Genomic DNA, 112,358 nt, shown 5'->3' with positions numbered 1-112,358 from the left:
ATCGGCGTGTTTTCAAGGACCATCAGGTCGCGCGACGCGTCGAACCGCGTGGACACGGCCCACATCACGTCCTCCCAGCTCCTCACGCCGATGTCGGCATCGACCACGATGATGAGCTTGGTGTAGTTGAATTGCGCAAGCATCGACCAGAGCCCCATCATCACCCTGCGCGCCTGTCCCGGATATCGCTTGTCGATGGAGACGACCGCCATGCGGTAGGAGCAGGCCTCCGGCGGCAGCCAGAGGTCGCGGATTTCGGGAAACTGTCGCCGCAGGATCGGGACGAACAGCTCTGTCATCGCCTCCCCGAGCCTGGAGGGCTCGTCCGGCGGGCGGCCTGTATAGGTCGACAGGTAAACGGGCGAGCGGCGGGTGGTGATGGCGCTCAACCGGACGATCGGAAAGGGTTCGACGCTGTTGTAATAGCCGGTGTGGTCGCCGTACGGTCCCTCGGGCGCGGTCTCGTCGATCGACACGCTTCCTTCCAGAATGATCTCGGCGCAGGCCGGCACGTCGAGCGGCACGGTCAAGGCGCTGACGAGCTGCGTGCGCGCTCCGCGCAGAAGACCCGCGAAGTTCAGTTCGCTCATTCCTTCGGGCAGGGGCATGACGGCGGCAAGGAGCGTCGCAGGGTCTGCGCCGATCGCGATCGCCACGGGCATGTCCTGACCGCGTCGCTGCCATCGCCGGAAGTGCTTTGCGCCACCGCGATTGGTAAGCCAGCGCACGATCAGCGAGGAGCGGTCGCGGACCTGCATCCGGTAGATGCCGACGTTGACGTCGCCAGGATCGTCCGGATCGCGGGTCATGACCAGCGGCCAGGTCACCAGGGGGGCCGGCTCGCCCGGCCAGCACCATTGGACTGGAAGCATACCGGTATTAATGTCGGCTCCCCGGTAGACCACCGCCTGGGACAGGGCAGTGCGTCGATGCCTTGGCCGCATGTGGCTTGCGGCCTTGAGCAGAGACAGCTTGCTCAGGGCGTCTGCGAGCGACTTTGGCGGAGACGGGTTTCGAAGATCGGCGAGGTCCTCCGCAAGTCGTCCGAGGCCGCCCTGCCCGACGCCGAAACCAAGCTCTATCCGCTCCCTGGTACCGAACAGATTGACGAGAACAGGGATGGGGCAGCGTCGCCCTTCCGCATCTATCGGTGCCTTTATGAGAAGGGCCGGTCCATTTTCTTCAAGGACGTGCTGATGCAGGGCAGTCAGCTCGTGGACGAGCGATACGGGTTCGTCGACCGACAGAAGCAACCGGCGCTGCTCGAGCTCGTGGATGAAAGATTGCAGGTCGGCATGACGTTTGATCTTGGGTGCATCGTTTAGCATGGAGATGCAATCGGCGAGGAAACCGCTCCTGTCTTTGTCTCAAAACAAACAGGGCGAATGCGCCAGGCCCTAGGGTGCCATCCTCACGAGAAGAGGCCTTTATGCTTGTTCCATCCCGCCTGATGATTGCGGCCGGCATCGTGCCGTTGCCGATCGCGGCTCGCGCCGCATCCCTGCTGTTCCAGCAGGTGCTCAAATCCCACCCTCGGCTCTTCGACCGGCTCGGAGACTATCGACATTCGTGTTTTGGCTTTGCCCCTACCGACCTCGCCTTCGAGTTCGTGATCAGGCCTGCCGGAGACAGCATCCAGACCTTCCGGCGCGGGCGCGCGCCGGAAGCCGACGCAAAGATCAGCGGTCCCCTGCTCCTGATGCTTGCGCTTGCCGAAGGCAAGCTTGATGGCGATGCCGTCTTCTTTGCGCGCAAGCTTGCCGTAACAGGCAATATGGAAGCCGTTCTCGCTCTTCGGAATGCGCTCGATGACAGCGGGATAGATCTGGTGAAATTGGCCGGAGAAATATCGGGACCGATCCGCCGTCCCGTGATGGGGGCGCTCTCGTCCATCCGGCGCCGCGCGCTCGAAGCCGAGGGTGCCAGATGGAACTGATATGTCCAGCCGGAACGCCCTCATCCTTCAGAGAGGCCGTCGACGCGGGTGCGGACGCGGTTTATTGCGGCTTTCGCGACGAGACGAACGCCCGGAACTTCCCCGGTTTGAATTTTGATCTGCAGGAGCTTCGAGAGGCCGTTTCCTATGCCGGCGCCCGAGGCGTCAAGACGTTCGTGGCACTGAACACATTCATGACGGCGGGGCGGGAGGATCTGTGGTATCGCCGCGCGCAGGAAGCGACCGATGCCGGGGCCGATGCGCTGATCGTTGCCGATTTCGGGCTGATGGCACATGTTGCTGAACGTCATCCGCACCAGCGTCTGCACATTTCCGTACAGGCTTCCGCCTCTAATCCGGACGCTCTCTCCTATCTGGTCGAAAGTTTTAGCGCAGCGCGCGTCGTCCTTCCCCGGACGCTGACGGTCGCCGACATTGCCCGCATCGCCCGTCACGTGCCCTGCGAACTTGAGGTTTTCGTCTTTGGCGGCCTCTGCGTCATGGCTGAGGGGCGGTGCGCACTGTCCTCCTATGCCACTGGAAAATCGCCCAACATGAACGGTGTCTGCTCGCCGGCAAGCCATGTCCGCTATCGACAGGAGGGGACAGACATGGTGTCGGAACTGGGCGGGTTTACGATCAACAGGTTCTCCGAGAAGGAACCGGCCGGCTATCCAACCCTGTGCAAGGGACGCTTCGAGATCGGCAAAAGCAAGACCTATGCCTTCGAGGATCCGGTTTCACTTGATGTCATGGATCAGTTGGACGAACTCCAGGCAGCCGGTGTCACGGCGCTGAAGGTAGAGGGGCGTCAACGCGGCAAGGCATATATTTCGCAGGTCGTTTCGACGCTCCGTGCCACGATGGAAGCCGCCCCCAGCGAGCGTCCGGCGCTGATGGCCCGTCTCAAGGCCCTCAGCGAGGGACTGGAGACGACGCATGGCGCCTATGAGAAGCGGTGGAGGTAAAAGATGAAGCTGACACTTGGCCCGCTCCAATATCTCTGGCCGAGCGAGCGATGGCGTGACTTCTATTTCGAGATCGCCGATGAAGCGCCCGTCGATGTCGTCGTCATCGGTGAGACGATCTGCTCGAAGCGCCTGCATTTCATGGAGGCCGAGCTTGCGGTTGTCATCGAGCGATTGGAGGCAGCAGGAAAAGAGGTCCGGCTCTCGACACTGGCGCTCGTCACGCTCGAGCGCGAGGCAAACTATCAAAGGGCGCTCGCTCTGGAGGATGTCAGGCTTATCGAGGCCAATGATCTCTCTGCCCTCTATCTCCTGAAGGGCCGGCCGCACGCCGTTGGACCGTTCATCAATGTCTACAATGCAGCTTCCGCACGCGTTCTGGCATCAAATGGTGCAACGACGATCTGCCTGCCGCCGGAGCTTCCAGCTTCGTCCGTGGCCGCCATTGCCAGGTCCTGTCCCGATCTCGAGCTTGAGGTCTTCGCCTTCGGCCGCATGCCGCTCGCCATCTCCGCACGCTGCGCTCATGCCCGCTCGAAAGGGCGAACCAAGGACAACTGCCAGTTCGTCTGCCAGGAGGATCCTGATGGCATGACGGTCAAAACCATTTCAGGTCAGCCCTTTCTCGCCCTGAATGGCGTTCAGACGCTTTCGCATACATGTCAGGCGCTGCTTGAGTGCCCCGACGAATGGAAAGTATGGGGCGTCGGTTCGCTTCGGCTGTCGCCGCAGACCTGCGACATGGTCGAGGTATCCTCGACTTTTCGCAGGATGCTGAATGGAGAAATCGAGCCTGGGCAGGCGCTGGTGAGGCTGCGCGATCTTTATCCGGACATTCCGCTATCGAACGGGTTTCACCACGGCAAGACCGGCGCGGAATGGGTCGCGCGGCTGAGAAACGCAAAGGAAGCGACAGAATGACAATAAGCCTGGCGGAAAGCGACGCTCCTGGCGACAGAAAAATCCTCTCTACTCTGCGTCAGATAAAGGCCTTTGCGAAGGACCCCGACTGCGACTGCAGTTGTATCTTAATCATCGGCGAATTGCTCGCACACCTGGCCCCAACACAAAGAGCCGCCGTTGCGCAGGAGCTGTTCATGTCGGCGCTGCGTCAGCGGACGAAGGTCGGCACACTCCTTGAGCTTCTGAAGGAACTCGACCAGTTCGGACCGGCCTCTGAGATCGGCGAGATCGATGAGGCGGCTCTGATTTTCGACGATGTGGCAAAACAGGCAAGAATGGGGTCTCAGCTTCTCAGAGCCTTCGCCGCCAATCGACACGACATTCTTGACGCACGGCAAACTTTTGGCGCCAACCAGGCTGGAGAACGTCTGTCATGAAGGCAGACAACCGCCGGGACCGACATGTCGACGTGCTCGAGTTCATAAGCTGTGGCGGTTCGACCGGAGGCGAGGCGCGCGCAGCACTTGAAATGTTTCTCCTGCAGACACGGCCGACCCTCACGCCGGAACCGAATGCCGGCGAGCGACTGAACGGTCGGCGTAGGCACGGCGACAATGAGGCGGGCGGGCATCCATATCCGTAAGTCGACGTCCCCAGCAGCCGCGGCCAGCGGTTGATCGCCATTTTCACGAAGATCCTTGCGTTTGCGCCAGATCAATCACGGTCGAGGCGAAAGGTCTAAGCTCGTCACATTACAAGGAGTGATTGGAATGGGAAGCTTTAGCACCTGGCATTGGCTGATCGTCCTCGCCATCGTCCTCATCCTGTTTGGACGCGGCAAGATCCCCGAGCTCATGGGCGACGTCGCACATGGGATTCGGGCCTTCAAGAAGGGCATCGATGACGAGCAGGTCGGCGAAAAGGACAGGGACGGCGATGCAGATCGGCCTTGATCCGGATCGACGCCTATTCGGCCATGCTGAACGTCCGGGAGAGCGCAAGATGGAGTATTCGATCATTTCGGCCCGGTTCGACGACGCGGAAAAATGCGGTCGCATCGATCTTCAAGTCGCTGACCAAATCAGGCCACTGATCGTCACCAGGCGATCGCTGCTGAGCGTCGCCTCGCCGCCGCGTGCGAGCGAGGCGCGGCTTTTCCAGTTTCTGCATAGCTTTTGCGAGATCGCGCTCGCCTATGGCAAATGCGGTCCAAGGCATGCGGCAACCCTGGTCGTCACAGCAACCGACGTAAGACGCTGGCGCCGCGGTCATTCACAGTCAGAACCGCTGTGGACGTGGCAGGATATCGGCAGCACCATCACACCCTTTCCCTGCCCGACTAATCCCTCATCTCGGCTACGCGCTTCGGCAGAAACGCTCGAACGCTTCGCGGGTGCATAGTTTCTGGAGATATTCCTCGTCCTGATCGCGCGCGACATGGCGAAGCACGAGCTTGAGTAGCTCCCATTCGGTGGCGCGGTTGCGATTGAACCACGACGCCTCCGCAATATCGTCATAGATGTGCAGGACGCGCCTGGCGGTGGCTGGATCGAGATCTCTCAGGAGCATGGTGGGAGGGGCCGATTTTCGAACATGGATTTCACATCCCTATGGTGATGCGAGAGCTTCGCTCGTCTTCGATGAGACAGCACAACGGGGTGCTGATGTCTTCGCATGACGGACGAATATCGCATTTCGTTGCTATCGCCCCTCCGCTTGCTCGTCCTTGATAAATCTCAATCTGGCCGGAGCGGCACCTGAACTGATACAGATCAAAACCGTCCGTCAGAATTCATGAGAAGGGTGGCAGACAATCAAGGACCGGATTTGATGAACCTGCCGACATTCGTTATCGCCGTCTTCTCGCTGCTGATCCTTCCAGGCCCTACCAATGCGGTTCTCGCCTTGGCGTCGACAACGCTGACTGTCTGGCGGTCCCTGTCGCTCATCGCCGCGGTGGTCCTCGCCTATCTCGCAATCATCGTTCCAGTGTCGAGCATCGCCGCTCCGCTCCTTAATGGCCATCCAGGCATCACCAGCATCGTCAAGCTGATTTCGGCGATCTGGGTTCTCTATCTTGCGCTCAAGCTATGGGTTCCGGCGCCGGCGGGCGGCCAGAACACGCTCGGTGTCGGTCAGCTCTTCATCACCACGCTGCTCAATCCCAAGGCCATCATCATCGGCCTTACCCTCGTGCCCGCTGTCGAAGCGGGGGTATCCGCAGCGATAGCGACATTCGTCTGCTGCGTGACGGTGACGTCGGCGATCTGGCTTGGCCTCGGCAGGCTGCTTGTTGGACGCCATGCGCAAATGCTACCTCTTGCGCGGCATTGCGGTTGCGCGGTACTGGTTGCCTTCTCCCTGACCCTTGCCATCAGCGCCCTTTGGACCTGAGCGCTATGTGAGTTCTTCGGGGCAGCGGTTCGGCTTTTCCCTCGATGGCTTGAAAATTAGGCGCGCCGCCTGCCGCGGCCGCCCCGTCCCGCATCAAATATGATGCGGGATCGTTTCTTGATGTCGGTCAATGTATGATCCATGCAGGAGGCTAAAATCGCACAATCATCTGGCGGATGAGGGTAGTGATCCGATATGTACCGAACGATAGTCTGCGCAATAGGCAACGGCCCCCGCGAAACGGCCGAGCGCATCCTGAACAAGGCAGCCGGCCTCATCGACAAGGATGGCTCGATCTTCGTCATCCACGCCGTCGAAACCATACCACGCTACATGACGACGTGCCTGCCTGAAGACTTCGAGACAGCCGCCATAAGGGATGCCGAGGAGAAGCTTGCCTTGCTGTGCCGGCAGATGAAGATCCCTGCCCTGGTCGAGGTCCATGCCGGCAGCGCGGCCAGAGTGCTTCTGGCCGCTGCGCAGGAGAAGGAGGCGGACCTCATCATCCTGTCGACCCATGTGGCGGATATTACCGACTACATTTTCGGAGCCGTGGTGGACCGCGTGGTGCGTCACGCCAAATGCTCGGTTCTTGTCGATCGCAAGCAAAGTCCGGGGCATAAGCTGAGCCGCGCAGTGGAGACGGTGGCGCGCTGATAACAGTGCGACCTCGGCAATGGCGCGCTGTGTTTTTCGCCTTCTTCCCGCACATGACGCGACGGTAACGGCAGGTATCGGCGACCTCCGCAGACGTCACTGCATTGCCATTATCCCTACCGCCCATCCGCGAGCGCCCGCCGGAACCGCATGAGCGCGCTGCAAAAGAAGAGCACGCCGATCGCTATGAGCGCCGCCACCTCCTGCCAGACCGCATCCCAGCCGGCGCCGCGGTAGAGGATCGCCTGCGACAGCGAGACGAAATGCGGCGCAGGCGAAACCACCATCGCATACTGCAACCAGAGCGGCATGCTATCCATCGGCGTCGTACTCCCGGAAAGCAGGTTCATCGCAATCAGGATCGGCATCGAGATCAGCCCGAATTGCGCCATCGAGCTGGATGCCGTGGCGATCAGGATGCCGAGCGACGTGACGGAGAACTGGTAGAGCACCGCGCAGAAGACGAAAAGCCAGAGCGAACCGGCGATCGGCACCGAAAGCAGCCCTTCGACCACGACGACGAGCGACAGCACCGCCGCCACGATGATGACCAGCCCGTTCGCCCAGACCTTCGACATCATGATCTCCGCCGGCGTGACCGGCATGACGAGAAGATGCTCGATCGTGCCGTGCTCCCGCTCTCGCACCAGCGCCGCACCGGTCAGGATGACCGAAAGCATCGTCACATTGTTGATGACCTGCATGACCGCTGTGAACCAGGTCGATTGCAGATTGGGATTGAATCGTGCGCTGACGACGAGATTGATCGGCGACGCGGCGGCGCTGTTCGGCAAGGCCGTCGCCATCTCCTGCAGGATAATGTTCTGGATATAGGAGGCTCCGTTGCCGGCCTGGGCCATGGCTGTCGCGTCGATATCGAGCTGCAGCGAAGGTTTGCGGCCGGCAATCGCATCCTCCTCAAATTTGGGCGGGATCTCCAGCACGAAGACGAATCGACCGGCATCCATTGCCGCATCCACTTCATCAGCGCCGATCAATACCGGCTCCTTGAAGAAGGGCTGCAGCATCGCGTCCCGTAGCCGTGTCGAGAGCATCGAACGGTCCTCGTCGACGACGGCGACCGAGGCGTTCTCGACCTCGAGCTTGGCGCCGGTCGAAACCGTATAGACGGCGATGGTGAAAGTGTAGACGATGAGGACCATCATCACAGGATCGGCCTTCAGGCTGTAGAGCTCCTTGACGCCGAGGCGGAAAATCCTGTTGAGCTTGCCCCACATGTCAGGCGCTCCGCTTTCTGAGTGCCACAAGGGCAGCACCGACGAACACGATACCGAAACCGGCAAGGGCGATGAGGTTAGGCCAGAGTTCGGCAAGGCCGAGACCCTTTGTGATGACGCCGACGCTCAGGGGCTGGTACCAGGCCGAGGGAAAGAGCAGCCCCATGAACCGCCCACCCCCGGAGAGCGACGAGACCGGCACCAGCAGACCGGAAAAATTCACGGCCGGGACGACCGCAACGATCGCCGTCGCGAAGATCGCCGCCACCTGGCTGCGCACGAAGCTCGAAACGAAGAGACCGAATGCCGTCGTCGCGAGGATATAGAGGATCGAACCCGCCGCAAGCAGACCGATGGAGCCCTTAATCGGTACGTCGAAGACGAGGCGCATCATCAGCACCAGCATCAGGAAGCTGACGAAGGCGATCGCCACATAGGGAAGCTGCTTGCCGAGCAGGAATTCGATACGCGTGACCGGCGTCGCCTGGAAGTTGGCAATCGAACCGGTCTCCTTCTCCTTGACGATGCCGAGCGCGGTCATGATCGCCGGGATCAATACGAGCATCAGCATGATGACGCTCGGCACGATCGCATTGGCGCTCTTGAAATCCTGGTTATAGCGGAACCGGCTTTCGACATCGACGGGATAGGGCTGTTCGAAGCGGCCCGAGTGGCGCGCCGAACCATCAGCGAGATAGGAGGAGACGAGACCGGAAACATAACCGCGCGCTGTCTCGGCACGGAACGGCATCGCGCCGTCGAGCCATACGGAGACCTCCGGCGCCTCCTGCCGCAGCAGGTCGCGGCCGAAATCGGGCGGGATCTCGATGGCCACCATCAGCTCACCATCCTGCAACCGATGCTGCAGCTCCTCGGTCGAGGCAATCGGCGGCTGCTCCTGGAAATAACGCGAGCTCTGCAGGCTCTCCACCAGCTGCCGGCTTTCTGAAGATTGATCCTGATCGTAGACGGCGAAAGGCAGATGCTCGACATCGAAGGAGATGCCGTATCCGAAAGTGAGCATCAGCAGGGCCGGCCCGAGCAGCGCGAAGACGAGCCGCGCCCGGTCGCGCAGGATTTCGATCGTCTCCCGCCGCGCATAGGCAAAGAGCCGACGGGGGTCGAAGAGCCGCATGGGCAGGGCGGTCCCGCCGGCGAGCGCAGTGCCCCCGGCGTCGGCGTCGGCGCCCTCTCCCATGCCCGCCTCGGTCAGCACCTCGATGAAGGTTTCCTCCAGCGTCGCCTTGCCCCGCTCGGCACGGAGTTCGGCCGGGCTGCCGATCGCCAGAACCCTGCCGGCATGCATCAGCGAGATGCGGTCACAGCGCTCGGCCTCGTTCATGAAATGCGTCGACAGGAAAATGGTGACGCCGTCGCGCCGCGACAGCGTTATCAGCGATCGCCAGAAGGCGTCGCGAGCCACCGGATCGACGCCGGACGTAGGCTCGTCGAGGATCAGCATTTCCGGTTTGTGGATGACGGCCGCCGCAAGCTGGAGACGCTGGCGAATGCCGAGCGGCAGATCTTCCGGCCGCTGGTCGGCAAATTCGGCGAGATCATATTCGGCGAGCATCTCGCCGACGCGCCCGTCGATATCTGCCGCGAGCAAACCGAAAAGACGCGCATGCAACCCGAGGTTCTGGCGAACGGTCAGCTCGCCATAGAGGGAGAATGCCTGCGACATGTAGCCGACGCGTTTGCGGGTCTCGATATCGCCGGCCTTCAGCGGCTGGCCGAAGAGCTTTGCGACACCCTCGCTCGCCGGCAATAGCCCCGTCAGCATCTTCATCGTCGTGCTCTTGCCGCTGCCGTTCGAACCGAGGAAACCGAAGATCTCGCCCTTCGCAATACGGAAACTGACATGATCGACCGCGACGAAATCGCCGAAGCGGCACGTCAGGTCCTCCGCCTCGATTGCCGGCGGTCCGTCGACGATCACGCGCGGCGCGACGGTCAGAGGGCTGCGATCCAGCTTGCCGGTATTCGGCATCAGCGCCGTGAAGGCCGCCTCCAGGGTCTGCTGCTGGGCCTGCCGCATGATATCGCCGGGGCTGCCGGTCGCGATCAGCCTGCCCGCGTGCAATGCGGCAAGCCAGTCGAAGCGTTCGGCCTCCTCCATATAGGCGGTGGCGACGATCACGCTCATCTGCGGCCGCCGCTCACGAATGTGATCGACGAGCTCCCAGAACTGTCGCCGCGAGAGCGGATCGATGCCGGTCGTCGGTTCGTCGAGGATCAGCAGATCGGGATCATGCAGGAGCGAAGCGCAGATGCCGAGCTTCTGCCTCATGCCACCCGAAAGCTTGCCGGCGGGCCGATCACGAAAGGGCAGCAAGCCGGTCATTCGCAATAGTTCGTCCATGCGCGCACGGCGCTCCAGACTGTCCTGGCCGAAGAGACGGCCGAAGAAATCGAGGTTTTCCGCGACGCTCAACGTCGGATAGAGATTGCGTCCGAGGCCCTGCGGCATGAAGGCAAGGTGGGCACGGGCGTCACGACGATGGCGCCAATCGGCCATGTCGCCGCCAAGCACCTCGACATGCCCGTGCTGGATGCGGGTAATACCCGCCGCAAGACCGAGCAGCGTCGATTTGCCGACGCCATCGGGGCCGATCAGTCCGGCCATGCAGCCGGCGGGAACGGCGAGCTCGACACCATCGAGCGCGGCAATCCGGCCGTAACGGTGCGTCACGCCCGTGAAGCGAACGGCCGGTTCGCTCATTGCGGCAGCTTCACTTGCAGCTCGGCCGGCCAGGCCGACTTGGGATCGGTGCGGACATAGCCGATACCCCTCACACCGGTCTTGACGCGCGATTCATAGTCCTTGAGCAGATCGGGAGCGATCTTCAGCTTCACGCGGAAGACCAGCTTCTCGCGCTCGTCCTGCGTCTCGACGGTCTTCGGTGTGAACTGTGCCTGCGAAGAGACGAAGGAGACCGTCGCCGGCACGACATATTGCGGCGCCGGATCGAGGATGATGCGCGCCTCGTCGCCGATCGCCAAGGTGCCGGCGGCACGGGCAGGCAGGAAGATCGTCATCGATACGTCGGAGAGATCGAGCAGCGTCGCCACCGGCGCACCGGCGGCAACGACCTCGCCAGTCTGCGCGAGCTTGTATTCGACACGGCCCCGGCGCGGCGCCTTCAGCACAGCGTCGTCGAGTAGAGTTTGAATGCGCACCACTTCCGCCTGCGCCGCTTCCGTCGCCGCTTCCGCTTCGTCGCGGCTTGCGAGCGCTGCCCTTTGTGCAGCCTCGGCAACGCTCAGCTGGCTGCGGCGCAATTCCAGCTGCTGCATCGTGCCACTGCCCGTGTTGCTCATCGATTGCGCGCGTTCGAATTCCTGCTTGGCGAGTGTCAGCTCGCTTTGGCGCTGAGCAATCGAGGCCTCGGCTTCGACCCGGCTCGTCTCGCTGCGGCGAACCTGCGCCTTGGCGCCAGCAAGCTGGGCATCGAGATCAGCCGTATCGATCCGGGCGATCGGCGCGCCGGCATCGACGATCTGGCCTTCATCGACGAGTACATCGGCAAGCCGGCCAGCGAATTTCGCCGAAATCAGCACCTGCTGGGCCTCGATGCGGCCATTGGACATGGAGACATTTTCGGGCAGTCCTCGGCCGGTCATCTTGTTCCAGAGGGCCTCGAAGCGAGCCGAAAAGACCGAGGAGCGATCCTGCGCGAGAGCCGGCTGACCGAGGCCAAGGAGAAAAGCGGCGGAAACCAGGATACAAAGCTGATGCTTTCTCAATTGCGGAGCCTCCAATCGAACCGGTGCGGACATTGCCGATGTCCGTCCTTCTATTGGCAATCCCGTCCGCCATCCTTGACATATGTCATGAAGGATACGGCAAGCATCTGTAGCGGTCGCGCCCCGACCTGCGACGCCGGACGCTTGTATTTTGCGATGGATCAATGCGCCGGTGGGCGTCCCCTTCATCATCATCCCGGACAATCATCGCGAAAGGATGAAGATCATGACGGGCAAGATGATGAAGGCGGCGGTGGTGCGTGAATTCGGCAAGCCGCTTGCAATCGAATGCGTGCCGGTGCCAGTTCCCGGACCGGGTGAAATCCTGGTGAAGGTGGTCGCCTGTGGCGTCTGCCATACCGACCTGCATGCAGCCGACGGCGACTGGCCCGTCAAGCCGACGCCGCCCTTCATTCCCGGCCACGAAGCGGCAGGCGTCGTTGCCGCCCTCGGCCCCGGCGTCACCGAATTCAAGGAAGGCGATGCCGTCGGCGTCGCCTGGCTGCACGACGCCTGCCTGCGCTGCGAATATTGCGAGACCGGCTGGGAAACGCTTTGTGAACACCAGCACAATTCCGGCTACACCTGCGATGGCGGCTTTGCCGAATATGTCATCGCCTCTGCAGCCTTTGCCGCACGCCTTCCCGATGACGTCAACTTTACCGAGATCGCGCCGATCCTCTGCGCCGGGGTTACGACCTACAAAGGTCTCAGGGAAACCGAAGCCCGGCCCGGCGAATGGGTGGCGATCTCGGGCGTCGGCGGCCTTGGTCATGTTGCGATCCAATATGCCAAGGCGATGGGCCTCAAGGTGGTCGCCCTCGATATCGCTGCCGCCAAGCTCGACCTCGCTCGCGAGGTCGGCGCCGATCTTGCGCTCAACGCGCTTTCCGAAGACGTGGTCGAAAAAGTGTTGAAGGCGACGAGCGGCGGCGCACATGGCGTGCTCGTCACCGCCGTCTCCCCGCCGGCTTTCTCGCAGGCACTCTCCATGGTGCGCAGGAAGGGCACCGTCAGCCTTGTCGGGCTGCCGCCGGGCAACTTCCCGACGCCGATTTTCGACGTCGTGCTGAAGCGCATAACCGTGCGCGGCTCGATCGTCGGCACGCGCCGCGATCTCGACGAAGCGCTTGCCTTTGCCGCTGACGGCCGCGTCCGGGCCGAGATTACCAGGGCGCCGCTTGACGATATCAATGATATCTTTGCCGGCCTGAAAGCGGGAACTATCGAAGGCCGGATGGTGCTGGATATTGCCGGAGAGAAACCGGCGGCGGCGGTATGAGAAATAGCCGCAGGCACGTCAATTTTGACGTTGATCAAGGCACTTAGTGTCCCGGTCGTCAACCTTGCTTCATTCTGGCGGATGGAGAGGCGCAGCTTTGGAAACAGGTGGCGATCGCCACATGGTTTGCCGTGCCACCCTGGCTCCTTGGCTTTGGGCATGCTGCAGGCCTTTGGGCAGGGTTGCCAGCGCTCCTGCCCACCGTATGAGTTGCTGCCGTCCCTTCTGGCCAGACCGAATGACAGGGACGCTGCCCTCGTCCCCTCCCCGACATCGGACCGGTAACCTATATCAAGGCGGATTCCAGTCCGCAGTATTCGCTGCCCTTACACGGAGACATGTATGAGCCAAGATCCATACGAGCTTCTGGGCGTGAAACGGGATGCCACCCAGAAGGAAATTCAGGGGGCATTCCGCAAGCTTGCCAAGAAGCTCCACCCCGACCTGAACCCCGGCGACAAGAAGGCCGAGGCGAAGTTCAAGGAGATTTCTGCCGCCTATGAGATCCTGAGCGACGAAGAGAAGCGCGGTCGCTTCGATCGTGGCGAGATCGACGTCACGGGAGCCGAACAGGCGCCCCGCAGCTATTATCGAGACTATGCCTCCTCGAGCGACCCGGGCGGGGCCTATCACAACGGCGCCGGCTTTGCCGATTTTGGAGACGCCGACGATCTCTTCGCAAGCTTCTTCTCGCGCCGGGCTGGCGGCGGCAGCGGCGGCGGCCAGTTCCGCGCAAAGGGCCAGGACCGACGCTTCTCGATGGAGGTGGATTTCCTCGATGCCGTGAACGGCGCGCAGAGCCAGGTGAGGCTGTCGGACGGGCCGGCGCTCGACGTCAAGATCCCGCCCGGCACGCGCGACGGCCAGACGCTGCGCCTGCGCGGCAAGGGAGAACCCGGCTTCGGCGGCGGGCCGGCCGGCGATGCGCTGATCGACGTCCATGTACGCCCGCACCGTTTCTTCACCCGCGACGGCGACGACATCCGCCTCGATCTGCCCGTCACGTTGAGAGAAGCGGTACTCGGCGGAAAGGTGCGCGTGCCGACGCCCTCAGGGCCGGTCAACCTGACGCTGCCGGCGAATTCCAGCAGCGGCAAGGTGCTGCGCCTCAAGGGCAAGGGTGTTGCCAAGCGCGGCGGTGACGCGGGTGACGTCTATGTGACGCTGAAGATCATGCTGCCCGAACAGCCTGACGAACAGCTGACCGCCTTCGCCAAGGACTGGGCGGCAGCCGACACACAGGATCCGAGAAAGAACATGGAGGCCTGACCATGGACGATCGCGAATTCCGTCTCTACCTCAAAATCGACGTGACCGAGCTCGATCTGTGGGTCGATCAGGGCTGGCTGGCCCCCGATATTTCCGAGGGCCGGCGCCGGTTCCGGGATGCCGATCTTGCCCGCGCCCGCCTGATCCTCGACCTCACACGCCAAATGGGTGTCAACGAGGCCGGCGTCGACGTCGTCATGGAGCTCGTCGACCAGCTCCACGGCATGCGCGGCGCGATGCGCAGGCTTGTCGTCGCCATCAACCGGCAGGAGGCCGAGATCCAGCAACGCCTGCTCGCCGCGCTCGACGAGCTCGACGACAGCGGCCGCTGATAGCTTCGTTGCGGACTTTGACGACGATCAAGGTCAGGCTTTGCACGGCATGGAGAATGGCAAGGCGGGCAAGACAGCCCGCCTGTTCTGGCGGAGCAGCCTCTCCGCCCTGCCGGGAAACGTCGTTGCGCAGACTTCTGTTGATTATCCTCCTTCTCATGATCGCCAGCGTATTCAGCATCCTCTGGATCAAGCCGCAGGCCGACAGCGAGCGCCCTTCCGCCCCTCAGAACTCGGTGATCCAGTAGCGGCCATTCCTCAAATTTGACGCCGATCAAGGCGCAACGCCTTAAAGACGCGCAACAGCAACCGTGCAGGATGCTCTGTTCCACCAACGCAGCAGAGGAAGAAGGGAAGATGCCGGGAAACCTGTTCGGTTTCGTACTCCTCATGGGCCGCCGCCACCAGGCCGCGATCGCGGCCCTTTCGATCCTACTCTTTCTCGCGGGCACAGCGCCCCTGGAAGTCCAGAGACGCGTCATCAATGCAGTGACGCAGGGCGCGCCCTATCCCGCCATCCTCCTCCTCGTCCTCGCCTATCTCGGCCTCGTGCTGCTGGAAGGCCTGACCAAGCTGGCGCTGAACCTTTATCGCAGCTGGATCGGCGAAGTCGCGATCCGCTGGCTGCGTATGTCGGTGCTTGCCGTCTCGGAACGCTCGCGGGAGGCGCCGCTCGATGCGCTTGCCGAAGGCGTACAGCTCTCGATCGTGCTCGCCGAAGCCGAACCTGTCGGCGGCTTCGTCGGCACCAGCATTTCCGAGCCGCTGCTGCAGGCCGGCATCCTCGTTGCCGTCGGCGGCTACATGATCTTCCTGCAGCCGCTGATGGCGTTTGCCGTCGCCGTCGTCTTTTTCCCGCAACTGGGCTTCGTTCCCCTGATGCAATCGGCCATCAACCGCCGGGTGGCGAGCAAGATCACCGTCATGCGTCATGTCAGCGAAGGCATGGTCGAGCACGTGGTTACCAGCGAGACGTTGAATGCTCAGAGCGACCGCGTCCAGACGCTTTTTTCGACCAATATGAGCATCTACAGGATCAAGTTCACGATGAACTTCCTGATGAACCTGATGACGCAGCTGGGATATGCCGGCATCTTCGCGCTCGGCGGATATTACGTCGTCACCGGCAAGACCGAGATCGGCACCGTCGTCGCCTTCATCTCCGGCCTTTCCAAGATAACCGACCCGTGGGGCGCACTGGTCGACTGGTACCGCGACCTGAAGGTCACGCAGGTCAAATACGCCATGATCCGCGATGCGAGCATCGATGCAGCTGCCTTACAGGACTCTGACCCGCCGCATATGAAAGAGCCCGCGCTGGTACCGTGAAGAATTACTCGTGGCCGCCTGTCCGATGGCCGAACAACACGTTGCGTCACTTCCGTGCTCAGGTTCGGAGAGAACGTGGAAACCGCGCCAGACGGCTGACGCGGTCTATGCCATAGCGGATTTCATCAGGCCGCAGCGGATGACTACGCAAGCATCTTGCCTGTCCGGCGCAGATTGTCGTGCCAGCCGAGCGCTTCCTCAATCAGATGCGGCGTTTGCCCGCCGCGCAGCAGCGCCCGCTTGTAATAGTCCGCCAGTACCTCACGATAATTCGGATGCGCGCAGTTGGCGATGATGATTTCCGCCCGTTCCCGCGGCGCCAGGCCGCGCAGATCGGCAAGGCCGATCTCCGTCACGAGGATATCGACATCGTGCTCGGTATGGTCGACATGGCTGACCATCGGCACGACGCGCGAAATCGCGCCGTCCCTGGCGAGCGACTTCGTCACGAAGATCGACATATAGGCGTTGCGGGCGAAATCGCCGGAGCCGCCGATACCGTTCATCATGTGCGTGCCACCGACATGGGTCGAGTTGACATTGCCGTAGATGTCGAGTTCCAGCGCCGTGTTGATGGCGATGATGCCGAGGCGGCGGATGACTTCGGGATGGTTGCTGATCTCCTGCGGGCGCAAAATCAGCCGCCGCTTGTAGCGCTCGATCGCGGAAAATACCCGCAAATGCTTCTCCGTCGAGAGTGTCATGGAGGACCCGGAGGCGAAATTCAGCTTGCCGGCATCCATGAGATCGAAGGTCGAATCCTGCAGCACCTCGGAATACATGGTGAGATCGTGGAAAGGCGTTGCGGTGAACCCCTGGAGCACCGCGTTGGCGATCGTGCCGATGCCTGCCTGGAGTGGCAAGAGGCGCTCCGTCAGCCGTCCATGGCGCACCTCGTTGAGCAGGAATTCGGTGAGATGACCGGCAATCGCATTCGTCTCCGCATCCGGCGCCTCCACCGTGGACGCGCTGTCGCTGCTCTGCGTGAGGACGATCGCCGCGATCTTTTCCGGCGGGATTGGAATGAAGGGCACGCCGATGCGGCTGTCCGGGGCCACGACCGGGATCGCCTCGCGGCTTGGCCGCCTGGTCGGGATATAGATATCGTGCAGCCCTTCGAGCGCTTCCGGCTGCGACAGGTTGATCTCGACGATCACCTTCGGCGCCAGGATGGCGAAACTCGCCGAATTGCCGACGGAGGTGGTCGGCACGATACCGCCGTCCTCGGTGATCGCTGTCGCCTCGATGACGGCGACGTCGACGGGTGCCAACTGGCCGCTGCGCAGGAACTCGACCGTTTCCGACAGATGCTGGTCGATGAACATCACCTCGCCGGCGTTGATCGCCTTGCGCATGACGGCATCGGACTGGAAAGGCATGCGGCGGGCAATGGCGTGGGCTTCGACAAGCGTCCTGTCGAGATTGTTGCCGAGCGATGCGCCGGTCATCAGCGTAATCTTCAGCGGATCGCGCTTTGCCCTTTCCGCCAATGCCAGCGGCACGGCCTTGGCCTCGCCGGCTCGTGTGAAGCCGCTCATGCCGACGGTCATGCCGTCGGTGATCAGCTTCGCGGCCTCGTCGGCATTGACGATGCGATCCCAGAGCGGCTTGCTGCGAAGACGATCCTTGAACATGGCCGGTCAGTCCTTAATGCGACAACAGGATGGGCAGTGTAATATTGGTCAGCACGGCCTCGGTTGCGCCGCCGAGCACGAATTCACGCAGGCGCGAATGGCCGAAGCCGCCCATGACGAGTAGATCGGCACGCCACTCGAAAGCCTTGGTCTGCAGGACTTCGCCAACCGGCTCGCTGCCTGCATGCGCTCGCACCGTTTCCGCCATCACCCCGCTCTTGAGCAGATTCTCGACAAGATGGTCGCCCGTATCGAATTTGACCGGCTTCTCGTCGATGACGGAGAGCAGGCAGACCTTGGACGCCCGCTCCAGGAAGGGCGAGGCATCATGGGCAGCACGCGCGGCGGCCCTGCTGCCGTCCCAGGCGATAGCAACGTGATCCAGCCTCCCGCCGAACGGCGCGGCGGGATAAAGGATGAGCGGCCTGCCGGAGGCAAACAGGACTGCCTCAACGATCGGGCGGGAGACACCCGCCGATTCCAGAAGCACGAGATCGTAGGCACGCGATGCTTCCGCAAGCGCTTCAGCGACGAAAGGCTCACCCGCCTTGATCTCGCGTAGACGCACATCGACGGAGGCGGCCTTCGCCTGATCGAGCGCCTTTTGGGTCAGTACCGAGGCGCGCTTGCGGCTCAGAGCCTCGGCATCCCGCGCCATCTTCGCGGCGTCGATGATCAGCGACGATAGCGCATTGGAAACATCGGGAATCGTGATCTCCACCGCACAGACGGTGAGTGTCGCCTGCATGTGGTGAGCAAGTGCGACCGCATTGGCGATCATGAACTCGGAAGTCATATCCGGATAGGTGAGGAGTGGAAGAAAGAGGTGTTGTTTCATTGGGAGACTCCGAACGGAAAATAATGAGACCAGATCCTCATCACTCTCGCATCCGTTCGAAGCCTCGCATTGACATGTCTCAATTCTCGGAGGCAGTCGTCACGGCGAGCACTCATGTCAGAAGAAAACCCGCAAGTCCGGCAAGAGCCGCAGCAGCGGTTGCAATCGCCAGACGAACCGCGTAGGCGAGGCTCCCCATGATTGCCGCCAGAACAGCTTTCGCGAGAAGATTGGCCAAAGCCGCGACCGCTATGGCACGGGCGGCCGCATCCGCTGAGAGCTGGATCGACGTCAGTTTCGCAACCGAAAGCGTGATCGCGTCGAGATCGCCCAATCCTGTCACGAAGGCGAGGACGGGCAGCGAACGTGTTCCGAAGACGACCAGGGTCGCCCGTGTCAGGATTATCACGACGGCAAGAACGAGAGCAAAACGCAGCGCGACCATGACCTCGAGCGGGTTTCGCGGCGAGAAGTCGGGACTGTCTTTCGGACGCCGCAGCGCTCCGACGAGGCCGCCACCGATAGCAAAGGCTGCAGCCGCCGGAGCGAGCAATGGCGCAAGCTCCCACAGAACCGCCGGCGCAATCACGCCGCAGATCAGAAGCGCCCGGGTGAGGGATACCGCTCCAGCCAGCATCGCCCCTGCCGAAAGCAGGGACGAGAGCGCAGGCACCTGGATTGACTGGCGGGCAAAGGAAAGTGTCAACGCCGTCGAGGAAACGATGCCGCCGCTTGCGCCGGTCATCAGGATTCCGGCACGTGCGCCGCTGATCTTGATCAGGACGTAACCGAAAAAAGAGACGGCGCCCACGAGGATCGTCATCATCCAGAGCTCGAAGGGATTGATCGCCTGCCAGGGATCGATCGGCTTGTCGGGCAGGATGGGCAAGATGACGACCGTCATCGTCAGCAGGATCAAGGCGGCCCTGAGTTCGAGCCAGGTCAGCCGCCGAAGAAACCCATGCAACGGTTCGCGCGCCGCCAGAAGCACCGTTATTGCAACGGCACTCGCTGCAGTCGTCGTCATGTCGGCAACCACGGCGCTGAAACCAAGCACGAAAACCGATATCGCGGCAATGGCAGCGGTCGCGCTGTAATCCTCGTCGCGCGCCGCCTGCATGGAGCTGAAAACGAGAATTGTGATGCAAAAGAACACAAAGACCGTCGTCGGCAGGATCGGTCCTGTTGCGGGCTGAAGGAAGCCGCATAGGCCGCCAAGGAAACTTGAAAGACCATAGGTGCGAATGCCTGCGACCCTTCCGCCCGGTGCCGCCTCGCGCTCCTGCCAGCCGCGCTCGATGCCGACGAGGATGCCAATCGCAAGCGCCAGGCTGAGGCGCTGGAATGCTTCCGTTGTCATCAGCAATGTCATCATTGGCTGGTCCAGTCGCCGCGGCCTGTTCTTCAGCGGCGCTCGGACGGTTTCGTGCCGTAAAGTGCCGATATGCCGAGGACGACGAGAAGAATGCCGCAGATCAATGCATTCCAAACAAAGGGCGGCTTTTCGGCGTCATGGAGCATCCATGGCGAAGCGATAAGCCAGATACCGATCAGGAGGTTAACCCATTCCTCCCATAAGCGGTAGGATGCGAGTGCCGTCGCGCCCAGGATGGCGACGGCAACTCCGCAGACCAGGAAATTCCAGGCCGCGGCCCCGAGAGGAACGGAATCCGGGCTGAAGCTTCCGAGTGCCCAGGGGGCGGCGATAAGCCATATCCCGACGACAAAGGCGGCGTGGTCTTGCCAGCGACGACGATCCATTTCTAGGTCTCCCTGCTCCTGCAAAGCTAATCACGACACGCGCCTCGGCTCATTGAGCTGGATCAACATCTCCCGTGAGGGGAACTCTCCAAAAGAGCGAAGAAGAACGGGCGCGAGCCGTCTTTGACAACCGTCAATGCCGGTTTGCCGCGACTTCGGGATCATGGCATCATGAAGATGAGGAACGGTTCATGAAAGCTATGATCCTTGAGGCAATCGGGATGCCCCTGCGTCCGGTCGACCGGCCAAATCCCCTGCCCGGAAAAGGACAATTGATGCTGAGGGTCGAAGCCTGCGCAGTGTGCAGGACCGACCTTCATGTCTGCGACGGCGATCTCAAGAACCCGAAGCTGCCGCTCGTTCCCGGCCATGAGATCGTCGGCATCGTCGAGGCTGTCGGGGAAGGAATAGCGCTGTCGCGCATGGGGCAAAGGGTCGGCGTGCCCTGGCTCGGTCATACATGCGGCGGCTGTTCGTTTTGCAGGAGCGGAGAGGAAAATCTTTGCGATGAGCCGCAATTTACCGGCTATACCCGCGACGGAGGCTTTGCCACCCATGTCGTTTCGGATGCCGACTACGCCTTTGTGCTCGACAGCCAGGCCGATCCCGTCGCCCTTGCCCCGCTCCTCTGTGCCGGCCTGATCGGCTGGCGTTCGCTGAAGAAGGCCGGCGACGGCAAGGGGATCGGGCTCTACGGGTTCGGCGCGGCTGCGCATATCATCGCGCAGATCTGTCGCTGGCAGGGCCGCGACGTCTATGCGTTCTCGCGCCCCGGCGATGTGGCGGCACAACGCTTCGCACTCGGTCTCGGCGCCGTCTGGGCTGGAGGCTCGGACGAGCGCCCACCCGTCGCGCTCGATGCGGCGATTATCTTTGCACCGGTCGGCGAACTCGTGCCGGCGGCGTTGAAGGTGGTGCGCAAGGGGGGCCGGGTCGTCTGTGGCGGTATCCACATGAGTGATCTGCCCGCAATGCCCTACGCCCTGATCTGGGGCGAGCGAAGCGTTGTTTCGGTTGCCAATCTGACGCGGAAAGACGCCGAGGAATTCTTCCCCGTCGCCCGCCAGGCAGGTGTGCGCACCCATACGAAAGCCTATCGGCTTGCAGATGCCAATGCGGCGCTCGACGATCTGCGGGCCGGCCGCCTGAGCGGAGCGGCTGTCCTGATACCTTGAAGGGCGCTGCTATCGCGGAGCAGCAGTCGCCGCATAGTCCGAATTCGCTCGATGCTTTCCGATCTGAAACAGGCGAGGAACTGCGCCGGAGAGAAGTCGCGTCGTACCTTCGACGAGCTCGGCCGGTCGCCTTGAGCGGGATCGAACCCCAGATCGATCAAGCGAAAGCACAAACGGATGCCGGAGATTCTGCGGATCCTCATATGCGAGAAGGCCAGGTGGTTACCCACCAAGCCTTCTCGGGTCCTTCGAATGCGGATGGTGGATTTTACGGCGACAATTCCTCCAGAACGCGCCCCTTGGTTTCGACCGCGAAGAGGGCCGTCACCAGGGCGCCGACCAGCAGGATTGCTGCGAAGGCGCCGAAGACATACTGGATGCCCATCGATGACATGACCCAGCCTACCGCGATAGGACCGGCAGACGACCCGAGACGCAGCCAGGCGCTACCTGTGCCCGTGCCAATGGCACGAAGGCGGGTCGGGTAGATCTCCGCCGAATAGAGGTAAAGCGAGAATGTTACGGTCTGGACGATGGCGTAGGCGAGACCGGCGAGGATGAGAACCTGGGTCGCCGACGTCGCACCCAGCCAGGCGAGGATGACGAGCGGGATCGGTGCGATCAAAAGGGCGCCTATATACCAGCGCTTACGGCCGACCTTGTCGATGAGCAGTGCGCAGATAACAGCCGCAATCACGCCACCGACCGAGGTGACAAAGCCGTAAAAAATACTGGTTTCAAGCGGCAGGTTGAACGTCTGGCGATAGAGGGTCGGAAGCCAGGTGATCGTGCCATTGGCGACCATATAGGCGCAGAACCACATGGCCCAGATCGACAGCGTGCGCTTCAGGTAAATGCCCTGGAAAAGCTCGCGCCAGTCGGATTTGCGCCGAGCAGGAGCGGCCACGACTTTCGGCTCCGGCAATTCCTTGCCGCCAGCACAGGCACTGTTCTCCAACCTGGTGACAATACGGTCAGCTTCCTCATAGCGGCCGTTGGCGACCAGCCAGCGGGGTGATTCATGAAGGAACCAGCGCAGGGGGATCATGAGGATTGCAGGGATCAGGCCGACGATAAACATCGCCTTCCAGCCGTAGACTGGGACCATGAAGTAGCCGATCAGGCCCGCGCCGACGAGGCCGAGCAGGAACATGACCTCATACAGCAGGAAAAAGCGGCCGCGCCCCTTCGAGCCGATCAGTTCGTTGATATAGGCACTGGCGACCGGAACTTCGCCGCCGGTCCCGATGCCTTGAACGAAGCGGAATGCCATCATCACGCCGGCGCCGGCTGCGAAGAGGCATGCAATGTCCATGCTGACGAATAACAGGATCGTAAATAGCAGCACTTTCAGGCGGCCGATCCGCTCAGCGAGCCAGCCAAAGCAAACTGCGCCGATCAATTGTCCGAGGTAACCCATCGACAGGATCATTCCCGTCTGACCCGGGGTCAAACCCCATTCGCGGACAAGAACCGGCATCGCATAGGCGATGGCGATTACGGTGTAACCGTCAAAGAATGTCGCGGCGCCGACGATGTTTCGGGCCCAGAACACCTCACGGGTCACTGGCAACCGTTCAAGGCGGGCGCCGATTTCTGCTTGCGGATCGACAACCGGTGACGGTCCGGTTATTCGCTGTTCCATATTCATGTTTTCCTCCCTGTGCCCGGCCCTCTCCCGGCCTGGCTTCGAACCTACACGTTGGATGGCTCACTTCGGGATCCTTTTGGGTACGGCCATGGATCCGGAAGGAACGGCTCTCTCGTCGGCGAGGTATCCACGGCGTAACAGACCGTGCGACTGCGGCGGCGCGTCACTCCCGGATACGACCGCAATTTTCCTCCCCTTAAGAAGACGCCCCCGTGTGAACGACGGGGGCGTTCTCAATCACTCCGCTGCGATTAACTGGTCGACCCGACCGATGCCCGCGGCCTCGAAGGCGGCGAAGATTTCGACCTCTGCCTTTTCGCCCAGATTCTTCAGCGGCTCGCGGATGGTGGCATGGTCAAGCACACCACGATGGACGAGGCCGAGTTTCAGGGCCACGGTTCCTTCCATATGGGAGCCACGGTGATAGACGGCACGGGTGACCGGAAGGAGACGTTCGAAGATCTGGCGGGCTTGCGGATAGTTTTGCGCCTTTCCTGCCTTGATCAGATCGATCAGCAGCTCCGGTGCAATATTGCCGTAGCCGACAAGCAGGCCGTCAACGTCGAACATGGTCGGCAGCAGCCATTCGTCGTGGCAGCTCAGGATCTGCAGGTTCGGGTTGGCCTTCTTGAGTTCCGGAATCTCGACGTACCAGCGCTTCATGTTGCGGACGCCGTTCTTGGTGGCAACGACCCCGTCCTGGGTCGCGATCGCAAGCTGCGTGTCGATATCGTAGGAAGCCTTGGTGGCATCCGGATACTGGAAAAGGATGCACTGCAGGCCTGATTCCTGCCAAATCGCCTTGTAGCGATCCTGCGGCGCGCCTTTTTGAAACCCGAAACGCAGCCAGCCGTGGTTCGGGTAGACCAGCGCACCGGTCGCACCGGCAGCCTTGCACTTCTTGGCTTCTTCCGCGGCGACCCTGGTGCCCTCACCGGTAATACCTGCGATGATGGGAAGTTGACCATTGACCGCTTCAACATAGGTGCGGATGAGCTTCAGGCGCTCTTCCTCGGTCAGGAAAGTACCTTCGCCAGCATGGCCAAGAATGACGAGGCTCTTCACGCCGTCCATGCCGGCAAGCCACTTGGCGATACGGGCATTGGCCGCGTAATCGACCTCTCCGTCGCGGGTGAATGCGGTGACGGGTGCCGGGCTGAGGCCTCTCAAATCCATTGCTTGCATCGGGGTATCTCCTCCTAGATAGCCGCTGTCCGCCTATGCGATCAGCGATGGGATCGTTAATGGGAACGTTCCCACTATCGTTTCCGATTTTGCTGGAGTCAACATTTTTTTTATTGCATGCTTGAGGCCTCAATCGCGAGAACGCTGCAGATGGAAAAAAGTGAAATGGATTCAAAGGCAGAAGAAGGCAACCGCCAGACACGGGTGACCATCCTGGATGTTGCGTCGGCTGCCGGTGTTTCGAAATCCACCGTATCCCGCATCCTCGATGAGCGGCTTCCCCGCTCCGACAACGAAACGTCGCGCCGTGTTCGCAAGATCGCGGAAGACATGGGTTATGTCCGAGATGTCTCAGCTGCGAGCCTGAGACGCGGCAACACGATGACAGTCGGTGTGATTGTTCCCCGGCTAACCGATACGGTCATGGCGATGCTCTACGAGGCCCTGGCAAAGGCGTGCAGCAAAAGCGGTCGCTTTGCCATTGTCGCAACGACCGATGACAAGCCCAAAGCCGATCGACTTGCCGCCGAGTCACTTCTAAAGCGTGGCGTTGACGGACTGATTCTCTCAACCGCCCGCGAGGACGATGACTTCCCTGATGAGCTGGTGGCCCGGGGCGTGCCTCTTGTCCTGGCTCTGCGGACCGACGGACGGAGCCTTTCTTCGATTGGCGACGACCGGCTGGGTGGTTATCTGGCGACACGCCACCTCCTGGATCTTGGTCACCGTCGTATCGGCGTGATCGCCGGTCCCTCATACGCCTCCAGCGCGCTCGGACGCGTCGAAGGCTACAGACAGGCACTGGAAGAGGCAGGGGTTTTGCTCCGTCCGGACTACATTGTTCCGTCGACCTTCGGGATCGACACTGGGGCAGATGCTGCCGAGCAGCTCATGCGCTTGGAAGATCGTCCTACGGCGATTTTTGCCGTGAACGACAACACGGCGATCGGCGCTCTTTCCGGTCTTTCGCGCCTTGGGATTTCCGTACCCAACGATGTTTCGGTCGTTGGATATAACGATATTCCTATCGTCAGCCATCTTCCAACCCCGCTGACGACACTGCGCGTCCCCTTTGAACAGATTGCATCAAACGCGTTGGATCTGCTCACAAGTGGCGCTGTTTCGGCAGAGGACCGGATCCGCGTTTCGGCGCCGACCCTCATACCCCGAAAGTCCTCCGCCAAGCCCCCCGCTTCCATTGCAACGCGATGAAGTCGCTGATCGGCCGGCAGTTCCAGTGCTACGTTTAGGAGCCGCCCCGAACGAACCGGTTCCTCGTTTTCTCAAGCAGCTCAGCCGTTGGGGGAACGGGAGCCAGCATCTGCCATTGTCAAAGGTGACTGCGTTACTCTTGTTTTTCCTCGGGCAAGTGGGTTATACCGCCCGCGCCCTTAGAATTCCCATGTTGGGGTTCGAAGAACAGGAAGTTTTCATGAAAGTTTTCAAGTCCCTTACGGTTCCCGGACTGCTCGCCGTACTCGGCCTGATCGCGACGCCGGCATTGTCCGCGCCGACCACGTATCCGCTGACGCTCGACAATTGCGGCGCGAAGGTCACCATCGCCAGGGCTCCGGCGCGAGCCATCGGACTTGGCCAGAACAGCGCGGAGATCATGTTGCTTCTCGGTCTGGAAGACAAAATGGCCGGCACCGCATTCTGGCCGAGCAAGGTTCTGCCGCAGCTCGCCGAAGCCAATGCGAAGGTCAAGCTTCTGTCTGTCGAGTTTCCGACCTTCGAGTCGATTCTGGCGCAGAACCCGGATTTCGTGGCAGCGGCCTTGCCAAGCCTGATCGGACCGACGAGCAAGGTCGCCAAGCGCGAGGACTTCGACAAGGTTGGCATACCAAGCTACATTTCGCCCAGTACCTGCCTCAGCACCGAAAAGGTCAAGGACCAGTATGGCAGCCGCGACCGGCTCTGGAACATGGATATGCTGTACAAGGAGATCGACGAGCTTTCGCAGATTTTTGATGTCGCCGATCGTGGCCAGGCACTGATCGCCGACTTCAAGAAGCGTGAAGCGACATTGCGCGCCAGCGCATCCAAGGAGGGCAAGCAGCTTTCCTATGTCTTTTGGTTCTCCAGTCAGTCACGTTCCGCAGACGCCTATCTCGGGGGCAAGAACGCCGCATCCGGCTTCATCGCCGATCTCCTCGGCGGCAAGAATGCCATCACCGCGGAAGCCGAATGGCCGACGCTCGGGTGGGAAAGCATCATAGCCGCCAATCCGGATATCATCGTCATGGCCAATCTCGACCGCAACCGCTGGGAACTCGACAAGCCGGAGGCCAAGATCAAGTTCTTAAACAGCGACCCGGCCGTCAGCCAGATGCCGGCGGTGAAAAACAAGGCAATCGTCGTCATGGACGGCCAGGCCATGAACCCGACGATCCGCACCATCTACGGTGCGGAACAGGTGGCCGAACAACTGAAAGCGCTCGGCCTGATCAAGTGACCGCCTCGAACCGCTCCCTCCAGCAGGCTGCCCCTTTCGGCGCCCTCCTGCTGGCTTCCCTTGTGGCGGTCGGCCTGGTCGTCGGCATCAGTGTCGGGATCGGCGACCTGCCGATCCCGCTTACCACGACCTTTGCCGCCGTCACGAACAGGCTGGGATGGACGGCGGTGGAACTCAACCGCATCCACGAGACCGTGATCTGGGATTATCGTCTCAGCCGCGCGCTCGTGGCCGCTTTCTGCGGCGCGGGACTGGCTCTGTCGGGTGCGATCATGCAATCGCTGCTTCGTAACCCGCTCGCCGAACCCTATGTGCTTGGTATCTCCGCCGGCGCGTCCACCGGCGCGGTCGCCATCGTCATTCTCGGCGTTGGTGCAGGTGCGGTTTCGTTGTCGGCCGGGGCTTTTGCCGGTGCATTTGCGGCATTCTTTTTCGTGGCGCTGCTGTCCAACGGTACGCGTGGCGGCGCTGACCGGACAATTCTCGCAGGTGTTGCCGCTTCGCAGCTCTTCAACGCTGCCACATCCTACGTGGTCACGACTTCCGGCAATGCGCAGCAGGCTCGCGACGTCATGTTCTGGCTGCTCGGCAGCTTCGGCGGCGTGCGCTGGCCGGAGTTCATGCTGGTTTCCGGCGTCGTCGGCTTCGGGCTTGTCGTCTGCCTGTTCTATGCCAGGGTTCTGGATGCTTTTGCCTTCGGTGACGAAGCGGCCGCATCTCTCGGTGTCAACGTCGGCAGGGTCCGCATCGTGCTGTTTGCGCTTACCGCAATGATGACGGCCACGATCGTCAGCATGGTTGGCTCGATCGGCTTTGTCGGTCTTGTCGTGCCGCATGCGGCGCGCTTCGTCGTCGGTCCGCTTCATATCCGGCTTCTCCCAGCCTGCGCCATTGTCGGCGCAATCTTCATGGTGCTTGCCGACATTACCTCGCGCGCGCTCATCCCGCAGCAGGTCCTGCCGATCGGGGTCGTCACAGCGCTGGTTGGCGTTCCCTTCTTCTCCGTCATTCTCTACCGGTTCCAGCGCGCATCATGAGCATCAAAGCCGAAAACCTCGTCTGGAAAATTGGCAGGAAGACCATAATTGATGGCGTCTCCTTCGAAGCGCCACCGGGAAAGATGCTCGGCCTTCTTGGCCCGAACGGTTCCGGCAAGACTTCGCTGCTGCGGCTTCTGGCCGGCCTGAAGCGACCCAATTCCGGGCGCATCTCGCTCGATTTGAAGGACATAGGGACCATCGGACGTCGCACGATCGCGCAGCGCGTCGCCTTCGTCGAACAGAATTCGACAACAAACGCCGATCTAAAGGTCGTGGATGTCGTCAAGCTCGGACGCTTTCCGCACCGTTCGATGTTTTCCGGCTGGACGCTCGCCGACGATCAGGCGGTTGAGGAAGCGTTGAAGCGGGCCGGCATGACCGGCAAGCGACATGATCGCTGGCAGAGCCTGTCCGGTGGGGAGAAGCAGCGCGCCCATATCGCAAGAGCTCTGGCGCAGTCGCCGAAAGAACTGATCCTCGACGAGCCGACCAACCATCTCGATATCAAGCACCAGATCAGCCTCATGCGGCTCGTCTCCAGTCTGCCGGTCACCAGCATCATTGCACTGCACGACCTCAACCATGCGGCCATGTTTTGCGACGAGCTAATCGTTATGCAAAGCGGGAAGATCGTTGCGTCCGGCACACCGGCCGAAGTAGTGACCGAAGAAGTCCTCAGGGACGTTTTCTCGGTGGATGCGCGCGTCGAAGCCTCACCCTATCACGCCCGGCCGCACATCCACTATCTCCGCTGACGACGCGGCGTCGCTGAAGCACGTGCGGCTCCGCCAGCCTGCGGGACCGATCACCTCGCCTCGTTTCACGTATCATCTCCGATTTCAGCTCGCGCAGAGCTTCTTCAACGCATTCTCCACGCCCTTGCGAAGGGCCGCCGAAATCTCCGGTTCGAGTGCCGTGACAACGTCACCGAACTCACCACCGGCCCCGACGATCTCGATCGAACTTCCGTTCATGACACAGGTGGCAAGATTGGCCTGCAGATGAATTCGAGCCTTTGCCGAAAAGCCACCCTGGAGGGGGGCATCGTCCGACGTCCTGCAGGCGAGCGTGCCGAGTGCCCTTGCCTCGGCCAGATCTCCGTCAACCCGGATTTCAAGGGTATCGATCCTAACGAAGTCGAGCTTGTCGATGCCCAGTTCGACCTTCACGCCCAGAACCGATTGCCTGACCTTCAGAGGCTTGCAGGGCTGAGCGGCCTCGATCGCTCGTTCGAGAACATTGGCGGCGAATGCCGGCGAACCCAAAGATGATGCGGCAACGATGATCACGCTGAACGCCACGCACCTCAGATGGCGCCAACCGTTCCGGCATGCCGTGACCCGACGCTTCATGTCGCCGGTCGATCCGGCCAGGCCAGATCCCGTCTTCGAACGAATTTCAAAATGATCGACACGCATACTCTTCCTCAAGTCGAAGTGTGTCTGGCGACATCAGAATACAACGTCTCTATGCAAAGGAAAGAATGTTGCATCAGGTCGTCCCCTGCGACGTCTTCCTGGATGGATCGAGCACTTGTCAACGGAGGCAAGTCGCCATTCGGCCAGATCATCGGGATCTGACGCTCCCCGCAGGCAAAGTGCTGGCGGGCAGAGCAATGCCGCGGGGTTCCGGCACTGTCTCCGCCCGTCCTCGACCAGCGAGGCCGGTCGATCTCCTTGGCGCCCGTAAACCTCCGCGGAACCCTAGGCTGGCCCTTCCGTCAATGCGTCATTGCAGGCTTTGGCTTCCTTTCCGTCCACTGCGGCGGAGCGCCGTACTTCGAAGCGAGCACGCCAAGCAGTCCGGGTGCGCGGCCGAACGCATCACAGGCTGCATATTTCGGCTTTCCGCCGAGCCAGGAGCGAGCGCGCTGCCTCGACGGAAGCGAAAGGTTCAGTCCCTTCGGTTCCTTTCCGGCGATCAGCACCTGTGAGAAATCGCCGGCAAATTTCGTTGCGAGACCATACGCGTCCCCGACTTCGGAAACGCGGGGATTGTCCTGAATGGAGTTTGCGCCACGCGCCCATAGCATTGCGGCATTTTGCATTCCCGTGGCGTCGATAGCTTCGGCTTCGATCGCCAGGCCGCCTAGGCCGAAGGGGAGGCGCGGTATGCTCACAGGCAGGGCAAAGCCCGAACCAACGCTGACGACGGTCGCGACCCCGGCAACTGCCTTGTTGGTCGGAACGATGTCGGCGACAACCGAGCGAACGGTCAGATCCGCCGGCTGGCCAGCCGGGACCATCTGGTATTTGTCACTCAGTGCCACGCACAGCGCCCGGTCGAGAGCTTTGGAAACCAGAGACCGGTCGGCCTCGGACTTTATCTTGGACGCGGCACTGAAGGAAAAGACCGTCGGGACGATAGCGACGGTCTTTACCCGTGCCAGCTGCTGCCCGTCGACATAAAGCCGTTTCTTGGCGAGCGTCCCCTTCGACGGACCGAGGTTCCCGTAGGAGGCAAGCGTTCCCGCTTCCTTGAGCGGCACGGCAGCGCATCCGGAAACGGTTGCCGTTATCAGCAAGGCAATAAACCCCAGGAGCGCTGCCCTGGATGGCTGGTTGAAAAGCGGCTGGTTGAAAAATCGACGACGTGAATGCGAATTGCTGGGCATGTATCTCGTTGGCCTCCGGTCATGACGATGACCGGACATTCGGAGCGAACAATTGCCACACAATTACATGGCCAGCCGTTCGCAGCATCTTAGAGCTGGATCGACACCTTCGTTCCCGACGGAGCGCTTTCGATGCCGACCGCCATGGTTTTCGGCGATCTGCTTTACAAGGCTAAGCCTCGAACCCGCGCCCCGGCTCGTCGGAACCACTCGGTATTCTCGACCTTGATGATGGATGCGCGATCATTCTGCCCATCGATGATGGTTTGCTCTTTCGGGATCTCGCCCGAGACCTTGTAACGCTCCATGGGATTAGAACGCTACTTGATGGCGGGCTGTTAAGATTCGCCCCCAACTCCCCGAGAGCCATTGAGTGGTTTCCTGCTGAAGGGATCCCATTCCGCGGGATCAGCAAATACGCACCCAGCAACGGCAAGATGAAACGCCCGATGGCTTGGAGCCAATGAGCGAGCCGGTAATTGCTGCCGGATCTCGAACTGGGCACCGCGCGCAAGATCGCGACTTAGCCTGTGCGACCGATCTTGGGCTGCCCTCATGCGCTCGTGGAAATGACGTGGCGTGACACCCTGCTCCGGCGTGATCCCTATGGACGACGCCAACCTACCAGCGTTGCCGTCCTAAGATCGCCTTGTCGGCCGCTGACGGGCGCCTGTCAATTGCAACCGATATGCCCTCAAGCTCGCGCCTCAGAGCTGGCTCCGCGTTCAAACAACGGACTTTCTCATGACCTTCAGCCGCCAGTAATCCGACATCTGTGGTGACGGGGATTTCTGCCCGCTGTTTCGCCTGTTCCTCTCGATGCTCGCTGACATCGATGCCGCTCGAAATCCGCGGACAGACCGTAGTCCGCCAGGGTAGCCGCAAGACGTGGCGCATGGGCTTCAGCCGTTTGACGCACAAGGTTCGAGCGACGCAGCCATTTTCGGCCCCCTGTCGCCAAGATGGCCCGTGCGCACCTCGCCGCTGATCGCCGCGCCGCTCGGCGCACCCTTGATCTGATCGACCGATGCCGAGACCGCTTAGCTGTTGCCGAACACAAGCCGCGACAGGTTTTCGATTTCGGCACACTTGTCGCCCACAGCATTGGCGTAGAGTTCGACGAACAGGTTGAGCGCATCCGCCTGACGCCGGAAGATCGTGCGTCCCCGAGGTGAATTCTCCTCCCTGTCGGCATCGCGCCGTTGCACAAGCAGAAAATTTACATCCTCGGCGGCACGCGTTCTCACTGCGGCGATGCGATCTTCCGGGGCGTTGCGCTTTTCCACACGGCCAAGCATATAGTTCCAATTGTCGGCAAAGCGCTGGAGCTCAGAACGGGTCATCGGACAATGATTGCTCCGCTTCCAGGGTCTGCTAGCAATGGGAGTTTGGACTCTCGATAAGAACCGCCGTCCTGCCGGCCCCACACCCCGATAAGGTCTTCGACCGCATCAGAGACTGCGATACGGATGCTTTGCTGCGGCTCGATGAGATCGCGCCGGCGCAGCACCTCAGCCGCTTGGGCGTCCGTGTCCTCGAGTTCATAGACGCTGGGTGCGACGATCGCACGCGCCTGGTTGAGGATCTCGATCGCGATCTCGGCGCGGGCGAGCGCGTCGCAAGAGGTTTCCTGGTCTGCCATATGCTTTTCCTTCCGCTTCTCCAAAATGACTATCGGGTGAGACCGCGAGCGCGATCGATGGCGCGCCGCTGGCGTTCTGAAACGATCTCCTGGCTACTCTGCGCCCGTACCGTCTGCTGCAGGACCTGCAAGCGTTCCTGCATCGCCTCGAAGGCGCGGCGCTGTGCCGGAGATACGCGATTGGCAACATCTTTCTCGCCGCGCAGGATCGCGTTCCTGCCGAAACGCTCGTCGAGCGCCCGGCTGACGGCGGCGAACTCCTCACGGATGCGCGGATCGAGTGAGCCGGCGGTAACGTCGACTTTCGCGACCCTGTCTTTCTGCCTCTTCATTTTCATGTCGGTCACCAGTTGTCCGAGCGCAGCCTCCGCCGGTGGTGACAGACCGGGAATGGCAACCGCCATACGCCGCCGCTCCTCGGTGACGGCCAGGGTCTCGGTGTCGAGGGCAGTGATCCAGGACGCGCCGAGCGAGCGCACGCGGCCGACCGCTTCCGGCACCGCCAGCAGTGCCTCCTTCCGTTCCCTTCCGGCGGCAAGCATCTTATCCATGATGCGATCGGAGCCCCGCAGGGCGCCATAGGCAGCGGGTTCGTTGCCGACAGCCGCAGCGATCCGCTCGCCAGCAAAACCCTTGACGACGAGTTCCTCAATCGTTGCGACAGCGCCGGCGGGATCGCGCCAGATTGAGGTCGCAGTCTCGGCGAGCGCGGAGCGATGATGACGATAGTGCGCGGCATCGGCTGCGCGGGTCCGGGCCTCCTCTTCCACCGGCGTTTTGAACTCGGTCACGGCGGCGAACATCGGCAACACAGGTGCGGTCTCCTTTCCGGCTTCGACGCTGGCGCCGGCAACGATCTTCGAGCGATCCTGCCGTTCGGCCAAATACTGTTCCTCCGCAAAGCGCCTGACGACGGTGAACAGGCGGGTGAGCTTGTTGCGGCGCTCGGGAACAAGATCTTCCGGCATGCGCTCGGCCATGTTGCGCTCGGCAACAGCATCGGCCTTCACAGTGAAGGCGCTCCAGCCGAAACGTGCCGTCAAGGCATCGTTGAGGGCCTTGACCTCCTGGACCAGCAGGCGATCCTCGACGGCATAGGTGAAAGCCGTCTTGTAGGCGTCATCCCCGCCCCGGTCCCGGATTGCCTCGATTTCGACAAGGCGCGCCATTGCCGGCTTCGACAATGCCGGGATCGACAAGGACATATGGGCGCGGCGTTGCTCCTCGCGGACGCCGAAGCGCTCGGCCTGCCGACGAAACTCGGTGGCGTGGGCGCGGGCGAGTGGCAGCAATTCCGACAGAACAGCTGTGGCCGCGTTGCGCTCGTCACGAGCAGCACAGCCATCGACCACAAGGTCGGAACCGCGGAGACGCCCGAGCCTGTCTGGCGCGGCCTTAAGATCGTCGGCGAGCCTGCGCGGCTCAATCTGCACCTCGGACGCAAGCGCGTTCAGGCGGACAAGCGCACCGTCGGGATCGCGATAGATCTTCTGCAGGACCGGTCGGAGGATTGCGTCCCGTTCCTTCCAACGATCCGAACCGAGCTGCGCCCGGCGCGCATCCTCGTCAACGCTGCGGGCGAACATGGTGGTGGGCGGGATCAGATACTTTCCGCTGCCCGGAATTTCGGCTGCAAGGGTTTCGCTCTGGACCTCGTTATAGGAAACGCGCCGCTCTCGCTCGATCGCGAAGCCAAGCGCCACGCTCGCCCGCTCCCAAAGCCTCGCCACCTGCTCGCGCTTTTGCGCAATCCACACCAGCCGCCGGGAAACGCCCTCCTCCATTCCGGCCGCAGCCTGAGCGAGATTGTCGATCCCCCGCCGCCGCGCGAAATCCTGCGCGTGTGCGCGGTAACCTTCCTCGCTCTCGAAATCGAGCGTCGTCGTCTTGGCGCCGGAACGCGACAGGCGCTCCACAAGCTGTTTGAACAATTGCGGTCGATGGCTTTCCCGCTCGATGCGCTGCTGGCGAAGCTCCACGGATTCAACCTGCCTGGCCGTCCAGACATTGCGATCAACCGTCCGTTCCTCGAACCTCTTTTCTCCCGTTTTCTCGTCGATGACAGGCACGGTTACCGTGACCCGTTCGACGCCGTCCTTGCGCAGGGTCACCGTATCGCCCTCCGAGACAACCCCATCCTCCAGCGCCTTCGGCAGGCTCACGCCCCAGAGACGATGTACTGCTCCATCATCAGTCTTCACCTCAGCATAGGGGCTTTCGTCAGCATCCTCATCATTGGGCCGGAACTTGGCGAGCCCGGTTTCCACGAGTTCACCAGTGACGCCGGCGGTATGATCGACCCGAGGCTTGCGGCCCCATTCCGGCTTCGCCTCGAAGTCCTCCTTCGCCGCATAGAGGTCGGCGCGATCGCGATGGCGGGTCATCGACACATAGGTCAGATGCTGATCCATCATGCCGGTCGCGAGCACGAAGGTCCGGTCGACGGTAGCCCCTTGAGACTTGTGGATGGTCGCCGCATAGCCGTGGTCGACATTGCGATAGCTGTCCTCGCTGATGACGACATCGCGGCCATTATCGAGACGCACGGAGAGCAATGCGTCGCCGCGTTTGTCGCCGGTGGCAACGACCGTGCCGAGCATGCCGTTCTTCACATATTGCGGACCGAGGCGCCTTGCGCGCGGTTCAACGAAGCGGGCATTCTCAAGAAAGATGATCCGGTCGCCGGCAGCGAACTCCCGCGCGCCGCGTTCCGTCTGGAAAGAGTGGTTGTCCCCCAGCGCACCCTCTCCCGTCATCACCGACCGCAGCGCCTCGTTCAGCCGCTTCACGTCATCATTGGTGTGGGCGAGCACGAGAAGCTCATCACCGCGAAGACGTCCATCATTGCCTGTCACGGCTGACTTCTGGACCGCCTGCCGACGCGCCTCCGTCCAGTCGCAGACAATCCGCCCCATGATTTCATCTCGCGTCGCTGCCTCGACAAGATGGCCGTGCTGCGCATAGGCATCGAGACCCTTCTCGACCTCGCCGCGGGCAAAGAGCCGTGACGCATCGCGCGCCCATTGCTGGCGCTGGCGGCGCACGCCGGCAAGTTCCGCAAAGCCGATCCGCTCGGTGATCGCCCGGAACGCCGCACCCGCCTGGATCGGCTGAAGCTGCATCGCGTCGCCGACCAGGACGACTTTCGCGTGGGCGTCTTCGGCGATTTTCAGCACGCGGGCCATCTGCTGCGACGACACCATGCCGGCCTCGTCGATGACCAGCACATTGCCGCGTTCGAGCAAATCGCGGCCGCCGGCCCATGCCAGCTCCCAGGACGCCAGTGTCCGGGACTTGATGCCGGAACTGTCTTCCAGCCCCTCGGCCGCTTTCCCGGCCAGTGCTGCGCCGATCACCCGGCCGCCGTCGCTCTCCCAGGCGACACGGGCTGCGGCAAGCAGGGTCGACTTGCCGGCGCCGGCGAGACCGACGACGGCCGCGATAGCATTGTCGTTGGTGACATGCCTGATAGCATCGACCTGCTCGGGATCGAGGCGGAGGGGTCTCTGCGGATCCTGTGTCTCTACTTTTTCAACCGCCGCAGCAACTGCATCATCGGACACAGAGAAGCCGTGCCGCCGCGATAGAACGCGTGCCGACTGCGCCATGTCATATTCGATCCGCAGGATGTCCCGCGTGGTGAACACTGCCGGCTCCGATATCTTCCCACTCTCGGCTTCGATCTGCTGCGGCTTCAAAAGCACCAGATCGTCCGAGGCCATGAGCCGTGCGCGGATATTGGCGAAGTCCACGGGACCATCGACATAGCGATGCAGTGCCTTGGCGATATCACGCTCATCGAAGGTGGAGCGTTCATTGGAAAGCTGCTTCAGCAGAAGCTCCGGATCGGCCAACAGGCGGTCGGCCATATCCTGCCGGCGCGCGAGATCGGCAGGGGCGAAATACATCTCGATCCCCTTGCGGGCGAGCGCCGCCTTCTCCGGCCCCAGGTGTTTCTGCGCGATCCCGTCGAGGCCCTGTTCGGCATAGGAGCGGCCGTCGAGAAGGATCTCATGGCCGGCAAGCGCCAGATGGCGATTGGCTGTCTCCGCCCAGGCGATTTTCCACCCCTTCATGGTTTCCTTGTCACCGGCCCATAGCTTGTAGACGATCTTGCCATTCGGGCGATCCGGCGTGACGACCCGCAATGGTTCGCCATCCTCGTTTACCACCGCCACCTTCTTCGGTCCGAACCCCTGCTCCTTCAGAGGCCTCAGTGTCGTCATCAGATGGATGTGAGGATTGCCGTCCTTGTCATGGAACACCCAGTCGGCAACCATGCCCTTCGAAGCCAGATTGCCCTGGACGAATTCCTGCACCAGGGCGATGTTCTCCGCCCGCGTCAGCTCTTCCGGCAGGGCAACGATCAGCTCCCGGGCAAGCTGTGCGTCGGCGCGCGTCTCGAAAGCATCGACAGCATTCCAGAGCGCCTCGCTGGCGCCGGCAACGGATTTTCCGTCGATCGCGATTTTGAGCCAGGCCGGAATATCCCCCGGCAGCGCCAGTTCCTCATGCACCAGCTCCGTTGCCCCGCCCCTATAGCTGTGGGAGGTGCCCGCCTGCTCGTCCATCATCCGGGTGCGATGGCGATAGGCGGCCGCCGAGACGATACTGCGTCCCGCTCCCCTGCTGATTACCTGCGCTCTGACGAACATGATCGCCACTGCCGTGTCTCCACATCGTCCAAGCACGTCGCGGCAGCGACGTATATTGCGCCCTCAAACCGATCGGACCGCAGGGCCGATGCCGCTTTTCCGGAACACGGCCACGGCTAAGACTTCCGGCTGCGACGTTTTGGGTTGATGCAAAATAGTCTATTTAACTATCGTATTATAGTTAGTATAATCGGCGTGTTGAAGTTATTTTTGTTGAAAGGAAAAATCGCCAATGGCCGTAAAATCATCGATTTTCGATCTCGATACCCAGATAGAGAAGCTCCGAGAACGCAGACGTTTTATGATAGTTAAATCCGCCGAGCGCTTTGCCAGAGCCGCCACAAAGTCGGGGCTAGCGGAGATGGAGATCGCAGACGAGGAGGTGGATCGGATCTTCGAAGAGATCGCCGCGCGATTTCGAAAAGAGGAGAAGAAAGGGGCCGGTGGCGCTCCTGCTCCGACGCGTCGACCAGCAAATGGTAGCGCTGGATCGCCGTCGGAGGTTTCAGATGACCGCTGACCGCAAACGGGAGGCGCGGGAAAAGTTCCTGCTCGGCGGCATCGTCGTCAAAGCGGGCCTGTCAAAGGCCGACCGGGCGTTCGTGCTCGGTGGCCTGCTCGAACTGGCGAGAGTGGCAACGGGCTCGCCGGAGCATCGGCGGCTGCGCGATATCGGCGCAGAGGCGTTCGGGGCCTCCTCGTTGAAGAGTGATGTCGCACCTACCGAGGAGATGGCGGAATGGCATTGAAGGGAAGATTGCATCCGAGCCTGTTGCTCGTGCTTGTGCCGATCGCTGTTACCGCGATCACCGTCTACATCGTCGGCTGGCGATGGTCGGGACTGGCTGCCGGCATGTCGGGCAAGACCGAATACTGGTTTCTGCGTGCGGCGCCGATGCCGGCGCTATCGTTTGGGCCACTCGCCGGGCTGTTGACGGTTTGGGCCTTGCCAATGCACCGCCGCCGGCCGATCGCCATGGTGAGCCTGCTGTGCTTTTTGGCTGTGGTTGGCTTCTACAGCCTCAGAGAGTATGGGCGGCTAGCTCCGTCGGTCGAACGTGGTGTCGTCACCTGGGACTATGCTCTTTCCTATCTCGACATGGTCGTCGTGATTGGTGCGTTATGTGGTTTCATGGCGGTCGCGGTATCGGCCCGCATTTCCACCGTCGTTTCCGAACAGGTCAAACGGGCGCGGTGTGCGACCTTTGGCGACGCGGACTGGCTTTCAATGTCAGCGGCGGGCAAACTCTTTCCTGCCGATGGCGAGATCGTCATCGGCGAGCGCTATCGCGTCGACAAGGAAATCGTCCATGAGCTGCCCTTCGATCCGAACGATAGTTCGACCTGGGGGCAAGGCGGCAAGGCGCCCCTTCTTACCTACGGGCAGGATTTCGATTCCACCCATATGCTCTTCTTTGCCGGATCGGGCGGATACAAGACCACCAGCAACGTTGTGCCGACGGCGCTACGCTATACCGGACCGCTGATCTGCCTCGACCCTTCGACAGAGGTCGCGCCAATGGTGGTCGAACATCGCACCCGCGTGTTCGGCCGCGAGGTCATGGTGCTCGATCCGACGAACCCGATCATGGGGTTTAACGTGCTCGACGGGATCGAGACATCGAAACAGAAAGAAGAAGATATCGTCGGCGTCGCCCATATGCTGCTGTCCGAGAGCGTGCGCTTCGAAAGCTCGACCGGCTCCTACTTCCAGAGCCAGGCGCACAATCTTCTGACAGGGCTGCTTGCCCATGTGATGCTGTCACCGGAATATGCCGGAAGGCGAAACCTGCGCAGCCTGCGCCAGATCGTTTCCGAGCCCGAGCCTTCGGTGCTGGCGATGCTGCGCGACATTCAGGAGAATTCCGGCTCGGCCTTTATCCGCGAAACCTTGGGTGTGTTCACCAACATGACTGAACAGACGTTCTCCGGCGTCTATTCGACCGCGTCGAAGGATACGCAATGGCTCTCGCTCGACAGCTATGCGGCATTGGTCTGCGGCAATGCCTTCAAGTCCAGCGACATCGTCAGCGGGAGGAAGGACGTCTTTCTCAATATCCCGGCATCAATCCTGCGATCCTATCCGGGCATCGGCCGGGTGATTATCGGCGCGCTGATCAATGCGATGATTCAGGCCGATGGCGCGTTCAGGCGTCGGGCGCTCTTCATGCTCGATGAAGTCGATCTGCTCGGCTACATGCGCGTTCTGGAGGAGGCGCGCGACCGCGGCCGCAAGTACGGGATATCGATGATGCTCATGTACCAGTCGGTCGGGCAGCTGGAGCGGCATTTCGGGAAGGACGGCGCCACGTCATGGATCGACGGCTGCGCCTTCACCTCCTATGCGGCGATCAAGGCGCTCGACACCGCCCGCAACGTGTCGGCGCAGTGCGGCGAGATGACAGTGGAGGTGAAGGGCAGTTCCCGCAACATCGGCTGGGATACGAAGAACAGCGCATCGCGCAAGTCGGAGAATGTCAATTTCCAGCGACGGCCGCTGATCATGCCCCATGAGATCACCCAGTCGATGCGCAAGGACGAGCAGATCATTATCGTCCAGGGCCACAGCCCGATCCGCTGCGGACGGGCGATCTACTTCCGGCGAAAAGACATGAATGCGGCGGCGAAGACCAACCGCTTCGTCAAGCTCAACCCGTGAGGCTCAGGACTGTTCGGCGAGATCGTATTCGGCCTCGGTCGGCCATTTTGTGGCCTTCATCAATTCAAGTGCCGCGTCGATCGCCTTGCGCGCTTCGAGAAGGTTGCTATGGCGGCCTGAAGGATCGGCGTAGATGCCGAAGCCGTTCACGATGCGGCCGTTGAAGCCATACTGCAAAACGTCCAAGGCTTTGCTCGCGTGCTCCTGGATTGCCGTTGTTGCGGCTGCGGCTTTCTCGATTACAGACATAAATGTGATCTCCTGGGGCGTTGGTCCTGCTTATTCCTCGACAGAGAACGTAACCGGCGAATACGCCAAAAGCGAGCGATGCGGCGAGGCTATCGATCGGATCGGCGATAGCGCTCGAACGGATCCTCAGCGCCGGACGGCGTGATCCAGTCGACAAAGAGCGTATAGCCGAGGGCAAGAGCGACGAAGCCCAATCCCATCAGACCAAATGCCCAGAACGGGCTGCCGCGGGCAGCTTCGGGATGCGCGAATACCACGATCGACAGCGGAACCAGCACGATCGCCGCCGGCACCATCATCCCGGTGAACGACCGAAACATGCAGAGCACGTAAAAGGCCAGATACCAGATGCTGTAAAAGAGCGCACCGACAATGCCGCGCAGGATGACAAAGGGCAATCGCGCCAAAAACCAGAGAAGGCAGGCGAACGGGTTTACATCCGAAGCCCGGTTGGCGACGTTGCTGGACGGCGGTTCCGTAGTCATCGGTGCATCCTCGCTACCAAACCGGAGCCGATCGGTTCGCTTCTAATCGCGTTTAACTATCTCGCTTGCGTGAGTCCAATCGGCGCTGGCATATAAAACAAGGATTGGGACATCGATGCGGTGGCTCGGCCCCTTGCGAAAGGGATCGTGACCAGAGGCGGAGCCCGCGTAGCGGGCTACGGGAGCGGCGCGCAAGCGACGCGAGTAGAGCCCGACGCCGCAGGCGGTTCGCCCGAAAGGTGGTCCGACCGGATTACCAATCGATCACAGAAATGAATCGCTGCGGCGCAACGGATTCAAAACTGTCGTTGGACCTGAATTTCTCGATCGGCGACTCTCTCGCCATGCTCGCTCAACCCTACCATCTCTATATGAACGCACGGACGCAACAAGGAACATGGCGCCATACTACGCGCTGTCCATCGAGCCGACGCTGTTCGGCACACTCTGTCTGACACGCCGTTGGGGACGGATCGGCTCCGGGGGACAGTCGATGCTTCACCATTTCGATCGGGAGGAAGAGGCGGTGTCGATGTTTCTCAACTTGCTTCGTGCCAAGAGGGCGCGAGGCTACAGAACCAGATCATATCCGCAGCGGGAATGCCTTTGCCGATAGACGACGGTAGGAGCGGCAGGCCGAAGCAAAGCTTCGAGCCCGGGGGCACCGGTCGATCCAGCGTACCGGGCCTGGCGAGGCGGCAAAGTCTCCCTAGCGGGGAGGCTCGGCATCGGTGGCGGCCTCCTGCCCGGCGACCGCCGCCATCAGGCCCACTTGGGCCTGTTCGAGCTCAGCTTGGATCTGGCTATGTTCGGTCGGATCGGCGTTCCGCAGTTCGGACCGTTATCCTGACAGTCAAGCGCAGACCCCCCGCGAACTTGTCGCTCACGCGATCGGCCTGAACCATCCCCAATTGAGAGGCAGCCTTTGCCACCTCTCCGCGTCTAAGATTTGATCCGGATCCTGGCGATGCCACCGGCCCTAGACGACACGAACCGCATGAATGGGGATTCCGGTTTCCCGTGTGATATCCTTTACGATTTGCGCCAGCGAGCCGAGCTCGTCCTCCGTCAACGCAATCAATTCCGGACAATCGATATCGACGCCCGTATCATCGGCCGTCAAGGCGTTGATCCAGTCACTGCCGTTAATGCGGTATTCATGCGTGTCGAAATCAATTTCGAGGTCATCCAACAAGCCGATGGTGAAGCGCCCGAAAATCTCGGTCTCGCCGTCCAGCTGATAGGCGGCGAATTCCTCGTCGCCGGTAAGGACGCTTCGTTCCAATGCCATGATGGTCTGGATGCGAGCGATTGCCGCCTCAAGTCCTTCAACCAGGCGGTCATGAAGCTCTTGCAAGAAATCGGTGTCGCAGCCGACGCGATTTGCGAGGACGACGAGCCGGAAGCCGGCGAGCTTGGCGTAGAGCATGAGGTTCTGATCGGATGTCATAGTGGATCTCCTTCATCTTGATGACGGAGATCGGCCGCTCTGTTGCAAAGAGGGGTCAAGGACCGCGAAGCGGCTTGCAAGCGGGGGAACCGATTTTTCCAGAGCGCAGTGCAACGCAGCGGCGGAAAAATTGGGGGAGACCGCGCCGTCCTTGACGTCGGATTTGCTGGAGCAGAATAGGACGTCAGAGAAAGAGAAAGAGAGAGAGAGAGAGAGAGAGAAGAGACCCGTGGACCCGAAGGGAACGCGACCAATTCCGGCGTGAGCCGGCGGGGAGTGTCGTGGGGTGAAGTCCCTGACAGCTTGGTCGGCCGGTCGATCCGTCTGACAAAGCTCACGGATGCGGCAAAAGCCGCCTCAGAAGGGAGGCTCCGCCTTGAGCCAGCGATCCTGCTCGGCAATAATGACGACCAGCTCGGCGCGCGCCAGTTCGAGCTCGACCTCGATCTCGCGACGTTCGTCGGGATCGATGCATTCCCTCAGTTCGGACCGCAGTTCTTCGATGTGGATTTCGAGTGCGTTCGTCATCGTCGTCATCTCCTTGGTTAGACGTGAAAGATGGCGCCGAGGGTCGTGAGGATCGGGTCGGGTCAAGGTTCGCGTAGCGACCGCCGAAGGCGGCGCGCGGAGGTGCCGATTTTGTCGGAGCGCAGTGCAACGGAGCGGAGGCAAAATTGGAGGGGCCGCGTGACCTTGAAGCGGCACGAGCCCCTCATGGCATACTTGGGTATCTGAGCAGACAGTCCTTGGTCTCGTGTGGCACCAGAAGAATAACGGCGGGCTCGAAGCCCGCCATCATCCTGGTACGATCAGACTTCGTCGCAGAGGTATCGCCGCACCATTTCCAGCAGCACTTCACCGTGGCAAGGTAGCGGCGCGCAACAGCATACGAGGTCCTTGCCAGCCAGCTCCGGCAACGCAGCCACGATGGGCGGTTGGGTCGGCGCCCACTCTGCGTATTTTGGCGATCACTTCGGCTCGCGTGCCATCGCGTCCGATAACGAATGGATTTCCGAAAAATCGTGTCTACCGATATAGCGTCAATCGGGTCCGGATTGGCGCCCGACGACACGCGCATTGAGAACTTTAGCCATGGATAGATCCTTCTCTCGATGGGAGCCGGCCCCGATCACTCGGGGCCGACACTTGCCGTTCAGTTCGGATTGTTCCAGAGGATCACCTTCTTGCTCGGGTCGCCGCCGGGTGCCTGGGCCAGGTTGCCGAAGATGACACCGATCTCGGGAGCCTCCAACTTGACCGAGAGGTATTCCTCGCCGGTCTGGCGTGCGATGCGGTTCCAGCCTGCGCCGATCTCGAAGCCGGTCTTGCGGTGGATGACGCGGTAGTCCGGGGCTTCCTCGCTCGCCTTGTTGGCGTTCGGGATGATGGCTATCGGGGCGTTGACCCGGATGGTGGCGAAGACGCCTTCGAGGATTCCGTCGGTCTTCTGCGTGAGCGTTGCGATTGTGGTGGCCATGGTTCTGTCTCCTTCGGTTGCTCGGGACCATTCCCGATGGCGCACGAAGAGACGGCCGACCTGCTGCGGTCAGCTCGGCCGAAGATTTTGCAAAATTCTATTTTCCGCCATGACGAAACAACCGAAATCGAATTTTGAAAAATTTTTGGGCGAGTCTTACCCCTTCAGGGGTTGGCCGCTAAAGCAGGCGGTCGTCTATACGAGCGACATAAAACGGGAATGGTTCGGGGCAACTGAAGGGCGCGAAACCCTCATGGCAGCCCGGTACAGCGCTGCGGGATATTGGCCAAGTGCCTCTGAACGTTTCGCCGCCATCCAGGCCGACGTCATGCCCCCGCCAGCCACAGCTGCTGCATGCGGATGAGCACGCCCGCTGCCGACATGACACCTTTGTCGACCGCGAGATTGAAGCAGTGCCCGAATTGCCGCCTACAGACCGTACAGCAATATCGGATGAAGCTGTTCGCATGGGGCTTCGATACGGGCTTCGCCAACTCGCCTGCCGCAGCCCGGTCTTCTGAAGCGTTGGTATCCGCCTGGCACCCCACCGTCGGCAAGCGGGCCATCCGAGCGGTCGGGGCCGGCTTCGTTGGTGGAACCAAGTCCGTCGGCGATCACAAGGCGACAGGATCCGAGCAGGTTACGAACGGAATGCCGTAGAGCGCGACATTCTGATCTTGCGAAACGAAATATGCTCCCTCCGCCACGGCCTGCGCCATGAGGAGATGATCGAAGGGATCGCGGTGATGAAGCGGAAGAGCACCAAGAGCGATAAGATGCGCATCTGTGATATCCAGCCGATCGAATCCCTGATCCGGCAAGATCGCAAGAATCTCATCTATGTCGGCATCAAGTTTGCCGATCCGCAGCTTCACGGTGATTTCCCAAAGAGAAACCGCGCTGACGAGGACGTCGTTCTCAGCGTCACAGATCAGGCGACGTGCATGGCTTCCCAGCTTCTCGTCGTCGTTCAGCCACCACAACAAAGCATGCGTATCGAGCAGCAGCCTCACGTCCCGTCTTCCATGGACGTCAGAACACCCGCCGGCAGACTGTCGAAGTCATCGGCAACTTTGATCTTCCCGCGCAACGCGCCGGGTTTGCGTGCAACGACGTCCGATGACGGCGGCCCGATTTCCGCGACAACCTTGTGATGGGATGTCAGGACGAACCTCTGCCCATCTTCGACCTGCTTGAGGAAGGAAGTCAAATTGCCGCGAAACTCCCGCACGCCGACACGGCGGGGGGATGTTGTCTGTTGTCGCGATTGAGGCATGGCGAGGCTCCGGTTGAGTGGGAAATGTGTACACAATTTCCCAGAAATGCAAGCGTTGCCTTAGTGGAAAGAGAAGTGACGCCTGATCAGTGCCGGCCTACTCCGTTCGATTGACACGGCGGCCCGATTTGCGCGAGGCCTCGCCGAAAGCTGTGGCAATCCTCATCATGAAGGCTTTGCTGAAGCGACCGAGTGCTTTTCCATCCGGCTCTATGTACCAGGATCGTTCGGCGACATCGTAATTGTATTTGTCAACGACGATCCAGCAGTGCTTGAGGTCGCTGAGGCCAGCCCGTCGACACTCGATATCGAAAACTTCCAAGGCGATCCTCGGCCTGCGGCGGCTGGGTCGTGATCGCCAGCAGTGCGAGATGGGTAAGGCCGTCATTCGCTCCACGGACAGCGACGACGACACAGATCGGCCGGAGCTTCCGGCCTTCGGTCTCGCCGCGCTCGTGCTGCCATGCCCAGAGATAGGGGTAGTCGATCACCTGACCAGGCAGGAACTCACGGCTCATCGTCGTAGCCCTCGCCGCGCGCCAGCCGGTCGATCTCGGCCAGGAAAAGCCCGCGGTGCTCCTCCGGCATCTCGGAAACGTGATGGGCTTGGCGCGGGTCACCACCGGTGCGCATGCGCTCGTAGTGCTCATAGCTCATCAAGACAAAACGGGGTTTCCGGTACTTGGTGAGCACGACGGGTTCGCGTGAAGCGGCGTCGGTGACGTCGCCCACCTGCTTGTTGAGATCGCCTGTTGTGAACTGCCGCATAAGCTTGCTCCTTCATCAATCTCCATAATATCCAGATTTGCAAGAAAACGGCGCTTACGCGCCGTCTCCTTTGAGTTCCCAGACATTGATGCCGAGCCGACGGGCTTTGTCGCGAAGGTTGTCGGTGATGCCGGAGCCGGGGAAGACGATTACGCCTGATGGCATGACCGAAAGCATCTCATCGTTGCGCCGGAATGGGGCGGCCTTAGCGTGCTTGTTCCAGTCGGGCTTGAAAGCGATCTGGATGACCTTCCGGGCCTCCGCCCAGCAGGCGGCGATGCGTTCGGCGCCTTTCGGCGAGCCGCCGTGCAGCAGGATCATGTCGGCGTGTTTGGCATGGGCCTTGTCGAGCGCCGCCCAGATCCGGTCGTGATCGTTGTAGTCCATGCCGCCGCCAAAGGCGATCTTTGTGCCGGCCGGGATCAGCACCGTATTTTCGGCGTGCCGGCGGGCAGAGAGGAAATCTCTGGAGTCGATCATCGCCGCGGTCATGTTGGCGTGGTTGACCTTGGAGCCGGTGCGCGGCCGCCATGCCGAGCCGGTTTCAGCCTCGAAGAGATCGGCTGCATAGTCGCGCATGAACTCGAAGGCGTTGCGGCGTTCGAGGAGTGTGACGCCCTCGGCGACATGCCGTTCAAGCTCGACGCTCTTGACCTCCGAGCCGTCCTGCTCGCGCTGGCCTATGCGCTGAGCATCCTCGTTGCGCTGAAGTTCGCGCTGGATGCGCTCGCCGGCGCGGTGGAAGAGGTTGACCGTCGACCAGAGAAGATCTTCGAGATCAGGCTCCAGCCGCGTATCGCCGAGCATCTCGAACAGGGCCTCGAACACCGTGGTCAGCGCCGACTGGACCATCGTCTCCTCGGGCAGCGGTCGCGGATCCGGCTCGTCCTGGAGCGGGCGGTAGCCAAAGACTTGCATCTCGTAGATGAAGCGGTCGGTCGGGGAGGCCGCGTGGTGGGGCTCAAAGGCGGCGTCGATGGGAAGCGTCAGGTTCATGATGGTCTCCGTCGGTTTGGGCCGCGCCTCTCGCGGCCTGACGGCGATCCCTGTCCAGGCGGCGGGCGGACCGGAACCGCGAGCGCATCGAAGCGGCCCAGCGTGAGCGCCGGGCGGCTGAGGGAAGGTTTCTTGGCCCGCGAGGAGCGCCGGCTGCCGCATCGGCCCGAAAAGCGGGAACCGGTTTTGGGAGTAGCCGATGCGACGTAAAAGCCGGCGCGGGGAAGAAACCTGACCGACCCGCTGAAGGCCCGACAGCCGCCTGGTAAGGGTCGCCTCTCGGCAGGCCCGCAGGCGCGCCTCACCGGAACCGAGACCGTCACGGCACCGGCGCTCCCATCACGCCGCCTCCCCACCCGTCCTCCATTCACGCCCGCCTCACGCGGGCAGGAGGGCCTGCGCGTCTTCCGGCGCGAGCTGGGCGCGGAGATTTGCGAGGAGCCGGCCAGGGCCAAGCCGGCGTAAATCCTCGTTGAAATCGCCGAGTTCCGGGGTCAAGACGAGCGGCAGGATGCCGAGCACCTGCGCATGGCGGCTCAATCCTTCGATGCCGTGCCGGCCGGCGGCATCGGCGTCGGCGGCAACGTAAAGGCGCAGGCACCCTGCTGGCGGCCGGAAGGCGGCAAGGTGATTGGCCGTCAACGCCGAGACCATCGGCATGCCGGGCATCACGTGCGAGAGGGACAGGATGGTTTCGAGCCCCTCGCCGGCGGCCATCACCGGAACGGGAGCATGGACGGGAAAGCCAAAGCGCACGGCATTGCCCAGTAGCCCGCCGAGCGCGCGGCGGGGATCGTCGACCTTCGCCTTTCCCTCGCCGCCCGGGTCGAGCCAGGTGCGATGTACGCCGGTGATCATGCCGGCGCGATCGGTCACGGCGGCAATCAGCGCCGGGTAGCTGCTGGTCCTGCCGCTGACGAGATCCCGGTAGTAGCAAGAGGGGTGGAAGCGAAGCGCGGAATGCAAGGACGCGCGCAGAATCCCGCGCTGGCGCAGATAGCTGTCGGCCAGCGTGCCGGAGAGCGGCAGCGTCATACCGAACAGGCGTCTTGCGCGTTCTCCAGCCGGTCTGTCGATGGGCTGGTCGGTCAGGGTATCGCCCCTTTCGGGCGACGCCAGATTGGGTTCGCACAGGAAGCGGCGCGCTTCCTCCGCGACGTCGCGGAAATCGACTAGTCCACAGGTCTCGCGCACCAGATCGAGCAGGTCACCGTATTGAGCCGTCGCCGTGTCCGTCCATCTGCCCTTGCGAGGGCCGGTGAGATGGACGTAAAGCGACTTGCCCTTGCTGTTGGCGACGTCGCCGACGATCCAGTAATTGCCGGCCCTACGGCCGGCGGAGAGGTAATGACGGCAAACCGCCTCCGCATGATGCGCGAGACGATCCGCCAATTCAGACGCGGGCAGCATGGCGGTCACCCCCACCGGCGATATCGACGATAAGATGTCGTTCGATGAGGCGCGACAGCACCGCCTGTCCGTCATCCGAGGCCGGGATGAACGACCGGACCTTCCAGGCGATCATCTCGGAGAACAGGCCGAGGGATCGCAGCCTGTCGCGCATACCGTCGCTGAAGCCGACGAGCTCGATCCGATAGTCGTTCATCACCCAGACGCGCAACGCGTCAGGGAGCTGCATCGGCTGGTTGCCATCCATGCGATCGATGGTCAATAGGTGCGACCGCGCCCCGGTGAGCGGATGGGTATAGACCATCGGTCGGTTCTTCACCGTCATGCGGCCGCCTGCAGCTGCGCACTGTAGGGTATCGAAGTTGGCCGTGCCATATCTGGGTATTGTCATTCTATCCTCCTGGAACGGGAAAAGCCCGGCTTGCGCAGGGCAAAGTGACGATCAATTCGAGCCATCGGTACGAACCCTGCGGCTGGCGCCTCGAAAGATTCCCCTCCAGCCCGGCCCGCTCCCCCCGCTCCTCGCCAATCTCTCACTCTCCGCCGCGGGGGCTCCAATGTGTCCCGTTCACCGCCTTGCGCGGACGGAAACCACATCCCTGGGCAGGCCTCACCCACATCGCAAGATTTTACTGACGAATTTTCGATAGTAAAACGCATCGTCGCCGTGTAGCTTCGGCGAAGGAACGGAGAGAACAGAGGTGCGAACATTCAAGATTGGCGATCGGGTGATCGAGGAATCCTCGGCTGATGTGCGGGATTTCCTCCCGCATGCCTACGAGCTGCGGCTGCGTCCGATGTGCATGTGCAAGGAGCCGCCAGCGCCAATGTATATAGCGCGGGTCGAAGACCTGTATCTCATCAAGCGGATGCCGCTATCGGGACGGGGTCATGATCCCGCCTGCCACTCCTATGAGCCCCCCTACGAGCTTTCCGGCCTTGGGGCACTGGTCGGGAACGCGATCCAGATCGATGCGAACGGCAAGGCCAACCTGAAACTGGACTTTTCGCTGACCAAGCGCGGGCCTCGCGCTACCCCCAGAACACCGGCGGAATTGTCTGAACACAGCATTCGCAGCGAGCCGCGGAATTTGTCGCTGCGGGCGACGCTGCACTATCTTTGGGAAGCGGGTGAACTGACCGAATGGCGTTCGACTTGGTCGGGCAAACGCGGCTGGGGTCGGGTTCGGTCAAGCCTTTACAATGCCGCCGCTCAAATGACGGCAAGAGGCGCGACCTTGAGCGAAATGCTCTTCGTGCCGGAAGTGTTTCATGCCGACGACAAGGATGGGATCGCCGTCCGGCGCGCTGCGGCGCTCAAGGGCGTACAGGCGACCGGCTCCGGTCCACGTAAGCTGATGATGATCGTGGCCGAGGTAAAGGAGTTCTCCGCCGCGCGCGATGGCCAAAGGATCGTCGTGCGGCATATGCCCTTTCCACTGATGATTGAGGAGAGCGCATGGCGACGGCTCGCCGCGCGCCATGCGGCAGAGCTCGAACTGTGGCGCTCAAACGAGGTGTTCCATCTGATTGTCATCGCCACCTTTGGCATTTCAGCCGCCGGCATTGCGGCAGTCGAAGAGGTCGCGCTGATGGTGGTCAACGAGCACTGGCTGCCGTTCGAGGATATTCACGAGCTGCGGCTTCTGGAAAAGCTGAGCCACCTCAAGCGAAAGAGCGTCAAAGGATTGCGTTTCAATCTGCCACGCGCTGCGCCGATCGTGTCGGTGACATTGCCGGAACAGAAACCCGCTCCCATCGCGATGTTCATCGTGCCGGCGAGCGCTGGAGACGACTATGAGCAAGCCCTTGCGGACATGATCGAGGCGCGGCCCGAGATTACACCTTGGGTCTGGCGGGTGGCCGAAGGCGAAATCCCCGGCCTGCCTTGATCCGCAAATTGGCCAGGTTCGGGCCTGTGCTGCACCTTCGTCCAGGGTCCTGCTGCTGTCTTCATCGGCTCCCCCTTGTTTTCGCTACCGACAATATAGCCATCAATCGTCTATCAATCAGCTGCAGGTCTGATGTGCGCGTCCCTCCACCTTCGCTCTGCTACGGCGGGACGAGTCAGGCTCTAGGCTTTGTCCGATTGCACCTTTGGGTTCAGCGCGACGGAAGCCCCGAGTCGCATTGCGTCTCGGCCCATGCGGGTGACGATCCTGCGCGCGAAGACAGGCTCGGGGACACACCACGAAAGGAGGTCGGTGCCTGTTTGCTGTCGCGCCGTCGCCCTCGCCTTTTGAGGCGACAGACGGCTCCAGACGAAGCATGCTCAAATTTCCATGAAAATTATGAGGTTTGGGAAAGGCTTTAGTTGTCGCCTTTCGGTTTACAAATACAGAAAAATCTAAACTTGATGGACGGTTTGGAGAAGTTTCGGCGACCAAGTCGCCGCCGAACTGGCGATCGGAGAGGATGATCCCGCGGCGCCTGCTCGGCGCTGAAGCAGGGCGGAAAAGAGTGGCGCCGAACCATCCATCCAGGTAGAAATATCACTTCGGCTTGCGGCGCGCGAATAGGCCTCCTGCTTCGCATGCGAGTCGAGCCGGCGGTCAGGCAGCGCTTTCAAGCAGTCTCTTCGCCTTGCCTTCGAGTTCAAGCCGCGTGTCCTGATGCGACTTTCCCCGTGCCAGCGCAGTGATACCCTGAACAAAATCAAAAATGCTCTCGGGCAGTCTCCCCTCCTCGCTGAGAACGGTCTCGATGATCTTGCCGGTTTCGGCCTTCGAGAAACCGCGCCTGCGCAGGAACTCCAAGCGATCGTCTTCGTTTCGGGCGACGATGCGTTCACGGGCGGCGCGAATGCCGGCGATGAACGCCGCTGGCGAGGAATTCGCGAAATTCGTCAATGCCGGGGCGGCTTCGTGGGCGAAGCGCTGTGCTGCAAATTTCGAGTGACGGATGGTGATCTCCTCGAAGTTTTCGGTGCCGTCGGGTAGGGGCGAGGGTTCCCGGTGGGATGATCCTCTACCCCTCCCACGGAACCGGACGTGATAGTTTCCCATCATCCGGCTCCTACGTTTGCATTCATATGATCCAGTCTTGCCTGTAATCGTCCAGCATGGTGGGCGACATGGCAGTCGCGGCAGAGCACGACACGCTTTCGCGTGCGCGCAGCCTTGACGTGGGTCCACAAAGTGGTGCCCTGCATGTCGCTCATTTTGCGGACGTGATGTATCTATCTCCACTGGCACATCTTTACTTCCGCACGCTTGGCATACCCTTGCCCGGAGCCGATCAACAAGATCGGTTCGACCATTGAAGTGGATATGTGTCTGCGTTTGGTGATCGACGTACCGAGATGCCGAAGCAGGTTCGACATTTTTGAGGCGGAACATCTGCATGAAGAGCCGTTTGTGACGGCCTTCATACCACAAGCCGAGGCGATCCCCGTTTCGGAGCCTCTCCGCTGTCGTCTTGACTGAACACTTGTGCTTCCGCGACAGGGTCTTCATAAAGCTCCACCACCAAAGATGGTAAAGCCGTCCGACCTGCTGTTTCCAGAGCGTGCCGAGCTTGTAATATTCGGCCAGCCCTCGCATCATTGCATTGTATCCGGTCAGGATCGCAACGTCCGAGTTATTGATCACTTCGCAGCGTGCTTCGCCCCGGTCTGTATAGAGATTTCCGAGACGATTGCGTTCTGCAAAGCGGGCGAGCTTTTCCATCGGGACATGAAGCTGCATGCGATCATCCGCAATTCGCACGGTGACGGCACGTCCGCCAATCACAGTGCGCCTTGTACGGCCATCGCCATACGTCTTCAGTTGATATCCGAGGAACATGGCCCCCTCGTCCGCCTTCCTGATCCCGCTTTTCTCCGCGGATACCTCCAGCTTCAGCGTCTGGGCCAAAAAGGCTTTGACCTCATCCATGATGCTGCGGGCATCCTCCTTGCTGCCGATCACACCGATCACGAAGTCATCGGCATAACGGCAGTAACGGAGGCGGCGGTAGTTCGGATCGAACGGATCGAGGGACGGCTCTTCCAGCCGTCGCCGCTCCCATTCCCTGATTTCTTCGAGCAGCCGGGGAATTTCTTCCTCGTTGCCATTGGCACGCCGTCGATCAATCATCCTGCGGCGGATCTGTATCCTTTTCGAAGCTTCCAGATAGGCAGCACTGCGCCGCCGTTTTTGGCCTCTATCGAAACGATCCTTCATCTTTGCCATGAACAGATCGAGTTCATGGAGTTAGACGTTGGCGAGGATCGGCGAGATCACACCACCTTGCGGGGCGCCGCTGAAAGTCTTGTGGAACTTCCAGTCTTCGAGATAGCCGGCCTTGAGCATCCGCCGGATCAACTGCAACAATCGATCGTCATCGATACGCTTGCGCAGCAAACCAAGCAGAATGTTGTGATCAATGTTGTCGTAGTATCCGACGATATCGACCTCGACCAACCATTTCATACCATGCCATGTGCGCCTGATTTCGGTCAGGGCCGTGTGGCAGGACCGCCCCCGGCGGAAGCCGTGCGATTGTTCCGAGAAGATCGGCTCATAGACATGTTCGAGCAAAATCTTCACGGCCGCCTGCACCAGCTTGTCATCCGCAGTGGGAATGCCCAACGGGCGTTTCTTCCCGTTGGCCTTGGGGATATATTGCCTGCGCGCCGGAGAGAAACGGTACGATCCATCCATGACCCGTGCGATGATCCCTTCCATCCTTTCAAGCGAGAAGCCATCAAGGGTGTTTTCGGCATCAGCACCCGGTGTCAGCGCCCCTTTGTTCGGAGCGATCTGCTCATAAGCCTTTTCCCAGAGGGTTGGGGCCGAGAGCAGCCTGAACAGACCGTTGATACGTTTTCCCTGGCGAGACAGGTCGATGATTGAGCCCAGTCTCTTCTCTACGGTGAGCGGTTGCATCAGCATACCTCCGTTATGAAGTTGAAAGACCCAGCAAACGCGCCGCCCTTCACCCGTGCAGAGGGGATTCCCCATCCGGTTGCCCGGTCGGTTTCACCCGTACTCGTCCATCTGATGATGGCTGTCCCGGGCATTACCCCGGGCGTTTGGCTAATATGGCGGCTCCGTCGCCCTACGGGACATCGAGCGATGCCCGCTTAGGCGATCCCGTGTTTACACGATCAATGAGAAGCGACGTGGTTAGGTGACCCGTTCGATCATTGGCCCTTCGACGAAGGGTGGGCCGTGCGACCAAGCTTAGGAAGACGCTATGGGGTAGTCTTCCCTTCGCACGGCATGACGCGTCAACCATTGCTGCGTCATGACCCGCAAAATGTCCCTGATCTGGGTTTCACGCAATCCAGCATTCACCATACACGTCTTGCCCTGACGTCCCGATGGTCTACAATGGTTTCGACCCGGATGACGCCTTTTCCCGACATGCTATTGTCCCCTGCCGGTTTCCCGGTCGCAGCCATCTCTGGCCAAGGTAAGGCGGGTGGGCATCAGGCTATTCTTGGTTTCCTGAGAAGTCTCCTTCACTCAATTGATCGCGCCGACACGGCGCACCCAAAGGTTGCGATTGGCGCACACTGCCCGCAGGTAAAAGCTTGCAATTCCTAGAGTTTTTGAACCAACTTCCGAGTTCCAGGCATAGAAGCCGCGGAAATACAAATCCGGTTCACCATTCGCCAGTCGCCCGGCTTCGATCGGATGGGTGTCATCGCAAAGAAAGACGAAGACGTCGCGATCGCTGGCATAGAGCGTCGTCGTATCCTTCGTGATGTCGACGAAGGGATTGTGGGTCATCGTCGACCAGTCGAGCAGACCGGGAACTTTCCAGATCGTGTCGCCGGTGCCGTTTCCGGCAATATTCATGATGGCAGCAATCAAGTCTCTATCCCAGATCCGGCCGTATTCAGGACCAGTCACCGCTCGCAGCTCGACGCGACCATCGTCCATCTCCAGGGTTTTGACCATTTCGGCGTTATGGTTGAGAAGCCCGTGCTGGAGGTTGATCGCCGCCAGCGGCGCGGGTAGCTGGCGCATATAGCTTGCAGGTGCGCCAACCAGGCCGCAGAGCTGACCGTAGCTCCAGTGCGTCGGCGCCAACGGCTCGCGCCCGCCGGGAACGATCAAGGACAAGCGTTCGGCATTGTCGCGGCTTGCCTCGACGCGGATTTCGGCGGCCTCGACCGTGCGGGCGCGAGCACGTTCGGTTCTCACGCCGACGGCGCGATGAAGATCGGAGAGTGACAGATAGCGCTCGTCGTCAGGACGCGAAAACCATTCTGACGAAACACGGCTGATGCGTTCGCCGCGGGAAATATCGACCTTGAATCCAGACGATGCCGGTGGCGGGTAGGAAATCACGGTGTTCATAATGAAGCCTCCTGAAACGAAAGAGCCCGGCTGACCGCTCTTGCGACAACCGGGCCGGTGAGATGGACGATGGATTGCGGCTGCAAGACCTGGCCGACAGGGCAATCCGGGCTGGACAAACAAGCGCGCCGCCCGAGGGCGACGCGGGGCACTGATCAATCGATTGCCTGGAAGATCTCCGCGGCTTCGGGGTGGTAAGCCGAATAGGCGTAAAGGCGGCCATAACCTTCCGAGAGATGCTCGGATTGATGCTGGACGGAGAGATGCGAGAAGGCAAAAAGCGTCGCGATAATCCCTGCAGCCTCGGCAGAAACCTTCCCCTGAAACCCGGTGATCGCGCCGGTGATCCTGAAACGTGATTTGCATCTTGGAGCCAGAAACAGCGGCTTGCCCTCGTATTCATGGAAATCCCAGAAACCCCCGCCATAATCGAGGGGACTGAGCTGCTCCATGAAGCTGTAAACCGCGTTCTCACCGATGATCAAAAGCGAGCGCCCGAACAGCGTGGGCAGGAATTCCAGACGGCGCTCGTCAGGAACGATGGAGGCGGCTTGAGGAGGAACTTCGGATATCGACATCGATCTTTCTCCAGAGAGGCAAGAGGGGTGAGGCCGGGCAGCTCTCTCTCTCCACCGACCGGCTCGCCCCTCTCCCCGGCCCGGCTCTCCCTTTTTGGTTGGCCGCATCCGTCCCCCTTTGCCGGCCGCGCAGGAGTTGCGGGCGGCGGGGCGGCGCAATGTCGGCAGGTTGTAGGTCGTTTCAATTGTATAAACGGGCATGACGGTGCCCCTGAAAACAGAGAAGCCCGGCGCAGCCGCCGGGCTTCGTGAGCGAGGGTTTGGGGTGGTTATTCGGCGGCCTCGAGATGTTCGCCGTCGTCATCGATCGGGACGGTGACCGTTTCTCCGGCTTCTCCAGCTTCCGTCAGCAAGGCTGGCAGATCGACCGCGCCCGCCGCCGCATCGACCTTTGCCTCTGCGGGGAGTTGATCGATCGGCAGCCGCAGCACTTCGGGAAGCCATCCGCTACCTTCTAGAAGCCGGGCGGCTTCGCGCGCCATGTCGGACTTCTTCAGATGATCGATGAGTTGCGCGGACTGTTGGCCCTTCGCCTCGCGGACCGCCTGCAGGATATGCGCCTTGGTCACACGGCCAAGATAGTTGTCGACCGTCGGCGTCCAACCGGCCGCAACCATGCCGAAGCCTAGCGAATGGGCAAGCTGCCTGGCGTGGGCATTTTCCTTGGCGCGCCGGTTCCACGCCTGCACGGTTGTGTTCACCGACAGCGAGACGCAATGGGCAAACAGTGCCATGCGGCTATCCGGGTCGAGCGCGGTCAGATAGTTCCAGACCTCGTCGGCGTTGCCGGGAAGATCATAGCCCCAAGATTCCTGCCGCTGTTCGATCTCCTTTGCCCAGACCGTGTCGCCGAGCCCCTGCGTCTGGCCGAATGCAGTGTGCTGAAGCGTGATCTCCAGGCACGAGTCAGCCCCGTATCTGTAGAAGATTTTCAGGACCGCGACATGAAGGGCGGCGATGAAGGCCACCACGGGATCGTTCGCCAGCGCATTGCGCAGCGCAACGGTACGGGCCGCCGTTAGATCTTCGATGACGCGGTCGGAGAGCGGACGAATGCTGCCGTCGTCCTCTTCCAGTTCTTCGGCGCCGACTGGTTTGCCGTTGATCGAGACTCCGCCGTTCACCGAGAACGCAACGGCGTCATTGTCGCTTTGACCATCACCGGCGCCGTCATTGGCATCACTATCATGCGTCTCGACGACAGCTTCGTCTTCGGGCCGGACGAAACCGCGTTCGATCTTCAGTTCACCATTGGCGGCGAGCGAGATGAAGGCGCCGCCGCAGGCGACTTCTTCCGGATCGAGCACGTAGGGTCGGTCGTTCAGCGCATCCAGCTCGCTGCCGAGTTCCTCCAGCCGCGCCTCGGTTTCCTCGGAATACCCCTCCGCCTCGGCATATTCAGCGTCGAGCTTATCGTATTCCGCCTTCAACGCATCGTGACGTGCGAGCTCTTCCTCGTTGTATTCGGCACGTTCGCCGTAGATGCGGCGAAGACCGGAGGTGTGGCCATAGGGGAAGTCGAAAGCGGCCTCGACCCACCTCCACCCCTCTTCCGCCTTGAGCGCTTCGGCGTCGACGGTCAGTTTTTCGAGCACAAGCTGTTCTAGCAGCGCCGGATCCTGCAGCCATCCGCCATTGTCCTGCTCGAACAGGTCACGCATCACGACACCACCGGCAGCTTCATAGACATCGATACCCACATAGATGGTGCGACGATCGGATGCCTGGACCGCGGTTTCGGTCAGCATGCGGCGGATGTAGTAGGCATCCTGATTATGCGACCGTGAGACCGCGTCCCAGACCTGCTCCTGCCGAACACGATCATTGGTGATCGAGAATGCCATGACCTGGCCGAGTTTCATTTCGTCATTGGCATAGAGATCCAGAAGACGCGGCGAGACCGACGCCAGCCGCAGGCGCTGCTTCACCGTTGCGACCGACATATGGAAGCGCGCGGCAATCTCTTCCTCGTCGAGCCCCTGTTCGCGGAGCGTCATGATGGCCCGAAACTCGTCCAGCGGGTGAAGATCGACGCGCTTGACGTTCTCGGCAAGCGAATCCTCCACTTCGAGGGTGTCGCCCTTGCTCACGATGCAGGGAATGGCCGCCGTCTTCGACAGTTTCTTCTGCGCGACCAGCAGCTCCAGCGCGCGATAGCGGCGGCCGCCGGCAGGAATGCGATAGATGCCGGTCTCGTTGCCGTCGCCATCGAACTCGGCGCGGACATTGAGGCTGTTCAACAGTCCGCGATGGGCAATGTCTTCTGCAAGTTCCTCGATCGAAACGCCCGCCTTGGTCTTGCGCACGTTCTGCTGGCTGAGAACGAGCTTATTGAAAGGGATGTCGCGTCCGGCGTTGAGCGTGATTTTCTGGATGGCCTGTGCCATGTCGTTTCTCCGTGGCGGACTGGCCGGAGCCTCTCTCCGACAACCTCAACCCGCCACGAACACCCCTTCCCCCCTCTCCCTCCAGCCACACCCACCACTCTCACCGTTTGCGACTGGCATTGCCATGATGGCCTGAGTGGTTTCGAAGAACTGCGTCAATAGTCACCTCGCTGAATAGGAGATGTCAGTTGCGTAAAGGCACGCACAGACGGAATGAGCACTTTCCGCTTCAGTTGCCTTGAACTTGAATAATAGGGAACTCCGTTTCCGACGGTCCACGTCGGTCGACTGTTCTTTGGGGAAACGTGACTTCATTGGACAAGCCCGCGGCAAAACTTCCTCAATCCGACTTTGCGTATGGCCGTTGACGATTGCGGTCAGTGTGCTCGTTAGGTAGGTGAACAGATCAACGGCATTCAGCTTGCAGGTCTCGATGAGCGAGGCGATAGCCTCCCAGTTCTCCGCTCCAGCGTCATGCCCGGCAAACAGAGCATTCTCGCGATTGAGGGCAATCGGTCTGATTGTTCGTTCGCCGGTGTTGTGTAGCCCTACTGCTTCAGCTTCACTTTCAAAGCCTCGATCTTCGGGGTGATCGTGTCACCGCCTGAAAACTTCGGAGTAAACTTCGTCCACTTGCCGCCCTTACTCGGCTCCGCGCGATAGAGAACCTTCGGGTTTGCAGCATCCCGCGCCCACAACTGACATTCGTCGGAATGGTTCGTTCCCCAAGCCCCCTGTCCACTGATCCGAAACGCAAAGCTTGCCGTCGGACGTCGACCACGTGCCCGCTGCATGGGAGGGGCCGTTCCCGGTGTAACCGAGCATCTTACCGTCGACACCGAGATACCAGGAGATCGCCTCCTTCTCTCCTTTGTGGCCTTTCTCGCTAAAGTTATAGGTCTTACCCGAGAACATCTCCTTGATTTCGGCTGCAGGGATCGGCGTGGTGCCTTTTGGTGCTGCTTGCGCGAGTGCAACGGTGGGAACGGCAGCGAGAACTGCCAAAGCAATCATCGGTCTCATATAAACCTCCAGTTGTGATCAGAATTACTAACGCCGCGTTCGACTTGGCCAAGCAAAGAGGCTTCACGAACCTCGCGGGCAGATTGGGCCACAGCCCCGTTCCGGTGAAATCCCTCGCCGACGCCGGAAGGGCACTCAGACCACCACAATGCAGGCTATCAAAAGGTCGACTAGCCCGCATATATCAAATGGTAGAGGATCGCGGGCATCAGTCCCCGTGCTTGGCGAGACCGAGTACCAGCAGCGCAAGTTCCGCCTGCCGCTTCGCCCCGTTTTGTCGAAGACGGAGTGAAGTTGGGTGCGTATCGTTCCAACGGAGACGTCGCGGGACTTCGCGACCTCATCGACGCTCTTCCCAAGGCCGATCTCCCTGGCGACCGAGGCTTCGGCAGGGGTCAGGTCGTAGAGACCAGTCAGTATTCCATCATCGACCTTCGCCTCCTTCATGCCTGGCGTGATCGCCAGCAGCAGGTCGGCCGCGTTGAAGATACCGCTTGCGGCTCCCGCGACGGGCAACGCATGAACAACCATCGCGGGATGATCCTGGCGGCCGGATATCGGGAAAGAACCGCCATACTTGGTAACGCCGGATTGCAGCAAGGACGCCCATCGGTCATCGGCTGCCTTCTGGTCGATGACCAACCGATGGCGACAGTCCCGCATGATGTTCGGGATCATCCGTTGGAAGCTTTGATTGGCTACGACCAGCCGCCCGTTTCTGACGGCCCCGGCCCAGATGCCGAGCGCTTCCATCGCGTCGACCGTCGACTTGATCTGCTCGAACTTCAGCCGCGACGCCATGAGCGCTGCTCTCGCGAGATGCGGCCTGATCTCTGTCCACGCGGTCGCGACCTCGCTCGGAAGCGGGCCTTCTTCGAAGCTTCGATGGATGGAGAGCTTGATGACATCTCCGGAAGGCGACGTTATGCCGGTTCCGGTGTGCCAGAAGCAGCCGTGGGGACGCATGAATCCCTGATAGTACTCGCTCGCCATCATTTCCTCGAAGGTCATGATGTCGGTGTCCATAAGAAAGCGCGGTTCGGAAAATCTCCGGTTTCGTTCCTCACTCAGCAGGTACGGGTTCTTGGCGCCCCAGCCTTCCTCGATGTAAACGTGCATTTTCGGAATGGCGGAGTCGTTTCCAATCCATCGGAAATCGCAGTCAGGCGAAACACTCATCAGCACGGCGTCATGCGCTTAGCTGCGGCGCGCCAACTGATCCAGCAAGCCCCGCCCCTTCCAGAGGTCGGGCACGACAGCTGCTTCGTATATCGATGCGATGAAGTCGTGATCCATTGCCGCCTCCGTCGGCAACAATAACACAGCGAATAGAGCGCAGAATAGATTGAGCCAACCAACGTTCTAGTCAGATGAAGGTAGCCAGCGCGAAGCCGTCGCGCACTACCATCGCCGCGATCGTTGCCGCTTTTGTCCTGGATGAACGGCTGACGGCCTTGCAGTGGACTTCGATCGGACTGGATGCGCGATGTCGACAAAAACATCAGGGGAAGACCGTTAACTTCCCGTCCCCGAGATGGCGACACTATTCGAAACGGCATAGAGCATCGTAGTCAAGGTGCGAGCTGAGAGCACTCATCTCACGCCGGCACCTCGACCCGGATTTGCACAGGTCGGAGAATGCGGAGTTGTTGGACCTTCTGGCGCCGGATCCCTAAACGGAGGCGGCTTGTGTCAAAGGACCGGCTACTCCGCCGCAATCCCGCCAAGCCTCGACGCCGATTGGATCGTCGCCAGATCGTGCAGCCGGACACCTGGGTAAACCTTTCTGGCGATCTCGGTCAAATGCTGATGATGGGTAAGGTAGATCACTTGCCCGTGCCCAGCCATCTCCGTGAACAATCGGAAGGCCTCCTCGGCACGGAAGTCATCGAATGTTTCCATGATGTCGTCTGCGATGAAAGGAATGGGAGCACGGTTGGCCACGAACTCGTGATACCCGGCCACCCGCAGCGCAAGATAGAGCTGGAAGCGCGCGCCCTTGGATAGTTCATCGGCGGCCTTCGAACCTCCGCTCGCAGATATCGCGATCAGGATTTCGCCATCCTTGCCGGGTTGCGCGGCGACACCTGTGTAGGCTCCGCGGCTGATGATCCGGAAAGCCTCCGAGGCTCTCGTCATCATCCCACTTCGATGGCGGTCCCTGTAGACCCTCAATGCCTGCTCGGCAGCGGTTATCCCCGCGCGAAGCTCTAGGTAACGACCGGCTCGCTCCTCGATCTCCAGCAAAATGGTGCGTCGCTGCTCTTCGATTTCCGCGACGACGGAGTCCCCTCCGATCGCATCGAGTGCCTTCTGCATAGTGGACCGCTCATGGAAGACGTCGTGACATTTTCTGTCCTGGTCTTCCAGGATTGGTGTCAACAGTGCGAGTTGACCTTCCAAGTCCTCTCTATCCACCGATGCGAGCCGTTCCTCGACGTCGCCGATGTCGTTCGCAACACTGATCTCGACCAACTCCTGTTCCAGCTCGGCTATGGAATTCCGCAGCGCCTGCCGTTTCGACGACAGCTCAATGAAGGTTTCGACTTCGTCCAGGGTGGTGCAGCCGAAGAACGCTGTCATCTTCCCTATCTGGATACCGAGTACGTCCTTGCCGACCAGAATTGCACGCTCTTCCTGGTGCTTCTTATCGAGATCACGCGCAAGCTTTTCCCGCTGCTCCTGGCTTCGCTCGGCCGCCTTGACCCTGTCTGAGATCATCCGCGTAAGCTCGGTGAGGGAGGCGGATTTCTGGATTTCCAATCTATCACACAGTTCGAAGACCGAAGCTTCGAACAGGGCGCTATCCTTCTCCATTTTCTGGATTCGATCGACCAAGCCGTCTCTGGCTTCGATCGCAGACGCGAGCTTCTCGAGAACGTGGAGGATTCCGTTGACGGCGTCGACCTCCGGAAGTGCTAATGCCTCCCCCAGCCAGCAAACACTGCACAGTTCGGACCATCTAGCGTCCCATTCGTGCGCGGCTTTCAGCGCATCGTTCATCGCGCGCGTGCGAGCGACGCTATCTTCTTTCAGTCGCTCCATACGGTCTGCCTGTTCCATGGCTATGTAGAAGACATCCAGTCCTTCCTCGGCGACGGCAAACAGCGTTGCAAGATCGGCGTCGCTGCTGGCGGTCAGTCCTGCTCCCTTGACGGCGGCAAGCAACTGTTTCTTTGATTGGTGAGCCCTGTCCTGAATATCTGCGACTTCTTGATCGATGGCCGACATGTCGTCCCGGGCTCTCACCGCGACGGTTCTCCTGCGCAGCCATTCTTCCAGCTCTGTCGGATCAATACCGAAATCGGCGCTGGAAGAAATCGACGCCAACGTTGCGGACATCTCGCTTCCGAGCTCCGACAGTGAACGTGCGGCCTGTTCAATGCGCTCGTGGGCTGCTTCGATATCAGAACCCGCGGAAGCGCGGGTCAGCATCAACTGCGCCAACTTGCTGGCTTCCGCGAAGTGCAGAAGCCGCTGCGAAACGAGTTGATCGTCGGCTCTCATGGCATGTTCGAAAGCGTCAGCCGATTGTGGGTCCATGATCTGACGATGCGAAATCCATGCCTTCTCACGAGCGGCCCGGCTCGCCGCGACCCAAGGTTCATCGATCTCCCCTGCCCGCGCGCGCAGGACGTTGATCTCCGCGTCCATCCGCTTAGCGTCCGGCTCAAGCCGCGCGAGTTCGGAGCGCGCCGTCTTCGAACGCTCCCGGTCCTCCCTGTATCGTGCTTTCCAATCGTCCAGCTTCGCGCCCGACGGTAGACTCATGGCCGCGAGGTCGGCCGGATTACCACGCCAAGGGGCAAGCTGCGCCAGGCTTTCCGCCAATACGACATTCGCGTTTTCGCGTCGCCGCATCAGGGAACGGAGCGCGACCTCGTCGTCAGATTTCGGCAGCGCTTTGGCCGTCACGGAAAGAAGCTCGAACGCCTTGATCCGCGCCGGAGAACGGAATTCCTCGAAGCGGGAGATGTTCTCGTCTTCCTCCTGAAGCGCGCGCTCAGCTCGGGTAAGTTCTTCCGCGGCAGAGGTCCGGCGAGCGTCGATACCCGATTTGGAGCTTATGAGCGCTCTAAACTTGCCAACGGTGGCTGCATCCAGGACGAGCCGCGCTGGCGTTTTTTCGTTAGCTTTGCCGAGCTGCAGGAGAAGGGTTTCGACTGAGAGCTCCGCGATCCGACCACTAAGCTTTGGGATGTCGACCTGTGCCGTAAGATATCTTGGCTCCAGCGTTTTCGTAAGATCTCCGACGCGCGCCGCAAGGCCGAGAGCAACGGGGTCATCGGTGATCTCGCCGATCTCGTATTCGATCTCCGTGACGGTGCGGGCAACCTCGTCCAGCTTGACGCGAATTTCGATTTCGTCCTTGCGGATCACCGGAAGCTCAAGCTTCCAAGATTCCGGTGGATCGGACACGGTCTCAAGGGCGTCGAGCTGGCCTCGAAGCCCGGTAATCCTCCGCATCGTCGGAAGCGCACGAAGGATACGGTTGATCGCGTCAGCCCGCCGCTGGGTGTTCGCGCGCTCGGCTAACGCCTGATCGTAGAGTCCGTCCAGGCGATGCAGTTCAGCCAACCTTTTACGATACTCGGTGGCCTGGAGGTCGAGCTCCTCGCGTTTATGCTTCAGCTCAGTCAACCGTGCCTTGAGATCGCTTAGTTGGCTACTGCGTCCACGAAATTTGTAAAAGCTGTCCGCATCGCCGCGGATCGCCACGAGTTGACGGCTGAGATCGGAAAGGCCCGCGCTGGCAGAGAAAAGCAGTTCGCCGAGATCGCCCTTGCTTGCAAGGATGTTCTCCCCACCTTTTTCGAGCGTAATGTCGTCCAGCGAGAACATCGTCGAGAACACATCGCGGTCGATCCCGCCAAGGTCGGCCCTGATCTCCGTGTCGGCCAGACCGCGTTCCTCGCGATCGAGCAGGCTGTTCTGCGGCCGTTTGATGCGAACGAAGTCCCTGTCCTGACCTGCCACGTGAACGTTCGCCCCTATACGCATGGTATTGTAGGGATGCAGGAACCCGTATTTCGTCGTATTGCCGATCCCGAAGATCAGGTCGAGGATCGCATCGAGCGTGGTTGATTTCCCCGCCTCGTTCGGTCCGTAGATGACGTGGAGGTCGGGCGATCCGACTGGACGCGATCCGAAATCGATGACGGCGTCGGTGAACTTGCCATAGCGCGTGAGGTCGAGGCGATTGATCCGCACACTACTCTCCTTCGCTTCCACGCAGACGCGCCAAGACCTGCGACGCACCGTCTTGGGCGAATTGCGCTAGGAGGTTTTCGAAAGACGCCTCGTCCTTGCCGAAGATATCCCGGAGTTCTGCCGGGAGCTGACCCCGCAGTTCGTCGGCGATCGAGCGTACCTCCTCGCGATATTCAGTCGAGCCGTGGATCTCGCTGTCGATGATCGCGGCAAGTTCATCCAACGCGCCCGGTCGTGCATCCGGTCGCCGGGGCGCAACTGGGGATGTCACGACTTTTTCGATCCAGACATTCCCGATTGCCGCACCGTGCGTGTCTAGCTCAGTCCTTAGGAGATCGGTATCCCGTCGAATACGCCAGGCGAGTTCGCTCGACCCGGTGACTTCGATGCGCGCGACGAGATGGTCGGCCGAGACCGTCGAAGAAAGGTCTTCCAATCTGCCTTTGGCTTGAAGGATCACATCCTTCCAGTCACCTGCTTTGGATATGTCCACGACCAATCTCCCGAAATGGGCGACGGCTGTCTGGCGCTCCTCGATGAGGATCGAGCAGTCATCTTTAATTGTCACGAGGGAGACGGACTTGGGACCATCCTCGTTTATATCGCGTCCCTGAGGTATGCCGGGCATGACAATCGCGCAAGACGCATCTTCAACTGACGACCTCTTGTGAATGTGGCCAAGAGCCCAATACCGAAACCCTGCTTGCCGTAGATCGGGGACGCTGCACGGGGCATATAGATCGTGCCCCGCCGAGCCTCCGAGACTGGTGTGCATGATCCCGATGTTCACTGCGTCCGGAACAGGGAGGGCATAGTGTCGAAGGAGGCTTTCGGGCGCTTGCGGCTTGGCAAAGCTCAGTCCGTGTATTGCGACGGGGAAATGGCCGGGGGCGCGGTCGATGGCGACGGCTTCAGCCACGGCATCGAACACCTTGACCGTCTCAGGCATTACAAGTTCGGCGGTGATTTTAGAAAGCGCATCATGGTTGCCGCGGATGATAAACACCCTGATGCCTGCCTGGTGCAGGCGCGCAAGCTGCTCGGCTAGAAACCGTGCCGTCTTCATCGACGTTTGGTCGCCATCGTAGAGATCGCCGGCGACGACCAACGCGTCTACTTGTTCCTCCAGACAAAGATCGATGATCCGAACAAACGAACGTCGGGTCGCCAAGCCGATCATCTCTGAAAGCTCGGCATTGCGTAGGGCCAGCGTTCTCAGCGGGGAATCGAGATGAATGTCGGCGGTGTGGATGAATCGATAGACCAATGCAGAGCCTCATCTGTTGGTCGATCTTCGTAGCCATTCCCACGCGTCCGCGCCAGCTAATATTCTTGTTTTGTTCTTGTATCCACAGTAAGTTGCTCGATTTTTTGCGACAGCAGTCAGTACGCTGGGCATCGGGTCAGGACGAGTACCTGGGGATTGACGGACAGAACGTGACGTAGAGGTCCAATGGGAAGGCCCGGTCAGCACAGCGGCCTGGGCCTCTGCCTGCTTGTCCAGGCTAGATAGATGCTGGCAGCGGTCGTCGCCTAGATTGTGACGACAACTCCACTGACGAAAGAAGAAAATGAACTCTCGTCCGGGTATCTCCGCGGATTGCAGATATCCTCGAGTCTTCGATCATGTAATCCCGGCGGCGATAGATTTGGCCGGGGTACGAGAATTGAACCAGACGCGATTGTCCACAATCAGACCGCGGCCCGAGTATTCCTCCGGATACCGCAAGTATTGCATCGCCACAAACAGGACGTATTGACAACTTCAGCACTCGTGATACGAGTTATATGGCTTTACACACGTACATTTCGGTTTTTTCAATTCAACTTGAGACCACACGCACCGAGCATTTTTGTGCGCGGCGCTTGATGCTTGCTGTTCTCACCATGAGGGATCGGTAAACATGCGCGTTTTCAACTTGATATCGGGAGCCTGCATCCTCGCCGCATCATTGTTCGGGGTCACTGCGCCCGCACACGCCTGGGGTCAATTCGGTCACCTGACGGTATGCGATCTCGCCTATCGCAATTTCACCGATGCGACACGAAAGGAACTCCGCACGCTTTTTGAGATCGACAAAGGCGGCATCGACGTCGAGGGGCGCGGAAAGCTCCCCAATCGCCACTACACGAGCTTCAATCTCAGATGCCTCGAAGAAGATGAGATGCCTCGCCAACATCCTGACGATCACTTCATAAACGTCGAGAGATCAACAAAGTCGATCGTAGACGGCAGTTGCCCGGCAAACGGCGAGTGCGTGCTCTCAGGTATCAGGCGAGACCTAGACATTCTCAAGGACACGTCGAAATCCAACGAGGAACGGGTATTTGCGCTGATGGCGATCGGCCACTGGGTTGGCGACATTCACCAGCCCCTACATATCTCGTTTGCCGATGACCGCGGTGGAAATTGGATCGTGGCCGACCTGCAGGGAAAGTGTGGCGGAACTTCCCCGAAGCCCGACAACCTTCACGCCGTGTGGGATAATTGCCTACTGGAATCCGGTCTGTTCGAACACGTCAGACAGCGTGCCGACTTCAAGAAAACTTGGGGAAAGCGTACGATCACCTATCGCGCCGTCGATAGTCTTCAGGCGAACACGACGCTTACCGACGAAAAGGGCATCGTCGGCGGAGACCCTTGGCAGTGGGCGAACGAGTCCTTTCAGATCACCCTGCGCCCCGACGTGATGTACTGCATCGAGGTTGGCGACAGCTGCCAATATTCGCAGGACCGTGTTGTCTACAAACAGGGCCAGCCAAAGCGATCCGTCGACATCCGCCAGGACTACCGGGAGATTTAAACCTATCCAAGAGGACAGGTAGCATGCTCGAAAAATACTACAATGCGACAAAGATTGTAGCCGCACACCAACCGTCGATCAGACCGCGTTATTTTTTTCCGCCTCGTAAGCACCCCGGTAGTAGATTTCGGTCACACGAAATCGTCCGTCAATCCGCTTGCATTGGACGATGACATCAATCGCAAGCGTCAGCATCTCGCGGATGTCGTGCCGGTCGAGGTCTCCACCACCTTCCGACTCCTTGATGAGCAATGCCAGTTGCTCGAAGGCGAGGCGTGCGGAATCGGCGTGGACCGTCGTGATCGAACCAGGATGGCCGGAATTGACATTGCGAATATAATAGAAGGCCGTCCCATCGCGCAGCTCCTGCAGCAGGATCCTGTCGGGCCGCATGCGCAGGCAGGATTCGAGCAGATCCTTGGCACCGATTTTCGCCGTTCCCTGGCCGCCCTTCGAGTAGAAGAGCCGCACGTGGTTCGGCTGCGGGATCACCAGTTCCGGTGTATCCTCGATGGAAATGATGCGCTCGCTCTCAGGGATATACCGGATCAGCGCTTTGGATAGCGTCGTCTTGCCCGAACCGGTAGCGCCCGAGATGATGATGTTTTTTCGTGCGAGCACTGCCTCTCGGAGGAATTGCTTATAGGCACCGCTCCGATAGAATTCCGATAGCTTTTGAACCGATTGGTCGGCTTCCCCGGGTCGCGCGACCTCCGCAAACAGTCCTCCAAAATCGAGGTCATCAAGATTGAGGGTGACGGAGGATGGCTTACGGACGGTGACGCTGATAGTCCCCCTCGTGGTCGCCGGCGGAATTACAATCTGGATGCGCTCGTCGTCGGGCAGGGTCGCCGACAGTATCGGGTGGGTTTCATCGATCGACTGATTCGAGAAGCTTGCGATGGCTCGCGCGAGCCGCATCAGTCTCTCGTAGGACAGTTCGGGTATGTCGTGGGCCTGCCATCCGTCCGTCCCCTCGGTGACGACCTTGCCGGGCTCATTGACGATGACCTCATAGAGCGTCTTGTCGCGAAGGAACCGCGAAAGCGGGTGCAGCAATTCTCGCACGACGCCGGAGTCTGCCGCCTCAGTCATCGCAGCCTACTTTGTCACAAGTGTTGAAGCCGGGCGAAAGTCACCGAGCACCGCGCGATCGTAGATGCGATTGCGGGGTTCTTTGACGCGAAGCCGGTAGACGCTGGAGAAATCGAGATCGCGCGCCACGAAGATCGAAACAAGCTCCCCCTGGTGCTTCTCGAGCGTCGGCGGAATGTTGATCGATTGCTCCACGGCGATCGCCGCGGCCTGCTGACCGGCGCTTGTCGTGTTTTGCGCCTCGACGTCGCTGTCCTGAAGCTGGCTGTTAGCATAGGAGGTCGCATCGCCAACGATCGACAGAAGAATAGCGCTGCCGAAACGCTCCCACCAATGCGTGTCGATATAACCATCGACGCCAGCACGACCAAGGGCATCGGTCGCCGGCGACGCCAGAGTGATGATTACACCCTTTGAGGTCTTTGCCCGGTTCCAAAGGACAAACAGACGTTTCTGCCCACGACGGAGACCGCCGCGATATTCGCCCACGACCTGCGTGCCTTTCTCCATCAGCACCACGCGGCCATTGTCCGACAGAATGTCGCGGTTGATGACGCAGCTGGTGAATCCCGGCTGGTCGGAAGAGAGCGCCGTCTCGAGCACACAGGGAATAGATGTCCCCATTGCGACGATGAAGTCGCGATTGCCGAGCGTGCCGGCGCGCGAGCCCTGCAATTGCGTCGGCGTGAGCATTCGGTTGAACCGCTGGTCTTCGTTTTCGCCCTGCCCGGCAAAGCTGCCCGGAGTATTTCCAAGCGGAACATAGTTCGAATTGGGGTCGGTGTTCGCATCATCCTGCTGTCGTCTGGCGGGCGGCGTTTTCCCGGCACCATAGGCCATGACCGGCGCGCGACGCGCGGCGTCCAGCAGTTTGTCGTCATCAGTAGGCGCCTGCTCGGTGACGACGGGCGTCGGGAGTCGGACCTCTGTGGGCGTCGTCACTGGCTGGACCGGCTCCTTGGCCGGCTCGAAATCCGATGTCTGACGGATGACGACCCGCTCGGGCCGCGCTCCATCGGCCGGTTTGTTGTTTCCGCGCATCGACCAGAGGGCGAAGGCGACAAAGGCGACAATTGCGACAGCGACGGCGCCGCGCTTGAGGATCGGATTGTTGTCGAGACGTCGACCCGTCGACGTCTCGGCGCGCTCGCCAGGGATCTGGGTGATTTCTTCCTCGGCCATGACACCTCCTATTGCGCTGCGCGGGGCTCAGCCTTGACGACCCGCTCAACCGACGGCGACGTCGTATTCGTCTCGGGATTGATGCCGACGCGATCGTAAGCCTCGTTGAAGATGCAGAGGACATCGCCGCCTCTGCGCAGAATAAACTTGCGGCTGATCACGTGGACCAGCACGAGATTGCCGTCGACGGACTTCGGGACCAGGCTTTCGGTGCCGTCGGAGTTCTCCATATAGATCGCCGGCATTTCCTGGTTGCCGACAAAGGCGAAGGTCGTGACCTTGCCGTTGTCGTAGATGGCTTGCGGTTCAAGCGCCTGCGCGCCTTGCGCCGAGTAGCGCCAGTTGCGCGGTCCATAGGCCTCGTGCAGGGAAAGGACGCGATCGGCTTCTCCGGCTTGCGCTGCCTGGACGCGGGCGGCGGCTTCCAGCTTTCGCCGCTCTGCTTCATCGGCTGGATAGCGGTATTTTACATAGAAGTAGGTGTTCTGCCCGGCTTCGACGCTTCCGTCCCGGACAGTGAGTTCCATCTGGTAGCTGCGGGGGGAGCCGTCGCGTCTGGTTGTCACGACCGAGATATTCGTCACCGGCTGGTTTTCCCTGGGCTTGAGGAACAGGATGTTGCCTGCGGGCGCTACCTCCCATGCGACGCTGTTGCCCAGCGCCACATGAGCGATCTCCTCGTCAGCTGCAAACTCGATCTGCACCGACGATCTGAGCGTGCCGACGATCTTCGTGATGTTGTAGGGCTGATAGTCGACAAAGCGGATGCGGCTATCCTGTGAGGCACTACGCGGCGTGTCGAGCGCAAGCGCCGGCGAAAAAACTCCGGCAGCCAGGGCAATGGAAATGAGGAAATGCAGTCTCAATTGATGGCCTCCGGATCGGCGCGATAGTCGCTGACGACGAAGCCCAGGGGATTCACCAGCCGGTCTGTGGAAGACATCGGAGCGTTGACATAGGAAAAGGTGAGCGTGACCACCCAATGCGTGGTGCGTACATCATCGCCGCGTGTGACGGTGCGCATGTATCGGACGGAAGCCACATTGGCGTTGATCAACGAGATCGAGACGATGTTGATCCGCGAGGTTGCGCTCCTGCCATAGATATTCTGTGGCGAATCCGGATTGCTGCCGCGGTAAGCGGCGGCAAACCGGGTCTGCTCGGGCTGGGTCGACAACAGCGCCACGGTCCGGAAATTGTCCTCGGCCTCGCTCGACACATAGCCTTCGCGGGCGCGCGCATACTTTGCCGCGAAATACTTCGTCACCGCCTCGTCGTAGGTGCCGGCAGTCGAGGTCAGCGCGGAGACCACATCGACAATGCCTGTTGAATTGTCGACCCGCACGACGAACGGCTCCACAGTCTTCAACGGCGTGAGACAGGCGATGGCGAAGACGGAAACGACGGCGATGATGCTGGCGCAAATGGCAACGCACCAGGCGACACGGGTTGAACGCTCGACCTGGATCAGCCGGTCCTGATCGAACCGGCGGGCCTTCTCGAAATAGCTCTTCAGACTATCTGTGCTCACCATGTCATTTGCTCTCGCAGGGACGGTAGGAGCCGGCGATATCGAAATGTGTGAAGGCAGCAGGCGTCACCGAGGCGGGTTCGTCTGCAAAGGAAGCAACATGGCGCGCCGGGTCCGCGGGGATAGCTCCGATGGTCGTCTGGTTCGTTTTGCCATCGCTCTCCCATTGCCACATGGAGCGGTTGAGCGGCCGGCGAGAATAGCCATCACATTTTGGGAGTGGGTGGGAGATCGAAGCGCAGCCGGCGAGGTTCGCGGTCAGCAAAAGTGATAAAAACATACGGATCATCTAAAAATAACCTGTCCAATGTCATGAATAGCGAGGCTGTCATTCCGCCCGGTTCGGTGTCAGCCGCCGGCCAACGGCGCGGGTCCCGCGGCCGACCGCACTCACTGTGTGTGAGGCGGCCCAGGCGAGCGTGCTTTCGTGCGCGTCACGGGCGGCGCCATAGCCGTAGGTCAGCGATGCGCCGCCGGCGGCGAGCGCCGAAGCGATACCGGGCAGCTGATAGAAGACGTAGAGGGCGGCGATGCAGATGGCGCAGAGTGCGATCGGGCGCATCATGACGTCGCGGTAGCCTTCGATCGCTGTGAATGTCGTGTCGATGCAGGTGATCAGCAGAGAGCCGATCGCGACGACCAGCACCTGCAGGATGACGAAGTTCGCGAGCTGGCCGATCCAAGATTCAGTAAATCGCCGCGTCGACTGAAACATGGCGAGTGCGATGAAGATCGGACCGATCGCCAGAACGATGGCGAGCGCGAGGCGCGCATAGAGCGAGACGATGTAGCCGATCGCGGCGACGAGGAAGCTTGCGCCGATCACCAGCATGCCGCCGACGCCGGTCACGATATCGACTGGCCAGGAGGCGCGGGACCAGATCTCATAGGCGCATTTCTGCCCCTTATCCAGCAGGCTGTCGAAGGTGGAGGCGCTCGGCGCGGTGCCGGAATTCAGCGCCTGCGATATCTCGTGAGGCAGGGTGTCGAAGAAGATATTGGTGACGTAGGTCTGGTAGTCGCTGGCGTTCCTCACCAGCATAACGATGATGGCGAGTTTCATCGCCCGGAAGGCGAATTCGAGGATCGGCTCGTGCACGGAACCGCGAAGCACAAGGTAGCCATAGAGCACGACATAGAGCGTGAGCGCTGCGGTCAGCGGGCCGCTGATCCAATTGGCGATGTTCGAGGTCCCGGATGAAATGAAGTTCTCCAATGGTGCCTTGAACTGCCCGTCGACGAAGCTGAACACCTCATACATTGGTCAACCTCCGAGCGACTTGCGCATGCGTTCGAGGCGCAGCTTGGCGTCGGCGGCCTCGGCGGTGCGGCAATTGGGCCTATCGTGGAGCACGCCGGGATTATTGCGGCATTCCCCGATGATCTTCGCCAGCATCACCTCGTCGGCGACCAACTCATCGACGGTGTAAACCCTCTCCTTTTCAGGGGAGCACGCCGCCAGGAGAAGCATCGCCGCACCGAAACAAAACCACTTCATTTGAGTGCGGCTCCCATGGTGTCCATGCGCTGGCGCCAGTCCTCGGCCTTTCGCTGGTCATCGACCTGAACCTGTGCCTGCTGGACCATCTGCAGGCCCTGCATGCGAAGAACGTCGGTTTGCAGGAAGGCGGTTTCGGCCTGCAGGCGCGCCTGCAGATCGGCGATATCCTTGGCATCGGCCGCACTCGATATCTGCTGGCGAAGCTGGTCAATGCCGTCGATACGCTTGGTGGCGGCGTCATAGATCTGCTGGCCGAGGCTCATCTGCCCGGCATTCTGGTTCTGGATGCGCGAAAGCTCCTGCGCGTAAAAATCGTTGGAGTCGGTCCGATAAGTGGAATTGTCCTGAAGGAATTTCGAGGCGGAAGCGCCGAAAACACCGGTCCCCGAGCCTTTGAACAGACCCTCGATGGCATTGAAGTCCTGCGGAAGCGCCTTGCGGATCGAAGGATCGTTCAGCAGACTGGCGACGTCGGCCATGTTGGTGATCTTGTTCAGCGAACCATAAAGCTGCTGTGCCTGCTGGAGCTGCTGGTTCAGAGCATCGAGCTGGGCCTTGAGCTGAGTGATGCTCTCGATCTGCTTGGCGATCGACGTCTGGTCGATGACCGGAATCCCCTGGGCATGCGCAATGTCAGCGGAAAGTAGCAAGGCCATTGATAGAATGACGCTCCTGATCGTATTCATCCGCATCAACCTGCCCTCCTCCGTTGCTGGAAGATTGAAAGCCAATCCTCGCGCCCCTCGCCGAGGTCGGCCCGGATGGCGTCTGCCAGCTCGACATTGGCCGTCCGGCCCGAAAGGATCGCGAGTTCATCGTCAAAACCGTTGAGGTTGAGCTCAGCGACGACACTGTTGTGTCCCTGCTTGACGATGAACCGCCGGCTTTCGACGGAAAGCTCGCGCGAGATCAGCTCGAATTCGCGTTCGGTCAGCTTGAAGCCGTCGATATAGTCGGCGCGGTCGCCGCGCGGATTCGGCAGGAAGACCTGTGTCGGGCATTGCTCGATGATCGTGTGGGCGATCGGTGAGACGATCGCATCGCGCGGGCTCTGGGTTGCAAACAGCATGAGCCCATTCTGTTTGCGGATCGTCTTCAGCTTGTTTTGCGCCAGATCGCGAAAACCCTCGTCCTGCAGCGCCTTCCAGAACTCGTCGATGACGATGATGATCCGGCGACCATCGATCACCTGCTCGATGCGATAGAACAGGTAAGCCATGAGCGGCGTCCGGATCTCCTCGTTGTCGAGGAAATCAGTCATGTCGTAACCGATAAACTTGGCACCAATCCCGATGTCATCAGTCTCGTTGTCAAAAACCCAACCGAGCGGCCCTCCCCTCTCCCAGCGCCGGAGCCGCGACGCGATGCCTTCGGGATCGGTGTTGTTGAGGAAGGTCCGCAGCGCACCGATGGAACGGCGCTCGACAGGAAGGTCCGCCAGATCATCGACGGCCGAAGCGATGTCCCTCAGCTCGGTGATGGTCAGTTCTCGGCTCCCCGCTCCGACCAGCTTGCCGATCCAGCGCGTCAGGAAGATCTTGTTCTCCGGGGTCAGATCGAGCGCCTTCAGCGGCGCGCAGCCGGTCGTGACACCGTTCCTGAGCGGCAGATAGGTGCCGCCGGCGGCGCGGACGAACAGGTCGGCGCCTCTGTCCTTGTCGAAGAAGACCATATGCGGATCATGCTTCTCGAGCTGCGAGAGCATGAAGTTCAGGAGCACCGTCTTTCCTGCACCCGATGGGCCGCAGACAAAGCTATTGCCGAGATCGCTGTGATGGAAATTGAAATAGAACGGCGAGCCGGAAGCGGTCTTCAGCATCGCGACCGCCGGTCCCCATTCGTTGCCACCTTTCTGGCCGGTCGGATAGGAGTGATAGGGCGAGAGTGCTGCGAAGTTGCGGGAGGTGATCGCTCCCGAGCGCGCGCGATAGCGGAGATTGCCCGGCAATTGCGCCCACCAGGCAGCCTCCAGCCCGAGATCCTCACGGGCAACGACCGCGCCGCCGCTGGTCAGATGCGCGCGTGCCTTGGCCATATGATCGGTCAGTTCCTTGACCGATGGCGCAAAGACCGTGAGGCCGAGATGGTGTTCTCCTACCACGAAGCGATTGGACTCCAGATCGTCCATCGCCTCGCCAAGTTCCTCGATCTGGGAGGCGGCTTTGTCGCCAGCGCTCACCATCTGGTTCTGTTTGCGGCCCATGATCGTGCGCGCATCCGCCTTCGACGTGAAGGCAAAGGACTGCGTCAGGATGAGCTCGAACGGCGCGGTCAGGACGCCGTCGAGCATGCCGCTGCGCGTTGTCGCCGGATATTCCTTGAAACCAAACATGCCGGCATAGCGGGTCTGCGCCTCGTGGCGGATTTCGACCGTCTCGCGGCCGAAGATCACCCGATCCGAATAAATTGCCGATGAGATTGGGCCCTCCGTCAGGGGCAGCGGCTCCCGGCGTCCGCCGACAAGCTGATGGAGAAACTCGCTCGGCTCGGAGAACAGGATTCCGTCCTGATCATTGAGGGAGAGGACACGGGGGCCGAAGCGCTTCAGCCCGGCAGTGACGTCGACGACCTTGTCACGAAGGTGCTTGAGCGCCGTCTCGTCCAATTCGGTGCCGGATCGGCGCGCCTTGCGCAGGCGAGAGAGAAGATTGGCGGCTTTGCCGGCAGGGTCTCGGCTCGGATACCAGACGAGGGTGAGATAAAGGTCGTTGCGAAACAGTTCTTCGTGCACCATCCGCTCCCGATACTTGGCATTGAGGTCGTCGGAAAAGCGATTGGCGAAGTGTCCCTCGGGATAGTCGTTGTCACGGCGGCGGACGACATGCGTCCAGAGCGCCAATCGCTCGTCGGCGATATTGCGGTAGAGCGTGTTCAGGCTGCGGTGCAGACTGTTGAGATCCAAAATATCGGCGGTCTCGAAGGAAATGCCTTCAAGGACGAGCACGGTCATCAACGCGCGGGAATCGAGCGCGATGGTCGTCTCGTCCACGTGGCGGACATAGGGGATGAAGGTTTCCGGCCCGAGCTCGCGGGACTGCAGCGTGGCGATGCTAGGCAAGGCTCAGGTCCCTTTCATCGTAGCGCCGGACAAGTTTTAAGGGTGAGAGAGTGGCACCACCCCAGTAGGAGGCGTTGCGCGAGCGGCCGCGGGTCTCGATCCAGGCGAGCAGGATGCGGAACATGTTGTGGTCATGCCTGACGAGCGCCCGGAAGACGAGATGGAAGACGACACCGATGAGCGCGTAGGCGATCGACCCGGCGATGATATAGAGGATGGTCGTCAGCATGATGTTGATGCCCATCGCTTCCATGGTCACGCCAGCAATCATCGCCGGGCGCGTGCAGGCCAGGAACAACGTGTCTTCCTCAAGGGTAGGAGCGCTCGCCATCGGTGGTCAGCCACCGACGATGGTGTTGACCAGTTCGGTGGCGCCGAAAATGCCGCCGATGCCGATGATCCAGAAGCCGGCGCGGCGGAGATCCATATAACCAAACATCCAGGCGATGCAGATGATGATCACCGCGATCACCGCCAGCAGTTTGGCAACATTGCCCGTGAGCATCGTGACGATGTTTTGCAGCACGGTCTCGATGCCGGCGGACTGGGCGAAGGCCGGTTCGACGAGGCAGGCAATTATGGCGAACGCCATGAGCGTGGTGGCGGCAAGGGGTCGAAGGCTGCTTCGGGAAATCATTCGCTTTGCTCCAATCGGTCATTCTGGAAAACGAGAACCGATGATCGCCATCTGGAACTGAATACGTCCCATGATGCGGCTTCTTCGGCTTGAGAGACTTGTCTTGGGAGAGGCTGGGCCAGTTGATCGCGAGGTTGCCCGGCATGGACGATATCCTCATCGGGTTCCGCAATGTTGAGAGATGCGAGTGTCTGGGAAAGCCGCTTTGCCTCCCTGCGCACTTGCTCGTCATATCTAACCATCGCCCCGACGGTCGGATCGTCGCGTCCGTAGTAGGACTGCAGCATCACATTCTCCGCCTGCGCCGGATCGGCGCCGACTTTCAAAGCGAGACGGTAGTAGCCATCGAGAAGGGTTCCAGTCGCTTTGAGGTTCCGGCACGGGTCGAAGGCGTCAGAAACGGAGAGATTCAGTTTGCGAAGTTCCTCGACGCCGATCCCGCCAAGCCCGATCTGGATGTCCTGATGATCGGCGATCAAGGACGTGGCTAGCTCGATCGCTTCAGCCTTGCTCGCAGGCTGCGAGGGCAGCGGATTACCGCTATTGATGCGGATGGCGAAGGGAAGGAACTTGCTTTCCAGGCTCACGACCCCGGCCAGCATCTCCACCTGAACCATCGGAGCGCAGCTTTGTGCGATATCGACGAACACGGCACTCATCGCTCAGTACCAGACGCGCTGCTGGCCGACGCCGTCTATCGTCACGTCGACGTAATGCGGCTGCGGCCGCACGTTCGGGCGCGCGATTGGATAACCCATGCACTGAAGTCGACCGCCTTCGCGCTGCCAGCGTGGTGACAGCACCGAGTTGGTCTCGCTATCGTAGTTGTCGCGATCATAGGTGCAAAGCGAATTGCTCACACGCTGGAGCGAGGTCGAGACACAGGTTGCCTCCTGACCCCGCGGTCCGTAGCTGCCCGACAACCGATAGCCTGCATCGCAAAAATAGGGCTCGTAACCGGGGCCCGAGCTATGAAACCCGACGCCGCTGCACGTTGGAAACGAGTTGCCCTTTGCAAGCTCACTCCAAAGCTTCTGGATCGGCGGCCGGCATTCCGCATATTGGATTGGCCCCCCTGGATTGGAAAGGCACAGGATAACCTGGCATCCCCAATCATCAGCCCGCGCATTGCTGGTGGAAATCAGGTAGGGTGGTAACATGTACGAGATCGAAAGCAGGATATTCAGCAGAAGGCTTTTCATGGACTTGACCCTCCGAGACGATGGCGGCGCACTGCGGAAGCAGTGTCGTGCTCCAGGAAAGCGCCTTTTAACTGACGTATATAACACAGTTAAATAACATGACAAGAGCGCTCAAGAGACAGTGGCACAATCTTGCCTTCTCCGGACTCATCCTCCATGAGATCCTTGACCATCCGCTTGAGGACGAGACCCCGCAGGCGCGGTTGAAACAGATCGGCATGATGACGATCCTCTACACAATGACCCAGGCCCACCAGAAGCTAACTCTTTCAAATATCGTAGAAGTTACGGAGTTGACACGGAGTGGGGCAAAGGAGACGGTCGATCTCCTCGTAAGGCGGGGAATGCTCAAAGAAACCATGGTGACGAATTCCATGGGCCGGGGAACTGCCCGTCAATTCGAGATTTCCGAGGAAATTCGGCAGAAGTTGAGCGCTTTCACAAGCACGTAGAATCCGCACTTATTGTGACGCTTTCTCGACAGTTAACGTCGATGAGGGCGAATAATCTCGGGTGACAACTCCGGTATTGAGGAACAGTCCACGGCAGTGATTTCGGTTGGGCCGCATAGGGAGGTTCCGCCGGCCACACAGCCGCAATGCGCAATGCACAATAAATAGTTGCGCACTTCGTAAAACACAGGCATACAGGGTGTCGGCTGACGCATTTGATAGCCTCCTCCCAATGCCATCGCGTTGGCTGTTCCCCTCTGGAGGTTTTGACCTTCGCACCTGAAAGGGCCCCGGTCTTCCGGCGGCCCTATTTTTCTGTTTACGAGGACCTAAAGGCGTGTCTCGAGAGAGGTCTGCGCGGCTCAATTCACGGCTACAAGCGGGCGAGCGCCTCGCCGAAGGGAAGGTCGTGTAGAGAACATGACGAAACGAAGTGCCTCCGGCCCTGCTCAAGTGACATGCCCTCTGCCGCCGCCGCGCCAGCAAGCTTATGAACGAGCAGCGTGCCCGCAATGCCGCGCCCGCGCTCGGTCGGTACCGTTGCCGGCATCGATCGTGCCGCAAAACGCCGTCCATCAGGACGACACCTGTGCTGTTTTCAGCCGATTGAGGGACTTTGGTGGCGAGGCCCTTGCCGACGGGTATTGAAGGCGCTGCTCGATGGCGCGGGCGACAAGCGAGGCAGGCCAGGCGAGCAGGAAGTAGAACAGAGCAGTCAAGGCGAAGACATGCAAAGGCAGGAAGCTCTCCGACATGATCTCCCTCGACACCAACGTCAGTTCGGGAACGGCGATCAATGCGGCGATCGAACTGTCCTTCAACATCGATACCAGGTTGATCACCAGCGGCGCGATTGTGTGGCGGACCGCCTGCGGCAGCAGGATCAGACGGAATGTCTGAATGGGTGTCAATCCGGTCGCAAATGCGGCTTCGCGCTGCCCCGCCGGTACGGCATCGAGCCCGGCGCGGAATACTTCCGCAAGATAAGCCGCATAGACGAGAGCGAGGCCGATCACTGCCGAGAGCTGCGCCGGCAAGGTAACACCCCCGCCGGGCAACGCGAAGTAGATAAGATAGAGAATGACGAGGATCGGCACTCCACGCGCTAAGGCAATGTAAAGACGCGCCGCCAACCGGGCCGCCGCCAGCCGCCGGGAGCGGAGATATTCAAGCAGCAGCGCCAGCATGAACGCCAAGCAGAAGGCGCCAGCGGTCAGGACTAGCGTCGTGCGCAGGCCGGTGAGCATGCGCGGCCCCCAGTCGCTAACATTGGCAAGGATTGTATCGAAGAACATCATGGCGTCTCCAGCTTGCGCTCGACGAAGGATAGGGATCTGGCGACTGCCATCGTCAGGGCGAGATAGACAAGCGCGGTACACCCGTAGATCAGGCCCGTTTCGAAGGTCTCGTTCACCAGTTGCCGGGCGTTGAACATCACCTCCGGCGCGGCGATGGCGGCAACGAGTGAAGTATCTTTGACGAGACCGACGGCATAGTTGCCGACAGACGGCAGCGACAGACGCAGGCCTTGCGGCAGGACGATGAGCCAGAAGGAGAAAAGCGGCGTCAGACCGATTGAAGCAGCAGCCTCCTTTTGGCCGACGGGAACCGACTGAAAGCCCGAACGGAAGATATCGACGGAAATCGCTCCGCCGATCAGTCCGAGGCCAAGAACCGCGGCGACCATGGAGGACAGCCGGATCCCGACAGCCGCGAGCCCAAAATACAGGAGAAACAGGAACGTCAGGCTCGGGATGTTGCGAAGAGCCTCGATATAGATCCGGATCAGCGCATGTACGATGCGGGCTTTCGCCAGGAAGTCGACCGTTGCGAGGCCGAGGCCGATCACAAGCGCCACGATCAGCGCTCCGGCCGTCACCTCGACCGTTACGCCCAATCCCGCCAGCAACGCGTCGACGATCCTTTCAAGAAGTGCGCTATCCATCGCATTGCCCCCTTTGCGAGAGGCTTGCCAGGAACTGCTTGAGGCGCGGCGACTGCGGATGATCGAGCAGGCGCCGGGCCGGCCCCTCCTCGACGATGCGCCCTAAGTCCAGAAAGAGGATGCGATCGGCGACCTCGCGCGCGAAGGCGATTTCATGAGTGACGAGCACCATCGCCCTGCCCTCGCCGGCGAGCTCCTTGATGACCGTCAAGACCTCGCCGACGAGTTCAGGATCGAGTGCAGACGTCGGCTCGTCGAACAGCAGCAGCTTAGGCTGCTGGGCGAGCGCACGGGCGATTGCGACGCGCTGCTGCTGGCCTCCGGACAGCCGCTGGGGGACCTCGTCGACCTTGTGGGAGAGATGCACCTTGGCGAGCATCTCTTCGGCCATGCGCGAGGCTTCAATCCTGGAAACGCCCCGGACCTTCTGCGGCTGAAGTGCGACATTGGCGCGCACGCTCAGATGCGGCCACAGGTGGAAGTGCTGAAACACCATGCCGATTTCGGCCCGCAGCGGCGCAAGCTCCAGGTCACTCATGCGCCCGCCGTTTTTCCGGCGGCCGATCGTGCGTCCTTCCAGCCGGATGTCGCCTGCCGTCGGCGGGTCGAGATAGTTGATGGCTCTCAGGCACGTCGATTTGCCCGATCCACTTGGCCCGATCAGCGCGATACGTTCGCCACGCCGCAGGGCGAAGGAGACGTCCTTCAGGACCGTGTGATGGCCATAGGACTTACCGAGATCGGTGACCTCGAGAAGATATTCGGCGGTCATGTCCGCCTCCTTGAACAATGAGAGGAACTTGCGCGGCCGGCTGCCGGGCCGCGACGCGGCTAATTCCCGCAGACAGGCGGCGACCAGTCGGTCGGCCGATCAACGCCAATCCGGAAGTTCTCGACCGATGGGGTATAGTTCGCTCGACTGACGTTGCCGTAGCGTTGGCCGATCGCGTTGACCGTGCAGGAGGTCCAGAGGTCGCGGATCTCCGCATTCAGCGCTGCCGCGAGCGCCGCGTTGTCTTTCGACAGGCCGAAGACATATTGCCGCCCGAGGCCGGTCAGCAGTGGATAATCCGGATTGTTGTCGGTGAAAGGCAGGTTGACGAGCCCCCAGTCCGGATTCTTGGCAAGCGCGTAGTCGATGACCGGAGGGTCGCCGACGAGCGCTTCGATGCGGCCGGCGAGAAGATCGCGCAGCGCAGCGTCCGAGCTGTCGTAGAGAGACAATTCGAGACCCTTGATCTTCCGGAGTTCCGGCAGGAAGGAGAAGCCGGTCATCGATCCAACCTTGCGGTCTTCCAGATCCTTCAACGCGTGCCAAGCCGCCGCCTTGGGCGAGGTGATGCCGTTCTGGAAATAACCGGTCGGGTCGGTCAGAGACAGCGTTTCGGCACGCTGCTTCGTCCAAGCGACATTGCCGCCGATTATGTCGACGCGGCCGGTTTGCACGGCGGCGATCGCGCCGGACCATTCCATCGGCACCGGCTTGATCTTAAGATCGAGCCGTTCGGCGGCGATCTGCAGGATATCTCCGTCATAACCGGCAAGCTTGCCGTCGCGTGCCACCAGGCCTGGCATGTCGCCGGTAATGGCGACCGATAGGACCCCGGCTTCGGCAAGATGATAGGCCGGGTCGGTTGCCGCCGATGGATCCGGTTGGAGCGCGACGGCGATCCCGATGGCACCACCAAGCAATCCGAAAATGAAATGCTGCATGTCTGTTCCCTCTTTTGTGGATGGTTGTCAGGCTGAATGAAGACCCGCCGCGTCCGAGGCGGCGGGCCACTTCTCGAAACGGCTCATCGAAAGCCCATCGATCTCTGTTGGTGAGTGACCCTCAAGGCAAAGCTCGGCCAGCACGGCACCAACTGCCGGTCCGAGCTGGAAACCGTGACCCGAAAAGCCAAAAGCGTGAAAGAGCCCATCGAGTCTGGGGCTCGGGCCGACGACGGGCAGACCGTCCGGCATGCGGCCCTCGATGCCTGTCCAGGTCCTGACGAGCAGGACATTGGCAAGCGCGGGGACCATCGCGATTGCGAGCCTGGCCGCCTCGCATGTAACCTCCGCAAGGGGGCGTGCCTTCAACTGGTGCCGGTCGGCAGTGCCGAGACCGCTTCCGAAGACGACGCTTCCCTGCCCTGTCTGGCGGATATAGATGCCGCCGCCGCAGATCCCGAGATTGGGGCCGATCAGGGGTGCGATGGGCTCCGTCACACACATGTTCGGCGCCATCACCGCTTCTTCGACCTGGTCGCCGAGCGATGCCGCGATCGCAGCGCCCCAGGCGCCGGCGGTGTTAATGAGCCGCTGTGCGCTGACGGGTGACAGATCCCCGGGCAGCCAAAGCAGAAACCCCCGCTCCGACACCCGGATCTCTTCGACGGGGCAGCATTCACGGATGTCGGCGCCGAGCGCGCGGGCGGCGCGAGCGAAGGCTGGCGCGACCAGACGGGGATTGGCCTGGCCGTCTTCCGCGCAGAAAGAGCCTCCGGCATAGATTGGCGCAACATACGGAAAGCGTAGGCGCAGCTCGGCTGGTTCGAGAATTTCGGAATGAATCTCATGGCATCCAAGCAGCTCCCGGTGCGCTGCGAGGTCATGCATATCCGCATCGTTTCGCGCAAGCTTCAGATGACCCGTCGCCCTAAATTCGCAGTCGCTGCCGACCAGGCTCTGCAGATTGCTCCAGATCGCGCGGCTACGGCGGGCCAAGGGCAGTTCCGCCGGGTGGCGCCCCTGCTGGCGGACACCGCCATAGTTAACGCCGCTCGCCTGGGCTCCGCAGCGGCCGCGTTCGAGCAGGATAACGGAGGCACCCATACGACGCGCATGCAGGGCCGCTGCGCAGCCGGCCAGACCGCCGCCGACGATCGCAATGTCGAAGGACGCAGTCATCCGCCGATCTCCGCGAGATGCTTGAGCGCCATCGGCTTGATCGGAGCCTGGCCGCGCAAGCGGCCGACCGCGCTGATATCGACCCGGGCAGTCGCCGCGATGAGCTCGGCGGCGGCCGGTGCGCAGATGCGTCCCTGGCATCGCCCCATGCCGAGCCGGCAGAATGCCTTGATACGATTGATGTCCGACTCGCCGGATTCGATCACAGTCCGGCGGATGTCACCTGCCGTGAGGCCTTCACAGCGACAGACCATGGTCTCATCAGGCAATGTTTCGGCGATGTGTGACGGAAAGGGGAAGACGCGATCGAGAACGTTGCGAAAGCGTGCCGCTCGTCCGATCAGGCCCCGGTCGCGCCCTGAAGGCCCTTTTTCCTCATGTGAAACATCCCGAAGCAGTGCCGCGGCCGCGAGCCTACCGCTTGCGGCGGCGATGACGCTGCCACGAACAGAGGAACCGTCGCCTGCCAGATAGACATTCGGGAGTGACGAGCGTCCGTCAATGTCGACCTTCGGCAGCCACTGTCTCTGCTGTGCGTTGAATTGGAAATCGACGCCGAGGAGGTCGGCGATCTGTGTCTCCGCTTTCAGACCATGCCCCACGGCAAGCGCATCACAAGCAAGGAACATATCCCGGCCGTCACAGTAGAACTCTAGTCCATTCACGCGGCCATCACCCCCGCGCGTCGCCTCCACGGGAACAACACCTGTCAGCACCGGAATACCGTGTGCACGAAGCCAGGCAATAAAATAGAGCCCGCGGGCGAATGTGGCACCGCCGGAGGCCAGGGCCGGCAGGGCTGACAGATCGTTGAAGGGTTTCGCGGTCTCCAGGACGGCCGGCACAGTCGCTCCGGCCCGGGCATACTGATAGGCGACGAGGTAGAGAAGCGGCCCAGTGCCTGCAAGCACGACAGTCCGGCCGATCAACGATGCCTCCGCCTTGAGGGCGATCTGCGCGCCGCCCAGACTGTAGACACCGGGAGCCGTCCACCCCTTCATCGGCACGACACGATCCATAGCGCCACTTGCGATGATTAGGCGCGACCAGTGATGCACGAAGGCGCGCCCGCAGTTTACCAGATGGAGTGCGCCGGGTTCGGCGCTCCAGACTGTTGTTTCGGCATGGTATTCGACGGCAGCCTTGAGATCGGCCACATCAGCGCGGAACGCCTGAGCACGCTTCGCATCGAAGCCGTAGAGATCGCTCAGCGATCGCGAGAACTCCGGCTCGGGCTTGCGGAATATCTGGCCGCCCGCTGACCGGGCTTCATCGATCACGACCGGACGGAGGCCGGCATCCACAAGCGTCCTGGCCGCGGCGATGCCGGCCGGACCGGCACCGATAATCACGATTGGCTGAAACGGTTTCATCGAGGCGCCTCCGGCGATCGGGTCAGGAGCCGCATGCCGGCATCGACCAGGCTGGTGCACGCGCGAAGACGTTCACCGTCCTCGCGCCAAAGCCAGCAGTCTTGGCAGGCACCCATCAGGCAAAAGCCGGCGCGAGCTTCGTCCATAAATTCAAAGTTGCGGACATGACCTGGATCGGATCGCATTGCCGTCAGCACGCTTTCACCCAGGCGCGCGCGTACCCGTAGGCCATCGATGAAGATGCTGATTGCAGTTCCTACGCGCAGATCCGGCCCTACCCGGCCGCTTCCCACCAAATCCATGGCTGAAATTCCTCATTCCCGATTTCATATTGACAAGCTTTTTATCCACAATATGAATTTATACATTCACAATTATTCAGGCAATTGGGCTCTAACTGAGGATGTTCGAAACTTGACTACTACCTGTGAGAGTAATCAGCGCGACGAGACGGCCTTCGTGATCGATCGTCTTGCAACGATGTGCACGTCCGTTTCGGCCGCGCCGGCCCGCGTGCTGGACGCCGCCCGGCGAACGCTTGCGGACACGATCGGAGCAGCGGCGGCTGGAGCAGCAACCAGAGCTGGACAGGCTTCCCTGAAAAGCGCCCCACTCATTTGGGGATCCGGAGACTGCGGCATCTGGTTTTCCAGGCGGCGCTCAACCGCTGTCGGAGCCGCCTTTGTCAACGCAACTTACGCGGCCGCACTCGATCTTGACGACGGCCACAGGAAGGCCTCCGGCCATCCGGCCGCTGCCATCATTCCTGCGGTACTGGCCTGCGCAGAGCACAAGGGAGCAGGCGCGGACGCAATCCTCACCGCCATCGCGCTTGGCTACGAGGTGGCGGTCCGTGTATCGAGTTCCCGCGAGATCGGTATGCTTCGAACCACCGACAGCGGTCTGTGGTGCGGATACGGCGTCGCGGCGGCAACCGCGTGGCTCTATGGGGTTTCCGCAGACGCCATGAGTCACGCGCTCGCGATCTCTGGCCAGACATCGACATCTCAGGCCGCTACCGGGTTCACCCGCATCGGCCATACGGTGAAGGAAGGCATACCCTGGGCGACGGCGAACGGCATCCAGGCCGTGATACTGGCTAATGCGGGTCATCGAGGACCGATCGACATGCTGGATGACGCCGATGCTTACGTCAGGATGGGCCTTGTCGGCGTACCGGGAGACGCATGGGCAATCGAGAGTGCCTATTTCAAGCTCTATAGTTGTTGCCGCTGGGCGCATGCTGCGATCGACGCGGCGCTAACCCTTCAGGTTCGCATGTCGCTAAGCAGCTGCGACATCGACACGATCCTCGTGGAAACCTTCGAACGGGCGCTGTCCTTGCCCAACCTGCCGGACCCCTCCACGAGCGAGGCCGCACAATACAGTATCCCCTTCTGTATGGCGCTGGCGCTCGTGCATGGCGAACAGGCGCTGCTGCCACTGAAGGAGGAACATCTCGGTGATGCCGCAGTCGTCGCGCTCGCCCGGCGTATCAAGCTTGTGAGCTCCAAGAATTATGAGCACGCTTTTCCGGCATCGACCCCAGCGCGCGTGACAATCGTGGGGAAGGGCCAGCTCGACCAGCAAGAAGTGCTGTCACCACGAGGGGAGCCGCTGAACCCACTCACCCCTGAAGCGCTTGAGACTAAATTCCTGGCTCTCATGGAGAAATCGCCTTTTGACAAAAAGCAGGCCATGGCATTGCTTGAGGCAGCAGGCCGGCTGGGCATTGATCGTGAGCCCTCCGACCTCTATGCCGCCCTGAGAGCGGGGGAGCCATAGTATCACGTTGTTCGGCTAAAGCCGGCCGAACAACGTGACATCACCTCACTTGCAGCATTCGGCCGGCCTGCCTTGGCTTTGGCCGACGCGGACGCCGTGTTCGACTTGTTCTCATCCGACGAAAAAAGTCGAACTACTGCACCATGCTGCCTCTCGGATACGCTTACGATGACATCCTTATAAACCCCTGCCCGATCAAATCAGCAAGACAATGCTAGTCCTTCCATCTGCGCCCCGAGGCTGTTTAAGGCGAAAGCAATCGGGCTGCGTTGTGAAAAGCCCCGCCCGATGGGCGGGGCATGCGTGATCGAAATCTCGGGAGGCAGTATACACCCTGTTAGCCGACCGGACTTGTGCTGAGCTGGCCTTAAAAGAGCTCAGCCGTGATATCGCGTCCGGAGCCGATCTAGGCTGTGGTTGCTGCATTCTCTCAGATTGCATTGCCCTGCCCCGTTATGGCAGTACCAGCACATATCAATGGCTGGAAGGCGGTCTTCTCAGGCCCAAGCTGAGATACTGTCGTTGCAGCGACGAAATTTCGTGGGCTCGTGCCCTTGTTATGGACAGATTATGATTGCTTCGCTTTATGCCGACTATGTTCAAGATTTGAAGGCAAGGCTGAACGATCTGTTCGAACGGCCTGATCGCTATCAAACCTTCGACCTGCACGTTGAGCTTGCGATGGGTGCGGCCCTCCTCGCCTACGAAACAAAAAGGCAGAAAGGGCAAACGGATACGATTGCCTACGCCCGGACGGCGAAGGGAAATGTTCAGGTATCGCCAGAGCTCGCCCAGCAGCGGATCTCGTCGTTCCTAACGATGCAAGGCCACATTGCTTTGACCGGCGAGCCCATGATCAGCCTCAATGAGGAGTATCCGCATGCTGTGATCAGCTTCGAACATCGCGCAAGGGGCGCACCACTCAAGAGTTCGATGAAGATGATCTTCGTTGGCGTGAATGATGCCGAAGATGCCGGCCGCTACTTTGAAATGACGGGAGAACCGGCTGCCATCGTCACTACGCGACCGCACCGTTCCAAGAGGCTCTGGGAGTGGAAGTAGGAATAACCGGCATCCTTCGTGCCTGCGAGGTTGTGCCACAATCGGCATTTTTTTGTGAACGGTCAGAGGATCGAGAGGGCTTTGCACGAGAATGGCGGTCGCACCGCAGGTCAGGTGTCCTGAGTGCAGGTCGCGCTCGACCGTCCGATGCACACGCTTGTGAAAGCGGATCGCAGGCATCGCCCCGTGGGTACGCGTATCACCCCCGTTCCGATCCGACAGGATCGGTCAAAAGACAATGAAGCATATCGGAGCTTTCTGCACAGCGGCGCGCAGACAGCGCGCGAAAGCGGGAATTCGCGCCACGCGAGGGCTTGAGGAAGGGCAGCCGCAGGAGCTTCAGCGTGAGCGGTCCGGAGGAGAAGCGGGACCGACTGCCCCACGACCTCACGTTCCGCTTTCGGGGCCGGTCCGCCTCCCCTCGCAATCGCTAGGATCGTTGGCCCGCGTCTCACGTCAACAGTTGCCCGAGCATGCGAACTGCAACGCTACTGTTTTCCCCGGTCGTTACTGCGCGTTGCCTTCAATTTGCTCTCGGCCTCGAGAATTGCCTCGTCTATCAACTGTTGAAGAACGCGCTCCAATCGTTCCGGCATGCCATCTCCATGCGAATGGAAGCCTATTCGCATTGTACCATTTCGGATCGTGGCAGTGACCTTATGCTTTCGCATGGTGGCATCGGGGTCGTGGCTACAACCAGGTCGGCACAGGTGCAGGAAGCGTCAGCAGAATTTCCTCAGCTCGAAGCCGCGGTTCGGCAGATCCTGCGTCCACTCGGGCACGAAGCCGACGGCGCCGATCTGTGCGAATGAACCCGGACTGAATGGTGCCTTCAGCTTCCGTTCCGAAGGGCGCGTCTAAAAGAAAGACGTTCAACCGCGGTCTTATCCGCCTGAGGAGACACACATGATCCGCACCTCTTTCATTGCAACCGCATTCATCGCTCTCGTTGGCCTCACCGCCGCAGGCCCAGCCATGGCCAACGACGTGCGTATTGAACAATATGGCTGGTTGAACTCTGCCGGTGGTGCGCAGGAAGGGTACGGGAACCGCATCAGAACTTACCAGAACGGTGGCTACAACCGGATTGTCAGCCGTCAATATGGTCGTCATAACCTTTCGGCTGTCGGTCAGGAAGGCAATGACAATTATGGCGCCACCTATCAGAACGGCGACCGCAACGTAGCCGGCATCGGCCAGTTTGGCTCCAACCACACGACAATCCTTACCCAGGACGGCAATGGCAACATCGCGGCAGGCGTCCAGGTCGGCCATGGCTGCAACGCCAATGTCAGCCAGGGCGGCAACGGCAATGTCGCGGCCTTCGTCCAGGCTTGTCCGTAAGTAGCTGCGGGATGACGTGAAAGAGGTCAGAATCGCAACAACAGACCACTAGGGGAGACGACCCATGCCGAATAGCATCAAACATCAACGCCGCCTGATGGCAATTCTTGCGCTGGTCCTGCTTCCTGTCGGCGCCGTTGCGGCCATGACGACTGCCAACCAATCTGACAAGGCACAGCTTTGCGAAATCAAAGCAACGCCTGGAGCAGGTATGGTGAGACTGGATGCGCTCGTCCTCGCCGACAAGCATGTCGGCGGGACCTACACCTTCCATGTCGAAAGATCAGGAGCCGGTGGAAGCTCCACGATCAACCAGAGTGGCGATTTTGATGCCATAGCGGGACATGTGGCAATCCTCAGCTCCATCTCGCTCGACTCCAAAGGAACCGAATACAAAGCCACACTGGATGTTGTGATCGGGGACAAGAGTTTCAGCTGCGCGAAACAGATCGGCGGCAACTAATCGGCCTCCACACCCTGAAAATCCGCAAGAGGGCGCCGGCTTCCGGCGCCCTCTTGCTTTCGATCAGGCCGAAACGACTGAACGACAACTGAACGAGCAATTCCGACTAGGTTCAGCCGCAATATGCGAAAGTTGATCATCGGCCAAGGCAGCCGGCAAATGGAGATCAGGATGACCCGCAACGTGTTTAAGATCCTCACCGTCACTCTTCTTGCCGGGAGCCTGGGGCAAGTAACCTTGTCTGTGCCAGCCTATGCCGGCGGCCGAATCTCATTCAACCTCGCGCCGGACAACGCCGAGGATGCGGGTCTTTTCTCAACCGGACTGCGCGTCTATTCGCTTTACCGCGGTCTGAAAGACGCCGACATCCGGCAGCTGGGCCGGGGTAACGCGGCTGGCATCGCCCAGGCCGGCCGTGCCAACCTCGGCTTCATCCAGCAACGGGGCAATGGTCATTCCGCGACCTTGCGGCAGAACGGCAACAACAATGCTTATGGCATTTTCCAGTATGGGCGAAATACTGAAACCGACGTGGTGCAGGATGGAGATAACGGCAGTGGTGCAACCTTCAGCTATGGATGGTAAGGTCACAACAGTCCCGAAGGCGATATCCCAATCGAGCGTCAGCACGTATCAAGGCGCTTGAGGAGGACCTGGGCATCCTCCTGTTCGAATCGGAATATCTCAGCCGCCGCCCGAGCCAAGTCCTGCCTGGCGACCCCCAACCCCACACGGATGCCATCGCGCCGTCAGGCGGCTGGACTATCGCGGGAAGATTACAATCCTATGCCTTATTCTGCCTTTCTGATCCAGCACGGCGAACGCCAGAAGCCTGCGACGGCGCGCCGCGACGAGTGCGCGTAATCCTTCGCGCATCCGCGTATTCAACGTGGCACAAAAAGAGCGCTTTAGCCTTCGGAAAAGCCGCTTGGGGATACTGGCTTGCTTATCCAGAGCGTAGCCATCGATTCCGCAAGATCAATGCCTTCAGCACATGGTTATTGGCAGAGGCAGGCAAGGACGCAACCTGATGATCAGTGAGCACGACAGCGGATTTGCGGCGCCATGCTTCACGATAGCCGGAGCCTATCGCCGAGATGCCAAGCCTCGAACAACGGGCCAGAGGCGCCTTGTACCGGATCGGTTTCGGGCAATGCGACCTCGGCGATCGTTTTGAGCAATTCCGCGGTCGCAGCGCTTGTCTGAACATCAGCGTATTGGCCTGGCGGGTAGGTACCGACCACCCGAAAGTCGCTGCTCGCGCCCAGGTTTTGATGTCCCGTCCCCGCTGGAAGGACGAGACAATCTCCCGGGTGCAGCTCGAACACTTTACCGGCGCGGCCGCCGATCAGCAGCTTCGCCGTTCCTTTTCCCACACCAAGCATTTCGTGAGCGCCCGCGTGATAGTGCTGATAATCGAAAACACCATCGCGCCATAGCTTTCATGCTAAATTAGCCTTGCAGAACTCCGCCACGTCGAGCGAAACAGCCATGGCAGCGGGAAACAAATCATCTCACGCGATAGCACCACTGAAACGTCGCCGCAAATTTAACCCCAAGCGAGACCCGAAGCCACAGGTACTCGCCCAGGCCAATCGCACTGTTTTACGCATGGCCTCCGCGGAGTTACTTCAAAAGCGAAAGCAACGCTGTTTCCGCCTGCGCCGAAACCTCATTGCAAAGCTACTTCGTACTCGTCACCGCCCTGCACCTTCTTGAGGAGCGGGACTCCTCCTGACATGCCGAGGGCGCTCAACCCATCATGGGGCACGCCCTCGTTCACCCACGACAGTGAACGCGCGACGATCATCGTCGCTGCATGCATCGTCAATTTGGGTGGTGACACTCAGATGCGGATCATCAGCCTAGTTTTCAAGATCACATGGTTGGGTGACTGCCGTAGCCGCCACCCTTAACTTACCGGTCACGCCCGCGGTCGGTTGATCGTCAGGAAGTGACGGACAACGGGCTTATCGGGACCGACATGGTAGGCCAGCACCTTGCCCTGCAGGTCGGCGTCGGCGTTGGAAACCCGCTTGTGCTGGCGAAGATGTTCAGCCCAGGATTCAACCATGAACCACTCCACGATCTTCTCCGGGTCGGCCGAGTCCTCGGTGACGCCCCATCCGTAGGCACCGTCCCGGCGGCGCTCCTTGGAAAGATCGTCGAGGGCATGCAGGAATGCGCTCTGGTTCTGCTTCTCGGTCTTGTACTCGATCAGGATCAGAACCGGGCCACGGTCATGGGCAACGGGTTCGGCGACAAGAGGCTCGGGCCAGTGGTTCGACGGCACCAGGTCGGCATCGCCGGCCGGAAGCTTCACGCGGTGCATGATGAATCCGGCGATAAACAGTCCGATAGCCCCGATGATCAAGGTGGACCGGATGCCGACGGCCTCGCCGACCGCACCCCAACCAAGACTTCCGGCAGTCATCGCACCGTTGAAGACGGTCAGGTAGACGGCAAGACCACGACCGCGCACCCAGTTGGGAAGGACGGACTGCGCAGTGCCGTTGAGCGTTGTCAGGGCGGTGATCCATGCACCACCGAGGAAGAGAAGGATGATGATGGCGACCCACTTCGGTGGAGCGAGAGCAAGGACTCCCATGACGGCGGCGGTGATAACCGCCGCGACGAGAAGCAGGCCGTCGGAACTCAGGCGTTGGCGCAGCTTAGGCATCACCAGAGCTCCACCGATCGCGCCTGCACCGACGGCACCGAGCAGGATACCGTAGAAACTGGCATCACCACCGAGCAGTTGGCGGGCAACGAGCGGGAGAAGAGCCCAGACGGCGCTGGCGAAGGCGAAGAAGATCGCGGCGCGCAGGAGGACGACGTGCAGTGGCGTGCTCGAGCGAGTGTAGCGAAGTCCGGCTCGAAACGCGCCAAAGAAGTTCTCCTGGAGCGTGTCGTTTCCATTCTTAGACCGCGGCCACCAGACGAGAGCTGCGATCACCACGATGTAGCTGGCAACGTCGGCGCCATAGGTGATCCCGGCTCCGAATGCTGCCAGAAGCAGGCCGCCCGCGGCAGGCCCGATGGAGCGGGCGATGTTGATGCCGAGCGAGTTCAGCGCCACCGCGCTCTTCACGTCCTCACGCTTCACCAATTCCGGAACGATCGCCTGCCAGGTCGGCCCCATCAGCGCGGCTCCAATCCCGCCGAGGAACGTCAACCCGATCAGAGCGCTGACCGAGAGCATGCCCGTCTGCGAGAGAAGCATCAGCGAAATGCTGACGGAGGCCAAGAGCACCTGGACGGCGATCAAGAACTTGCGGCGATCGAGGATGTCAGTGAGAACGCCTGCCGGGATGGCAAGCAGGAAAATCGGCAGAGTTCCGGCCGCCTGGACCATGGCGACCGCGGCCGGCGACGCCGAAAGATCCGTCATCAACCAGGAGCTTGCGACATCGCGCATGAAGCTTCCGGTATTGCCAAGGATGGTGGCGATCCAGAGGACCGCGAAGACAGGCTGGGCAAGGGGCGCAAAGGTTCCCCCCGATGTTTTTGCGGCGCTCATCTGCCTGCCCCCTTCGCGAGGTCGAATGCGGCGACGAAGACGAATGCGCCAGCAAGGCCGAGATGTTCAAAGAAGGCGTTGGTCGCCATCATACGGTCCATGCCAGGGGCCATTTCCCAGAAGCGGAGGGCGATGAAGGTTGCAAGAAGCGTAAAGCCAGCTAGCGCCAGGGCACCTGCCCAACGCAGGAAGCCTGAGATCACCATGGACGAGGCGGCAAGTTCGAAGACGATTACGGCGACTGCGAAGAAGGTGGCGGGATGGAGACCGAAATGATCCATCTCGGCCAGGGCACCATTGAAGTCGAAGATTTTGGTGAGCGGACCTTGGACGTAGGCCGCGCAAAGAGCCAACAGTGACACCGCCCGGGTGACCGGAGAGCCGACGGCGCGTGCCAGACTGCTCCGGAATGGGTTGGACATATGAGATTGGAAGGTCATTTCAGCTCCTGCATGTTCGCCGTCGAGCGGCTGCCGTTAATGGAGCGATATTGGCTGGTAACCGCCATGCCAACAATTGCAGCAATAATTTCGATTTAATTGCAGATTTGGCAATGATGAAGTTACGCTCGGGCGGCGGTGTGGCCGCCCGAGTTGAAGGCTGGTCAGACTGCCCAGCAGGAGCAGCCGAGGGCGCCGAAGAAACCCTTGAGGTCGGCGATCGGAAGCTTCGAGGTCCAAGCTCCCGCGTGGTCGTGGCCATGCACGCCACAATCGGTGGCACATCCGCATGTGGAGATGGCGGTTCGGCGGAGCGAGCGGGCACCTGCGCCTTCCGGTTCGCCCCAGGCCGCGTAGCCGCCGAACTTGCGGACAGGAGACCAGTCGGGCATCGCAGGCGGGATGTCGTTCTCGTCGAGCGTCTTGAAGCCGCCTGCGCCATAGACGATCTTGCCACCGACCATGGTCAGTTCCGAGACGAGGAAGGAGATCTCGTCCTCGGCGCAGGAGAAGAAGTCCTTGTCCGGCACCACGAGGTCGGCGAACTGACCCTTCTCGATGCGGCCCTTCTTGCCTTCCTCGTTGGAGAACCAGGTGACCTTCTCGGTCCACATGCGCAGCGCGGTCTCCCGGTCGAGGCAGTTGGCTCGCGGATAGAGTTGCATTCCGCCGACAGTCTTGCCGGTGACCATCCACGACAGCGAAACCCACGGATTGTAGGAAGCAACGCGCGTCGCATCGGTGCCTGCGGAGACATTCACACCCTTGTCGAGCATGCGGCGGATCGGCGGCGTAGCCTCGGCCACGCCGTGACCGTATCGCTCGGCGAAGTATTCGCCTTGGTAGGCCATGCGATGCTGAGTGGCGATGCCACCGCCGAGTGCGGCGATGCGGTCGATCGAGCGATCCGAGATGGTTTCGGCATGGTCGAAGAACCAGTTCAGTCCTTCGAGCGGAATGTCCCTGTTGACCTTCTCGAACACATCGAGGGCGCGGGAGATGGTCTCGTCATAAGTGGCATGCAGACGCCATGGCCAGCGGTTTTCGGCGAGCACGCGGACGACCTCTTCGAGCTCGCTTTCCATCTCCGGGGCCATCTCTGGACGGGGCTGCCGGAAATCTTCAAAGTCGGCTGCGGAGAAGACAAGCATTTCGCCGGCGCCGTTGTGGCGGAAGTAATCGTTGCCCTGCTTGTATTTGACCGACTGCGTCCAGTTCAGGAAGTCCTGCTTCTCTTCCTTTGGCTTCTGGGTGAAGAGGTTATAGGCCAGCCGCACCGTCATCTGGTTCTCTTCGGACAGCTTCTGTATGACCTCGTAGTCATCAGGATAGTTCTGGAACCCGCCACCTGCGTCGATCACGCCTGTGACGCCCAGGCGGTTCAGTTCGCGCATGAAGTGGCGGGTCGAGTTGACCTGGTATTCCAAAGGAAGCTTTGGCCCCTTGGCCAGCGTCGAGTAGAGAATGCCCGCATTCGGCTTGGCCAGCAGCATGCCCGTCGGGTTGCCGTTGGCATCCCGGGTGATCTCGCCGCCGGGCGGGTTCGGTGTGTCACGGGTGTAGCCGACTGCGCGGAGAGCGGCGCCGTTGAGCAGCGCACGGTCATAAAGGTGCAGAAGGAACACGGGCGTGTCGGGCGCGACAGCGTTGATCTCCTCTATTGTCGGGAGGCGCTTTTCCGCAAACTGATGTTCGGTGAAGCCGCCGACGACGCGCACCCACTGCGGCGCGGGTGTAATCGCCACCTGGCGCTTCAGCATGTCCATCGCATCGGCGAGCGAGCGCACGCCGTCCCAGCGCAGCTCCATGTTGTAGTTCAGGCCACCGCGAACGACGTGTGTATGGTTGTCGATCAGGCCGGGCAGAACACACTTGCCCTTGAGGTCGACGATCTTAGTGCCAGAACCAGCCAGCGCCATGATCTCGCTGTCGGATCCGACTTCCAGAAACAGCCCGTCCTTGATGGCGATCGCCGTCGCTTTCGGATTGGTCCGGTCAAGGGTCGTCACGCGGCCATTGTGGAGGATCAGGTCGGGATGCATGGTGTCTACTCCGGTCGGGTTGGGATTGGCGGCTTTTGCCGGGGAGAAGAGGTTCGAGAACGCCAGGCTCGATGCGCCTCCAAGAAAGGACCGACGCGTCGTCATCAGCTCCGCTCCTCGACATTCGCCTTCGCCTGACGGGTAATCTCGATACGATCGGTGCCCTTCGGCAGGTGGCCGAACATGTGCGGCTTGATCTGATGGATCCAGGAAATGGCCGCCGGCTCCTTTGTCCAAAGCGACTTTGCGAGCGGGAGGATCTGCTCGCCGACCAGAATGCCGAGAAGGCCGACCAAGGCAATGACAGGTGGCGCGGGTGATCGGACGTTGAGCAGACTGTAGACGATGCCGACAAGCAGGCCTGCGCCAAGCGATAGGAGATAGACTTTCATGGGATGTTCTCCGGTTGCGGAAAAAGCCGCACCGACGGGATTATCGGAGCGGCCTGATCGGACCCTTACTTTGCGGGGTTCGGGCCGATGCGCTTGCCGTGCTTGACGCGTTCCTCTGCGCCGTGAACCATCGTGTAGGCGTAGTCGACGCCCATGCCGTACGCGCCGGAATGCTCCTTCACCAGCTTGGTAACCGCATCGTAGGTCTCCCTGCGAGCCCAGTCGCGCTGCCACTCGAGCAGGACTTGCTGCCAGGTGACCGGGATCACGCCTGCCTGCACCATGCGGTCCATCGCGTACTTGTGCGCGTCGGCGGAAGTGCCGCCGGAAGCATCGGCGACCATGTAGATCTCGTATTCTGGAACATCATGGAGAGCGGAAAGAGCAAACGTGGTGTTGCAGACCTCGGTCCAGAGACCGGAGACGACGATCTTCTTCCGGCCGCTGGAGGCATTCTTCGCCAGAGCGTCACGGACGTTCTGATCATCCCATGAGTTCATCGAGGTGCGCTCGAGAAGGTCGTTCTCCGGGAAAACGGCAAGCAGCTCGGGAAAGGTGTTGCCAGAGAAGGATTGCGTCTCGACCGTGGTGATCGTGGTTGGGATATTGAAGATCTTGGCGGCCTTGGCGAGGCCGATGACGTTGTTCTTCAGCGTCTGGCGGTCGATCGACTGGACACCAAAGGCCATCTGCGGCTGCTGGTCGATGAAGATGAGCTGGCTGTTCGCCGGGGTCAGGACTTCAAGCTTGGACATGGTTCTTTCCTCTACGGTTGCGGCCCGCGTGCGGTGCCAGAAAATGGTCAGCAGCGGTCGATCGGGCGTCGTCTAGCGGCGCTCGTTCTGCAATTCTTTGAGTGTTGCTGGCCCCATTCCGGGCCCCTGCACTCGTCGTCTTGGCTGCTGAAAACAAACTTACCGCGCCGTTATCATCCGAGGAATTGCAATAAGACTTTCGATTGAATTGCGTTATTTGAAACAATCGTTGATCGGAGAGCACGTTAGAAACGGAAAAACGCCGCGATCCTTTCGGATCACGGCGCTGTTCATTCCAAACTTTCGGTGACTGCTGGTTATGCCGCCAGCGGCACGAGACTAGCCTGGATCTGTTCGCGGTATTCCTCGTATCTGACCGGAAGCTTAAGGGCTTCCCCGAGATGGGCCGTATCCTCGTCGCGGTTGAATCCGGGCTCGTTTGTGGCGACCTCGAAGAGGATACCGCCCGGCGTGCGGAAGTAGATGGCCCAGAAGTAATCGCGATCGATGACGGGGGTGACCTGGTAGCCGGTGTCCATCAGCGCCTTGCGCACCTCGAGCTGCTTCTCGCGGGTGTCGACGGCGAATGCGATATGGTGCACCGAACCTGCACCCTGTCGCGCGAACGGAGTCTTTGGCAATGCCAGTAGATCGATCGTGTCCGCTCCGTTGCCGTTGGGTACGATGAAGCGTACAACGTTGCCCTCCTTCTCGGCGCGCTCGTAGCCCATGAAGCCGAGCAGCTCCTCCGTTGCAGCGGTGTCGTGCAGGCTGAAGCGTGCGCCAGCGAAACCGCGGATGGCCGCATCATCTGGAATTCCATCTGACAGCCATGGAGCACGCTTGTCGTCAGCGGATTCGATAAGCGCAAAGCTGTCGCCGTCCGGTCCCATGAAGCGGAGTCGGTCCACGCCGAAGACAGTATCGCGTTCCAGACCGTCCACGCCTTGGGTTGTGAAGCGATCCTGCCAGAACTTCAGCGATCCCTCGGGAACGGAGAACTGGGTCTCGCCGACTTCACCGACACCGGGGCGGCCGAGCATCATGTTCGGGAACGGGAAGTAGGTCATCACCGTCCCGGCCGAGCCCGTCTCGTCACCATAGTAGAGGTGATAGACGGTCGGGTCGTCGAAGTTAACAGTCTGCTTGACACGACGAAGACCAAGCGTGTCGGTGAAGAAGCGGTTGTTCTGCCGCGCGTCCGATGCCATCGAAGTCACGTGGTGCAGTCCCTTGATGTCCTTGATCATCTTGAATCCTCTCGGTTGTGTTCCGGTGTTGATAAGAACATAGACCCGTTGATCGCCGCTCGGAATTGCAATATTCCTTTTGATTGAATTGCAATTTATGAAACAATGAGATGAACGACTACAAAGCTCTCCGAACCTTTCTGCTCGCCGCTGAGAAGCGGAACTTTGCCCAGGTCGCCCGCGAACTGGACATGACCCCAGCAGCCGTCACCCGGGCGATCGCCGCCCTCGAGGCGGAACTTGGCGTGCAGCTCTTCGTTCGCACGACGAGACAGGTATCGCTGACAACCGACGGAGCAATCTTTGCTGCGCAGATTCAGCCAGCGGTCAAGACTCTGGAGGACGCGCGGCGCGAAGTAATGAACGCACACAAGGCGGACGAGGGTCGGCTGCGTATCAGTGCGCCGACATGGTTCGGCAAGACGGTGCTGCCGCCGATCCTGTCTGGGTTCAAGGAACGCTATCCGAAGATGAGCTTCGAGATCTCGCTGTCCGATGGATTGGTGAACATCGTCGACGACGACTACGATCTGGCGATCCGTATCTCGTCGCAGCCTTCGGACAAGTTCACGATCTGGAGGAAGATCCGGGTGGTGCCGCGCATCCTGGTGGCCGCTCCCGGAAGCAGATTCGCGGACATGCAGCACCCGAACGAACTGAAGCCCGATGACAGCCTCGCGTACAGCGGCGAAAGCCGGCGTGAGAACTGGGTGCTGTCGGACGGTGGGTCAAGCATCACGATTTCAGCAGGTCGAGCCTTCAGCGCGAACAGCGGAGAGGTTCTGGCGGACATGGCCGCCGACGGCGCGGGTGTCGCGCTGCTTCCAGGATTCAACATCGCCGATCACATCAGTAGCGGTCGCCTTGTCCACGTCTTCAAGGGATGGGCGCCGCCGGACCTGTGGCTGACGCTGTTCTACCCGCCCTACCAAGCCCTCCCGCCGAGGATTGCGTCATTCTCCAAGTTCTTCGAGGATCAGGTCGCGGCAAAGATGGTCATGTTGGACTGATGCACGCAAATGCCCGTCACCATGATCTGGCACACCCGTTTCAGATTCGATCATGCTGTTGGAGTGCTCGAAGCCTAGCTGCGACTATTTGCTGTAGCTGCCACAGGTTTCGATCATAGATTTTGCGATCCGCCAGATCTGAAACCGTCCGATGCAGGTATTCCGCGCAAGATCCGGCAGGTCCACATGCCTGGGCGATCAACCCTGCCGCCTCTTCGAGGGGGATCTTCTCCGTGAGCGGAGATTGCCTGCCGCTCGCCCAGAACGTGAGCGACCGCCGCACACCCGTCGGCGTCTTGACCGCAACCCAACGCACCATGTCGCACACTTCGGCATACCGAATCTCTCGCGCCAGAAGAGTACGTAGATTCTCCCTCTTGGTAGTGCACTGAAGCTTCAGGACAAGACCCGAACAGCTTCCTCCTGGCCGAAGCGCGAGCATGAGACCGGGCGCGTCGGAGGTGGCCCTGAGCCGCTCAATCCTCAACGAGAACGCACGGTGCCAGCCGTAAGCGACCGCCTCTTCGCTGGCGGCCACCTCGAAACCCGGGTTCCACATCAAGGATCCGTACGCGAACACCCATATCTCCTCGTCACCAGCCTCTTCCTCAACCCTGCTGACGAGGTCGTCGAGCTGCTCGGGCGAGATCGGATTCCAATTGGGTTCCGGTCCCTCGTCTTCGACAATTCTGAAGGTCGTGGCGACGAGGTCGGGGGTAAGTTCCATGGTAGCAGGTGCGCGCGCCCTGGCGGCCGGTGTCTTTGGCATCGTGTGAACCGTTTCAACGAGTTTGCCGCCGGAGGCCCATTGCCTCCGGCGGTTCATGGAGTAGCTGCCGCCCGATCAATCAGCGGGTCGGTTGATAATTGCTCGGAACGTGATTTCGACGATCTGCTCGGGGAAAGCCAGCGCCGAAACCCCAATCAGGTTGCTGGCGCACTGAGGCACATCCGTGCCGTACATTTCCTTGCGGACCTTGGATGCGGCCGCAAACGCGCTAGGAACATCCAGCACGTACAGTGTCTCTTCAACGACATCATCGAGGGTCGCACCATATCTGGCGAGCAGAGTCTTTGCGTTGACGTAGGTTTGGCGGATCTGGCTCTCCATTTGCGAGAAGTCCGCAGGCCGCTTATCCACATCGAGTTCCGCCGGAGCGACAAGATTGCCTTTGTCATCGTGACTCAACTGGCCCGAGACATAGATCGTGTCCTTAACCTGCACGGCCTGAACGTATCCGAAGGCGCGCTCCCAGGCGACGCCATGGTTCTCTACTTTCTTGGACGGGTTGCTGTTCGTCATCATAGGTTCCTTGCATTGAATGATGGCGCGCCGAGTAGGCACTCGTGGTTCATGGAGGTGACGGATGCGTGGGAGGCCGCACCCGCCGCCGGACCGATCAGGCCTTCACGAAGGTCAGGAGATCGGCATTCAGGACATCGGCGTTGACGGTCAGCATGCCGTGCGAGAAGCCGGGATAGGTCTTGAGCATGCCATTCTTCAGGAGCTTGGAAGACTTCAGTGCGGAGGCTGCGATCGGCACGATCTGGTCGTCCTCGCCGTGCAGGACCAGCGTCGGCACGGTGATGGCCTTCAGGTCTTCCGTCTGGTCGGTTTCGGAGAAGGCCTTGATGCCGTCGTAATGGGCCTTCGCGCCGCCCATCATGCCCTGGCGCCACCAATTCTGGATCACGCCTTCCTGGACCGTGGCACCATCACGGTTGAAGCCGTAGAATGGGCCGGCCGGAACGTCGCGGAAGAACTGCGCGCGATTGGCGGCAAGCGCCGAACGGAAACCGTCGAACACTTCGATCGGCAGGCCTTCGGGATTCGCTTCAGTCTTGAGCATCAGTGGAGGTACGGCGGAAACGAGAACCGCCTTGGCCACGCGGCCGGCTGGCTGGCCGTGCTTGGCGACGTAGCGAGCGACTTCACCGCCGCCGGTGGAGTGACCGATGTGGACGGCATTCTTAAGATCGAGTGCTTCGACAACAGCGAAAGCGTCCGCCGCATAGTGATCCATGTCGTGACCTTCCGAGATCTGTGCGGAGCGGCCGTGGCCACGGCGGTCATGGGCGACGACGCGATAGCCCTTGGAGAGGAAGAACAGCATCTGTGCGTCCCAGTCGTCCGAGGACAACGGCCAGCCGTGATGGAAGACGATCGGCTGAGCGTCCTTGGGACCCCAGTCCTTGTAGAAGATGTCGACGCCGTCCTTGGTGGTTACGAATGCCATTGTCTTGGTTCCTTCGGTTGAGCTTGATGCTGATGCAGCCTCGGCTGCTAGATTGAGAGGCGGTGAAATCGCCATGGCTGCGACGGCGGCACCGGCGGAAAGAAGTGCGCTCCTGCGTGTCATGGAAGAAAAGGTCTGGGTCATTTTCGGCTGCCTGCGGCTTCTTCGTTGAGGCATCAGGCGACACTGAGTTCGTCTGACGGGCTGATAGTGCCGCAAGCGTGGGGCGCTCACAATTGCGCCAATAGTTTCGATTTTATTGCGAAATCTGAAATGGTGACGGTGGTCGACGGTCCCGCCCCGTGGGAGGTGATGTCGGCAGCTTCGAACATGGCAGTCTGAGACGAATTACTGGCGCGACAGGGCGCCAGCAATAGCTGTCCCATGAAGAAATACGGACGGGTGATGTCACCTTGTTCGGCTAAAGCCGGCCGAAGGGCTTGCCGTTGAAGTCAGGCAGCTGTGCCGGTTACGGCCTTCCACTGGGCCATTGCGCATCCGGTGAATATGGGTGGTGAGGGCGGAATTCTTGTGGTTCGGCGGGACGAAATGATTTCTGACCGCTGAGAACACCGAGATAAATCGCTGCAAGCCGCCAGCGGATCGGAAGCATCGCATCACCCGCTCTCGTTTTCGTAGTGGCAGGTGTGAATTTTCCGCGCGGTTGTTCAGGCCCTTATGCGATCGGTGTTCGACCATAGGCATTACATCCCGCTTTGCCGCTCCATATGAACGCAGTTTGTCGGTGATGATCCGCTTCGGCGTGAGGCCTTGCTTCTTCAACAGCCTGACCAGCAATCGCTTGGCAGCCTTGGTGTCGCGACGGGTCTGTACGATTTCGTCGAGAACGTAGCCGTCCTGGTCGACGGCGCGCCAAAGCCAGTGCTTTCGACCGCCGATGGAGATCACCACTTCGTCCAGATGCCAGGTATCCTTTCGGGAAGGCTTCTTTCTGCGCAACCGTTTCACATATGCTGGGCCAAATTTGCAGCCCCAGCGCCGGATCGTTTCATAAGACACGACGATGCCACGCTCCAGAAGCATTTCCTCCACCAGCCGCAGGCTCAATGGAAACCGGAAATACAGCCAGACCGCATGGGCGATGATCTGCGGCGGAAAGCGATGGTTCTTGTAGCTGATGGACGGCGTGTTCATCGCGCTCAATTAGCCATCAGCCGTTAAGCCACCAAGAACGTGACAACGCCCGCGCCTGGCGATGTCCTCACAAGCGTTTACAACAGCACCGTGTCGTATAAGGAATCTCACGGAATGTGAAATGAGGACCGACATGGCGAAGGAAGATGTCACGGCGACCGGCACGCAACTGCTCGATAGGGCGGTGGCGATCCTCAAGCTCCTGGGCGAGAGTGGACAGACTGGACTGACCATGACATCGATCGAAGAGCTGATGAGGCTAAAGCAGCCGACCGTCCATCGCATCGTCACAGCGCTCGAACGCCACGGGCTCGTTGACCGCGAACGGCGAACAAAACGCTATCGGCTTGGTCTTGCGTTATTTGCGATGGGCGCGACGGCCGCCGATGGAACCGGCCTGCGCCAGCTCGCCCGGCCTGCTCTGATGCGCCTTGCCGCAGCAACCGGCGATCCGATCTTCCTGATGGCCCGTTCCGGTTTCAACGCAGTCTGTGTCGACCGTCAGCAGGGCACCTATATGATCGATAGTCTGACTGGCCATGTCGGTGGCCAGATCCCGATGGGCGTCGGCCCCGCGAGCCAGGCAATCCTCTCCTTCCTGCCCGAGACAGAGATCGATATTGTCCTTGCGACCAACGAACCGCTCTTCAAAAAATATGCCGGCTTGACCGTTCGGAAGGTCAAGGACGACATCAAGAAAATCCGTGAGACCGGATTTGCCCTTGATGACGGCGAGCTTGTCGCCGGGATTTCCGCGATCGCCGTGCCGATCCTGCCGCCCGGCCGAGACGCCGTCGCATCGATTGCTATCAACCTGACGAGCGCGCGGCTGACAAGAGAGCGTATTCCCGAGCTTGTTAGCCTGCTCTCACGTGAGGTTCAGGGCATCGAAGCTCAGCTCAATCCGCTTGAGAGCAGCGTTTGAGCGCCATATCTTCTCCTAGGTCAGTGCCACGACCGTAAACCTAGCCAAGCGATGAAAGGATGAAATCGGGCTCGACGTCGTACTGCCGGAAAAGATCCCGGAGCATCAAGCGGTCCATCTTACCGTCACGGGTCAGGCAGTTCTTGTGGACGCCGGTCAGCACGAGTGCAGTGTCGAGACCAGCTCGCTTGCCTCCGACAATATCGGTCGCGACGCTATCTCCAATCGCCAGAACCTGCCCCTCAGATAGGCAAAGAACCTCCAACGTCTTTGAATAAGCCGCCAGGTAGGGCTTTCCATAGGAGATAACGCGCCCTCCAAGCATTTCATAGTCGCGCGCGAGCGCACCCGCGCAGATCACCTTCTTGTCTCCGATGAGAATCTCGAAGTCCGGATTGGCACAGATCATCGGCAGCTTGTGGGCAATACCGGCATGAAGAAGTTTGCCTGTCATCGCGCCCTCTTCGGACCATCCGGTCGCGAGTATGAAGTCCGCCGCCTCTATACTCATCGATGCATTCATTGGCAGCCCCGACAAGAGTTCGGCCAACTCCACCGGTCCGAGGTGAAAATAGGTAGATCCTGCTGGAAGTTCGGGAGATTCGGTGAGCGCCTCATAAACCAGCTCGCCTGATGTGATCAGCCCGTGATACAGATCGCGCCCTATCCCCATCGTCTCCAGGCGCTGAACAACCTCATCGGATCGTCGTGGCGAATTGGACAGAAGGCAGATCCGGATGCCTTCCTTTCGGATTCGACCAAGGGTTGCGCATGCGTCTGGAAAGGCAGAGACCCCGTCATGGATAACCCCGAAAACATCAAGGATTACGCCTCTGTAGGCTCCGACAAGATCCGCTAGTGGGGTCATTTCCAGTATGGGGTCGGCCACAATCTCATTCCTCCGTTCGCACCGTTCGGTCTTTTGGCACCGTCAGATGGACAATCACAGCCATGAGGATGATGCCCCCTCCGACGATCGTCTGGAGGGCAGGTCGTCGATCAAAGGCGAGCCAGACCCACAGCGCTGACAAGGGGACCTCGCAGAGCGACAGCAAGGCCGTCTCGGGTGGCGGGAGCCGACGTGCACCTTTGGCGTAGAGGATCAGACCGAACGAGATTTGGAAGAGAGCAAAGCACGCAATGACAAATGCCTGTTTGGCATCAAGAGCAAGGCTCGGTGCCATAGCCGCGCCCGCAAGCATGACAATTGCGTTCGAAAGCCCCACCATCGGAAGGACCGAAAGGACGTGTGAGCGCTTGAAGGCGATCGTCATCAGGGCCATGAAGATCGTCATCGTCAAAGCCAGTCCGTCGCCGGCCAGTCGTATACCCGACGATGCCGAGCCCGCGAAGATGATGATCGCGCCGAAGGCTACCAATAAGCAAAGGCTGATCGTCCGGCGGTCCACCCGTTCCGCAAGGATCAATCCGGACAGGACGACCGTGATCAGAGGCAGAGCGCCGTGAATAACAGCAACGTTTGCAACTGATGTCAGTCGCAGCGACGGGATGAAGGCGAGCGTTGCTGCAGCCGAGAGAACCGCCGCAAGCAGACCCGCGCAATCGAAGCGCAGAAGCGCGAGCGACATGGGCTGCATCGCGATGAAGATTGAGGTGAAGCCCAGTGCAAACAAGCTGCGCCAGAACAGGATCGCCCAAATATTCATATCGAGAAAGCCTATGAAGAAGCCAGCTGTGCTAAACAGGCCGGCGGCGAGCAGGATGGACAGCCTTGGCGGCAGTTCGAGCCTCATGCATCCATCCCCTGTTCTATGGCCACGTAAGAACGGCGGCAGGCTGCGCCGACCCGCAGCATCACTTCCTGCGCAACAGTAGCGCCAGCACGTGCCATCGCATCGGCAGACCTATCTTTCGTGATCAGCTCGACCCATTGTCCCGGCTGGCAAAACTGATCCGGTACGTCCGTCAGGTCGATCGCGACATATTCCATGGCAACTCGACCCACGAGCGGCGCAACGTGGGATCCGATCTGTACGTTCAATCTATTTGAAAGCGACCAGGCCAGGCCATGCGCGTAGCCGATGGAGAGGATACCGAGACGTGTTGGTCGGCTCGCGCGAAAGGTGCTTCTGTAGCCCACAGAAGCGCCCGCGTGAACGTGCCTGACATCGACGACACAGGCCCGTAGCTTAAGGACATTCATAAACGGATTGGGGACAAGATCTGTGGTGTTCAGGCCGTAAAGGGCCGATCCAAGACGCACGAGGTCGAAAAGGTAAGCCGGGCCGAGGAACAATCCTGCCGATGCTGCGAGACTACGCCGCGTCGGGCCAAGCAGTTCGGAAAGGCAGACGAACCTGTTTTTCTGCAACTCGTTGAGCGTGTTGGCCGGCTCATCGGCGCATGCCAGATGGCTCATGACCAATAGAGGTGGAGGAAGAGACCGGTGGATGAGGCTTCGCACGTCGGAAAGTCCTAGTCCGAAGCGCGAAAATCCGGTTTCCAGATTAAGTGCGTAGTCACAGCCTCCGTCCACTGCGGCGACTACTTCCCCCAGCGTGTTGCAGACAGGAACAAACCGGTTCTTGCGACAGTGCTCGGCGTGGTCGCGCTTCATTCCGGCCAATACGAAGACGGTCCCACCCTTTGAGCGCTCCCGTACACAGTGGGCCTCAGAGAGATCAGCCACGAAGAAGGTTCGACATCCGGCAGCGGCCAAAGGTTCGATGAGCCTGCTAAGACCAAGGCCGTAGCCATCGCTTTTGACCACTGCAGCCACGTCCACATCGGGGCCGGCTATCGAGGTCGCAATCGCAAAGTTTCGCTGGATCGCATCCAGATCGATGATCACTTCCGGGCTGTCAGCGTGCACGTGAGAAACTATCCTTAGTCGTATTTTAGGCAGTATTAATTTTGAGTTGCAATTTACAATAAGCCAATCCATTATGCAATCTATTGATGTGATTTAATCACAACTAATCCTTAGGATGCAAAAGGAGGAGTGACCATGACAAGACATGCCGAACCCCCGAAGATGCTGATCCTCGGTCAAGGCGTTCTCGGCGGCGACGTTCTTGATTTTCTGCTGCAAAGCGACGCACCGCTTGGGCTCGTCGTTGGCGTCAGAAACCCGGAGAAGGCGCTGCACCGCGTCAATCTGGCTCGATATACCGCAATGAATCTCGGACGGTCCAAGCCGGTAGAGATTGAAGAGATCGACCTTATGGACATCGACAGGACAGCGGCGGCAATCGACCGGCTGAAGCCGGACATCATCTTCAACGCGACGACCTTGCACAGCTGGTGGGTCATCACCAAGTTGCCGGCGGACGCCTTCAAGAAGCTTGATGAGGCCCGAGGCGGCATCTGGACGCCGATGCACCAAGTCCTCATTCGCCGCCTCATGAAATCTGTCCGAATGGCAAACAGCCGAGCAACCGTCGTCAACGCGTCCTATCCTGATGTTGTCAACGCAACGCTTGCGGCCGAAGGACTGGCGCCCGCAGTCGGAATCGGAAATATCGCCAACGCGGTCCCCGGGATCCGGCTCGCAGCCGCTCACATGCTTTCGCTCGATCCATCGTCGATCGAGGTTCGGTTCTTTGCCCAGCACTACCTCAGTTACCGAATGCCCAGCACTGGCGGGACCGACGGCGCGCCTTATCATCTGACCGTCTACGCAAACGGGCTGGAAGTGCCGAGGTCGGAGATTGATCACGACGTGCTTTTCTCGCTGGTAGCAGGCCGCTTCCGTCGGCTCAAAGGGCTTACCGGTCAGTCGGTGACGGCCTCGTCTGCGACTGCGATGTTGCTTGCACTCGCAAACCGTTCGGGTCAGGTTGTGCACGCCCCGGGACCGCTGGGGCTCGTCGGCGGTTATCCTGTCAGGGTTTCACCGACCGGGCTTCTCATCGACCTCCCCGGTAAATTGACGCTCGAAGACGCTATGGACATCAACAGGCAATGCCAGCGCTTCGACGGCATTGAAAGCGTCGACGACGACGGCACGGTTCGCTTTACCAGCCGATCGGCCGAAGTGTTGCGCGATGTTCTTGGGTATGAGTGCGAAGCATACGGGCCAGAGGATTGTGAAGGGCGGGCCGAGGAGCTCGGCGCCCATTTTGCGAACTATGCCCGTATGCATGGCATGGAGGTCGCAACGCAGCCTAAGCCAGCGCTCGAACGTCGAGCCTGAAGCGCTGGTAAGGCGCTCTGTCCGGCCGACCGAGCGCTATCATCGCCTCACGCCGACGGCAGTCGAAGATGACCGAAAAGACGGTTTCGGTGTCCTCGCGCTGTGAGGCGGATTTGCATATGGCGTCGGGCGCACCCGTCCTGTCCCTGAGGAGCGCCTCGATATCCTGGGTGCTCTCCAGCGGCAGGCGGTATGCCGCTCGCAGGCGCTCGCGGCTCGACGGGTAGAACTGCGCGGCGGCTTCGATGTCCTCCCACACGGCAATCGCCGGCAGGAGTGGATGGTTGGTATGCCGAATAACCGGGCAAGCAGCATCCGCAATGCCGGCAGACGGCGACACTTCCGCTGCGGACAGAGAACCCGTCGCATCGCCAATGACAAAACAGCGTCCGGCCAGATGATCGTTCGTCCTCAGGACCTCGAGCGCCTCATCGACCGATCCCGTTGCGAGCATGAGACGCCGGATCGCCAGGCTTGGCATCCCCTCATGGCTCTTGTCGACAATGAGATCATTGTTGACGAAGGCAAGCCCGGCGCCATTCAGGCCCACCCAGCCAAGCGTTCCTGCCGAGGCTATCGTGACGAAGGGACGCTCTGGATCTTCGTGAACGAGCGTTACGAGTTCCTCGCTGCGACACGCCGGTGCATCCCAATTTTGCGCGACGAAAATCCCATCGATCGTCTGCAGACCAACGGAGGTGCAACCCGTCTGGCCTTCGTCGAAATACTCAAAACAGGACAGGAGATAGACGTCGAGAATATCGAGGCGGGTCGCCTCGGCGAGACCCTCCAGCTCCGCCGTTAGATCGGGCGCGACGGCACGAAGGCGCGCGAAGGATTTCGCCCCCATGCTTTTGGCGCGATGCCATTGCTCCGGTGTGGTCGATCTGCGCAGCCTGGCAAAGCCCTCGAGAATCAACCGCAGGAGAAGTGAACCCTGTTGTCGGCCTCGTTCGGATGGCGAGCCGGTCAGCCTGATGAATGGCATTTGGGAGTGCACGCGATTGATCCATAGATCGTTGAAACTTCACGCATCCATAATATGGATTCTTTTGCCGCACTAGCTGATGCCCGTCCCGGCTGTGCTAAACTTCGGTACATCGCTTTGGCGAGTTTCCACGACAAACGACAGTTTCCTCACTCAACCGTGATGGCTGGTCCACCATCACCCGGCTCGCCTCGGCCATCAGCGCCTCCACCACCGCATCATCGATTGCATAGCTGCCGTCGGGGCGCAGCGTCACGCCCTCGTCTGCGGCCCAACCGGCATCCAGCGAAAAAGTCCCGCCCCGGGCCCGGACGAACCGCGACGCACGGCGTATTGAGCACGGCGCGCAGCGGATGGTCGAACGGCTTCCGTCTGCACCAAGAGGGCGACCCGGGTTCCATCGCCAATGGTCTGGCCACTATCTGCCACCATCTTCGGCACCGCCGGCCCGGTGGCGACCACCACGGCATCGGCCCCGAAACGATCGCCGCTTGCGGTCTTCGATGGTCGATGATGGTCTCGGTTTCAGCCTCGTGCCGTGGACGCCTGCCGTCGAGAAACAAATCGGCCAGCATATATCAGAGGTGGCTCGTCCGGACGGCGGCGTGGACTGGAGTTTTGGCCGCAAGCGTGGGCTTGGCTTGTAAATGAAATTCCAGCTTCTGCTTGATTCAGGCCGGCGGAATCATATATGACTATAGGTAGTCATATGGAGTAGTGACATGAAGGAAATCCAGCTCAAGGACGCCAAGGCGACGCTTTCCGCCGTGGTCGATCAGGCCGTGGCCGGAGAACCAACCGTTATCACCCGTCATGGTCGCAAGGAAGCTGTGCTGGTTTCCTTCGAGGAATGGCAACGGGTCTCCAGGGTGCCGGACTTCGCTGACCTGCTTCTGGCTTTTCCCGGTGAGCCGGCAGATATTCCCGAACGGTCGCGCAAGCCCGCCCGTGCATTGCGCGAAAACGGTCTCTGATCTTGTATCTTCTGGACACAAACATCGTGTCGGCCGATGCGCCGACCAAGCGTCAGGTCGGCGTCGAGGCTTTCGCGACCTGGGTGCGGGCGCATAGCGACCGCCTCTATCTTTCGGCCATCACCATCGCCGAGATTGAGGCCGGCATTGCCCGCGCCGTCAGGATAGAAGCGACGACGAAGGCGAAGAACCTGCGCCTTTGGCTGTCGGCGGTGGAACATTTCTACGCCGGTCGGATCCTGCCGTTCGGCGTCGAGGAAGCGAGATACGCCGGTCTGATGCTCGACCGGGCGCGTGCTCATGATCCCGGCTTTGAGGACATCGCCGTAGCGGCCACTGCCGCCGCGCACGGTCTCACTGTTCTGACCGCCAATGAGCGACATTTCGAGCCGCTCGGTGTGTCGCTGGCCAATCCCCTGAAGCGATTGCCCACCATTCAGTGACTGCCTGTATCCTGCCGACTGGCATCCGCAGCCTGCAAGTATTTTTTCGCCGGCCTAACGCCTACACTGTTCGCGGCGAGAGCTGCTTTACGCCAAGCGTTCAACTGAAAGCGTGTGATCCCATGGTGACGTGCTGTTGCCGTGACCTGACGCGGGGCGGCATAACTCTCTGCCACGATTGCAAGTTTGGCCTCGTTGCTGAGCGGGGGCACGCTGCGCAACTGGCGATCGAAGAGGATCGGGCCGGCGTTCATTAAAATCGGCAAAGCGGTTCTGTAGTCGGTCAACGAGCTAGATCGCTGGGATCGTTCAAACCTCGTCCTATGCCAACGCATGCGACATCTCCGTTTTTGATACCGTTGGCACCGAGACGAACGGGATATGAGCCCCCGTCCCATTGGCGGGGCAATGCCTAATGCAGCGCCTGGCTGCGAACATCGCTTCCAGCGAAGCCCTTGTCGCGATCTGCATTCCGCCCGTAACCGTAGTTGCCGCAGTACTCGTGATCCTGCATGCATTTCCGGAAGGCGCAAGAATCGGACGGAATACGGCGGGATGGTCACAGAACATCATTTGCTCCAGACCCCGAACCCATACTCCTTTCGCTGTTTTGATCCACAAACTCACTCTTTGCATGAAAGCGTGGCGCAAATACAAATTATGGTAGTTTTTATATAAAAAATACAAGTATATGATGCATAACTAGTTTTGCGGAGGCCCGCGACGGCACCAAGGGTGTTGTGGTCAATCTTGAGAAGGATAGCTAGTGGATCCATTCCTCGCGGATATTTTGGTCGAGTTTCTTGCGACCAGCGACGAGATCAGAAATCGCGCCGAGCTTGTCCAGGGCATCGAGCGCGTCACATCATACCTCGGCATCGATTATGTCGCGATGGCGTCCCTGCCTTTGCCGCATGAGCGGCTCGATGGATTTTTCGTGTGGCAGCAATGGCCGAAGGCCTGGTTTGAACGCTATCTGAAACTGGATTATTTCCACGCCGACCCGGTCGCCAATTTGGTTCGCCAAACCGGCCAGTCGGTAATCTGGTCAAAGGCGCTGGATCAACGGGCCCTGCCGGCAAAAGCCAGAAGGATCATGGAGGAAGCCCGTGATTTCGGCCTCGTCGACGGCCTGACGATCCCTTTGCACTCGGCAATGGGCTACGGGGGAATTTTTTCTGTCGCCGGCACACGAAAAGCAATGACTTCGCAGGAAACAAAGCTGTTACAGCTTGTTGCAGAAAGCGCCTATGGCCGGCTGAACGAACTGGAAGCGATCCGGCACCCGCCCGGTTTGCCGCCACACATCACCAGATCCGAAAGCGAATGCCTGACATTGTGCGTAGCCGGAAAGACCGACCGGGAGATCGGACGCCTCACGGGGCGCTCGCCACGTACGGTCCAGGACCATATTCGGAGCCTGCAGCGGAAGCTGTCCGCAGTAAACAGAGCCCAGTTGGTCGCTGAAGCATTTCGCCGCGGCCTGCAGCACTGAAAACCACGACAAATTACGGATAGTATTCCCTTATCGCTGGTTGCATTGTTTGCAGATGCAGCCGGAGTGAGAATTATGTTGCAAATCATCCATGAGCATGACGATCCAGCATTGATGGACCGGGTTTGGTCATTTCGCCACACCCGCTTCGTCGAGCAACTCGGATGGGAAGCGGTGCGCAGAGCCGACCGGCGCGAGCGCGACCAGTTCGATGGTCCCTCAGCAATCCATCTGATCCTCGAACATAAGAAGCGTATTGTCGCCTATTCGCGTCTTCTGCCGACATCCTTGCCGTACCTCGCCGCCGAGTTTTGTCCGCACCTCATGGCCACCCTGCCAGCGGAACGGTATCCCTTCGAATGGACCAGGTGCGCGACGGTCCGCAATGCGCCGACCATCAACGGCATCGGCGCTTCCGAGCTGCTCATGACCGGCGTCCTGGAATGCCTCCTCGCACTCGGCGCAGGCGGCGTTGTCTTCCTGACTTATCCACGTGTCGTCGCGATGATGCGTCGCAGAGGCTATCAGTTCGGGCTGATAGAGACGGTTGGGGAAGAAAATGGCGTCCCAATCCAGCTCGCGGCTGCGAGCGTGTCACATGACCTCCTGCGATTGCACCGCGACAAATGCCGTATTTTTCAATCGCTACTCTGCTGGAGGGGCAGCTCCGCAGGCGACCGCAAATCCTCGCCGGCTGCGGCGTGAGGGAACCGAGCCAGTGGTTGGTCGCGGCAAGTCGGCAATGGATGCCGACAATGCGCGCCGTTTCATGATGGCGACCGTCCACAAGGAGACGGCACAACTGCTGAAGGCGGTCGAAGAAATCTGTCGCCGTTATCCGCCGAGCGACGAGCTGAATTTCGTTCGTTACCTGCTCCGCATGATCGTCTCCGAGACGGATCGCGGCAATGGAGCGGATGACCCGTGAGGGCTGCACCAAAAGCACTTTCTCTCTTAAGTTGTTAAGACGTGGTCTTAAGGTTCTTTGCAAATGTGAATCGGGTTGATAGTGTACAACTCAGGCGATCTGATCGCCTTGGGGCGTGGAAACCCCATTTTCGTTGTTGTGCGCTATGAGCGACTTCTTCGCGACCAATCAAAGGTCGGGGAGCCTGTGGAGTATGCAAGAGGCGTTCGCGCTAAAGTCCACGGGGGCTGCTGACGAAACAGCTTTTCCAACTCCCCGGCGTTTCAGTTGCCAGACGAACTGGCTAGCGTGGAGCGCCGTGCATGCAACAGAATGCTTTAGCGAGGTCTCTGTCCGTCGTTGACGATGCCGTAGGCGATGAGGCGCGCCACCATCTTGTAGACATGGCGGTTGGAAAACGCATCAAGAAACGACGACAGCAACTGAGGATGTCGCAAACAGCGCTTGGTGCGGCGGTCGGCGTTTCCTTCCAGCAGATCCAGAAATACGAGCGCGGATCCAATCGGGTGAGTTGTTCGGCGCTGTATGAGATGGCGCAGATGCTCGACGTGCCGATGGCGTTTTTTTTCGAGGGCCTGCAGGAACCTGCGACAGCGGGCAACGAAGATTTGGACAGGAAGGCCATGTTGCGCGAGGAGTTCGTCGCAACGGACCAGGGCCAGAGGCTTGTGGATGCCTTCATGGCTATGCCGAAAAAGATGAGACCGCGGTTCATATCCTTGCTGGTTGCCTTCGAAACCGGTGACTGAACAGGCCGGGACGGCCATTCTTGGCCGTCCTTTTTCCCCGCCGCGCGCGTCACCAAGAACACCTGCACGATGTCGAGCAGATTGCCGAGCGGCAGTTCTTCGACATGTTGCATCAAGGTCCCGCGGTCACGAACTCTTTCGTTGTCTTGCTCTGGAACTGCTGAGCAGTCGCAAGCAAAAGTTCGGGCGGTGAGAAGTCGAGGATTTCCGCAGGTGCGCGAAGCGCGTGCCGTGCACCTTGGCTTCGCCGCGCCGACACGGACCATTTTGAGGCCGAGGCCCCTGCCCCGGGCAAAACAGCCCGTATCCAGCCGATCATCAGGAGCAGATGAGACGAAGCTTGCAGGCGACACGTGAATTGCCGATCAAGCGCTTGAGCAGTCCTTTCTCAAGCGGCCCGCACGATGCGGCGAAGCCCATTCCCAGTTTCAGCTTCGAACCAAACGTCCACTGCGGCAGCGCATAGGCGTCGATGCCGTCGATCCGGATGGATCCTCCCTGAGCCGGAAACCAGAAGTGTCACCGCACGCCACCAAACACGTCCGTTGATCGCCCCATGACACGAACAGGCTTGGCGTCGGGGGCCGATCTGGGGGGATCTGCCGCATCGGATAAAGGCGTCCACATTTTCGAGATCGCAACTGCCCGAACTGGGGTCCGCATGAAGGGAAGTTCTATCCAAGACATAAATCATGAAGCGACTGAGCCGGAGACGGCTGGAAAGGAATTCTGATGTACAAACATGTGGCTGAGACTCTCGTCGTCGTCGCACACGCGCCAAACGTCGCCGAGAAAATCTGCACGCAGATCGGGGAATTCTGCCGATCGATCCTCTCCGAAGGACCCGACAGATTTTTGAGTTTTGAGGACGGATGCGTGGTCATACTGCCCACTGACGATGGCTTGTTCTTTCGGGTTTCTGCCGGGGACCTCGCTACTTTCCACGGGATCCGCACCGTCATCGAGGGCAGCCTCTCGAACTTCGCAACCGTTTCCGACGACGTGATCAAGTGGCTGCAAGCAGACGAGGACCTGTTTCGCCCGACAAACAGACACGCGTCTAGCAATGGGGCAGGATAAAATGCTCATAGGCTCGGCAGCCAAGGCTGCGGCAAACGCTTGAACTCTATCATCGCAACACGAGCCGGTTCGCCCGGCCAAGGTCGCGACTTTGCTGCAAAACCCGATTCTGGGCGACCCCGCACGCGCTTGAGGACATGACGTAGGCTGGCGCCCTATTTCGTGGTTATTCCGAGCGATGATGCCAATAGCCAGTTATTTAATTCCAAACACAATGGTCTGTGTGCGTATGAAGCCACGTGATCTGCTAGCTTGAAATGTGCGGAAGTTGAGGGTCGCTCGCGGCCTCTCGCAGGAGCGTCTTGCGCTGGAAGCAACCCCAGAGCGCGTTTCGATCTCTCAGATCAAACGGAAGCAAATCAACCTCGGGATTGACTCTCTGGGAAAGATCGCGAGTGTCCTTGAATGCAGGGTTTGCGAACCTCTGACGGAGCCCGCTGAAGGAGAAGAACCTCCTGCAAATCTGCGCCCTGGGTCGTCAAGGCTGACACGATCATCGAATTGGCAGCCAACCACGAGTTCACGCCAG

109 protein-coding genes and 9 pseudogenes (1 of these 118 running past the window's edge) are annotated in these 112,358 nt (G+C 60.4%); 43 read left to right on the top strand and 75 right to left on the bottom strand.

The window, feature by feature from the left end; translation table 11 throughout:
* Nucleotides 1–1,328: the 5' portion of a UbiD family decarboxylase gene (locus tag PMI11_RS27230; protein ID WP_007823716.1), read on the bottom strand. Its footprint begins 181 nt before the window's first position; only the first 1,328 of its 1,509 coding nucleotides appear in the window; the start codon lies at nucleotides 1,326–1,328; the stop codon falls past the left edge of the window.
* 101 nt (nucleotides 1,329–1,429) lie between these two features.
* On the opposite strand from PMI11_RS27230, the gene PMI11_RS27225 reads away from it, so the two are divergent.
* From PMI11_RS27225 to PMI11_RS27180, 9 genes are all read left to right on the top strand, one after another.
* Nucleotides 1,430–1,936: a ubiquinone anaerobic biosynthesis accessory factor UbiT gene (locus PMI11_RS27225; RefSeq protein ID WP_007823715.1), complete on the top strand. Its 507-nt coding sequence runs from the start codon at nucleotides 1,430–1,432 to the stop codon at nucleotides 1,934–1,936.
* Nucleotides 1,927–2,904 (top strand): ubiquinone anaerobic biosynthesis protein UbiU, encoded by a 978-nt coding sequence (locus PMI11_RS27220; RefSeq protein WP_007823714.1) that lies wholly within the window; start codon nucleotides 1,927–1,929, stop codon nucleotides 2,902–2,904. The genes PMI11_RS27225 and PMI11_RS27220 overlap by 10 nt, the downstream gene beginning before the upstream one ends.
* A gap of 3 nt (nucleotides 2,905–2,907) precedes the next feature.
* Nucleotides 2,908–3,825: a ubiquinone anaerobic biosynthesis protein UbiV gene (locus PMI11_RS27215; RefSeq protein WP_007823713.1), complete on the top strand. Its 918-nt coding sequence runs from the start codon at nucleotides 2,908–2,910 to the stop codon at nucleotides 3,823–3,825.
* Nucleotides 3,822–4,244, top strand: a complete 423-nt coding sequence (locus PMI11_RS27210) for a hypothetical protein (RefSeq protein ID WP_007823712.1) — start codon at nucleotides 3,822–3,824, stop codon at nucleotides 4,242–4,244. The genes PMI11_RS27215 and PMI11_RS27210 overlap by 4 nt, the downstream gene beginning before the upstream one ends.
* The gene (locus PMI11_RS27205; protein WP_007823710.1) at nucleotides 4,241–4,450 is read left to right on the top strand and encodes a hypothetical protein; all 210 of its coding nucleotides are present in this window, start codon (nucleotides 4,241–4,243) and stop codon (nucleotides 4,448–4,450) included. The genes PMI11_RS27210 and PMI11_RS27205 overlap by 4 nt, the downstream gene beginning before the upstream one ends.
* A gap of 127 nt (nucleotides 4,451–4,577) precedes the next feature.
* Nucleotides 4,578–4,760 carry a twin-arginine translocase TatA/TatE family subunit gene (locus PMI11_RS27200; protein WP_007823708.1) on the top strand — a complete coding sequence of 61 codons (183 nt, stop codon included), beginning with the start codon at nucleotides 4,578–4,580 and terminating at the stop codon, nucleotides 4,758–4,760.
* Complete coding sequence (locus tag PMI11_RS36095) at nucleotides 4,744–5,208, top strand: hypothetical protein (RefSeq protein WP_051034656.1); 465 nt, start codon at nucleotides 4,744–4,746, stop codon at nucleotides 5,206–5,208. Before PMI11_RS27200 ends, PMI11_RS36095 begins: the two co-directional genes overlap by 17 nt.
* Nucleotides 5,209–5,637: 429 nt before the next feature.
* Nucleotides 5,638–6,201 (top strand): LysE family translocator, encoded by a 564-nt coding sequence (locus tag PMI11_RS27185; RefSeq protein WP_007823702.1) that lies wholly within the window; start codon nucleotides 5,638–5,640, stop codon nucleotides 6,199–6,201.
* A gap of 195 nt (nucleotides 6,202–6,396) precedes the next feature.
* A complete protein-coding gene (locus tag PMI11_RS27180; protein ID WP_007823700.1) occupies nucleotides 6,397–6,858 on the top strand; it encodes a universal stress protein in 462 nt (153 codons plus the stop codon).
* Nucleotides 6,859–6,974: 116 nt separating this feature from the next.
* Here PMI11_RS27180 and PMI11_RS27175 read toward each other — a convergent pair whose 3' ends face one another.
* The 3 genes from PMI11_RS27175 to PMI11_RS27165 are packed head-to-tail and all read right to left on the bottom strand — an operon-like array spanning nucleotide 6,975 to nucleotide 11,843.
* Entirely contained in the window at nucleotides 6,975–8,096 is a 1,122-nt protein-coding gene (locus PMI11_RS27175; protein ID WP_007823699.1) for an ABC transporter permease, read from the bottom strand.
* Nucleotide 8,097: 1 nt separating this feature from the next.
* A complete protein-coding gene (rbbA, locus tag PMI11_RS27170) occupies nucleotides 8,098–10,818 on the bottom strand; it encodes a ribosome-associated ATPase/putative transporter RbbA (RefSeq protein ID WP_007823698.1) in 2,721 nt (906 codons plus the stop codon).
* Nucleotides 10,815–11,843: an HlyD family secretion protein gene (locus tag PMI11_RS27165; RefSeq protein ID WP_037072291.1), complete on the bottom strand. Its 1,029-nt coding sequence runs from the start codon at nucleotides 11,841–11,843 to the stop codon at nucleotides 10,815–10,817. Before PMI11_RS27165 ends, rbbA begins: the two co-directional genes overlap by 4 nt.
* A 217-nt stretch (nucleotides 11,844–12,060) precedes the next feature.
* Between PMI11_RS27165 and adhP the strand changes: the two genes are divergently transcribed.
* The 5 genes from adhP to PMI11_RS27145 all read left to right on the top strand — a co-directional run bounded on the left by adhP (nucleotide 12,061) and on the right by PMI11_RS27145 (nucleotide 16,055).
* Nucleotides 12,061–13,125: an alcohol dehydrogenase AdhP gene (gene adhP / locus PMI11_RS27160; RefSeq protein ID WP_037072317.1), complete on the top strand. Its 1,065-nt coding sequence runs from the start codon at nucleotides 12,061–12,063 to the stop codon at nucleotides 13,123–13,125.
* A 342-nt stretch (nucleotides 13,126–13,467) separates the two neighbouring features.
* On the top strand, nucleotides 13,468–14,394 hold the full coding sequence (locus PMI11_RS27155; protein ID WP_007823695.1) for a DnaJ C-terminal domain-containing protein: 927 nt from the start codon (nucleotides 13,468–13,470) through the stop codon (nucleotides 14,392–14,394).
* A 2-nt stretch (nucleotides 14,395–14,396) separates the two neighbouring features.
* The gene (locus tag PMI11_RS27150) at nucleotides 14,397–14,726 is read left to right on the top strand and encodes a chaperone modulator CbpM (RefSeq protein ID WP_007823694.1); all 330 of its coding nucleotides are present in this window, start codon (nucleotides 14,397–14,399) and stop codon (nucleotides 14,724–14,726) included.
* A gap of 125 nt (nucleotides 14,727–14,851) precedes the next feature.
* The gene (locus PMI11_RS38430; RefSeq protein WP_280110107.1) at nucleotides 14,852–14,974 is read left to right on the top strand and encodes a hypothetical protein; all 123 of its coding nucleotides are present in this window, start codon (nucleotides 14,852–14,854) and stop codon (nucleotides 14,972–14,974) included.
* 109 nt (nucleotides 14,975–15,083) lie between these two features.
* On the top strand, nucleotides 15,084–16,055 hold the full coding sequence (locus PMI11_RS27145) for an ABC transporter ATP-binding protein (protein ID WP_007823693.1): 972 nt from the start codon (nucleotides 15,084–15,086) through the stop codon (nucleotides 16,053–16,055).
* Nucleotides 16,056–16,198: 143 nt separating this feature from the next.
* On the opposite strand, the gene PMI11_RS27140 is transcribed toward PMI11_RS27145, so the two are convergent.
* The 4 genes from PMI11_RS27140 to PMI11_RS27125 all read right to left on the bottom strand — a co-directional run bounded on the left by PMI11_RS27140 (nucleotide 16,199) and on the right by PMI11_RS27125 (nucleotide 20,288).
* The gene (locus PMI11_RS27140; protein WP_007823692.1) at nucleotides 16,199–17,689 is read right to left on the bottom strand and encodes an acetyl-CoA hydrolase/transferase family protein; all 1,491 of its coding nucleotides are present in this window, start codon (nucleotides 17,687–17,689) and stop codon (nucleotides 16,199–16,201) included.
* 13 nt (nucleotides 17,690–17,702) lie between these two features.
* On the bottom strand, nucleotides 17,703–18,527 hold the full coding sequence (locus tag PMI11_RS27135; protein ID WP_007823691.1) for a universal stress protein: 825 nt from the start codon (nucleotides 18,525–18,527) through the stop codon (nucleotides 17,703–17,705).
* 112 nt (nucleotides 18,528–18,639) lie between these two features.
* Nucleotides 18,640–19,902 carry an MgtC/SapB family protein gene (locus PMI11_RS27130; protein WP_007823690.1) on the bottom strand — a complete coding sequence of 421 codons (1,263 nt, stop codon included), beginning with the start codon at nucleotides 19,900–19,902 and terminating at the stop codon, nucleotides 18,640–18,642.
* Between the two features lie 29 nt (nucleotides 19,903–19,931).
* Nucleotides 19,932–20,288, bottom strand: a complete 357-nt coding sequence (locus PMI11_RS27125; protein WP_007823685.1) for an SPW repeat protein — start codon at nucleotides 20,286–20,288, stop codon at nucleotides 19,932–19,934.
* A 191-nt stretch (nucleotides 20,289–20,479) separates the two neighbouring features.
* On the opposite strand from PMI11_RS27125, the gene PMI11_RS27120 reads away from it, so the two are divergent.
* The gene (locus PMI11_RS27120) at nucleotides 20,480–21,463 is read left to right on the top strand and encodes a zinc-dependent alcohol dehydrogenase family protein (RefSeq protein ID WP_007823683.1); all 984 of its coding nucleotides are present in this window, start codon (nucleotides 20,480–20,482) and stop codon (nucleotides 21,461–21,463) included.
* Nucleotides 21,464–21,731: 268 nt separating this feature from the next.
* Here PMI11_RS27120 and PMI11_RS27115 read toward each other — a convergent pair whose 3' ends face one another.
* Both PMI11_RS27115 and PMI11_RS27110 read right to left on the bottom strand, forming a co-directional pair.
* Nucleotides 21,732–23,114 carry an MFS transporter gene (locus tag PMI11_RS27115; RefSeq protein ID WP_007823682.1) on the bottom strand — a complete coding sequence of 461 codons (1,383 nt, stop codon included), beginning with the start codon at nucleotides 23,112–23,114 and terminating at the stop codon, nucleotides 21,732–21,734.
* A gap of 237 nt (nucleotides 23,115–23,351) precedes the next feature.
* Complete coding sequence (locus tag PMI11_RS27110) at nucleotides 23,352–24,299, bottom strand: dihydrodipicolinate synthase family protein (RefSeq protein WP_007823681.1); 948 nt, start codon at nucleotides 24,297–24,299, stop codon at nucleotides 23,352–23,354.
* 165 nt (nucleotides 24,300–24,464) lie between these two features.
* Between PMI11_RS27110 and PMI11_RS27105 the strand changes: the two genes are divergently transcribed.
* The 4 genes from PMI11_RS27105 (at nucleotide 24,465) to PMI11_RS27090 (ending at nucleotide 28,549) form a co-directional block, all read left to right on the top strand.
* A complete protein-coding gene (locus PMI11_RS27105; RefSeq protein WP_037072288.1) occupies nucleotides 24,465–25,511 on the top strand; it encodes a LacI family DNA-binding transcriptional regulator in 1,047 nt (348 codons plus the stop codon).
* 220 nt (nucleotides 25,512–25,731) lie between these two features.
* Nucleotides 25,732–26,754: an ABC transporter substrate-binding protein gene (locus PMI11_RS27100; RefSeq protein WP_007823679.1), complete on the top strand. Its 1,023-nt coding sequence runs from the start codon at nucleotides 25,732–25,734 to the stop codon at nucleotides 26,752–26,754.
* Entirely contained in the window at nucleotides 26,751–27,791 is a 1,041-nt protein-coding gene (locus PMI11_RS27095; RefSeq protein WP_007823678.1) for a FecCD family ABC transporter permease, read from the top strand. Before PMI11_RS27100 ends, PMI11_RS27095 begins: the two co-directional genes overlap by 4 nt.
* Nucleotides 27,788–28,549, top strand: coding sequence for an ABC transporter ATP-binding protein (locus PMI11_RS27090; RefSeq protein ID WP_007823677.1), 762 nt, complete (start codon nucleotides 27,788–27,790; stop codon nucleotides 28,547–28,549). The genes PMI11_RS27095 and PMI11_RS27090 overlap by 4 nt, the downstream gene beginning before the upstream one ends.
* A gap of 84 nt (nucleotides 28,550–28,633) precedes the next feature.
* Here the strand turns inward: PMI11_RS27090 and PMI11_RS27085 are convergent, their stop codons facing one another.
* The 5 genes from PMI11_RS27085 to traA form a co-directional block, all read right to left on the bottom strand.
* Nucleotides 28,634–29,083 carry a hypothetical protein gene (locus tag PMI11_RS27085; protein ID WP_037072314.1) on the bottom strand — a complete coding sequence of 150 codons (450 nt, stop codon included), beginning with the start codon at nucleotides 29,081–29,083 and terminating at the stop codon, nucleotides 28,634–28,636.
* 431 nt (nucleotides 29,084–29,514) lie between these two features.
* Complete coding sequence (locus tag PMI11_RS27080) at nucleotides 29,515–30,408, bottom strand: DUF3313 domain-containing protein (RefSeq protein WP_007823674.1); 894 nt, start codon at nucleotides 30,406–30,408, stop codon at nucleotides 29,515–29,517.
* Nucleotides 30,409–31,448: 1,040 nt separating this feature from the next.
* Nucleotides 31,449–31,751, bottom strand: coding sequence for a hypothetical protein (locus PMI11_RS27075; protein ID WP_007823672.1), 303 nt, complete (start codon nucleotides 31,749–31,751; stop codon nucleotides 31,449–31,451).
* On the bottom strand, nucleotides 31,748–32,050 hold the full coding sequence (locus PMI11_RS27070) for a hypothetical protein (RefSeq protein WP_007823670.1): 303 nt from the start codon (nucleotides 32,048–32,050) through the stop codon (nucleotides 31,748–31,750). The genes PMI11_RS27075 and PMI11_RS27070 overlap by 4 nt, the downstream gene beginning before the upstream one ends.
* Before the next feature lie 29 nt (nucleotides 32,051–32,079).
* Entirely contained in the window at nucleotides 32,080–36,714 is a 4,635-nt protein-coding gene (gene traA / locus PMI11_RS27065) for a Ti-type conjugative transfer relaxase TraA (RefSeq protein WP_007823667.1), read from the bottom strand.
* A 223-nt stretch (nucleotides 36,715–36,937) separates the two neighbouring features.
* Here traA and PMI11_RS27060 point away from each other — a divergent pair, with 223 nt between their 5' ends.
* From PMI11_RS27060 to traG, 3 genes are read left to right on the top strand one after another with little or no spacing between them, the layout of a single operon-like run.
* The gene (locus PMI11_RS27060) at nucleotides 36,938–37,225 is read left to right on the top strand and encodes a TraC family protein (protein WP_037072285.1); all 288 of its coding nucleotides are present in this window, start codon (nucleotides 36,938–36,940) and stop codon (nucleotides 37,223–37,225) included.
* Nucleotides 37,215–37,454, top strand: coding sequence for a conjugal transfer protein TraD (locus tag PMI11_RS27055; RefSeq protein ID WP_007823664.1), 240 nt, complete (start codon nucleotides 37,215–37,217; stop codon nucleotides 37,452–37,454). The genes PMI11_RS27060 and PMI11_RS27055 overlap by 11 nt, the downstream gene beginning before the upstream one ends.
* Entirely contained in the window at nucleotides 37,445–39,364 is a 1,920-nt protein-coding gene (traG, locus tag PMI11_RS27050; protein WP_007823663.1) for a Ti-type conjugative transfer system protein TraG, read from the top strand. Before PMI11_RS27055 ends, traG begins: the two co-directional genes overlap by 10 nt.
* A gap of 3 nt (nucleotides 39,365–39,367) precedes the next feature.
* Here the strand turns inward: traG and PMI11_RS27045 are convergent, their stop codons facing one another.
* Both PMI11_RS27045 and PMI11_RS38235 read right to left on the bottom strand, forming a co-directional pair.
* Nucleotides 39,368–39,613 carry a hypothetical protein gene (locus tag PMI11_RS27045; protein WP_007823661.1) on the bottom strand — a complete coding sequence of 82 codons (246 nt, stop codon included), beginning with the start codon at nucleotides 39,611–39,613 and terminating at the stop codon, nucleotides 39,368–39,370.
* An 89-nt stretch (nucleotides 39,614–39,702) separates the two neighbouring features.
* On the bottom strand, nucleotides 39,703–40,098 hold the full coding sequence (locus PMI11_RS38235; protein ID WP_007823659.1) for a hypothetical protein: 396 nt from the start codon (nucleotides 40,096–40,098) through the stop codon (nucleotides 39,703–39,705).
* A gap of 344 nt (nucleotides 40,099–40,442) precedes the next feature.
* On the opposite strand from PMI11_RS38235, the pseudogene PMI11_RS36850 reads away from it, so the two are divergent.
* Nucleotides 40,443–40,714, top strand: a pseudogene (locus PMI11_RS36850) (WGR domain-containing protein).
* A gap of 363 nt (nucleotides 40,715–41,077) precedes the next feature.
* Here the strand turns inward: PMI11_RS36850 and PMI11_RS27035 are convergent.
* The 11 genes and pseudogenes from PMI11_RS27035 to PMI11_RS38550 all read right to left on the bottom strand — a co-directional run bounded on the left by PMI11_RS27035 (nucleotide 41,078) and on the right by PMI11_RS38550 (nucleotide 47,866).
* Entirely contained in the window at nucleotides 41,078–41,548 is a 471-nt protein-coding gene (locus PMI11_RS27035; RefSeq protein ID WP_007823657.1) for a hypothetical protein, read from the bottom strand.
* A gap of 357 nt (nucleotides 41,549–41,905) precedes the next feature.
* Nucleotides 41,906–42,076: a hypothetical protein gene (locus PMI11_RS37785; RefSeq protein WP_007823654.1), complete on the bottom strand. Its 171-nt coding sequence runs from the start codon at nucleotides 42,074–42,076 to the stop codon at nucleotides 41,906–41,908.
* A 281-nt stretch (nucleotides 42,077–42,357) separates the two neighbouring features.
* A complete protein-coding gene (locus PMI11_RS38230) occupies nucleotides 42,358–42,474 on the bottom strand; it encodes a DUF4326 domain-containing protein (RefSeq protein ID WP_244430705.1) in 117 nt (38 codons plus the stop codon).
* A 227-nt stretch (nucleotides 42,475–42,701) separates the two neighbouring features.
* Nucleotides 42,702–43,025 (bottom strand): DUF736 domain-containing protein, encoded by a 324-nt coding sequence (locus PMI11_RS27025; RefSeq protein WP_007823652.1) that lies wholly within the window; start codon nucleotides 43,023–43,025, stop codon nucleotides 42,702–42,704.
* Nucleotides 43,026–43,639: 614 nt separating this feature from the next.
* The gene (locus tag PMI11_RS27015; RefSeq protein ID WP_007823649.1) at nucleotides 43,640–44,038 is read right to left on the bottom strand and encodes a type II toxin-antitoxin system VapC family toxin; all 399 of its coding nucleotides are present in this window, start codon (nucleotides 44,036–44,038) and stop codon (nucleotides 43,640–43,642) included.
* Nucleotides 44,035–44,301, bottom strand: coding sequence for a type II toxin-antitoxin system Phd/YefM family antitoxin (locus tag PMI11_RS27010; RefSeq protein ID WP_007823647.1), 267 nt, complete (start codon nucleotides 44,299–44,301; stop codon nucleotides 44,035–44,037). The genes PMI11_RS27015 and PMI11_RS27010 overlap by 4 nt, the downstream gene beginning before the upstream one ends.
* Nucleotides 44,302–44,398: 97 nt before the next feature.
* Nucleotides 44,399–44,819: pseudogene (locus PMI11_RS27005) on the bottom strand (hypothetical protein).
* The gene (locus PMI11_RS27000; protein ID WP_007823642.1) at nucleotides 44,809–45,069 is read right to left on the bottom strand and encodes a type II toxin-antitoxin system prevent-host-death family antitoxin; all 261 of its coding nucleotides are present in this window, start codon (nucleotides 45,067–45,069) and stop codon (nucleotides 44,809–44,811) included. Before PMI11_RS27000 ends, PMI11_RS27005 begins: the two are co-directional and overlap by 11 nt.
* Before the next feature lie 54 nt (nucleotides 45,070–45,123).
* Nucleotides 45,124–46,065, bottom strand: a complete 942-nt coding sequence (locus PMI11_RS26995; protein ID WP_007823640.1) for a DUF2493 domain-containing protein — start codon at nucleotides 46,063–46,065, stop codon at nucleotides 45,124–45,126.
* Nucleotides 46,066–46,443: 378 nt separating this feature from the next.
* Entirely contained in the window at nucleotides 46,444–47,475 is a 1,032-nt protein-coding gene (locus PMI11_RS26990) for a DUF7146 domain-containing protein (RefSeq protein WP_007823638.1), read from the bottom strand.
* Nucleotides 47,459–47,866, bottom strand: a complete 408-nt coding sequence (locus PMI11_RS38550; protein WP_007823636.1) for a hypothetical protein — start codon at nucleotides 47,864–47,866, stop codon at nucleotides 47,459–47,461. The genes PMI11_RS26990 and PMI11_RS38550 overlap by 17 nt, the downstream gene beginning before the upstream one ends.
* Nucleotides 47,867–48,176: 310 nt before the next feature.
* On the opposite strand from PMI11_RS38550, the gene PMI11_RS26980 reads away from it, so the two are divergent.
* Nucleotides 48,177–49,367, top strand: a complete 1,191-nt coding sequence (locus PMI11_RS26980) for a DUF1173 domain-containing protein (protein WP_007823634.1) — start codon at nucleotides 48,177–48,179, stop codon at nucleotides 49,365–49,367.
* Between the two features lie 660 nt (nucleotides 49,368–50,027).
* On the opposite strand, the gene PMI11_RS38545 is transcribed toward PMI11_RS26980, so the two are convergent.
* The 10 genes and pseudogenes from PMI11_RS38545 to PMI11_RS26935 form a co-directional block, all read right to left on the bottom strand.
* Entirely contained in the window at nucleotides 50,028–51,647 is a 1,620-nt protein-coding gene (locus PMI11_RS38545) for a group II intron reverse transcriptase/maturase (RefSeq protein WP_051034655.1), read from the bottom strand.
* Between the two features lie 21 nt (nucleotides 51,648–51,668).
* A complete protein-coding gene (locus tag PMI11_RS36825; RefSeq protein WP_007823630.1) occupies nucleotides 51,669–52,343 on the bottom strand; it encodes a reverse transcriptase domain-containing protein in 675 nt (224 codons plus the stop codon).
* A 609-nt stretch (nucleotides 52,344–52,952) separates the two neighbouring features.
* A pseudogene (locus tag PMI11_RS26965) lies at nucleotides 52,953–53,765 on the bottom strand (DUF932 domain-containing protein); the annotation flags it as partial.
* A 155-nt stretch (nucleotides 53,766–53,920) separates the two neighbouring features.
* Entirely contained in the window at nucleotides 53,921–54,343 is a 423-nt protein-coding gene (locus tag PMI11_RS26960) for an antirestriction protein (protein ID WP_007823627.1), read from the bottom strand.
* Nucleotides 54,344–54,612: 269 nt separating this feature from the next.
* On the bottom strand, nucleotides 54,613–56,730 hold the full coding sequence (locus PMI11_RS26955; protein ID WP_007823625.1) for a ParB/RepB/Spo0J family partition protein: 2,118 nt from the start codon (nucleotides 56,728–56,730) through the stop codon (nucleotides 54,613–54,615).
* A gap of 321 nt (nucleotides 56,731–57,051) precedes the next feature.
* Nucleotides 57,052–57,261: pseudogene (locus tag PMI11_RS36820) on the bottom strand (transposase domain-containing protein); the annotation flags it as partial.
* A gap of 111 nt (nucleotides 57,262–57,372) precedes the next feature.
* A complete protein-coding gene (locus tag PMI11_RS26950) occupies nucleotides 57,373–57,753 on the bottom strand; it encodes a DUF995 domain-containing protein (RefSeq protein WP_007823624.1) in 381 nt (126 codons plus the stop codon).
* 135 nt (nucleotides 57,754–57,888) lie between these two features.
* Nucleotides 57,889–58,872, bottom strand: coding sequence for a helix-turn-helix transcriptional regulator (locus tag PMI11_RS26945; protein ID WP_007823622.1), 984 nt, complete (start codon nucleotides 58,870–58,872; stop codon nucleotides 57,889–57,891).
* Nucleotides 58,873–59,457: 585 nt separating this feature from the next.
* On the bottom strand, nucleotides 59,458–62,964 hold the full coding sequence (locus PMI11_RS26940) for an AAA family ATPase (RefSeq protein ID WP_007823617.1): 3,507 nt from the start codon (nucleotides 62,962–62,964) through the stop codon (nucleotides 59,458–59,460).
* 1 nt (nucleotide 62,965) lies between these two features.
* Complete coding sequence (locus PMI11_RS26935; protein ID WP_007823615.1) at nucleotides 62,966–64,231, bottom strand: metallophosphoesterase family protein; 1,266 nt, start codon at nucleotides 64,229–64,231, stop codon at nucleotides 62,966–62,968.
* Nucleotides 64,232–64,817: 586 nt separating this feature from the next.
* On the opposite strand from PMI11_RS26935, the gene PMI11_RS26925 reads away from it, so the two are divergent.
* The gene (locus tag PMI11_RS26925) at nucleotides 64,818–65,768 is read left to right on the top strand and encodes a S1/P1 nuclease (protein WP_157179703.1); all 951 of its coding nucleotides are present in this window, start codon (nucleotides 64,818–64,820) and stop codon (nucleotides 65,766–65,768) included.
* Nucleotides 65,769–65,846: 78 nt separating this feature from the next.
* Here PMI11_RS26925 and virB11 read toward each other — a convergent pair whose 3' ends face one another.
* From virB11 to PMI11_RS26860, 13 genes are read right to left on the bottom strand one after another with little or no spacing between them, the layout of a single operon-like run.
* On the bottom strand, nucleotides 65,847–66,863 hold the full coding sequence (gene virB11 / locus PMI11_RS26920; RefSeq protein ID WP_007823611.1) for a P-type DNA transfer ATPase VirB11: 1,017 nt from the start codon (nucleotides 66,861–66,863) through the stop codon (nucleotides 65,847–65,849).
* A gap of 6 nt (nucleotides 66,864–66,869) precedes the next feature.
* Nucleotides 66,870–68,045 carry a type IV secretion system protein VirB10 gene (gene virB10, locus PMI11_RS26915; protein WP_007823608.1) on the bottom strand — a complete coding sequence of 392 codons (1,176 nt, stop codon included), beginning with the start codon at nucleotides 68,043–68,045 and terminating at the stop codon, nucleotides 66,870–66,872.
* Between the two features lie 8 nt (nucleotides 68,046–68,053).
* Nucleotides 68,054–68,911, bottom strand: coding sequence for a P-type conjugative transfer protein VirB9 (gene virB9 / locus PMI11_RS26910; protein WP_007823605.1), 858 nt, complete (start codon nucleotides 68,909–68,911; stop codon nucleotides 68,054–68,056).
* Nucleotides 68,908–69,579, bottom strand: coding sequence for a virB8 family protein (locus PMI11_RS26905; protein WP_007823603.1), 672 nt, complete (start codon nucleotides 69,577–69,579; stop codon nucleotides 68,908–68,910). The genes virB9 and PMI11_RS26905 overlap by 4 nt, the downstream gene beginning before the upstream one ends.
* A 1-nt stretch (nucleotide 69,580) precedes the next feature.
* Entirely contained in the window at nucleotides 69,581–69,865 is a 285-nt protein-coding gene (locus PMI11_RS26900; RefSeq protein WP_007823601.1) for a hypothetical protein, read from the bottom strand.
* 39 nt (nucleotides 69,866–69,904) lie between these two features.
* Complete coding sequence (locus PMI11_RS26895; RefSeq protein ID WP_007823599.1) at nucleotides 69,905–70,837, bottom strand: type IV secretion system protein; 933 nt, start codon at nucleotides 70,835–70,837, stop codon at nucleotides 69,905–69,907.
* Between the two features lie 3 nt (nucleotides 70,838–70,840).
* Nucleotides 70,841–71,074, bottom strand: coding sequence for an EexN family lipoprotein (locus PMI11_RS26890; RefSeq protein WP_007823597.1), 234 nt, complete (start codon nucleotides 71,072–71,074; stop codon nucleotides 70,841–70,843).
* Complete coding sequence (virB5, locus tag PMI11_RS26885) at nucleotides 71,071–71,772, bottom strand: P-type DNA transfer protein VirB5 (RefSeq protein WP_193385633.1); 702 nt, start codon at nucleotides 71,770–71,772, stop codon at nucleotides 71,071–71,073. Before virB5 ends, PMI11_RS26890 begins: the two co-directional genes overlap by 4 nt.
* Nucleotides 71,769–74,135 (bottom strand): VirB4 family type IV secretion/conjugal transfer ATPase, encoded by a 2,367-nt coding sequence (locus PMI11_RS26880; RefSeq protein WP_007823594.1) that lies wholly within the window; start codon nucleotides 74,133–74,135, stop codon nucleotides 71,769–71,771. Before PMI11_RS26880 ends, virB5 begins: the two co-directional genes overlap by 4 nt.
* On the bottom strand, nucleotides 74,128–74,466 hold the full coding sequence (locus PMI11_RS26875; RefSeq protein ID WP_007823591.1) for a type IV secretion system protein VirB3: 339 nt from the start codon (nucleotides 74,464–74,466) through the stop codon (nucleotides 74,128–74,130). The genes PMI11_RS26880 and PMI11_RS26875 overlap by 8 nt, the downstream gene beginning before the upstream one ends.
* A gap of 6 nt (nucleotides 74,467–74,472) precedes the next feature.
* Nucleotides 74,473–74,772 carry a TrbC/VirB2 family protein gene (locus tag PMI11_RS26870; RefSeq protein ID WP_007823589.1) on the bottom strand — a complete coding sequence of 100 codons (300 nt, stop codon included), beginning with the start codon at nucleotides 74,770–74,772 and terminating at the stop codon, nucleotides 74,473–74,475.
* Nucleotides 74,769–75,431: a lytic transglycosylase domain-containing protein gene (locus PMI11_RS26865; RefSeq protein ID WP_007823587.1), complete on the bottom strand. Its 663-nt coding sequence runs from the start codon at nucleotides 75,429–75,431 to the stop codon at nucleotides 74,769–74,771. Before PMI11_RS26865 ends, PMI11_RS26870 begins: the two co-directional genes overlap by 4 nt.
* A 3-nt stretch (nucleotides 75,432–75,434) precedes the next feature.
* Complete coding sequence (locus PMI11_RS26860; protein ID WP_007823585.1) at nucleotides 75,435–75,974, bottom strand: hypothetical protein; 540 nt, start codon at nucleotides 75,972–75,974, stop codon at nucleotides 75,435–75,437.
* A 98-nt stretch (nucleotides 75,975–76,072) separates the two neighbouring features.
* Here PMI11_RS26860 and PMI11_RS26855 point away from each other — a divergent pair, with 98 nt between their 5' ends.
* A complete protein-coding gene (locus tag PMI11_RS26855; RefSeq protein ID WP_007823584.1) occupies nucleotides 76,073–76,426 on the top strand; it encodes a hypothetical protein in 354 nt (117 codons plus the stop codon).
* Nucleotides 76,427–77,001: 575 nt separating this feature from the next.
* Here the strand turns inward: PMI11_RS26855 and PMI11_RS26850 are convergent.
* The 7 genes from PMI11_RS26850 to PMI11_RS26820 are packed head-to-tail and all read right to left on the bottom strand — an operon-like array spanning nucleotide 77,002 to nucleotide 82,938.
* On the bottom strand, nucleotides 77,002–77,724 hold the full coding sequence (locus PMI11_RS26850; protein WP_007823581.1) for an amino acid ABC transporter permease: 723 nt from the start codon (nucleotides 77,722–77,724) through the stop codon (nucleotides 77,002–77,004).
* The gene (locus tag PMI11_RS26845) at nucleotides 77,721–78,371 is read right to left on the bottom strand and encodes an amino acid ABC transporter permease (RefSeq protein WP_007823580.1); all 651 of its coding nucleotides are present in this window, start codon (nucleotides 78,369–78,371) and stop codon (nucleotides 77,721–77,723) included. The genes PMI11_RS26850 and PMI11_RS26845 overlap by 4 nt, the downstream gene beginning before the upstream one ends.
* Nucleotides 78,364–79,143 (bottom strand): amino acid ABC transporter ATP-binding protein, encoded by a 780-nt coding sequence (locus PMI11_RS26840; protein ID WP_007823579.1) that lies wholly within the window; start codon nucleotides 79,141–79,143, stop codon nucleotides 78,364–78,366. Before PMI11_RS26840 ends, PMI11_RS26845 begins: the two co-directional genes overlap by 8 nt.
* Before the next feature lie 59 nt (nucleotides 79,144–79,202).
* Nucleotides 79,203–80,084, bottom strand: coding sequence for a substrate-binding periplasmic protein (locus PMI11_RS26835; RefSeq protein WP_007823578.1), 882 nt, complete (start codon nucleotides 80,082–80,084; stop codon nucleotides 79,203–79,205).
* 27 nt (nucleotides 80,085–80,111) lie between these two features.
* Nucleotides 80,112–81,263, bottom strand: a complete 1,152-nt coding sequence (locus PMI11_RS26830) for an NAD(P)/FAD-dependent oxidoreductase (RefSeq protein ID WP_007823577.1) — start codon at nucleotides 81,261–81,263, stop codon at nucleotides 80,112–80,114.
* Nucleotides 81,260–82,636 carry an FAD/NAD(P)-dependent oxidoreductase gene (locus PMI11_RS26825; protein ID WP_007823576.1) on the bottom strand — a complete coding sequence of 459 codons (1,377 nt, stop codon included), beginning with the start codon at nucleotides 82,634–82,636 and terminating at the stop codon, nucleotides 81,260–81,262. Before PMI11_RS26825 ends, PMI11_RS26830 begins: the two co-directional genes overlap by 4 nt.
* Nucleotides 82,633–82,938, bottom strand: coding sequence for a (2Fe-2S)-binding protein (locus tag PMI11_RS26820; RefSeq protein ID WP_007823575.1), 306 nt, complete (start codon nucleotides 82,936–82,938; stop codon nucleotides 82,633–82,635). Before PMI11_RS26820 ends, PMI11_RS26825 begins: the two co-directional genes overlap by 4 nt.
* 112 nt (nucleotides 82,939–83,050) lie before the next feature.
* Here PMI11_RS26820 and PMI11_RS26815 point away from each other — a divergent pair, with 112 nt between their 5' ends.
* From PMI11_RS26815 to PMI11_RS26790, 5 genes are all read left to right on the top strand, one after another.
* Entirely contained in the window at nucleotides 83,051–84,421 is a 1,371-nt protein-coding gene (locus PMI11_RS26815) for an MmgE/PrpD family protein (protein ID WP_007823574.1), read from the top strand.
* Nucleotides 84,422–84,991: 570 nt separating this feature from the next.
* Nucleotides 84,992–85,483 (top strand): hypothetical protein, encoded by a 492-nt coding sequence (locus PMI11_RS26810; RefSeq protein WP_007823573.1) that lies wholly within the window; start codon nucleotides 84,992–84,994, stop codon nucleotides 85,481–85,483.
* Nucleotides 85,484–86,389: 906 nt separating this feature from the next.
* Nucleotides 86,390–86,827: a curlin gene (locus PMI11_RS26800; RefSeq protein ID WP_007823572.1), complete on the top strand. Its 438-nt coding sequence runs from the start codon at nucleotides 86,390–86,392 to the stop codon at nucleotides 86,825–86,827.
* Nucleotides 86,828–86,891: 64 nt separating this feature from the next.
* Complete coding sequence (gene csgH, locus PMI11_RS26795) at nucleotides 86,892–87,290, top strand: curli-like amyloid fiber formation chaperone CsgH (RefSeq protein WP_007823571.1); 399 nt, start codon at nucleotides 86,892–86,894, stop codon at nucleotides 87,288–87,290.
* 171 nt (nucleotides 87,291–87,461) lie between these two features.
* Complete coding sequence (locus tag PMI11_RS26790; RefSeq protein ID WP_007823570.1) at nucleotides 87,462–87,875, top strand: hypothetical protein; 414 nt, start codon at nucleotides 87,462–87,464, stop codon at nucleotides 87,873–87,875.
* A gap of 485 nt (nucleotides 87,876–88,360) precedes the next feature.
* Here PMI11_RS26790 and PMI11_RS36815 read toward each other — a convergent pair.
* From PMI11_RS36815 to PMI11_RS26755, 7 genes and pseudogenes are all read right to left on the bottom strand, one after another.
* Nucleotides 88,361–88,729: pseudogene (locus PMI11_RS36815) on the bottom strand (cupin domain-containing protein); the annotation flags it as partial.
* Nucleotides 88,730–89,214: 485 nt separating this feature from the next.
* Nucleotides 89,215–90,810: an MFS transporter gene (locus PMI11_RS26780; protein ID WP_007823567.1), complete on the bottom strand. Its 1,596-nt coding sequence runs from the start codon at nucleotides 90,808–90,810 to the stop codon at nucleotides 89,215–89,217.
* Nucleotides 90,807–91,250 carry a DoxX family protein gene (locus tag PMI11_RS26775; RefSeq protein WP_007823566.1) on the bottom strand — a complete coding sequence of 148 codons (444 nt, stop codon included), beginning with the start codon at nucleotides 91,248–91,250 and terminating at the stop codon, nucleotides 90,807–90,809. Before PMI11_RS26775 ends, PMI11_RS26780 begins: the two co-directional genes overlap by 4 nt.
* Nucleotides 91,251–91,414: 164 nt before the next feature.
* Nucleotides 91,415–93,397: an amidohydrolase gene (locus tag PMI11_RS26770; RefSeq protein ID WP_007823565.1), complete on the bottom strand. Its 1,983-nt coding sequence runs from the start codon at nucleotides 93,395–93,397 to the stop codon at nucleotides 91,415–91,417.
* Nucleotides 93,397–93,684 (bottom strand): XapX domain-containing protein, encoded by a 288-nt coding sequence (locus PMI11_RS26765; RefSeq protein ID WP_007823564.1) that lies wholly within the window; start codon nucleotides 93,682–93,684, stop codon nucleotides 93,397–93,399. Before PMI11_RS26765 ends, PMI11_RS26770 begins: the two co-directional genes overlap by 1 nt.
* Nucleotides 93,685–93,749: 65 nt before the next feature.
* Nucleotides 93,750–94,439, bottom strand: a complete 690-nt coding sequence (locus PMI11_RS26760) for a hydrolase (RefSeq protein WP_007823563.1) — start codon at nucleotides 94,437–94,439, stop codon at nucleotides 93,750–93,752.
* Between the two features lie 317 nt (nucleotides 94,440–94,756).
* Nucleotides 94,757–95,689: a VOC family protein gene (locus tag PMI11_RS26755; protein ID WP_007823562.1), complete on the bottom strand. Its 933-nt coding sequence runs from the start codon at nucleotides 95,687–95,689 to the stop codon at nucleotides 94,757–94,759.
* Between the two features lie 110 nt (nucleotides 95,690–95,799).
* Between PMI11_RS26755 and PMI11_RS26750 the strand changes: the two genes are divergently transcribed.
* Complete coding sequence (locus PMI11_RS26750) at nucleotides 95,800–96,699, top strand: LysR family transcriptional regulator (RefSeq protein ID WP_007823561.1); 900 nt, start codon at nucleotides 95,800–95,802, stop codon at nucleotides 96,697–96,699.
* Nucleotides 96,700–96,739: 40 nt separating this feature from the next.
* On the opposite strand, the gene PMI11_RS26745 is transcribed toward PMI11_RS26750, so the two are convergent.
* From PMI11_RS26745 to PMI11_RS26730, 4 genes and pseudogenes are all read right to left on the bottom strand, one after another.
* The gene (locus PMI11_RS26745; protein WP_037072300.1) at nucleotides 96,740–97,468 is read right to left on the bottom strand and encodes a gamma-glutamylcyclotransferase; all 729 of its coding nucleotides are present in this window, start codon (nucleotides 97,466–97,468) and stop codon (nucleotides 96,740–96,742) included.
* A 75-nt stretch (nucleotides 97,469–97,543) separates the two neighbouring features.
* A complete protein-coding gene (locus tag PMI11_RS26740) occupies nucleotides 97,544–98,002 on the bottom strand; it encodes a Rid family hydrolase (protein ID WP_007823559.1) in 459 nt (152 codons plus the stop codon).
* A gap of 97 nt (nucleotides 98,003–98,099) precedes the next feature.
* Nucleotides 98,100–98,936, bottom strand: a complete 837-nt coding sequence (locus PMI11_RS26735) for an alpha/beta fold hydrolase (RefSeq protein WP_007823558.1) — start codon at nucleotides 98,934–98,936, stop codon at nucleotides 98,100–98,102.
* A gap of 452 nt (nucleotides 98,937–99,388) precedes the next feature.
* A pseudogene (locus PMI11_RS26730) lies at nucleotides 99,389–100,091 on the bottom strand (IS6 family transposase).
* 133 nt (nucleotides 100,092–100,224) lie between these two features.
* Here PMI11_RS26730 and PMI11_RS26725 point away from each other — a divergent pair.
* Entirely contained in the window at nucleotides 100,225–101,016 is a 792-nt protein-coding gene (locus PMI11_RS26725) for an IclR family transcriptional regulator (RefSeq protein WP_007823556.1), read from the top strand.
* Nucleotides 101,017–101,056: 40 nt separating this feature from the next.
* Here the strand turns inward: PMI11_RS26725 and PMI11_RS26720 are convergent, their stop codons facing one another.
* From PMI11_RS26720 to alr, 3 genes are read right to left on the bottom strand one after another with little or no spacing between them, the layout of a single operon-like run.
* Nucleotides 101,057–101,905: a TIGR01459 family HAD-type hydrolase gene (locus tag PMI11_RS26720; RefSeq protein WP_007823555.1), complete on the bottom strand. Its 849-nt coding sequence runs from the start codon at nucleotides 101,903–101,905 to the stop codon at nucleotides 101,057–101,059.
* 4 nt (nucleotides 101,906–101,909) lie between these two features.
* Complete coding sequence (locus PMI11_RS26715) at nucleotides 101,910–102,770, bottom strand: DMT family transporter (protein WP_007823553.1); 861 nt, start codon at nucleotides 102,768–102,770, stop codon at nucleotides 101,910–101,912.
* Nucleotides 102,767–103,849 (bottom strand): alanine racemase, encoded by a 1,083-nt coding sequence (gene alr / locus PMI11_RS26710; protein WP_007823546.1) that lies wholly within the window; start codon nucleotides 103,847–103,849, stop codon nucleotides 102,767–102,769. Before alr ends, PMI11_RS26715 begins: the two co-directional genes overlap by 4 nt.
* Nucleotides 103,850–103,984: 135 nt before the next feature.
* Here alr and PMI11_RS26705 point away from each other — a divergent pair, with 135 nt between their 5' ends.
* Nucleotides 103,985–105,172, top strand: coding sequence for a hypothetical protein (locus PMI11_RS26705; RefSeq protein WP_007823544.1), 1,188 nt, complete (start codon nucleotides 103,985–103,987; stop codon nucleotides 105,170–105,172).
* Here PMI11_RS26705 and PMI11_RS26700 read toward each other — a convergent pair.
* Nucleotides 105,144–106,160 carry a C45 family autoproteolytic acyltransferase/hydolase gene (locus PMI11_RS26700; protein WP_037072274.1) on the bottom strand — a complete coding sequence of 339 codons (1,017 nt, stop codon included), beginning with the start codon at nucleotides 106,158–106,160 and terminating at the stop codon, nucleotides 105,144–105,146. The two genes, PMI11_RS26705 and PMI11_RS26700, sit on opposite strands and share 29 nt — an antisense overlap.
* 175 nt (nucleotides 106,161–106,335) lie before the next feature.
* Nucleotides 106,336–106,664: pseudogene (locus PMI11_RS38215) on the bottom strand (D-amino-acid oxidase); the annotation flags it as partial.
* On the opposite strand from PMI11_RS38215, the pseudogene PMI11_RS36800 reads away from it, so the two are divergent.
* The 3 genes and pseudogenes from PMI11_RS36800 to PMI11_RS26690 all read left to right on the top strand — a co-directional run.
* Nucleotides 106,655–106,807: pseudogene (locus tag PMI11_RS36800) on the top strand (DUF3363 domain-containing protein); the annotation flags it as partial. The pseudogenes PMI11_RS38215 and PMI11_RS36800 sit on opposite strands and share 10 nt — an antisense overlap.
* Nucleotides 106,808–106,882: 75 nt before the next feature.
* Nucleotides 106,883–107,134 (top strand): type II toxin-antitoxin system Phd/YefM family antitoxin, encoded by a 252-nt coding sequence (locus PMI11_RS26695; protein ID WP_003498633.1) that lies wholly within the window; start codon nucleotides 106,883–106,885, stop codon nucleotides 107,132–107,134.
* Nucleotides 107,135–107,136: 2 nt separating this feature from the next.
* Nucleotides 107,137–107,577, top strand: a complete 441-nt coding sequence (locus tag PMI11_RS26690; RefSeq protein WP_037072271.1) for a PIN domain-containing protein — start codon at nucleotides 107,137–107,139, stop codon at nucleotides 107,575–107,577.
* 80 nt (nucleotides 107,578–107,657) lie between these two features.
* On the opposite strand, the pseudogene PMI11_RS36795 reads toward PMI11_RS26690, so the two are convergent.
* Nucleotides 107,658–107,777: pseudogene (locus PMI11_RS36795) on the bottom strand (transposase); the annotation flags it as partial.
* A gap of 566 nt (nucleotides 107,778–108,343) precedes the next feature.
* Between PMI11_RS36795 and PMI11_RS26680 the strand changes: the two are divergent.
* The 6 genes from PMI11_RS26680 to PMI11_RS36790 all read left to right on the top strand — a co-directional run.
* Entirely contained in the window at nucleotides 108,344–109,072 is a 729-nt protein-coding gene (locus tag PMI11_RS26680; RefSeq protein WP_007823526.1) for a helix-turn-helix transcriptional regulator, read from the top strand.
* Nucleotides 109,073–109,147: 75 nt separating this feature from the next.
* Nucleotides 109,148–109,777, top strand: a complete 630-nt coding sequence (locus PMI11_RS26675; RefSeq protein WP_007823525.1) for an acyl-homoserine-lactone synthase — start codon at nucleotides 109,148–109,150, stop codon at nucleotides 109,775–109,777.
* Nucleotides 109,778–109,790: 13 nt separating this feature from the next.
* Entirely contained in the window at nucleotides 109,791–110,000 is a 210-nt protein-coding gene (locus PMI11_RS26670) for a hypothetical protein (protein ID WP_007823524.1), read from the top strand.
* A 302-nt stretch (nucleotides 110,001–110,302) separates the two neighbouring features.
* Nucleotides 110,303–110,749: a helix-turn-helix domain-containing protein gene (locus tag PMI11_RS26665; RefSeq protein WP_007823522.1), complete on the top strand. Its 447-nt coding sequence runs from the start codon at nucleotides 110,303–110,305 to the stop codon at nucleotides 110,747–110,749.
* Between the two features lie 732 nt (nucleotides 110,750–111,481).
* Nucleotides 111,482–111,829 carry an SMa0974 family conjugal transfer regulator gene (locus tag PMI11_RS26660; RefSeq protein WP_007823520.1) on the top strand — a complete coding sequence of 116 codons (348 nt, stop codon included), beginning with the start codon at nucleotides 111,482–111,484 and terminating at the stop codon, nucleotides 111,827–111,829.
* Nucleotides 111,830–112,088: 259 nt separating this feature from the next.
* Nucleotides 112,089–112,358, top strand: a 270-nt coding sequence (locus PMI11_RS36790; RefSeq protein WP_244430703.1) for a helix-turn-helix domain-containing protein, incomplete at its 3' end; no start/stop codon positions are given.

This window comes from Rhizobium sp. CF142 (genome assembly GCF_000281145.1).
Classification (GTDB): Bacteria; Pseudomonadota; Alphaproteobacteria; order Rhizobiales; family Rhizobiaceae; genus Rhizobium.
This window is presented reverse-complemented; position numbering and strand designations above follow the sequence as displayed.

Excerpts from the sequence above, each read along its gene's own strand:
- PMI11_RS27215 (WP_007823713.1), top strand. The coding sequence starts at position 2,908 with ATGAAGCTGACACTTGGCCCGCTCCAATATCTCTGGCCGAGCGAGCGA.
- PMI11_RS26850 (WP_007823581.1), bottom strand. The coding sequence starts at position 77,724 with ATGATGTTCTTCGATACAATCCTTGCCAATGTTAGCGACTGGGGGCCG.
- PMI11_RS27010 (WP_007823647.1), bottom strand. The coding sequence starts at position 44,301 with ATGCCTCAATCGCGACAACAGACAACATCCCCCCGCCGTGTCGGCGTG.
- PMI11_RS26790 (WP_007823570.1), top strand. The coding sequence starts at position 87,462 with ATGACCCGCAACGTGTTTAAGATCCTCACCGTCACTCTTCTTGCCGGG.
- PMI11_RS26745 (WP_037072300.1), bottom strand. The coding sequence starts at position 97,468 with ATGCCAAAGACACCGGCCGCCAGGGCGCGCGCACCTGCTACCATGGAA.
- PMI11_RS27035 (WP_007823657.1), bottom strand. The coding sequence starts at position 41,548 with ATGACATCCGATCAGAACCTCATGCTCTACGCCAAGCTCGCCGGCTTC.
- PMI11_RS26660 (WP_007823520.1), top strand. The coding sequence starts at position 111,482 with ATGTACAAACATGTGGCTGAGACTCTCGTCGTCGTCGCACACGCGCCA.
- PMI11_RS26820 (WP_007823575.1), bottom strand. The coding sequence starts at position 82,938 with ATGGATTTGGTGGGAAGCGGCCGGGTAGGGCCGGATCTGCGCGTAGGA.
- PMI11_RS27110 (WP_007823681.1), bottom strand. The coding sequence starts at position 24,299 with ATGCAAGCAATGGATTTGAGAGGCCTCAGCCCGGCACCCGTCACCGCA.
- PMI11_RS26900 (WP_007823601.1), bottom strand. The coding sequence starts at position 69,865 with ATGATCCGTATGTTTTTATCACTTTTGCTGACCGCGAACCTCGCCGGC.
- PMI11_RS27135 (WP_007823691.1), bottom strand. The coding sequence starts at position 18,527 with ATGAAACAACACCTCTTTCTTCCACTCCTCACCTATCCGGATATGACT.
- PMI11_RS27070 (WP_007823670.1), bottom strand. The coding sequence starts at position 32,050 with ATGGCAGACCAGGAAACCTCTTGCGACGCGCTCGCCCGCGCCGAGATC.
- PMI11_RS26860 (WP_007823585.1), bottom strand. The coding sequence starts at position 75,974 with ATGAAAAGCCTTCTGCTGAATATCCTGCTTTCGATCTCGTACATGTTA.
- PMI11_RS27140 (WP_007823692.1), bottom strand. The coding sequence starts at position 17,689 with ATGTTCAAGGATCGTCTTCGCAGCAAGCCGCTCTGGGATCGCATCGTC.
- PMI11_RS26740 (WP_007823559.1), bottom strand. The coding sequence starts at position 98,002 with ATGACGAACAGCAACCCGTCCAAGAAAGTAGAGAACCATGGCGTCGCC.
- PMI11_RS26875 (WP_007823591.1), bottom strand. The coding sequence starts at position 74,466 with ATGGCGAGCGCTCCTACCCTTGAGGAAGACACGTTGTTCCTGGCCTGC.
- PMI11_RS26835 (WP_007823578.1), bottom strand. The coding sequence starts at position 80,084 with ATGCAGCATTTCATTTTCGGATTGCTTGGTGGTGCCATCGGGATCGCC.
- PMI11_RS26770 (WP_007823565.1), bottom strand. The coding sequence starts at position 93,397 with ATGACGACGCGTCGGTCCTTTCTTGGAGGCGCATCGAGCCTGGCGTTC.
- csgH (WP_007823571.1), top strand. The coding sequence starts at position 86,892 with ATGCCGAATAGCATCAAACATCAACGCCGCCTGATGGCAATTCTTGCG.
- PMI11_RS38235 (WP_007823659.1), bottom strand. The coding sequence starts at position 40,098 with ATGACTACGGAACCGCCGTCCAGCAACGTCGCCAACCGGGCTTCGGAT.
- PMI11_RS26955 (WP_007823625.1), bottom strand. The coding sequence starts at position 56,730 with ATGGCACAGGCCATCCAGAAAATCACGCTCAACGCCGGACGCGACATC.
- PMI11_RS26840 (WP_007823579.1), bottom strand. The coding sequence starts at position 79,143 with ATGACCGCCGAATATCTTCTCGAGGTCACCGATCTCGGTAAGTCCTAT.
- PMI11_RS26825 (WP_007823576.1), bottom strand. The coding sequence starts at position 82,636 with ATGAAACCGTTTCAGCCAATCGTGATTATCGGTGCCGGTCCGGCCGGC.
- PMI11_RS27060 (WP_037072285.1), top strand. The coding sequence starts at position 36,938 with ATGGCCGTAAAATCATCGATTTTCGATCTCGATACCCAGATAGAGAAG.
- PMI11_RS27125 (WP_007823685.1), bottom strand. The coding sequence starts at position 20,288 with ATGGATCGTCGTCGCTGGCAAGACCACGCCGCCTTTGTCGTCGGGATA.
- PMI11_RS26735 (WP_007823558.1), bottom strand. The coding sequence starts at position 98,936 with ATGGCATTCGTAACCACCAAGGACGGCGTCGACATCTTCTACAAGGAC.
- PMI11_RS26715 (WP_007823553.1), bottom strand. The coding sequence starts at position 102,770 with ATGAGGCTCGAACTGCCGCCAAGGCTGTCCATCCTGCTCGCCGCCGGC.
- traG (WP_007823663.1), top strand. The coding sequence starts at position 37,445 with ATGGCATTGAAGGGAAGATTGCATCCGAGCCTGTTGCTCGTGCTTGTG.
- PMI11_RS27145 (WP_007823693.1), top strand. The coding sequence starts at position 15,084 with ATGCCGGGAAACCTGTTCGGTTTCGTACTCCTCATGGGCCGCCGCCAC.
- PMI11_RS26665 (WP_007823522.1), top strand. The coding sequence starts at position 110,303 with ATGCAACAGAATGCTTTAGCGAGGTCTCTGTCCGTCGTTGACGATGCC.
- PMI11_RS26760 (WP_007823563.1), bottom strand. The coding sequence starts at position 94,439 with ATGTCCAAGCTTGAAGTCCTGACCCCGGCGAACAGCCAGCTCATCTTC.
- PMI11_RS27210 (WP_007823712.1), top strand. The coding sequence starts at position 3,822 with ATGACAATAAGCCTGGCGGAAAGCGACGCTCCTGGCGACAGAAAAATC.
- PMI11_RS37785 (WP_007823654.1), bottom strand. The coding sequence starts at position 42,076 with ATGACGAACGCACTCGAAATCCACATCGAAGAACTGCGGTCCGAACTG.
- PMI11_RS26950 (WP_007823624.1), bottom strand. The coding sequence starts at position 57,753 with ATGAGACCGATGATTGCTTTGGCAGTTCTCGCTGCCGTTCCCACCGTT.
- PMI11_RS27185 (WP_007823702.1), top strand. The coding sequence starts at position 5,638 with ATGAACCTGCCGACATTCGTTATCGCCGTCTTCTCGCTGCTGATCCTT.
- PMI11_RS27155 (WP_007823695.1), top strand. The coding sequence starts at position 13,468 with ATGAGCCAAGATCCATACGAGCTTCTGGGCGTGAAACGGGATGCCACC.
- virB10 (WP_007823608.1), bottom strand. The coding sequence starts at position 68,045 with ATGGCCGAGGAAGAAATCACCCAGATCCCTGGCGAGCGCGCCGAGACG.
- PMI11_RS26705 (WP_007823544.1), top strand. The coding sequence starts at position 103,985 with ATGACAAGACATGCCGAACCCCCGAAGATGCTGATCCTCGGTCAAGGC.
- adhP (WP_037072317.1), top strand. The coding sequence starts at position 12,061 with ATGAAGATCATGACGGGCAAGATGATGAAGGCGGCGGTGGTGCGTGAA.
- PMI11_RS26995 (WP_007823640.1), bottom strand. The coding sequence starts at position 46,065 with ATGAACCTGACGCTTCCCATCGACGCCGCCTTTGAGCCCCACCACGCG.
- PMI11_RS27025 (WP_007823652.1), bottom strand. The coding sequence starts at position 43,025 with ATGGCCACCACAATCGCAACGCTCACGCAGAAGACCGACGGAATCCTC.
- PMI11_RS36095 (WP_051034656.1), top strand. The coding sequence starts at position 4,744 with ATGCAGATCGGCCTTGATCCGGATCGACGCCTATTCGGCCATGCTGAA.
- PMI11_RS26780 (WP_007823567.1), bottom strand. The coding sequence starts at position 90,810 with ATGAGCGCCGCAAAAACATCGGGGGGAACCTTTGCGCCCCTTGCCCAG.
- PMI11_RS26895 (WP_007823599.1), bottom strand. The coding sequence starts at position 70,837 with ATGTATGAGGTGTTCAGCTTCGTCGACGGGCAGTTCAAGGCACCATTG.
- PMI11_RS26945 (WP_007823622.1), bottom strand. The coding sequence starts at position 58,872 with ATGCACGTTTACATCGAGGAAGGCTGGGGCGCCAAGAACCCGTACCTG.
- PMI11_RS27055 (WP_007823664.1), top strand. The coding sequence starts at position 37,215 with ATGACCGCTGACCGCAAACGGGAGGCGCGGGAAAAGTTCCTGCTCGGC.
- PMI11_RS26675 (WP_007823525.1), top strand. The coding sequence starts at position 109,148 with ATGTTGCAAATCATCCATGAGCATGACGATCCAGCATTGATGGACCGG.
- PMI11_RS26765 (WP_007823564.1), bottom strand. The coding sequence starts at position 93,684 with ATGAAAGTCTATCTCCTATCGCTTGGCGCAGGCCTGCTTGTCGGCATC.
- PMI11_RS27225 (WP_007823715.1), top strand. The coding sequence starts at position 1,430 with ATGCTTGTTCCATCCCGCCTGATGATTGCGGCCGGCATCGTGCCGTTG.
- PMI11_RS26905 (WP_007823603.1), bottom strand. The coding sequence starts at position 69,579 with ATGGTGAGCACAGATAGTCTGAAGAGCTATTTCGAGAAGGCCCGCCGG.
- PMI11_RS26855 (WP_007823584.1), top strand. The coding sequence starts at position 76,073 with ATGACAAGAGCGCTCAAGAGACAGTGGCACAATCTTGCCTTCTCCGGA.
- PMI11_RS27090 (WP_007823677.1), top strand. The coding sequence starts at position 27,788 with ATGAGCATCAAAGCCGAAAACCTCGTCTGGAAAATTGGCAGGAAGACC.
- PMI11_RS26890 (WP_007823597.1), bottom strand. The coding sequence starts at position 71,074 with ATGAAGTGGTTTTGTTTCGGTGCGGCGATGCTTCTCCTGGCGGCGTGC.
- PMI11_RS26750 (WP_007823561.1), top strand. The coding sequence starts at position 95,800 with ATGAACGACTACAAAGCTCTCCGAACCTTTCTGCTCGCCGCTGAGAAG.
- PMI11_RS26775 (WP_007823566.1), bottom strand. The coding sequence starts at position 91,250 with ATGACCTTCCAATCTCATATGTCCAACCCATTCCGGAGCAGTCTGGCA.
- PMI11_RS27045 (WP_007823661.1), bottom strand. The coding sequence starts at position 39,613 with ATGTCTGTAATCGAGAAAGCCGCAGCCGCAACAACGGCAATCCAGGAG.
- PMI11_RS26870 (WP_007823589.1), bottom strand. The coding sequence starts at position 74,772 with ATGATTTCCCGAAGCAGCCTTCGACCCCTTGCCGCCACCACGCTCATG.
- PMI11_RS27200 (WP_007823708.1), top strand. The coding sequence starts at position 4,578 with ATGGGAAGCTTTAGCACCTGGCATTGGCTGATCGTCCTCGCCATCGTC.
- PMI11_RS27000 (WP_007823642.1), bottom strand. The coding sequence starts at position 45,069 with ATGCGGCAGTTCACAACAGGCGATCTCAACAAGCAGGTGGGCGACGTC.
- PMI11_RS26830 (WP_007823577.1), bottom strand. The coding sequence starts at position 81,263 with ATGACTGCGTCCTTCGACATTGCGATCGTCGGCGGCGGTCTGGCCGGC.
- PMI11_RS27080 (WP_007823674.1), bottom strand. The coding sequence starts at position 30,408 with ATGCCCAGCAATTCGCATTCACGTCGTCGATTTTTCAACCAGCCGCTT.
- PMI11_RS27175 (WP_007823699.1), bottom strand. The coding sequence starts at position 8,096 with ATGTGGGGCAAGCTCAACAGGATTTTCCGCCTCGGCGTCAAGGAGCTC.
- PMI11_RS27180 (WP_007823700.1), top strand. The coding sequence starts at position 6,397 with ATGTACCGAACGATAGTCTGCGCAATAGGCAACGGCCCCCGCGAAACG.
- PMI11_RS26725 (WP_007823556.1), top strand. The coding sequence starts at position 100,225 with ATGGCGAAGGAAGATGTCACGGCGACCGGCACGCAACTGCTCGATAGG.
- PMI11_RS26800 (WP_007823572.1), top strand. The coding sequence starts at position 86,390 with ATGATCCGCACCTCTTTCATTGCAACCGCATTCATCGCTCTCGTTGGC.
- PMI11_RS38545 (WP_051034655.1), bottom strand. The coding sequence starts at position 51,647 with ATGGCAAAGATGAAGGATCGTTTCGATAGAGGCCAAAAACGGCGGCGC.
- virB11 (WP_007823611.1), bottom strand. The coding sequence starts at position 66,863 with ATGACTGAGGCGGCAGACTCCGGCGTCGTGCGAGAATTGCTGCACCCG.
- PMI11_RS27130 (WP_007823690.1), bottom strand. The coding sequence starts at position 19,902 with ATGATGACATTGCTGATGACAACGGAAGCATTCCAGCGCCTCAGCCTG.
- PMI11_RS26845 (WP_007823580.1), bottom strand. The coding sequence starts at position 78,371 with ATGGATAGCGCACTTCTTGAAAGGATCGTCGACGCGTTGCTGGCGGGA.
- rbbA (WP_007823698.1), bottom strand. The coding sequence starts at position 10,818 with ATGAGCGAACCGGCCGTTCGCTTCACGGGCGTGACGCACCGTTACGGC.
- PMI11_RS27115 (WP_007823682.1), bottom strand. The coding sequence starts at position 23,114 with ATGAATATGGAACAGCGAATAACCGGACCGTCACCGGTTGTCGATCCG.
- PMI11_RS27220 (WP_007823714.1), top strand. The coding sequence starts at position 1,927 with ATGGAACTGATATGTCCAGCCGGAACGCCCTCATCCTTCAGAGAGGCC.
- PMI11_RS36825 (WP_007823630.1), bottom strand. The coding sequence starts at position 52,343 with ATGCAACCGCTCACCGTAGAGAAGAGACTGGGCTCAATCATCGACCTG.
- PMI11_RS27205 (WP_007823710.1), top strand. The coding sequence starts at position 4,241 with ATGAAGGCAGACAACCGCCGGGACCGACATGTCGACGTGCTCGAGTTC.
- PMI11_RS26700 (WP_037072274.1), bottom strand. The coding sequence starts at position 106,160 with ATGCCATTCATCAGGCTGACCGGCTCGCCATCCGAACGAGGCCGACAA.
- PMI11_RS26695 (WP_003498633.1), top strand. The coding sequence starts at position 106,883 with ATGAAGGAAATCCAGCTCAAGGACGCCAAGGCGACGCTTTCCGCCGTG.
- PMI11_RS26865 (WP_007823587.1), bottom strand. The coding sequence starts at position 75,431 with ATGAGTGCCGTGTTCGTCGATATCGCACAAAGCTGCGCTCCGATGGTT.
- PMI11_RS26755 (WP_007823562.1), bottom strand. The coding sequence starts at position 95,689 with ATGATCAAGGACATCAAGGGACTGCACCACGTGACTTCGATGGCATCG.
- PMI11_RS27120 (WP_007823683.1), top strand. The coding sequence starts at position 20,480 with ATGAAAGCTATGATCCTTGAGGCAATCGGGATGCCCCTGCGTCCGGTC.
- PMI11_RS26960 (WP_007823627.1), bottom strand. The coding sequence starts at position 54,343 with ATGTCGATATCCGAAGTTCCTCCTCAAGCCGCCTCCATCGTTCCTGAC.
- PMI11_RS27100 (WP_007823679.1), top strand. The coding sequence starts at position 25,732 with ATGAAAGTTTTCAAGTCCCTTACGGTTCCCGGACTGCTCGCCGTACTC.
- PMI11_RS26990 (WP_007823638.1), bottom strand. The coding sequence starts at position 47,475 with ATGCTGCCCGCGTCTGAATTGGCGGATCGTCTCGCGCATCATGCGGAG.
- PMI11_RS27150 (WP_007823694.1), top strand. The coding sequence starts at position 14,397 with ATGGACGATCGCGAATTCCGTCTCTACCTCAAAATCGACGTGACCGAG.
- PMI11_RS38550 (WP_007823636.1), bottom strand. The coding sequence starts at position 47,866 with ATGACAATACCCAGATATGGCACGGCCAACTTCGATACCCTACAGTGC.
- PMI11_RS27075 (WP_007823672.1), bottom strand. The coding sequence starts at position 31,751 with ATGACCCGTTCTGAGCTCCAGCGCTTTGCCGACAATTGGAACTATATG.
- PMI11_RS27105 (WP_037072288.1), top strand. The coding sequence starts at position 24,465 with ATGGATTCAAAGGCAGAAGAAGGCAACCGCCAGACACGGGTGACCATC.
- PMI11_RS26810 (WP_007823573.1), top strand. The coding sequence starts at position 84,992 with ATGATTGCTTCGCTTTATGCCGACTATGTTCAAGATTTGAAGGCAAGG.